At 45.2% G+C, this 115,343-nt stretch carries 94 protein-coding genes, 6 tRNA genes and 4 pseudogenes (1 of these 104 only partly in view); 64 read left to right on the top strand and 40 right to left on the bottom strand.

Translation table 11 applies throughout. The annotated features are described in order from the left end of the window. Positions 1–1,523: the 3' portion of an acyl-CoA dehydrogenase gene (locus DN599_RS11335; RefSeq protein WP_110457717.1), read on the top strand. It extends 754 nt beyond the left edge of the window; the window shows 1,523 of its 2,277 coding nt (coding positions 755–2,277); its start codon lies off the left edge, out of view; its stop codon occupies positions 1,521–1,523. A gap of 243 nt (positions 1,524–1,766) precedes the next feature. Here DN599_RS11335 and pyk read toward each other — a convergent pair whose 3' ends face one another. After that, the gene (pyk, locus tag DN599_RS11330) at positions 1,767–3,206 is read right to left on the bottom strand and encodes a pyruvate kinase (protein ID WP_110457716.1); all 1,440 of its coding nucleotides are present in this window, start codon (positions 3,204–3,206) and stop codon (positions 1,767–1,769) included. Between the two features lie 182 nt (positions 3,207–3,388). Beyond that, complete coding sequence (locus tag DN599_RS11325) at positions 3,389–4,243, bottom strand: MurR/RpiR family transcriptional regulator (RefSeq protein WP_110457715.1); 855 nt, start codon at positions 4,241–4,243, stop codon at positions 3,389–3,391. Positions 4,244–4,553: 310 nt separating this feature from the next. On the opposite strand from DN599_RS11325, the gene zwf reads away from it, so the two are divergent. The 7 genes from zwf to DN599_RS11290 all read left to right on the top strand — a co-directional run bounded on the left by zwf (position 4,554) and on the right by DN599_RS11290 (position 12,404). Continuing rightward, the gene (gene zwf / locus DN599_RS11320) at positions 4,554–6,026 is read left to right on the top strand and encodes a glucose-6-phosphate dehydrogenase (RefSeq protein ID WP_110457714.1); all 1,473 of its coding nucleotides are present in this window, start codon (positions 4,554–4,556) and stop codon (positions 6,024–6,026) included. Positions 6,027–6,038: 12 nt separating this feature from the next. Further along, entirely contained in the window at positions 6,039–6,737 is a 699-nt protein-coding gene (gene pgl / locus DN599_RS11315) for a 6-phosphogluconolactonase (protein WP_110457713.1), read from the top strand. Between the two features lie 9 nt (positions 6,738–6,746). Next, positions 6,747–8,573 carry a phosphogluconate dehydratase gene (edd, locus tag DN599_RS11310; protein ID WP_110457712.1) on the top strand — a complete coding sequence of 609 codons (1,827 nt, stop codon included), beginning with the start codon at positions 6,747–6,749 and terminating at the stop codon, positions 8,571–8,573. Positions 8,574–8,594: 21 nt separating this feature from the next. Then, entirely contained in the window at positions 8,595–9,236 is a 642-nt protein-coding gene (locus DN599_RS11305; RefSeq protein WP_110457711.1) for a bifunctional 4-hydroxy-2-oxoglutarate aldolase/2-dehydro-3-deoxy-phosphogluconate aldolase, read from the top strand. A 308-nt stretch (positions 9,237–9,544) separates the two neighbouring features. Continuing rightward, positions 9,545–10,585: a CDF family Co(II)/Ni(II) efflux transporter DmeF gene (gene dmeF, locus DN599_RS11300; RefSeq protein ID WP_110457710.1), complete on the top strand. Its 1,041-nt coding sequence runs from the start codon at positions 9,545–9,547 to the stop codon at positions 10,583–10,585. After that, entirely contained in the window at positions 10,575–10,994 is a 420-nt protein-coding gene (locus DN599_RS11295; protein ID WP_110457709.1) for a MarR family winged helix-turn-helix transcriptional regulator, read from the top strand. The genes dmeF and DN599_RS11295 overlap by 11 nt, the downstream gene beginning before the upstream one ends. Positions 10,995–11,375: 381 nt before the next feature. Next, on the top strand, positions 11,376–12,404 hold the full coding sequence (locus tag DN599_RS11290) for a GGDEF domain-containing protein (RefSeq protein ID WP_110457708.1): 1,029 nt from the start codon (positions 11,376–11,378) through the stop codon (positions 12,402–12,404). A 235-nt stretch (positions 12,405–12,639) separates the two neighbouring features. Here DN599_RS11290 and DN599_RS11285 read toward each other — a convergent pair whose 3' ends face one another. The 6 genes from DN599_RS11285 to DN599_RS11260 form a co-directional block, all read right to left on the bottom strand. Further along, the gene (locus tag DN599_RS11285) at positions 12,640–15,339 is read right to left on the bottom strand and encodes a bifunctional acetate--CoA ligase family protein/GNAT family N-acetyltransferase (protein ID WP_110457707.1); all 2,700 of its coding nucleotides are present in this window, start codon (positions 15,337–15,339) and stop codon (positions 12,640–12,642) included. 428 nt (positions 15,340–15,767) lie between these two features. Continuing rightward, positions 15,768–15,844: transfer RNA gene (locus tag DN599_RS11280), tRNA-Met, on the bottom strand. A 47-nt stretch (positions 15,845–15,891) separates the two neighbouring features. Next, positions 15,892–15,968 (bottom strand) — tRNA-Val (locus DN599_RS11275). A gap of 15 nt (positions 15,969–15,983) precedes the next feature. Next, a tRNA-Met gene (locus DN599_RS11270) sits at positions 15,984–16,060 on the bottom strand. Positions 16,061–16,107: 47 nt separating this feature from the next. After that, positions 16,108–16,184 (bottom strand) — tRNA-Val (locus DN599_RS11265). A gap of 177 nt (positions 16,185–16,361) precedes the next feature. Beyond that, positions 16,362–17,720, bottom strand: a complete 1,359-nt coding sequence (locus DN599_RS11260) for an MATE family efflux transporter (protein WP_110457706.1) — start codon at positions 17,718–17,720, stop codon at positions 16,362–16,364. Positions 17,721–17,749: 29 nt separating this feature from the next. Here DN599_RS11260 and DN599_RS11255 point away from each other — a divergent pair, with 29 nt between their 5' ends. After that, positions 17,750–18,373, top strand: coding sequence for a riboflavin synthase subunit alpha (locus tag DN599_RS11255; protein WP_110457705.1), 624 nt, complete (start codon positions 17,750–17,752; stop codon positions 18,371–18,373). A gap of 346 nt (positions 18,374–18,719) precedes the next feature. Here DN599_RS11255 and DN599_RS11250 read toward each other — a convergent pair whose 3' ends face one another. Together DN599_RS11250 and DN599_RS11245 are read right to left on the bottom strand one after the other, a co-directional pair. Continuing rightward, on the bottom strand, positions 18,720–18,920 hold the full coding sequence (locus DN599_RS11250; RefSeq protein ID WP_110457704.1) for a CPXCG motif-containing cysteine-rich protein: 201 nt from the start codon (positions 18,918–18,920) through the stop codon (positions 18,720–18,722). Beyond that, a complete protein-coding gene (locus tag DN599_RS11245) occupies positions 18,917–19,657 on the bottom strand; it encodes an SDR family oxidoreductase (RefSeq protein ID WP_110457703.1) in 741 nt (246 codons plus the stop codon). Before DN599_RS11245 ends, DN599_RS11250 begins: the two co-directional genes overlap by 4 nt. A 312-nt stretch (positions 19,658–19,969) precedes the next feature. On the opposite strand from DN599_RS11245, the gene thrS reads away from it, so the two are divergent. From thrS to rplT, 4 genes are all read left to right on the top strand, one after another. Continuing rightward, the gene (gene thrS, locus DN599_RS11240; protein WP_110457702.1) at positions 19,970–21,898 is read left to right on the top strand and encodes a threonine--tRNA ligase; all 1,929 of its coding nucleotides are present in this window, start codon (positions 19,970–19,972) and stop codon (positions 21,896–21,898) included. Positions 21,899–21,901: 3 nt separating this feature from the next. Then, on the top strand, positions 21,902–22,444 hold the full coding sequence (infC, locus tag DN599_RS11235) for a translation initiation factor IF-3 (RefSeq protein ID WP_110457701.1): 543 nt from the start codon (positions 21,902–21,904) through the stop codon (positions 22,442–22,444). 86 nt (positions 22,445–22,530) lie between these two features. Next, complete coding sequence (gene rpmI, locus DN599_RS11230; RefSeq protein ID WP_011865828.1) at positions 22,531–22,725, top strand: 50S ribosomal protein L35; 195 nt, start codon at positions 22,531–22,533, stop codon at positions 22,723–22,725. An 18-nt stretch (positions 22,726–22,743) separates the two neighbouring features. Continuing rightward, complete coding sequence (rplT, locus tag DN599_RS11225; RefSeq protein ID WP_011865827.1) at positions 22,744–23,103, top strand: 50S ribosomal protein L20; 360 nt, start codon at positions 22,744–22,746, stop codon at positions 23,101–23,103. A 443-nt stretch (positions 23,104–23,546) separates the two neighbouring features. On the opposite strand, the gene trxB is transcribed toward rplT, so the two are convergent. Continuing rightward, entirely contained in the window at positions 23,547–24,500 is a 954-nt protein-coding gene (gene trxB / locus DN599_RS11220; protein ID WP_110457700.1) for a thioredoxin-disulfide reductase, read from the bottom strand. A gap of 132 nt (positions 24,501–24,632) precedes the next feature. Next, positions 24,633–25,748 (bottom strand): alanine dehydrogenase, encoded by a 1,116-nt coding sequence (ald, locus tag DN599_RS11215; protein ID WP_110457699.1) that lies wholly within the window; start codon positions 25,746–25,748, stop codon positions 24,633–24,635. Between the two features lie 178 nt (positions 25,749–25,926). Here ald and lrp point away from each other — a divergent pair, with 178 nt between their 5' ends. The 6 genes from lrp (at position 25,927) to serS (ending at position 32,844) form a co-directional block, all read left to right on the top strand. Beyond that, on the top strand, positions 25,927–26,430 hold the full coding sequence (gene lrp, locus DN599_RS11210; protein ID WP_110457698.1) for a leucine-responsive transcriptional regulator Lrp: 504 nt from the start codon (positions 25,927–25,929) through the stop codon (positions 26,428–26,430). Positions 26,431–26,608: 178 nt separating this feature from the next. Beyond that, positions 26,609–29,134, top strand: coding sequence for a DNA translocase FtsK (locus tag DN599_RS11205; protein ID WP_110457860.1), 2,526 nt, complete (start codon positions 26,609–26,611; stop codon positions 29,132–29,134). Positions 29,135–29,204: 70 nt separating this feature from the next. Continuing rightward, entirely contained in the window at positions 29,205–29,831 is a 627-nt protein-coding gene (gene lolA / locus DN599_RS11200; RefSeq protein WP_110457859.1) for an outer membrane lipoprotein periplasmic chaperone LolA, read from the top strand. A gap of 8 nt (positions 29,832–29,839) precedes the next feature. Then, positions 29,840–31,171 (top strand): replication-associated recombination protein A, encoded by a 1,332-nt coding sequence (locus DN599_RS11195; protein WP_110457697.1) that lies wholly within the window; start codon positions 29,840–29,842, stop codon positions 31,169–31,171. After that, the gene (gene crcB, locus DN599_RS11190; RefSeq protein WP_110457696.1) at positions 31,164–31,538 is read left to right on the top strand and encodes a fluoride efflux transporter CrcB; all 375 of its coding nucleotides are present in this window, start codon (positions 31,164–31,166) and stop codon (positions 31,536–31,538) included. Before DN599_RS11195 ends, crcB begins: the two co-directional genes overlap by 8 nt. 19 nt (positions 31,539–31,557) lie before the next feature. Further along, positions 31,558–32,844: a serine--tRNA ligase gene (serS, locus tag DN599_RS11185; protein WP_110457695.1), complete on the top strand. Its 1,287-nt coding sequence runs from the start codon at positions 31,558–31,560 to the stop codon at positions 32,842–32,844. A gap of 270 nt (positions 32,845–33,114) precedes the next feature. On the opposite strand, the gene DN599_RS11180 is transcribed toward serS, so the two are convergent. The 6 genes from DN599_RS11180 to punR all read right to left on the bottom strand — a co-directional run bounded on the left by DN599_RS11180 (position 33,115) and on the right by punR (position 36,398). Beyond that, positions 33,115–33,450, bottom strand: a complete 336-nt coding sequence (locus DN599_RS11180) for a TusE/DsrC/DsvC family sulfur relay protein (RefSeq protein ID WP_110457694.1) — start codon at positions 33,448–33,450, stop codon at positions 33,115–33,117. Next, entirely contained in the window at positions 33,447–33,719 is a 273-nt protein-coding gene (gene tusB / locus DN599_RS11175) for a sulfurtransferase complex subunit TusB (protein ID WP_110457693.1), read from the bottom strand. Before tusB ends, DN599_RS11180 begins: the two co-directional genes overlap by 4 nt. Further along, a complete protein-coding gene (gene tusC, locus DN599_RS11170; RefSeq protein WP_110457692.1) occupies positions 33,719–34,075 on the bottom strand; it encodes a sulfurtransferase complex subunit TusC in 357 nt (118 codons plus the stop codon). Before tusC ends, tusB begins: the two co-directional genes overlap by 1 nt. Positions 34,076–34,094: 19 nt before the next feature. Beyond that, positions 34,095–34,484, bottom strand: coding sequence for a sulfurtransferase complex subunit TusD (gene tusD, locus DN599_RS11165; RefSeq protein ID WP_110457858.1), 390 nt, complete (start codon positions 34,482–34,484; stop codon positions 34,095–34,097). Positions 34,485–34,608: 124 nt separating this feature from the next. Next, on the bottom strand, positions 34,609–35,268 hold the full coding sequence (locus tag DN599_RS11160) for a Bax inhibitor-1/YccA family protein (protein ID WP_110457691.1): 660 nt from the start codon (positions 35,266–35,268) through the stop codon (positions 34,609–34,611). A 227-nt stretch (positions 35,269–35,495) separates the two neighbouring features. Beyond that, positions 35,496–36,398 (bottom strand): DNA-binding transcriptional activator PunR, encoded by a 903-nt coding sequence (gene punR / locus DN599_RS11155; RefSeq protein WP_110457690.1) that lies wholly within the window; start codon positions 36,396–36,398, stop codon positions 35,496–35,498. A gap of 118 nt (positions 36,399–36,516) precedes the next feature. On the opposite strand from punR, the gene punC reads away from it, so the two are divergent. Next, the gene (punC, locus tag DN599_RS11150) at positions 36,517–37,782 is read left to right on the top strand and encodes a purine nucleoside transporter PunC (RefSeq protein WP_420820865.1); all 1,266 of its coding nucleotides are present in this window, start codon (positions 36,517–36,519) and stop codon (positions 37,780–37,782) included. A 151-nt stretch (positions 37,783–37,933) separates the two neighbouring features. Continuing rightward, positions 37,934–38,024, top strand: a tRNA-Ser gene (locus tag DN599_RS11145). Positions 38,025–38,375: 351 nt separating this feature from the next. Here the strand turns inward: DN599_RS11145 and DN599_RS11140 are convergent. Next, positions 38,376–38,709 (bottom strand): annotated as a pseudogene (locus tag DN599_RS11140) (IS4 family transposase); the annotation flags it as partial. 299 nt (positions 38,710–39,008) lie between these two features. Here DN599_RS11140 and DN599_RS11135 point away from each other — a divergent pair. The 3 genes from DN599_RS11135 to DN599_RS11125 all read left to right on the top strand — a co-directional run bounded on the left by DN599_RS11135 (position 39,009) and on the right by DN599_RS11125 (position 40,365). Beyond that, positions 39,009–39,410, top strand: a complete 402-nt coding sequence (locus DN599_RS11135; protein ID WP_110457689.1) for a GFA family protein — start codon at positions 39,009–39,011, stop codon at positions 39,408–39,410. Between the two features lie 130 nt (positions 39,411–39,540). Next, complete coding sequence (locus tag DN599_RS11130) at positions 39,541–40,077, top strand: AAA family ATPase (protein WP_204165124.1); 537 nt, start codon at positions 39,541–39,543, stop codon at positions 40,075–40,077. A gap of 129 nt (positions 40,078–40,206) precedes the next feature. Continuing rightward, entirely contained in the window at positions 40,207–40,365 is a 159-nt protein-coding gene (locus DN599_RS11125; RefSeq protein ID WP_204165123.1) for a hypothetical protein, read from the top strand. Here DN599_RS11125 and DN599_RS18920 read toward each other — a convergent pair. Then, positions 40,357–40,506: pseudogene (locus tag DN599_RS18920) on the bottom strand (transposase); the annotation flags it as partial. The gene DN599_RS11125 and the pseudogene DN599_RS18920 overlap by 9 nt on opposite strands. Before the next feature lie 370 nt (positions 40,507–40,876). On the opposite strand from DN599_RS18920, the gene DN599_RS11110 reads away from it, so the two are divergent. From DN599_RS11110 to DN599_RS11095, 4 genes are all read left to right on the top strand, one after another. After that, complete coding sequence (locus DN599_RS11110) at positions 40,877–41,440, top strand: dihydrofolate reductase family protein (RefSeq protein WP_110457687.1); 564 nt, start codon at positions 40,877–40,879, stop codon at positions 41,438–41,440. 114 nt (positions 41,441–41,554) lie between these two features. Further along, positions 41,555–41,773 carry a DUF6500 family protein gene (locus tag DN599_RS11105; protein ID WP_110457686.1) on the top strand — a complete coding sequence of 73 codons (219 nt, stop codon included), beginning with the start codon at positions 41,555–41,557 and terminating at the stop codon, positions 41,771–41,773. Positions 41,774–41,838: 65 nt separating this feature from the next. Continuing rightward, positions 41,839–42,312: an O-methyltransferase gene (locus DN599_RS11100; RefSeq protein ID WP_204165122.1), complete on the top strand. Its 474-nt coding sequence runs from the start codon at positions 41,839–41,841 to the stop codon at positions 42,310–42,312. Between the two features lie 382 nt (positions 42,313–42,694). Further along, positions 42,695–43,351: a glutathione S-transferase family protein gene (locus tag DN599_RS11095; RefSeq protein WP_110457684.1), complete on the top strand. Its 657-nt coding sequence runs from the start codon at positions 42,695–42,697 to the stop codon at positions 43,349–43,351. 392 nt (positions 43,352–43,743) lie between these two features. On the opposite strand, the gene msrA is transcribed toward DN599_RS11095, so the two are convergent. Beyond that, entirely contained in the window at positions 43,744–44,223 is a 480-nt protein-coding gene (gene msrA / locus DN599_RS11090; protein ID WP_110457683.1) for a peptide-methionine (S)-S-oxide reductase MsrA, read from the bottom strand. Between the two features lie 297 nt (positions 44,224–44,520). Here msrA and astE point away from each other — a divergent pair, with 297 nt between their 5' ends. The 7 genes from astE to DN599_RS11055 all read left to right on the top strand — a co-directional run bounded on the left by astE (position 44,521) and on the right by DN599_RS11055 (position 53,404). Further along, positions 44,521–45,564, top strand: coding sequence for a succinylglutamate desuccinylase (astE, locus tag DN599_RS11085; protein ID WP_110457682.1), 1,044 nt, complete (start codon positions 44,521–44,523; stop codon positions 45,562–45,564). A gap of 201 nt (positions 45,565–45,765) precedes the next feature. Next, positions 45,766–46,944: a thiamine pyrophosphate-dependent dehydrogenase E1 component subunit alpha gene (locus DN599_RS11080; RefSeq protein ID WP_110457681.1), complete on the top strand. Its 1,179-nt coding sequence runs from the start codon at positions 45,766–45,768 to the stop codon at positions 46,942–46,944. A gap of 3 nt (positions 46,945–46,947) precedes the next feature. Next, the gene (locus DN599_RS11075) at positions 46,948–47,925 is read left to right on the top strand and encodes an alpha-ketoacid dehydrogenase subunit beta (RefSeq protein WP_110457680.1); all 978 of its coding nucleotides are present in this window, start codon (positions 46,948–46,950) and stop codon (positions 47,923–47,925) included. Positions 47,926–47,935: 10 nt separating this feature from the next. Beyond that, entirely contained in the window at positions 47,936–49,528 is a 1,593-nt protein-coding gene (locus DN599_RS11070; protein WP_110457679.1) for a dihydrolipoyllysine-residue acetyltransferase, read from the top strand. A gap of 112 nt (positions 49,529–49,640) precedes the next feature. Next, the gene (gene nadA / locus DN599_RS11065) at positions 49,641–50,708 is read left to right on the top strand and encodes a quinolinate synthase NadA (protein WP_110457678.1); all 1,068 of its coding nucleotides are present in this window, start codon (positions 49,641–49,643) and stop codon (positions 50,706–50,708) included. Positions 50,709–51,070: 362 nt separating this feature from the next. Continuing rightward, on the top strand, positions 51,071–53,059 hold the full coding sequence (locus tag DN599_RS11060; RefSeq protein ID WP_110457677.1) for a methyl-accepting chemotaxis protein: 1,989 nt from the start codon (positions 51,071–51,073) through the stop codon (positions 53,057–53,059). A gap of 257 nt (positions 53,060–53,316) precedes the next feature. Beyond that, a tRNA-Ser gene (locus tag DN599_RS11055) sits at positions 53,317–53,404 on the top strand. Positions 53,405–53,726: 322 nt separating this feature from the next. On the opposite strand, the pseudogene DN599_RS19075 reads toward DN599_RS11055, so the two are convergent. The 3 genes and pseudogenes from DN599_RS19075 to DN599_RS11040 form a co-directional block, all read right to left on the bottom strand. Next, a pseudogene (locus DN599_RS19075) lies at positions 53,727–54,094 on the bottom strand (iron reductase); the annotation flags it as partial. A gap of 141 nt (positions 54,095–54,235) precedes the next feature. Further along, on the bottom strand, positions 54,236–56,461 hold the full coding sequence (locus DN599_RS11045) for a TonB-dependent siderophore receptor (RefSeq protein ID WP_162599198.1): 2,226 nt from the start codon (positions 56,459–56,461) through the stop codon (positions 54,236–54,238). A gap of 95 nt (positions 56,462–56,556) precedes the next feature. Then, positions 56,557–57,449, bottom strand: a pseudogene (locus tag DN599_RS11040) (IucA/IucC family C-terminal-domain containing protein). 625 nt (positions 57,450–58,074) lie between these two features. Between DN599_RS11040 and DN599_RS11035 the strand changes: the two are divergent. The 3 genes from DN599_RS11035 to DN599_RS11025 all read left to right on the top strand — a co-directional run bounded on the left by DN599_RS11035 (position 58,075) and on the right by DN599_RS11025 (position 61,873). Then, a complete protein-coding gene (locus DN599_RS11035) occupies positions 58,075–60,885 on the top strand; it encodes a M16 family metallopeptidase (RefSeq protein WP_110457675.1) in 2,811 nt (936 codons plus the stop codon). A 277-nt stretch (positions 60,886–61,162) separates the two neighbouring features. Continuing rightward, positions 61,163–61,354: a CopG family transcriptional regulator gene (locus tag DN599_RS11030; RefSeq protein WP_110457674.1), complete on the top strand. Its 192-nt coding sequence runs from the start codon at positions 61,163–61,165 to the stop codon at positions 61,352–61,354. A gap of 174 nt (positions 61,355–61,528) precedes the next feature. Next, positions 61,529–61,873 carry a zinc ribbon domain-containing protein YjdM gene (locus tag DN599_RS11025; RefSeq protein ID WP_110457673.1) on the top strand — a complete coding sequence of 115 codons (345 nt, stop codon included), beginning with the start codon at positions 61,529–61,531 and terminating at the stop codon, positions 61,871–61,873. A 154-nt stretch (positions 61,874–62,027) separates the two neighbouring features. Here the strand turns inward: DN599_RS11025 and cls are convergent, their stop codons facing one another. Further along, positions 62,028–63,482 carry a cardiolipin synthase gene (cls, locus tag DN599_RS11020; RefSeq protein ID WP_110457672.1) on the bottom strand — a complete coding sequence of 485 codons (1,455 nt, stop codon included), beginning with the start codon at positions 63,480–63,482 and terminating at the stop codon, positions 62,028–62,030. 127 nt (positions 63,483–63,609) lie between these two features. Here cls and DN599_RS11015 point away from each other — a divergent pair, with 127 nt between their 5' ends. The 7 genes from DN599_RS11015 (at position 63,610) to DN599_RS10985 (ending at position 72,086) form a co-directional block, all read left to right on the top strand. Further along, entirely contained in the window at positions 63,610–64,449 is an 840-nt protein-coding gene (locus DN599_RS11015; RefSeq protein WP_239473292.1) for an endonuclease/exonuclease/phosphatase family protein, read from the top strand. A gap of 83 nt (positions 64,450–64,532) precedes the next feature. Beyond that, a complete protein-coding gene (locus DN599_RS11010) occupies positions 64,533–66,455 on the top strand; it encodes a RecQ family ATP-dependent DNA helicase (protein WP_110457670.1) in 1,923 nt (640 codons plus the stop codon). 684 nt (positions 66,456–67,139) lie between these two features. Beyond that, complete coding sequence (locus DN599_RS11005) at positions 67,140–68,915, top strand: DUF885 domain-containing protein (RefSeq protein WP_110457669.1); 1,776 nt, start codon at positions 67,140–67,142, stop codon at positions 68,913–68,915. A gap of 439 nt (positions 68,916–69,354) precedes the next feature. Next, on the top strand, positions 69,355–70,035 hold the full coding sequence (locus tag DN599_RS11000) for a response regulator transcription factor (protein ID WP_110457668.1): 681 nt from the start codon (positions 69,355–69,357) through the stop codon (positions 70,033–70,035). Positions 70,036–70,350: 315 nt separating this feature from the next. After that, positions 70,351–71,478, top strand: a complete 1,128-nt coding sequence (locus DN599_RS10995; protein ID WP_110457667.1) for a M14 family metallopeptidase — start codon at positions 70,351–70,353, stop codon at positions 71,476–71,478. A 12-nt stretch (positions 71,479–71,490) separates the two neighbouring features. Further along, on the top strand, positions 71,491–71,808 hold the full coding sequence (locus tag DN599_RS10990; RefSeq protein WP_110457666.1) for a zinc ribbon domain-containing protein: 318 nt from the start codon (positions 71,491–71,493) through the stop codon (positions 71,806–71,808). Beyond that, positions 71,805–72,086, top strand: coding sequence for a YeaC family protein (locus DN599_RS10985; RefSeq protein WP_110457665.1), 282 nt, complete (start codon positions 71,805–71,807; stop codon positions 72,084–72,086). Before DN599_RS10990 ends, DN599_RS10985 begins: the two co-directional genes overlap by 4 nt. A gap of 63 nt (positions 72,087–72,149) precedes the next feature. Here the strand turns inward: DN599_RS10985 and ansA are convergent, their stop codons facing one another. Together ansA and sppA are read right to left on the bottom strand one after the other, a co-directional pair. After that, positions 72,150–73,163, bottom strand: coding sequence for an asparaginase (gene ansA / locus DN599_RS10980; protein WP_110457664.1), 1,014 nt, complete (start codon positions 73,161–73,163; stop codon positions 72,150–72,152). Positions 73,164–73,479: 316 nt separating this feature from the next. Then, positions 73,480–75,321, bottom strand: a complete 1,842-nt coding sequence (sppA, locus tag DN599_RS10975; RefSeq protein WP_110457663.1) for a signal peptide peptidase SppA — start codon at positions 75,319–75,321, stop codon at positions 73,480–73,482. 165 nt (positions 75,322–75,486) lie between these two features. Between sppA and DN599_RS10970 the strand changes: the two genes are divergently transcribed. Both DN599_RS10970 and DN599_RS10965 read left to right on the top strand, forming a co-directional pair. Next, positions 75,487–77,502: an NADPH-dependent 2,4-dienoyl-CoA reductase gene (locus DN599_RS10970; RefSeq protein WP_110457662.1), complete on the top strand. Its 2,016-nt coding sequence runs from the start codon at positions 75,487–75,489 to the stop codon at positions 77,500–77,502. Between the two features lie 691 nt (positions 77,503–78,193). Next, positions 78,194–78,556 carry a hypothetical protein gene (locus DN599_RS10965; RefSeq protein ID WP_110457661.1) on the top strand — a complete coding sequence of 121 codons (363 nt, stop codon included), beginning with the start codon at positions 78,194–78,196 and terminating at the stop codon, positions 78,554–78,556. A 212-nt stretch (positions 78,557–78,768) separates the two neighbouring features. On the opposite strand, the gene yfaE is transcribed toward DN599_RS10965, so the two are convergent. The 5 genes from yfaE to ubiG form a co-directional block, all read right to left on the bottom strand. After that, positions 78,769–79,149, bottom strand: a complete 381-nt coding sequence (yfaE, locus tag DN599_RS10960; RefSeq protein ID WP_110457660.1) for a class I ribonucleotide reductase maintenance protein YfaE — start codon at positions 79,147–79,149, stop codon at positions 78,769–78,771. A 121-nt stretch (positions 79,150–79,270) separates the two neighbouring features. Continuing rightward, complete coding sequence (gene nrdB, locus DN599_RS10955) at positions 79,271–80,401, bottom strand: class Ia ribonucleoside-diphosphate reductase subunit beta (protein ID WP_110457659.1); 1,131 nt, start codon at positions 80,399–80,401, stop codon at positions 79,271–79,273. A 73-nt stretch (positions 80,402–80,474) separates the two neighbouring features. Beyond that, positions 80,475–82,763 carry a class 1a ribonucleoside-diphosphate reductase subunit alpha gene (gene nrdA / locus DN599_RS10950; RefSeq protein ID WP_110457658.1) on the bottom strand — a complete coding sequence of 763 codons (2,289 nt, stop codon included), beginning with the start codon at positions 82,761–82,763 and terminating at the stop codon, positions 80,475–80,477. Positions 82,764–83,360: 597 nt separating this feature from the next. Next, complete coding sequence (locus DN599_RS10945) at positions 83,361–84,059, bottom strand: HAD hydrolase-like protein (protein WP_110457856.1); 699 nt, start codon at positions 84,057–84,059, stop codon at positions 83,361–83,363. Then, a complete protein-coding gene (gene ubiG, locus DN599_RS10940; RefSeq protein ID WP_420820864.1) occupies positions 84,052–84,783 on the bottom strand; it encodes a bifunctional 2-polyprenyl-6-hydroxyphenol methylase/3-demethylubiquinol 3-O-methyltransferase UbiG in 732 nt (243 codons plus the stop codon). The genes DN599_RS10945 and ubiG overlap by 8 nt, the downstream gene beginning before the upstream one ends. Before the next feature lie 284 nt (positions 84,784–85,067). Between ubiG and gyrA the strand changes: the two genes are divergently transcribed. Together gyrA and serC are read left to right on the top strand one after the other, a co-directional pair. Beyond that, the gene (gene gyrA, locus DN599_RS10935) at positions 85,068–87,761 is read left to right on the top strand and encodes a DNA gyrase subunit A (protein ID WP_110457657.1); all 2,694 of its coding nucleotides are present in this window, start codon (positions 85,068–85,070) and stop codon (positions 87,759–87,761) included. A gap of 188 nt (positions 87,762–87,949) precedes the next feature. Further along, positions 87,950–89,047, top strand: coding sequence for a 3-phosphoserine/phosphohydroxythreonine transaminase (gene serC / locus DN599_RS10930; RefSeq protein ID WP_110457656.1), 1,098 nt, complete (start codon positions 87,950–87,952; stop codon positions 89,045–89,047). Positions 89,048–89,105: 58 nt separating this feature from the next. Here the strand turns inward: serC and DN599_RS10925 are convergent, their stop codons facing one another. Beyond that, on the bottom strand, positions 89,106–90,296 hold the full coding sequence (locus DN599_RS10925; protein ID WP_110457655.1) for an amino acid aminotransferase: 1,191 nt from the start codon (positions 90,294–90,296) through the stop codon (positions 89,106–89,108). 392 nt (positions 90,297–90,688) lie between these two features. Here DN599_RS10925 and aroA point away from each other — a divergent pair, with 392 nt between their 5' ends. From aroA to DN599_RS10875, 10 genes are all read left to right on the top strand, one after another. Continuing rightward, positions 90,689–91,969 carry a 3-phosphoshikimate 1-carboxyvinyltransferase gene (gene aroA / locus DN599_RS10920; protein WP_110457654.1) on the top strand — a complete coding sequence of 427 codons (1,281 nt, stop codon included), beginning with the start codon at positions 90,689–90,691 and terminating at the stop codon, positions 91,967–91,969. 184 nt (positions 91,970–92,153) lie between these two features. Beyond that, complete coding sequence (gene cmk / locus DN599_RS10915; RefSeq protein WP_110457653.1) at positions 92,154–92,846, top strand: (d)CMP kinase; 693 nt, start codon at positions 92,154–92,156, stop codon at positions 92,844–92,846. Positions 92,847–92,945: 99 nt separating this feature from the next. Then, entirely contained in the window at positions 92,946–94,613 is a 1,668-nt protein-coding gene (gene rpsA / locus DN599_RS10910) for a 30S ribosomal protein S1 (protein WP_110457652.1), read from the top strand. A gap of 71 nt (positions 94,614–94,684) precedes the next feature. Beyond that, entirely contained in the window at positions 94,685–94,972 is a 288-nt protein-coding gene (gene ihfB / locus DN599_RS10905) for an integration host factor subunit beta (RefSeq protein WP_110457651.1), read from the top strand. A gap of 122 nt (positions 94,973–95,094) precedes the next feature. Further along, positions 95,095–95,415 carry a lipopolysaccharide assembly protein LapA domain-containing protein gene (locus DN599_RS10900; RefSeq protein WP_110457650.1) on the top strand — a complete coding sequence of 107 codons (321 nt, stop codon included), beginning with the start codon at positions 95,095–95,097 and terminating at the stop codon, positions 95,413–95,415. A gap of 1 nt (position 95,416) precedes the next feature. Continuing rightward, on the top strand, positions 95,417–96,577 hold the full coding sequence (lapB, locus tag DN599_RS10895; RefSeq protein ID WP_110457649.1) for a lipopolysaccharide assembly protein LapB: 1,161 nt from the start codon (positions 95,417–95,419) through the stop codon (positions 96,575–96,577). 33 nt (positions 96,578–96,610) lie between these two features. Further along, positions 96,611–97,306, top strand: coding sequence for an orotidine-5'-phosphate decarboxylase (pyrF, locus tag DN599_RS10890; RefSeq protein WP_110457648.1), 696 nt, complete (start codon positions 96,611–96,613; stop codon positions 97,304–97,306). 96 nt (positions 97,307–97,402) lie between these two features. Then, complete coding sequence (locus DN599_RS10885) at positions 97,403–98,218, top strand: SDR family oxidoreductase (protein WP_110457854.1); 816 nt, start codon at positions 97,403–97,405, stop codon at positions 98,216–98,218. An 83-nt stretch (positions 98,219–98,301) separates the two neighbouring features. After that, a complete protein-coding gene (locus DN599_RS10880) occupies positions 98,302–98,844 on the top strand; it encodes a DUF2058 domain-containing protein (protein WP_110457853.1) in 543 nt (180 codons plus the stop codon). Between the two features lie 149 nt (positions 98,845–98,993). Further along, positions 98,994–100,751, top strand: coding sequence for an acyl-CoA dehydrogenase C-terminal domain-containing protein (locus tag DN599_RS10875; RefSeq protein WP_110457647.1), 1,758 nt, complete (start codon positions 98,994–98,996; stop codon positions 100,749–100,751). A 78-nt stretch (positions 100,752–100,829) separates the two neighbouring features. Here DN599_RS10875 and dacB read toward each other — a convergent pair whose 3' ends face one another. Both dacB and DN599_RS10865 read right to left on the bottom strand, forming a co-directional pair. Continuing rightward, positions 100,830–102,419, bottom strand: coding sequence for a D-alanyl-D-alanine carboxypeptidase/D-alanyl-D-alanine endopeptidase (gene dacB / locus DN599_RS10870; protein WP_110457646.1), 1,590 nt, complete (start codon positions 102,417–102,419; stop codon positions 100,830–100,832). 112 nt (positions 102,420–102,531) lie between these two features. Further along, positions 102,532–102,711, bottom strand: a complete 180-nt coding sequence (locus tag DN599_RS10865; protein ID WP_110457645.1) for a hypothetical protein — start codon at positions 102,709–102,711, stop codon at positions 102,532–102,534. A 571-nt stretch (positions 102,712–103,282) separates the two neighbouring features. Between DN599_RS10865 and pssA the strand changes: the two genes are divergently transcribed. Both pssA and DN599_RS10855 read left to right on the top strand, forming a co-directional pair. After that, on the top strand, positions 103,283–104,596 hold the full coding sequence (gene pssA, locus DN599_RS10860) for a CDP-diacylglycerol--serine O-phosphatidyltransferase (protein WP_110457644.1): 1,314 nt from the start codon (positions 103,283–103,285) through the stop codon (positions 104,594–104,596). A 144-nt stretch (positions 104,597–104,740) separates the two neighbouring features. Continuing rightward, positions 104,741–105,505: a tRNA-uridine aminocarboxypropyltransferase gene (locus DN599_RS10855; protein ID WP_110457643.1), complete on the top strand. Its 765-nt coding sequence runs from the start codon at positions 104,741–104,743 to the stop codon at positions 105,503–105,505. Positions 105,506–105,676: 171 nt separating this feature from the next. Here DN599_RS10855 and DN599_RS10850 read toward each other — a convergent pair whose 3' ends face one another. The 4 genes from DN599_RS10850 to DN599_RS10835 form a co-directional block, all read right to left on the bottom strand. Further along, positions 105,677–106,879 carry a serine hydrolase domain-containing protein gene (locus DN599_RS10850; protein ID WP_239473291.1) on the bottom strand — a complete coding sequence of 401 codons (1,203 nt, stop codon included), beginning with the start codon at positions 106,877–106,879 and terminating at the stop codon, positions 105,677–105,679. 9 nt (positions 106,880–106,888) lie between these two features. Then, the gene (locus tag DN599_RS10845) at positions 106,889–107,518 is read right to left on the bottom strand and encodes a response regulator transcription factor (RefSeq protein WP_110457642.1); all 630 of its coding nucleotides are present in this window, start codon (positions 107,516–107,518) and stop codon (positions 106,889–106,891) included. Further along, positions 107,511–109,364, bottom strand: a complete 1,854-nt coding sequence (locus tag DN599_RS10840) for a sensor histidine kinase (protein WP_239473290.1) — start codon at positions 109,362–109,364, stop codon at positions 107,511–107,513. Before DN599_RS10840 ends, DN599_RS10845 begins: the two co-directional genes overlap by 8 nt. An 874-nt stretch (positions 109,365–110,238) precedes the next feature. Then, a complete protein-coding gene (locus DN599_RS10835) occupies positions 110,239–111,435 on the bottom strand; it encodes an FAD:protein FMN transferase (RefSeq protein WP_110457641.1) in 1,197 nt (398 codons plus the stop codon). A gap of 198 nt (positions 111,436–111,633) precedes the next feature. On the opposite strand from DN599_RS10835, the gene DN599_RS10830 reads away from it, so the two are divergent. Both DN599_RS10830 and DN599_RS10825 read left to right on the top strand, forming a co-directional pair. Continuing rightward, the gene (locus DN599_RS10830) at positions 111,634–112,986 is read left to right on the top strand and encodes an FMN-binding protein (RefSeq protein WP_110457640.1); all 1,353 of its coding nucleotides are present in this window, start codon (positions 111,634–111,636) and stop codon (positions 112,984–112,986) included. A gap of 31 nt (positions 112,987–113,017) precedes the next feature. Beyond that, the gene (locus DN599_RS10825) at positions 113,018–114,058 is read left to right on the top strand and encodes a porin (RefSeq protein WP_204165121.1); all 1,041 of its coding nucleotides are present in this window, start codon (positions 113,018–113,020) and stop codon (positions 114,056–114,058) included. Positions 114,059–114,138: 80 nt separating this feature from the next. Here DN599_RS10825 and DN599_RS10820 read toward each other — a convergent pair whose 3' ends face one another. After that, complete coding sequence (locus tag DN599_RS10820) at positions 114,139–114,582, bottom strand: HNH endonuclease (protein WP_204165120.1); 444 nt, start codon at positions 114,580–114,582, stop codon at positions 114,139–114,141. A 187-nt stretch (positions 114,583–114,769) separates the two neighbouring features. On the opposite strand from DN599_RS10820, the gene DN599_RS10815 reads away from it, so the two are divergent. Continuing rightward, positions 114,770–115,324 (top strand): GNAT family N-acetyltransferase, encoded by a 555-nt coding sequence (locus tag DN599_RS10815; RefSeq protein WP_110457638.1) that lies wholly within the window; start codon positions 114,770–114,772, stop codon positions 115,322–115,324. Positions 115,325–115,343: the final 19 nt, after the last annotated feature.

The following is a 115,343-nucleotide window of genomic DNA, read 5'->3' as shown; positions in this document are numbered from 1 at the left end:
TGCGCGATCCCGATGGACTTTTAGGCGATAACCCTGATCTTGGGATCACCTGTGCGCTTATTCCGACCGATCATCCAGGTGTTGAAATTGGTCGCCGTCATAATCCACTGAATATGGCCTTTATGAATGGCACCACTCAGGGCAAAGAGGTGTTTATTCCGCTAGATTGGATTATCGGCGGCCCACAATACGCTGGTCGCGGTTGGCGTATGCTGGTGGAATGCCTGTCGGCTGGTCGAGGGATCTCACTGCCTGCATTAGCGACAGCATCGGGTCATCTAGCCACTAAAACGACTACGGCTTACAGCTATGTTAGGCATCAATTTGGTTTAGCTATCGGCCAATTTGAGGGGGTTCAAGAGGCGATGGCGCGGATCATCGCCAATACTTACCAGCTAGAGGCGGCGCGCCGATTAACGACAACAGGCATCGATCTCAAAGTGAAACCTTCGGTGGTCACTGCAATAGCCAAATACCATATGACCGAGATGGGCCGTGATGTATTTAACGATGCCATGGACATCCAGTCGGGCAAGGGGATCCAGCTTGGGCCGAAAAACTATTTAGGCCACGGTTATATGGCGAACCCGATTTCGATCACTGTGGAAGGGGCTAATATTCTAACCCGCAGTTTAATGATCTTTGGTCAAGGCGCGACCCGTTGTCATCCTTATGTGTTAGCCGAAATGGAAGCCGCGGCAATGGACGATGATACTGCCGCGTTGGCACGCTTTGATAACTTACTGTTAGGTCACATGGGGTATGCCTGTCGCAATGCCTTCAGCACGTTATTTAGTGCGCTCAGTGGTAGTCGTTTTAATACCGCGCCAGTCAGTGGCAGTACAGCGCAGTATTACAAGCACATGACTCGCATCTCTGCGGCGTTGGCGTTTGTGACCGACCTGTCAATGTTGATTATGGGCGGCGATTTAAAGCGTAAAGAGATGTTGTCGGCACGTTTGGGCGATGTACTCAGTGAGCTTTACCTAGGCTCTGCCACGTTAAAATTGTTTGAAGACAATGGCCGCCAACAAGATGATTTACCCGCGGTGCATTATGTGATGCAGACTCGATTGCATAAGGCGGCAAATGCACTGCAAGGGGCGTTACGCAATTTCCCTAATCGTCCCGTTGCCTGGTTGATGCGTTTGCTGGTATTTCCGTTAGGCAATCATTTCAATGCTCCGGACGACAAGTTAGCGATAAAGGTTTGCCAAGGCATGCTCAAACCAGGTCCTGCCAGAGACAGACTAACATTCTTGTGCCCTAACTTTGATGGTGATGAGGGCGGTATGGCGCAAGTGGAACAGGCGTTTGTGGCTCTTCATGCTTGCGATGGATTGAGTAAAAAAATCAAACGCGCGCAAAAAGAGGGTCAACTTGCCAAAAAGCTTGCTCCTGCGCTGCTTTATCAACAGGCGTTAGAAGCAGACATCATTAGCGAGAATGAGTTTGAGCAATTGATTGATGCGGATAAGCTGCGCCAAGTGGCTATTGCTGTGGATGATTTCGAACGTTTATAGCTGAGTGGTTGAGCTAATCACTTTGCTATCTGGCCTGACTAATTAAGGCCAAGTCGCTTATCGTGAGCCATTTGGACTAGTGGATGGTTTAGATGGGTCAATAATGGGAAGTGAGCTTAGCTTGAAATGATTGACTTAACCTGCAAGCAACAGATAGAAAAAAGGTACGCAATGCGTACCTTTTTTTATACCTAACCGTTTTAGCTCGATGGCGCTATCTCGATGAGGGTGAAAGTATCATCATTACGCCACGATAAGTACTTTACAGGTATTGGTACCGCCAATGGTTTCCATGGCGTCACCTTTGGTCATCAGCACCATATCACCACTGTCGAGGTAACCCGCTGATTGCAGCGCCTCTAACGCTTTCTTGGCCAGTTCATCGGCAGCATGAGCGGTAGAATCAAAGTAGAAAGGGTGTACTCCGCGATACAGTGCCATTTTGGCCAATGTCACATCGTGACGCGATAAGGCAAAAATAGGCAGCGCAGAGCTGATACGTGACATCAATTGTGGTGTGGCACCTGATTCGGTTAACGCGACAATGGCTTTAACGCCCTCTAGATGGTTGGCCGCATACATAGTTGACAGTGCGATGGTTTCTTCTACTGACGTAAAGCGTTCATCTAAACGATGTTTTGATACTTGCACGCTTGGGTGAGATTCGGCGCCAAGGCAGACATTAGCCATAGCCAATACCGTTTCCTCCGGAAAGTCACCGGCCGCCGTTTCGGCAGAAAGCATCACGGCATCGGTACCATCAAGCACAGCATTCGCCACATCCATCACTTCGGCGCGAGTTGGCATTGGACTGGTGATCATCGACTCCATCATCTGGGTCGCGGTGATCACGCTCTTATTGAGTTGACGAGAGCGGCTAATGAGTTTCTTTTGCACGGCAACCAGCGCCGCATCGCCAATTTCAACGCCTAAGTCACCACGAGCAACCATCACAGCATCGGATGCTAAAATCACATCATCCATCGCTTCATCGGTCGCAACGGCTTCGGCGCGTTCAACTTTAGAGACAATTAATGCATTACTGCCAGCTTTACGTGCCAATTCTCGGGCATAATTTAAGTCAGCGCCGCAGCGTGGGAATGACACTGCGAGGTAATCGACTTTAATCGCGGCTGCGGTAATAATATCTTGTTTATCTTTTTCTGTTAGCGCAGCAGCTGAAAGCCCGCCGCCTTTTTTGTTGATGCCCTTGTTATTAGACAATGGGCCAGCAACTGTCACAGTGGTGTGCACCTTGTTGCCTTCAACTTTTTCAACTCTAAGTTGCACTCGTCCGTCATCGAGCATCAAAATATCGCCAATGGTGACATCTTTAGGGAGCTCTTTGTAGTCGATACCGACTTGGTGTTCATCGCCTTCGCCTTTGGCTAAACCGGCATCTAGGACAAAAGGTTTACCAAGGTCAAGTTGCACCTTCTTATTATCTTTAAACGTGGATACACGGATTTTTGGCCCTTGTAGGTCCCCTAATATAGCCACATGAACACCCAGTTCTTTGGCGATATTACGCACATCTGTGGCGCGCTTAAGGTGATCTTCGGGTGAGCCGTGGGAGAAATTTAGGCGAACAACGTTTGCACCAGCTTTAATGATACGACGTAGATTGTCATCGCGATCGGTGGCTGGACCGAGTGTCGTTACAATTTTGGTTCTGCGGAACATGAGATACTCCGTTAAAGTTAAAAAATCTTACTCTATATTAACAGACAAACTTCAGTTTTGTAGGAAAATTACAAACAAAATGATCTACCTCAAGTTATTAATTTTGTGAGCCACAGCCGCTAAAAGGTAAAAAAAAGGCGATTTGGATAAACCAACTCGCCTTTCATCCCTCTCTAGGTTGCTTAGAGTATAGGATCTTTCTCAATACGCGACTCCTTCAACACCTCTTTAACCCGCTTTAAACTCTCTCTAAAACGAGGGCCGCGGCGTAGGGTAAAGCCGGTGGCTAACACGTCAATAATGACTAATTGAGCTAAGCGAGAGGCCATGGGTAAATACATATCAGTGTCTTCGGGTACTTCCATTGTCACGGGTAAAGTACATTCACTCGACAAGGGAGAGTTGCGTGAGGTGATAGCAATGACAGCAGCGCCATTTTCCCGCGCTAAACGGGCAATGTCGATCAAGGATTTTGTACGCCCTGTGTGTGAGATAAGGACCACCACGTCACCTTCGGTACTATTAATACAGCTCATACGTTGCATTAACACATCATCAAAACTGATGACGGGCACATTGAAACGAAAGAACTTATTTTGTGCATCATGTGCCACAGAGGCCGATGCTCCTAAACCAAAAAATGAGATTTTTTTTGCTTGAGTAAGGATATCCACAGCTTTATTTATGGCGGCAGTATCCATGCTTTGTCTAGCGGTATCGAGCGCAGCCATTGATGACTCAAAAATTTTGGTGGTGTAAGAATCGGGACTATCATCTTCTTCTACGTGGCGGCTGACATAGGGCGTGCCATTAGCTAAACTTTGTGCTAAGTGCAGCTTAAAATCAGGAAATCCCTTAGTATCCAAACGTCTGCAGAACCTGTTGACTGTGGGTTCGCTCACATCGGCCATTTTAGCCAATGTCGCAATGCTGGAGTGGATAGCGGTTTGTGGTGACGCTAAAATGACCTCAGCGACTTTACGTTCCGATTTACTGAAATGAGTTAGGCTTTTTTGAACCTTTTCTAGGGTATTCATATGCGTACATCCACTCGATAGTAATGTAATTATATTTATTCTTTTATGTCATTATAGAAACAAACAAAAAGTGCTAAAGTCTGGCTTTATATATCGAACTATAATCTGACTACACAGCAAACTTGCTACTATATAGAGACAGTTAATTGAGAAAAGCATATCAGATTTTGTCGTCTTGTTACTAGTTTACTGATAGGTCATTTTTTGTAAAATTTAGATGCATTTAACGAATTCTGTTGTTATATTACAACAAATATGTGAATTACTCATCGATACGATGGGCCACTTTGGTATAGGAGACTTTTAAGCTATGGGCATGACATCAGCAGAAGCCAAAGCTTGTGATTTTGTATTGTTTGGAACCAAAGGCGATTTAGCAAGGCGTAAGTTATTGCCCTCTTTATACCAGCTTGATAAGGCCGGCCTACTTAATAAAGAGACCAAAATACTCGGGGTGGCTAAAGATGAGTTTACTCAAGAGCAATATCAAGAGTTAGTGAACACCGCATTATCTAGCTTTGTTAAAGAAACATTATGTGAACAAACTTTAGCTCGTTTCCTTAAACGCTGCATTTATATCGCCACCAATTTTACTGAGCCAGAAGGTTACGCGGCTTTTCATGACGTATTAGAGCCAGAAAAGCGCGTCATGGTTAATTATTTTGCCACTCCTCCCGCCATTTTTGGCGACATCTGTCGTTGTCTGCATGAACAAAACCTGATTTTCCCTGATACCCGAGTGGTACTAGAAAAGCCGATTGGTTCGGATCTCGAATCATCTAGAGTGATAAACGATCAGGTCAGTGCTTATTTCAATGAAAATCAGGTGTACCGTATTGACCATTACTTAGGTAAAGAGACTGTACAAAACCTAATTGCACTGCGCTTTGCAAACTCGTTATTTGCCTCTAAATGGGATAACCGTACTATTGACCATGTACAAATCACGGTTGCAGAAGAGGTGGGCATTGAAGGCCGTTGGGGGTATTTCGACAAAGCTGGCCAAATGCGCGACATGATCCAAAACCACTTGTTACAGGTACTCACCTTAGTGGCAATGGATCCACCGGTTAACTTAGATGCCGACAGTATTCGTGATGAAAAAGTGAAGGTGCTTAAGTCATTAAGAAAAATCGACGCCGATAATATTTATGAAAATACCGTTCGTGGTCAATATTCTGCTGGCTTTTTAAAAGGCACACCCGTACCGGGTTATTTAGAAGAAGAGGGCGCCAACACCCTGTCTTATGCAGAAACCTTTGTGGCACTCAGAGTCGACATCGACAATTGGCGTTGGGCTGGCGTGCCATTTTATTTACGCAGTGGTAAGCGTATGCCCACTAAGAGTTCAGAAATTGTTGTCTATTTCAAGAACCCACCTCATAACTTATATCGTTCTAGTTATCGTAATCTACCTGCCAATAAATTAACCATTCGCTTGCAACCCCATGAAGGGGTCGAAATTCAGATGATGAATAAAGTGCCAGGTCTTGAGCAGAAACAGCGATTGCAAACCACCAAGCTGGATTTAAGTTTTTCAGATACCTTTAAAAACGACCGCATTGCCGATGCCTACGAACGTTTATTACTCGAGGCTATGTTAGGTAATCAAGCGTTATTTGTGCGCCGCGATGAAGTGGAGCAAGCGTGGAAATGGGTCGATGGCATTATTCAAGCGTGGGAAGAGAGTAATGAAAGGCCTAAGCCCTATCCAGCAGGAAGTTGGGGCCCTGTAGCGTCGGTGGCGTTAATCGCCAAAGACGGCCGTTCATGGGACGAATAGGAAGGAGTTGTCATGATTAAAGAATCAGTGTTTAAGTCGTTTGATAATAAAACCGCGCTGGAACATCAACTAGCTGAGCGTATTGCCAATCAATTACAAGCGGCAATAGATGTGCGCGGCAAGGCAAGCCTTGTGGTTTCCGGTGGCTCGACACCCATAGCATTATTTGAGTTATTGAGCCATAAGGCTATCGAATGGGGCGATGTTTACATCACCTTGGCCGATGAGCGTTGGGTCGATACCGAATCAGATGACTCTAATGAAAAGCTAGTGAGACAACATCTGTTACAGCATCGCGCGGCAGCGGCTAAATTTCGTGGACTAAAAAATATGTTCGCGACCCCAGAAGCCGGCGTTGATATGACGATTGAACATCTGGCTAATTTCCCCAAGCCGTTTGATGTCGTGGTATTGGGCATGGGTAACGATGGTCATACTTGTTCATGGTTTCCTTGCGCCCCTGAAATCGAGCAGGCATTAACCACTCAAGCCCTCTGTTTAGCGGTCAATCCTGGTGCTGCGCCTCACGGACGCATGACCTTGTCTAAAAAGGCGGTGTTAGCTAGCCGTCAAATTTATTTACATATTGTCGGTGAACAAAAGTTAGCCGTTTACCGCCAAGCGCTCGAAAATGAAGACGAAAAAGCGATGCCTATCCGCGCCGTATTAGGCCAGCATAGCACGCCCGTCGATGTCTATTGGAGCGCCTAAGGAGTTATTATGCATGCAGTAGTCCAGTCAGTTACCGATAGAATTATCGCCCGAAGCCAGCATTCTCGTGCCCAGTATTTAGCCGCCCTCAATGAGGCTAAAATTAATGGCGTGCATCGCAGCAGTTTAAGTTGTGGTAATTTAGCCCACGGCTTTGCAGCCTGTAGCCCCGCCGATAAGAGTGCTATTAAGGCATTGACTAAAGCCAACATCGGCATTGTTACTGCCTTTAATGACATGCTGTCGGCGCATCAACCTTATGAGCATTATCCACAGTTGCTAAAAGCCGCCTGCCAAGAAGTGGGCAGTGTGGCGCAAGTGGCCGGTGGCGTCCCCGCCATGTGTGACGGGGTTACCCAAGGTCAACCTGGTATGGAACTGAGCTTGCTGAGCCGCGAAGTGATCGCGATGGCTACCGCCGTGGGTTTGTCACATAACATGTTTGATGGGGCATTATTACTGGGTATTTGTGACAAAATCGTACCTGGGTTGCTCATAGGTGCCTTGAGTTTTGGTCACTTGCCTATGCTGTTTGTGCCCGCTGGCCCGATGAAGTCGGGGATCCCAAATAAAGAGAAAGCGCGTATTCGTCAGCAGTTTGCCCAAGGTCAAGTCGACAGAGCGGCGCTGTTAGAAGCCGAGTCAAAGTCTTATCACAGCGCCGGCACTTGTACCTTTTACGGTACGGCTAACAGTAATCAGTTGATGCTTGAGGTGATGGGGCTGCAATTACCGGGGTCTTCGTTTGTTAATCCAGACGATCCACTGCGTGAAGCCTTAAACAAGATGGCGGCTAAGCAGGTTTGTCGTCTCACCGAGATGGGCACACAGTATACGCCTATCGGTGAAGTGGTGAACGAAAAATCGGTAGTTAACGGTATTGTTGCTTTACTTGCTACTGGTGGCTCAACCAATTTAACCATGCATATTGTGGCTGCTGCTCGTGCTGCCGGTATTATTGTTAATTGGGATGATTTTTCTGAGTTGTCCGATGCCGTACCGTTGTTAGCACGTGTCTATCCAAATGGTCATGCTGATATTAACCATTTCCACGCCGCAGGCGGCATGGCGCTATTGATTAAAGAACTACTCGATGCAGGCCTACTGCACGAAGAGGTTAATACGGTAGCCGGTTTTGGTCTGCGTCGTTACACCCAAGAGCCTAAACTGATTGATAATGAACTGGTTTGGGTCGAGGGACCAAGTGAGTCGTTAGATCCTGAGGTGCTGACGAAAGTGGCACAGCCTTTCCAAGCCAATGGCGGCTTAAAACTGCTTAAGGGCAATCTAGGTCGTGCGGTGATAAAAGTCTCGGCGGTATCGCCCTCGCATCGTGTGGTAGAAGCCCCTGCTATCGTCATAGACGATCAAAATAAGTTAGAAGCCTTATTTAAAGCCGGTGAGCTCGATAAAGATTGCGTTGTCGTCGTTAAGGGGCAAGGTCCTAAGGCGATAGGCATGCCTGAGTTGCATAAGCTGACGCCTATTTTAGGCACGCTGCAAGATAAAGGCTTTAAGGTTGCTTTGTTGACCGATGGGCGCATGTCTGGCGCATCGGGTAAAGTGCCTGCTGCTATTCATTTGACCCCTGAAGCCTTAGATGGTGGCATGATTGCTAAAGTTGAGAATGGCGATTTAATTCGCGTCGATGCCAACAGCGGTGAACTGACCTTGTTGGTAGATGAAACCGTGTTGTCGACCCGTGAGGCTGAGAAAGTTAATTTACGCAGCAATAGTTACGGCATGGGACGAGAACTGTTCTCGGCACTGCGTTCAAACTTAAGTAGTCCTGAGACGGGTGCGCGTTGCACCACGACCATTGACGAAAATTATTAATCATTGAGGAAGACTAAAGCAATGGCTGAGAATAACTGGTCAATACAACCGCAAGATATTTTTAAACGTAGCCCAATCGTTCCTGTAATGGTGATTAATAAGATTGAAGATGCAGTGCCTTTAGCACGGGCGCTGGTGGCAGGGGGGATCAGTGTATTAGAAGTGACATTGCGTACACCTTGTGCATTAGAAGCGATCACTAAAATAGCCAAAGAAGTCCCCGAAGCGCTGGTGGGGGCAGGTACGATATTAAATAAAGAGCAGTTAAAGCAAGCGGTAGATGCTGGGGCACAGTTTGTGATCACCCCAGGTGCCACCACTGAGTTGCTTAAAGCTGCGATGGAAGGGACTGTGCCCTTGATCCCTGGTGTTGCCAGTATCTCTGAAGTGATGGAAGGCATGGCGCTGGGATACACCAACTTTAAGTTTTTTCCGGCAGAGGCCTCTGGTGGGGTTAATGCGTTGAAAGCCTTTTCTGGTCCATTGAGTAATATTCGTTTTTGCCCAACGGGGGGGATCACTCCTAGCAGCTATAAAGATTATTTGGCATTGGATAATGTTGATTGTATCGGTGGCAGCTGGATTGCACCAACCGATGCAATGGAGCAGGGGGACTGGGAACGTATTACCCAATTGTGTAAAGAAGCGATAAGCGGCATTTAATTAAGTTGAGCGTAGTTTGACGCTCAGTATTAAGACCCATAAAAAACCTCTGCAATAGTAGAGGTTTTTTTATGGGTAAATAGGTTACGCACCAACAGCCCTGATAGACTAGAGGTGAGATCCTCATAATGGTGTCGTCTTTTACATGACATACCCCTTAACCGAAACCCAAGTATTTACATGCAATAATTTACTTTGATTGGCAGTGTAAATCTCACTGGTAGACTTGTCTTGCTATGGATTTAGTTTGATAATCAAAATATTCGGAAGACATACTATTTGTCAGTCACTTTTTGAGAGATTTACTTATGGCGAATCATAATGCCAAGCCTTGGCAACATACCCACCAATTTGTGCGTTTAAACACCGATGGTGAGCGCAATACCCGTTATGTCTTGTATTTAACGCTAGTGACCATGGTGGCAGAAATTGTCGCGGGCACAGTATATGGTTCGATGGCGTTATTGGCAGATGGGTGGCACATGGGCACCCATGCGGCTGCGTTTATGATCACCTTATTTGCTTATTACTATGCCCGAAAATACGCAGACGATCCTAGATATGCTTTTGGTACAGGCAAGGTTGGGGTACTCGGTGGATTTACCAGTGCCATAGCGCTAGGGTTGGTAGCATTACTCATGGTGGTCGAATCGGTTAGTCGCTTGCTTAACCCTGAGCAGATCCATTTTAATGAAGCCATATTTGTGGCTTTAATTGGCTTAACCGTTAATGTGATCTCAGCGTTTTTACTTAAAGATCATCACAGTCACGATCATCACGGACATAACCATCATCATGGACATCAACATACTCACCATATTGATGAACATGAACATGAACATCAAGCAAGCAAACATCATCACGGCGAGGGACAAAGCAAAGCGCATGATCATAACTTGCGTGCAGCCTATTTCCATGTGATGGCCGATGCGCTTACTTCACTTTTGGCCATCGGCGCGCTGTTATTTGCCAAGTTCTTGGGTTGGCAGTGGTTAGACCCAACTATGGGCATTGTTGGCGCGGTCATTATTAGTTTTTGGGCCTGGGGGTTAGTCAAGCAAACAGCGCCCATTTTACTCGATGCCAGTATTGATGAAGCCTATTTACAGCAAATGGTTGATGCTGTAGAGCAAGAAGAGCAACACCGAGTAAGCGACATTCACGTTTGGCCCGTGAGTGCCAACCATCACGCAGCTATGGTCTCAATCGTTAGCCCACATCCCAAAGAGGTGGAGTATTTTAGGCAAAAGCTAGCCTCATTTAAACGGATCGATCACTTAACGATTGAGGTGTTTACCTTAGCTGAATCGCATTCTTTAGCGGGAGGGACTGATGGTCATGGACATTAATCATCGTAAATTAAGTCATGAAATTATTGAGTTTTATGACAAGCTCTCTTCGTGGGAACTGGCGGTAGTTAAAGGCACTGGGCATTCATTATCACACATTCATGCGGTTGAGATTTTAGGGGTTAACGGAGCAATGCGCATGAAGGAGTTAGCTGAAAAAATGGGGATCACCACTGGCACACTAACGGTGCAGATCGATAAGATGGTGCGCAGCGGCTTAGTCATGAGGCAAGTACCGCAAACGGATCGACGCGCTGTATTGGTAACGTTAACCGAAGCTGGTGAGGTAATTTATCAGCAACATGATGAATTGCATCATCAATTGACTAAGCAGTTGACGATGAAAATGAGTGACGATGAGCGTCGTTGTTTATTGGGCTTGTTTGAGCGAGTGAACCACGAATTTTAATCTGTATAAGCTCTGATCAGCTGCGTTGAATCAAATGTAAATAATTTGTTGCCAGTAATTTGCGTTGTGGTAGTGTTTAAGTCTTATAAAGACTATGGTTTATGCTGAGATGGCGCCTTGATGAGGCGCTATTCATAGCGTAAATACATATAGTGTATAGGGACTTACCACAGCCTTTATCTTCCAGCAATGGATCTGTTTTCAAGTTGCAGAGTCGATATAGATAAAAACAGTCTAAGCGCAACAAACTAGTAACAAGATTGCTGCTAAAATGCGGATAATTGTTTATGGTAGAGGTATCTTACTCACCAACTTAAGTCGGTTGTTTATAAGATTCAGTATTTCCTCTGTGTTTTAGTCACTAATCAATGGCGATAATGAATGAATTTAGCACAACATATTTCTGAAACGGAGCTTTCAGCTAAAATTTTAAGGCATGCCGTTCCCCGCATGTCCGAACTCAATATTCCGGTTACACCCGATAATTACGCCGTATGGTATGAGTATTTTCGTGGGGTTAACCTTGATTTGAAACGGGCTATAGATGGATTACTCTCAAATCAGGTAAGCTTTACCCGAGACATTAACGCTAGTTTGCATAACCGATTTATCCAAGAACAATCACCGGAAGTGATTCAAACCGTCCAGGTTGAAACTCAATTACTGATTAATAGCTTAATGTCAAAGTTGTCTATGATGACCGCTGGTACCGCTAAGTTTGGCCAGAGTCTGAGCGATTTTTGTAATGATATATCACTGTCTCCAGATCAAAAAACCTTGGATGGCCTTATCGATGCACTAGCTCAAGAAGTCAGTAGTGTGGTGCTGAGTAATCAACAGATGGAGCAAAGTCTATCTATGATGAGTCAAGAGATTGTTGGTCTTAAGTCTGAGATGCAAAACTTAAATCTGGTAGCAATGACGGATCAACTGACCTCTTTATACAATCGTCGTGCATTCGATGAAGAACTCCTGAGTCATATTCAATATTTTAAACAACATAATACCCATAGCAGTTTATTGATTATCGATATCGATAACTTTAAACAATTTAATGATCTTCATGGCCATTTAGTTGGCGACAAGGTGCTAGCTTATATTGCGCTGGCGCTGAAGCAAGGCGTTAGAGGCGAAGATTTTGTCGCGCGCTATGGTGGCGAAGAGTTTGTGGTGTTACTGCCAGATACCGATCATGCCGGAGCTATGGTGGTGGCTGAGTTATTGCGAAGCCGTATTGCAGAGCGACGGTTGAGCATAGGTAAAGATAATAAGCTGTCCCTTGGGGCTATCACGGTATCTGTTGGGGTGGCGAGTTTACGCCGCGGTGATGATAGAGACAGCTATTTTATCCGTGCTGATGAGTCACTGTATCGGGCCAAATCAGCGGGACGTAACTGTGTTAAAGGCTAAGTCGTTAAAGGTGACAGGCTAAAAGCTGAGGTCTTTACAAGGTGGAATGCTTTACATCTATTTAGGCTTTATATTGATAGTAGCCTTGACGCTATTTCACAACCTTGGCACGTTAATTCCACTTAAGTTACGCTATTTAACGCCAGCATCTTATGACCCTAGCTATTAGCTGTTGTAGTGAGCTTTGTCGTTAGCGTAGTGGCTTTGGTCTGCTTTGTCGATTTACTTTAGCCAGTTACTCACTTGGTTTTAATTGCATATCCATCTTGATTAAGCGTTCCTCCATATCGAACGTTACGGTAAAGCCAAGGCTTTTCGCTAGGCTCGCCATATTGCGATTTTCAAACATGGTAAATCCGGTCAAGACTTGCGTATCATTGGCCTTGTAATAGGCAATTAGCTTTTCGAGGAGGAGTTTACCTAACCCAATCCCCTGATGGTCGCTGCGAACCGCCATAGCAAACTCGGCTTCGGTATTATCAGGATCGATAGAGGCCCGCACAGCGCCTAAGGTGATATCTTCACCATCAGGGCCTTTGGTGGTGGCAATAAACGCCATCTCTCTGGCGTAATCGATCTGAGTTAAAACCGCCATCTCTTCGTGTGTCATTTTAGAACGAACTCCAAAATAACGCTTATATCTGTCTTCGTCAGAAAGGGAATTATCGAAGGCTAGATGTTTAGGTTCATCTTCTGGCAATATGGGACGCAGCATGATCTCTAGGCCATTTTTTAATCTAGCGCGTTGCTCTAACTCTTTAGGGTATGGGCAGATAGCCAAACGATTACTGTTATCTATCACCCCCTCTTGCAGCTGGATGTTGACATCGAGCAGGGTGATTTGCTTCCCGGCGCATAGCACCGGGTTGAGATCTAAGCCCGCTATTTCGGGGCAATCGATGATCAGGTGAGAAATTTGCGTCAACATCACGCACAGGGCATTCATGTCGAGCCCCAAGGGTAAGTGTCTGTCTTTGAGTTTATGGGTCTTTAATGCTTGGATCACCATATAGCGTGCTAAGGTCATGTTCAGCGGGGGCAGGGCAACTACGGCATCGGTGCTGGGTTGCCATTCTGAGCCGCCTTCACCGAGTAAAATTGCCGGACCAAACACAGCGTCGTTAATGACCGCCACCCGGATCTCCTGAGCTCCAGCGGTAAGAGCCATTTTTTGCACTATCATACCTTCAATAATGGCATCGGGATTTAAGCTATGCACACGGCCAATGATGGCCTCGGCTGCTTGCATCAACTCATTGCGAGTCGTTAAGTTGAGTATGACACCGTGCACATCTGATTTATGATGAATATCAGGTGATTGCACTTTTAATGCGACTGGGTAGCCTATTTGATCAGCAAGTTCAACAGCCTGCTGGGCCGAAGTAGCGAAATGGGTTTCGATGGTATTAAGGCCATAGGCGCTCATGATCGCCGTCGCTTCGTGGGTCTCGAGCAATTTTTTGTGTTTAGCTAAGGCTTGGCCTAAGAGTTGCCGCGCCAGTTCGGCATCGGTAGGAATATTATCGGGGATAGACTGAGGGACTTCCTGTAATAATTTTTGGTTGCGGCGGTATTCCACCATATGCATAAAGGCTCCGACGGCACCTTCTGATGTTCTGTACGTTGGGATCCCCGCGCGGTTAAAGCATCTGCGTCCAGCATAAGCTGAATCTTCGCCACTCCAATTGGTAAGCACATTGATGCGATTACGATTAGGGTGAGAGGCGATTAACGTCGCTATACGCTCGGCAATTTCCACGCTATCACCCAGCGCTGACGGCGAGTGCAACACTAAAATCGCATCGGCAATATCAGCATTCATTAAGATGTTTAAACATTGCGTGTAGCGTTCTGCATCGGCATCACCGCCAATATCAACCGGGTTTTGTCCTGACCATGTGCTGGGTAATAAGGCATTGAGGGCATCGATGCAGGCTTGATCAAGCTGCGCGGCTTTGCCGCCGCTTAACATCAACTGATCCAGCGCGAGTACCGCAGGCCCACCGCCGTTAGTCATGATGGCGAGACGTTCACCTTCTAAGGCAGAGGAGTGGGCTAGGGTTTCAACGGCGGCAAATAACTCAATTAGGTCATTAACCCTCAACATACCCGCACGTCTAAAAGCGGCCTCATAGACGGCATCATTCCCCCCAACACCACCCGTATGTAATTTGGCGGCCGTGGTGCCTTCTAAGCTCCGTCCCGATTTGATCACTAAAATCGGTTTATTACGTGCGGCCGCTCTGGCGGCAGATAAAAAGTGGCGCTTCTCGTTGATAGAGTCGACATAGAGCAAAATGGCTGTGGTGCGAGAGTCTCGGCCGAGAAAATCCAGTAATTCGTCAAAGTCGATATCGGTAGCATCACCTAAAGAGATAAAAGAGGAAAAACCAATTCCTTTATTATTAGCCCAGTCCAGCACAGTGGTACAAATGGCGGCCGATTGTGACACAAAGGCGATTTTTCCTGGCAGGGCGCTAGTGTGGGCTAAGCTGGCATTGAGCCCCAAATTGGGGAGTATCATGCCTAAACTGTTTGGACCCAATAAACGCATACCATAGCGCTTTGCGTATTGGCGGGTTAACGCCAATAAATTATTGCTTTCATCATCGCTTTGCATCGCCATACCAGAGGCATTAATTATGGCCACTTTACAGCCAAATTGAGCCAATCGCTCAACAATGGCGGGTACGCGGGCGGCGGCGGTGCAGATAATCGCGAGATCGGGCTTTAAGGGTAATGATTCGATATTGGGGTAAGCTAACACACCGAGCACGGCTTCATACTTTGGGGTAACGGGCATGATAGGGCCAGAGAACCCCCCTGATAAAAGGTTGCGCATCACGACATTACCAGCTCGTTTTTTTCCATTAGATGCACCAATAATGGCAACCGATTTTGGCTTAAATAAAGAGTGTAATGTCCGCTGACTCATGCTGAGCTCCAATTGCCGCTAATCCCTTAGCAGTGTAACTCAATTTATTATTTTTTCTCTAAGATTTTAGTAGGATAAGTATTACTGTTAGTTGGTTAAATATGGGGCTGGCGCTGTGAGCTAGGTGAGTGACTTTTGTCGTCAGCTGCCATGCTATTAATGGGGTATTAGATGAATAATGCTGATCATTACTCTAATTAAATCAATTATAAAGAAGACAAGGGAGATTGACAGAATGGCTACTCAAGCAGATTGCAATGCTGTCAGATTACAATTGATACGTCCTACGATTAGTCAAGCAGTTGATTATCTGTAGATCTTATAAGTTTGTATTTGAGTGATATAGGATATAGATAGTCATTAGAGGAGGGCATTGGGGCATTTTAGACACAAAAAAACCAGCTTTCGCTGGCTTATCACTTTAAAATTGGTTGCGGGAGCCGGATTTGAACCGACGACCTTCGGGTTATGAGCCCGACGAGCTACCATACTGCTCCATCCCGCGTCCGTATTTTAAGCGTTACAGTTGTTTTATTTCTACTGTAAAAGAAGTGGTACAACCGAGTGGATTCGAACCACCGACCCCTACCATGTCAAGGTAGTGCTCTAACCAACTGAGCTACGGTTGTATTGCCATTGAAAATTGGTTGCGGGAGCCGGATTTGAACCGACGACCTTCGGGTTATGAGCCCGACGAGCTACCATACTGCTCCATCCCGCGTCCGTATTTTCAGTGCTTATTGCTATTTTACTTCCGCAATAAAGAAGTGGTACAACCGAGTGGATTCGAACCACCGACCCCTACCATGTCAAGGTAGTGCTCTAACCAACTGAGCTACGGTTGTATCGTTTGTTGTCTGGCTGTTGCCATCGAACGAGCGCTATATTAAGGGGGATCTTACTGTTGTTGCAAGTAAAAAAAGTAATTTTTTAGCTAAGCGGTGATTTGCTGTGCAACTTGTGGTTTTATCCTCCAAGATGATGGCCTTATCACCATCATCTTGGCACTGCACCGTCAATTTTTATAACGGACTAATGGCTGCGCGGTGTGTTTGGATATACTTAAGGCGTAATGCAAATAGCAGCGCCGCCGAAGTCAGGCCAGCAATCAGCCCAATCCAAAAGCCATGTGCACCCATTGCTGGCACAATATGATCCGTTTGGGCAAGCAAATAACCCAATACCATGCCGATAGCCCAGTAAGACACTAATGTAATGTAAAACGCACTGCGGGTATCTTTATATCCCCTTAATGCACCAGCAGCTACGACTTGCACCGAATCAGAGAGTTGATACAAGGCGGCTAAAAACATCAGGCTACCAGCAAGCGTGACCACTTCTGGGTTATTGTTATAAAGGAGTGCAATTTGAGTTCTAAAGGCGACCGTGATAATTGCGGTGAGCATCGCCAAGGAAAACGCAATGAGTAATCCCACTTTGGTCACCAGTTTGGCAACGACCTCTTTTTCTTGTCCCAGGTAATAACCCACCCGAATGGATACGGCAATACCAATGGACAGTGGCAACATGAATACGATCGATGAAAAGTTAAGGGCTATCTGGTGGCCAGCAACGACGTTAGCTCCCATAGGGGCGAGTAATAGCGCGATAATGGCAAACAGGCTGACCTCGAAGAACAGCGCCATGGCAATCGGCATACCATGTTTGGTCATGGTCCAGATGGTGGACCAATTCGGTAGGTGAAATGCACTGAACGGCGCCAGCTGCTTGAAACGTGAATGCAGCTGCATATAAATAGTCATCGAAATCAACATGGCCCAAAATACTAATGCCGTCGCGATACCACAGCCAGCGCCGCCCATGGCGGGAACACCAAAATGACCGTAGATAAAGATATAGTTGGCTGGAATATTGACCGCGAGTCCAACAAACCCGATGACCATCGTTGGTAATGTGTAAGAGATCCCTTCGCTGCATCCTCGTAGGACTTGGTACAATACAAAGGCGGGTACACCCCATGCAAACCCATAGAGGTACTCTACACTTAACGCAGCGAGTTCAGGCTCTAAGCCCATCCATTTAAAGATCTGTGGCGCAAAAAACAGGAAGGAGATAACCACAAGGCTACCAATTATGGCAATATAGGCGGCCTGAAACGCAATCGGTTGAATCGCTTTTTGATCGTTCGCACCATGGTGATGGGCAAATACCGGGGTAAAGGCCATCAACAGGCCTTGCACAAATAGTAGCGCGGGTAACCAAAGGCTTCCCCCGATAGCGACCGCGGCCATATCGACCGCACTGACTCGACCTGCCATTACAGTATCGATAAAGCCCATCATGGTTTGAGTGACTTGAGCGATAAGCACTGGCAGCGCTAATTGAACGAGCTTTTTGGCTTGAAAGCCGAATTGATTCATGGATAAAGCCTTAATACAGCGAGTAAAATATGTTTACAGGTATTGTTCAAGCCACATGCAATGTTGTGGCAATTACTAAAAAAAATGGACTCAATACGATCGAAATCGCTTTCCCTTCACATCTTATACAGGGATTAGTGACTGGGGCGAGCGTCGCCACCAATGGCGTGTGCCTAACGGTGACTAAGGTTGCTGATGATAGGGTGTTTTTTGATGTAATGGAAGAGACATTAAACGTTACGAATCTGGTAAACCTAAGCGTAGACTCGCCGGTGAATATCGAACGGTCACTCACTTTCGGTAGTGAGATTGGCGGCCATATTCTATCGGGCCACGTGCATACGCAGGCGTTGATTACTGAGGTTAGCCATACCGAGCAACATTTTAACCTCACGTTAGAGGTTGCCCCTAAGTGGATGAATTATATTCTTTATAAAGGCTTTGTCGGTGTAAACGGCTGTAGTCTAACGGTAGGGAAAGTGACTGAGCACAGTTTTAAGTTACATCTCATCCCCGAAACCTTAGCATTAACCAACCTCAGTGAATGCAAACAAGGTGACCGACTCAATATCGAAATAGACAGTCAAACGCAAGCGATCGTCGATACAGTAGAGCGAGTACTGGCTAAACGTTTTGCACTGCAGAGCAACTAGGACAACATTTACAACCGTGCAGTGGCCAGCATTTTGCTAGCCGCTGCGCCTACATTTTGGCATTTAACACCTTGCGTGGGAGAAGTCTCGCATACGAAGTCATTGAAGTGATCTCACTGAGCTTAAGCTAATACGTTAAATTAACTGAGTAATTCGGTATTGAGCATTGGGGGTGAGTACTGGCAGCACGCCAACATTTTGCCTAACGTCTAGCGTTACATGCCAATCAATTCACTCATCTAGAGTCTCATCCAGAGAGTATAGTGGTAACTCTGATAGTCATTTTGCCGCAGTCACTATGATCAAGCTGCGAGGCCTGAGCTGATACTGGCAAGTCCCCTAAGAGTTAATAGACTTGTTCATCATCAGAATCAATATACAACTCAACTCTATGTTGCGCAGCATCAACGTGAGTACGCATATGGATCGGGTTACAGCATACGCGGCAATCATCGTAATAGTCTTGATCGCCACAGCTGATGTCGATGTTAATATGCTGATGATGACCGCAATGGGGGCAGCTGATCACTTTGTCTATAATTCTCATCCGTCGGCTCCTTGGTAACCTGTTGCACTGCGACCACCATCAACGGCGATCACTTGACCAGTAATGTAGTGCGCATCAATTAAAAAGTTAACTGCGTGGGCTATGTCGTCAACTGTGCCACAGCGCCGCAGTGGGATCTGCTTTAGCACTTGCTCTTGGGCAGCATCATTGGCTTGTTCAGGCCATAGTATAGCGCCTGGAGATACCCCATTTACACGCACTTTTGCGCCAAGTTCTTGCGCTAATGAATAGGTCGCCATTTTTAACGCAGCTTTCGACATTGAGTATAGTCCATGGCCTAGTAATGGCCTGTCTGCGTGGATATCAATTAAGTTAATCACACATCCCTGATTATCCGTTAATATGCGCTTTAGCCCTTGTACAATAAGATAGGGCGCCATTAAATTTACCGACAATAGGCGAGTCAAGGCGCTGTGACCGACAATCGAGCTATCTGCAGTGAATAAAGAGGCGTTATTGATAACGACTTTCAAGGCGGGGCATTGCTGTGAAACTTGGTCTATAAGATGCTCTATCTCTTGAGCTTGACTCAAGTCAGCATGGAATAATCGGCAGGAGTTTGTTCTAGTGGCATTAAGTTGATCGCAGACCGCTGTTGCATCATAGCTCGAACGTGAGTAATGCAGTGCGATGTTGTAGCCCAATTGATGTAAATGTAGTGCGACTGCACGGCCAATTCGCTGTGCGCCGCCGGTAATCAGTACCCAATTATTCATCTTAAATGACGTCCTAGCTTATTATAAAATACAGTAATAAAGCTTAACAGCCTTGAACTTAAGGATCAGTAGTGACTGAGATTAATGTGACTACCTATTAAGTCTAAGTCGCGAATTGGTGGTTTTTAGTGAGAATAAGTAGCGTCGGGGCGGCATTACTCTTGCGATTTATGGCTCCGCCCCCTAAAATGACCGCCCTGCGTTGGAGAATCCCAAAACTTTAGTAATGTTTTGCTCTTCAGATGCTTATTTCTTTTGACTTAAATAACCAAGTGGCCCTACGTGGGGGTCACCACTGGATAAGGAATTTTCATGCCTGTAATTACACTTCCTGATGGTAGCAAGCGCGAGTTTGCTCATGCCGTATCTACATTTGATGTCGCCGCCGATATCGGTCCAGGCCTTGCTAAAGCCTGTATCGCAGGTCGCGTTAATGGTGAGCTAAAAGATGCTTGCGATCTGATTGAATCGGATGCTGAACTCGCTATCATCACGGCAAAAGATGAAGAGGGCGTTGAAATATTACGTCACTCGTGCGCGCATTTATTAGGTCATGCCATCAAGCAAATGTGGCCAGAAACCAAGATGGCTATCGGGCCTGTGATCGACAACGGTTTTTACTATGATATCGATCTCGAACATAAGTTGACTGAAGATGATATCGTCGAACTAGAAAAACGCATGCTTGCGCTAGCAAAAACCGATTATAAAGTGATTAAACGCGTAGTGAGCTGGCAAGAAGCACGTGACACTTTTGAGTCGCGTGGTGAAGTGTATAAAATGGCAATTTTGGATGAGAACATCAGTAAAGATGATTCGCCAGCACTTTATCATCACGAAGAATATATCGACATGTGTCGTGGTCCTCATGTGCCGAACATGAAGTTTTGTCATCACTTTAAGTTAATGAGTGTGGCTGGCGCCTATTGGCGTGGTAACTCTGACAATAAAATGTTGCAACGTGTCTACGGTACAGCATGGGCTGATAAGAAAGCATTAAAGACCCATCTTACTCGTCTAGAAGAGGCGGCTAAACGCGACCATCGTAAAATCGGTAAGCAACTTGACTTGTATCATATGCAAGAAGAAGCACCAGGAATGGTGTTTTGGCACAATGATGGTTGGAGTCTGTTCTTAGAATTAGAAAAGTTCATTCGCCAAAAATTAGGGCAATACACCTATCAAGAGGTGAAAGGTCCTTTAATGATGGATCGTGTGCTTTGGGAACGTAGTGGCCATTGGGATAAGTATTCTGAAGCCATGTTTACGACACATTCTGAAAGTCGTGAATATGCCGTTAAGCCGATGAACTGCCCGGGTCATGTGCAGATTTTCAACCAAGGTTTAAAATCATATCGCGATCTTCCGCTACGTATGGCTGAGTTTGGCTGCTGTCACCGTAACGAACCATCAGGCTCATTACATGGCTTGATGCGCGTCCGTGGTTTTACTCAAGATGATGCGCATATTTTCTGTACCGAAGAACAAGTGCAGCAGGAAGTGAGTGCCTGTATCAAGATGGTTTACGATACGTATGAAACATTCGGCTTTAAAGATATCGTAGTGAAGTTGTCCACTCGCCCTGAAAAGCGTATCGGCGATGACGAGATGTGGGATAGGGCCGAGCAAGCATTAATGGACGCATTACAGGCAAATGAGATCGAATATGAGATTCTGCCTGGCGAAGGTGCCTTCTATGGCCCTAAAATTGAATTTACATTGCATGATTGCTTAGACAGAGCGTGGCAATGTGGTACAGTGCAGCTCGATTACGCACTGCCTGGGCGTTTAGGTGCAACTTATGTTGCCGAAGACAATAGTCGTCAAACGCCAGTGATGATTCATCGTGCTATTTTAGGCTCCTTAGAGCGCTTCCTCGGCATTTTGATTGAAGAATACGCGGGTAAATTCCCAACTTGGCTTGCTCCAGTGCAAGCGGTTGTGATGAACATTACCGACAAACAATCAAATTATGTCGACGAAGTTGTCAATTTATTCAAAGATCAGGGAATTCGTGCTTCGAAAGACTTGAGGAATGAGAAGATAGGCTTTAAAATACGCGAACACACACTAAGGCGTGTCCCCTATCTTTTGGTCGTTGGTGACCAAGAAATGGAAAATAGGGAAGTAGCGGTGCGAACCAGAGATGGTGTTGACTTGGGTAAAATGCGAATCGAAGATTTTGCTGCCAAGGTCAAACAACAAATTTCGCTCCGTAGTCTAAATATGTTGGAGGAATAGGTCATAAAGATCAAAAAAACAGATGCGCGCAAAGCAGCGGCAAATAGAATTAACGAACTCATTGTAGGCGTACCAGAAGTACGTCTAAGTGGGTTAGATGGTGAAGTTATCGGTATTGTCAGCCTCAAGGAAGCTCAAGAGCTTGCAGACGAAGCTGGTGTTGATCTGGTAGAGATTAGCCCTAATGCTGAGCCGCCTGTATGTCGTATTATGGACTACGGGAAGTTCATTTTTGAGAAAGGGAAAGCTCAAAAAGAACAAAAAAAGAAGCAAAAACAGATACAGGTGAAGGAAATTAAATTCCGTCCCGGTACTGATGAAAACGACTATCAGGTAAAACTACGCAACCTGACGCGTTTTCTAAATGACGGCGACAAAGCGAAAGTTACGCTTCGTTTCCGTGGTCGCGAGATGGCTCACCAGAGTCTTGGTATGAATCTTTTGAATCGTATTAAAGATGACTTGGCTGAGATAGCAGTTGTTGAGTCCTTTCCAAAAATGGAAGGACGTCAGGCTGTGATGGTACTCGCGCCGAAAAAGAAATAGTAAGGCAACCATGAAAAGTAGCAGAGACCTTTTAGGGATTCTGCTCGCCTTGCGTTTTATTAATGTCCCAATGCGGAGTTTTAGCAATGCCTAAAATGAAAACAGACAAGGGTGTACAAAAGCGTTTTAAGAAAACCGCTAACGGTTTTAAGCGCAAGCAAGCCCATTTACGTCATATTTTGACAAAGAAGAGCACTAAGCGTAAACGTCACTTACGTGCAAAATGTTTAGTTGCAAAGTCTGATGTGCCAGCAATCGCACGTCAACTACCATACGCTTAATTAGAGGAGTAAAGAACAATGCCTAGAGTTAAGCGTGGTGTAACCGCTCGTGCTCGTCACAAGAAAGTACTAAAACTAGCCAAAGGTTATTACGGAGCTCGCTCACGTACTTACCGTGTTGCAAAGCAAGCCGTAACTAAAGCTGGTCAATATGCTTACCGTGACCGTCGTCAAAAGAAACGTCAATTCCGTCAATTATGGATTGCACGTATCAATGCGGCTTCTCGTCAAAATGGTCTGTCTTATAGCCGTTTCATCAACGGTCTTAAGAAAGCGTCTATCGAAATCGATCGTAAGATTTTGGCTGACATCGCTGTATTCGACAAAGTTGTGTTTGCAACTTTAGTTGAAAAAGCAAAAGAAGCATTAGCTAAGTAATTAGTATGTATTGCTTGGAAAAGGGGCCTTTGGGCCCCTTTTTTATTGCTTGTATCTTTACCCTAATGCGTTTTACTACTCTCTTTTGATATGGTTTATCACTAATATATCAGTTGCTAATGATTTGTGTATTTTACTAAAACAACAAGCGGGCTGCTTACTTGTGAATTTTCTGGTAGTAGTTATTAGGGAACAATATCTTCCTTCTTTAGAGCAGTAAGCTTCAATGCACTTATTATTGATGACAGTATGCCCATCAAAGTATAGGGCGTTGACGAGTGATGATTTTTAATAAACAGAGTGATTGGCAGAGGGACAGAGGGAGGAGTAATACATAAAGTTAACTCAATATAAGCACTTACGTTGATATATTTATAATTTATATACCTTTATGTACTACAAAAAAGCAGGCTAAGCCTGCTTTTTTAATTAACGGATAAGTTTTATTTTAATGCATCAAGATAACGTTCGGCATCGAGCGCCGCCATACACCCAGTGCCAGCGGATGTGATAGCTTGACGATAATGTTGATCCATAACATCCCCCGCTGCAAATACCCCCTCAATACTGGTTTGAGTTGCATTGCCTTCTAGGCCACTTTGAACTTTGATGTAACCGTTGTTCATTTCGAGTTGGCCTGCAAACATTTCAGTATTCGGCTTATGACCAATTGCAACAAAAACACCCATCACTTCCAACTCAGTGATTGATCCATCTTTGGTACTCTTCATCTTTAGGCCGGTAACACCCATGTTGTCACCAACGACTTCTTCTAAAGTATTGTCCAGATGAAGTATGATGTTGCCGTTCTCAACTTTATCCATTAACCGTTTGGTTAGGATTTTTTCTGAGCGGAAACTGTCACGACGATGGATAAGATGAACTTCAGAAGCAATATTACTTAGGTACAGGGCTTCTTCAACTGCGGTATTACCGCCGCCGATCACAGCCACTTTCTGGTTACGGTAGAAGAAACCATCGCAGGTTGCACAGGCCGAAACTCCCTTACCTTTAAATGCTTCCTCTGATTCGAGGCCCAAGTACATGGCAGATGCACCCGTTGAGATGATCAGAGCATCACAAGTATATTCGCCACTGTCACCTTTTAATTGGAAAGGACGGACTTGTAAATTGACTTCATTGATATGGTCAAATACGATTTCGGTGTCGAACTTCTCTGCGTGTTTTTGCATCCGCTCCATTAATGCGGGACCAGTAAGATCGTCAGCATCACCAGGCCAGTTTTCAACTTCTGTCGTGGTGGTTAATTGACCACCTTGCTGCATCCCGGTGATCATCACTGGTTTTAAGTTAGCTCTGGCAGCATATACGGCTGCAGTATATCCGGCGGGACCAGAACCCAAAATTAGTAAGTTACAGTGTCTAGCTTGGCTCATCTTTCTCTCCGTGCCTTTAGCGAATTGCAGCGATTGTAGGGAATTTAATGGTGAGGGTAAAGGCAATCTTTTAGATTGGCCTAATCGAAAAAGGGAGCCAGAAGGCTCCCTTTGTGTTGTTCTAGCCAGAAGTTAAGCTAATAAAATTTTGGGGTCGACAAATTCAAGCCCTAAGGCTTCAGCGACTTCCTTACAGGTGATCTTGCCGTGCATAACGTTAAGACCGTTAAGCAAGTGCTTATCTTGCAATAAAGCATTGCGATAACCTAAGTCTGCCAGTTTTATGATATAAGGCAGGGTTGAATTGTTTAATGCAACCGTAGATGTTCGCGCAACGGCACCTGGCATGTTTGCTACGCAGTAGTGAACCACGTCATCTACAATATAGGTCGGATCTTGGTGGGTAGTTGCATGAGAGGTTTCAACACAACCACCTTGGTCAATAGCAACATCAACAATCGCGCTACCAGGTTTCATCTGCTTGATATGCTCTTTAGTGACCAGTTTTGGCGCTGCAGCGCCAGGCACCAATACTCCGCCAATCACCAAGTCTGCCTCTAATACATGTTTTTCAATGGCTGCAGCAGTGGAGTAAATGGCCTTAACTCGATTATCAAACTGGGCATTTAACCGGCGAAGGGCATCGATGCTGCGATCCAGAATGACTACGTCAGCACCGAGGCCTACCGCCATTTGCGCCGCGTTGGTACCAACCATACCGCCACCGATAATCACGACTTTTGCTGGCTCAACCCCAGGTACACCACCAAGTAGCATACCTCGGCCACCTTTAGATTTTTCAAGTGCCATGGCACCGGCTTGAATCGACATACGACCCGCCACTTCAGACATCGGAGCTAGTAGCGGTAAACCACCACGGTTATCAGTAACAGTTTCATAAGCGATACAAACGGCACCGCTGCTAACAAGATCGTTCGTCTGTGGCAAATCTGGTGCAAGGTGAAGGTAGGTAAATAGCAGTTGATCTTGGCGCAACATGGCGCGTTCAACGGCTTGTGGTTCTTTAACTTTGACAATCATCTCTGCTTTTTCAAACACTTCTTTTGCAGTGTTTAATATAGATGCCCCAGCATCAATGTAGTCTTGGTCGTTAAAGTCAATGCCTAAACCTGCATTGGTTTCCACGTAAACAACATGACCTTTATTGGTCAATTCGCGGACACTAGACGGTACCATACCGACACGATACTCGTGGTTTTTGATTTCTTTAGGTACACCAATTATCATCTTCGAGCCTCAAAATGTAGAAAAACCCATTTTTGTGGGTTGTATTGTTATTTTATATAACCTGAACGTGATTGTTTCAGGAAAATCTAGTATAGTATCACTTCGGCAGTTAATACTGCCGTATTTCGGGTGTATGCAGAACTAAATATTGTTTTAGTGATAAAGCAAGGTCAAAAATATGCTTAATAATAAAAAGAGTCCTATAAAAGACTTAGATCGGATCGACCGTAACATTCTTAATGAGTTACAAATGGATGGCCGCATTTCTAATGTTGAGTTATCTAAGCGTGTAGGTTTAAGCCCTACACCTTGTTTAGAGAGAGTTAAAAGACTCGAAAAGCAGGGGTATATCAATGGTTATACAGCGTTAGTAAATCCTCATTTTCTTGGGGCGTCCTTATTAGTGTTTGTTGAGATAACGCTTAATCGTGATACTGCTGAAGTATTTGATAAATTTAATCGGGCAGTTCAGTTACTAGATGATATTCAAGAATGTCACCTAGTTTCTGGAGACTTCGACTATTTGTTAAAAACCCGCGTATCAGATATGTCCGCATATCGTCGCTTGTTAGGTGAAACGTTATTGAAGTTGCCTGCGGTTTCAGATACCCGTACATACGTGGTGATGGAAGAAGTAAAGCAAACCAATAGAGTGGCAATCAATGTCACGCTAGAGTCATAGATCTTTTAAGTCGTCAAAAGGGGCTTTTGAAGCTCCTTTTTTTTATCCCGCACATAATTTCATCAACAAGCCCCATTATCCTCATCTATTGCGCTGTATCAACAGGGAAAACGCTGCACCTTGTAGATTATTTTGGTATCTTAGCGCTACCTATTATTTTTGTATCATGGGTTTTCGTTTGTCTAAGGGAAATAGTGTAAAAACACTCAGTGGCATACAGCGTCTACTAGAAGGTGGACTGATTTTTTGCTGTATGGTGGCGACATTTATTCTACTGGCATTAAGCAGCTTTCATTCATCCGATCCCGGATGGAGCCAGTCACATTTCGATGGTGAGATTAAGAACCTTACCGGTGCGGTAGGGGCTTGGCTGGCCGATGTATTATTCTATTTTTTTGGCTATACAGCCTATATTATTCCGGTGATAATCGCTTTAACGGGCTGGTTGCTTTTTAAACGTATCCATAAACTCCTCGAGATCGATTACTTCTCGGTTGGCCTTCGGCTTATCGGTTTTTTGTTGATCATGTTTAGCCTTGCAGCACTCGCAAGTATGAATGCGAACGATATTTATGAGTTTTCTGCAGGCGGAGTATCGGGTGATGTGATCGGCAGTGCCATGTTGCCTTATTTCAACCAACTCGGTACTACCTTACTGTTACTTTGCTTTGTCGGCGCAGGTTTTACCTTACTCACAGGAGTGAGCTGGTTAACCATTATTGATGCTATCGGCTATGGCACTATTTGGTGTTTTAGTCAATTAAAAACGATTCCAGAAAAGTTCTCTAGTGCACCTGAAACTGATGATACTAAAGGCTTTATGTCTGTAGTTAATCGGTTTAAAGAACAGCGCCGCCAACGTCATGAAGATGCGTTTGGCGCTGAAGATCTTGAGGATGATCAAGATGATCGCTTAGGTGATCGGTCTGTGAGTGATAACGACAGTATTATCGATATGGCTCATATTAGTGCAGATGTGGATGACGCAGCGTCATTACATACCAAAGAGAAACCGAATAACGCGAAATTGAGCCAAATAGCGCCGTCAATCAACAGTGACCTTGATGATGAGATAGATTTTGATGCCAAGCATTCAACGGGCGCAGTGGTTGCTGCTAAGCATAAGCACGAAACTGAGAAAGCTAAAATAGTGGATGGTGTTGTTGTCCTTCCCGGCGGCGATAGTGCACAACCCACTAAACCCAGCACGCCATTACCCGACATCTCATTACTGGATGTACCTAATCGCAAAGCCAATCCTATAAGCCCTGAAGAGTTGGAGCAAGTGGCGAGGCTGGTTGAAGTTAAGCTTGCCGATTTTAATATTGTCGCCAATGTCGTCGGTGTTTTCCCTGGGCCAGTGGTGACTCGCTTTGAATTAGAGCTCGCTCCAGGGGTTAAAGCGTCTAAAATTACCAACTTATCGAAAGATTTGGCCCGTTCTCTGCTGGCTGAAAGTGTACGTGTTGTCGAGGTCATCCCGGGTAAAGCCTATGTGGGGCTTGAATTGCCCAATAAGTTCCGCGAAACCGTATTTATGCGGGATGTTTTAGACAGCAAAGCCTTTGCCGAGAGTCAATCACATTTAAGTATGGTACTTGGGCAAGATATTGCGGGTGAACCTGTTGTCGTTGACTTGGGTAAAATGCCTCATTTATTGGTGGCAGGTACCACGGGGTCGGGTAAGTCGGTCGGGGTCAATGTGATGATCACCAGCTTGCTATATAAGTCTGGCCCAGACGATGTACGTTTTATTATGATTGACCCTAAAATGCTCGAATTGTCTGTCTACGAAGGCATTCCCCATTTACTGTGTGAAGTGGTGACGGACATGAAGGAGGCGGCCAATGCACTGCGCTGGTGTGTCGGTGAGATGGAGCGTCGTTATAAGTTGATGTCCGCACTCGGGGTGCGTAATCTCAAGGGCTATAATGCTAAAATTAAAGAGGCCAAGGCGCGAGGCGAGGTGATAACCGATCCGCTATGGCGCTCGCAAGATAGCATGGAAGAGCAAGCTCCCGAACTGGATAAGCTGCCTTCAATTGTGGTGGTTGTGGACGAATTTGCCGATATGATGATGATTGTCGGTAAAAAAGTGGAAGAACTTATCGCTCGTATCGCTCAGAAAGCGCGTGCTGCAGGGATCCACTTAATTTTAGCGACTCAGCGCCCTTCAGTCGATGTGATAACCGGCTTAATTAAAGCCAATATTCCAACACGTATGGCGTTCCAAGTGTCATCACGCATCGACTCGCGTACTATTCTCGATCAGCAAGGTGCTGAAGCCTTGCTCGGTATGGGTGACATGCTTTACTTGCCACCAGGTACGAGTGTGCCTAATCGGGTGCATGGTGCATTTATTGACGACCATGAAGTCCATGCGGTTGTTGCCGATTGGCACCGCCGCGGTAAGCCACAATATATTGATGAAATTTTACAGGGCTCAGCGGAAGGTGAACAAGTATTGTTGCCTGGCGAATCGGCTGAAAGCGATGAAGATACCGATGCGCTTTATGACGATGCCGTTGCCTTTGTTACCGAAACACGCCGCGGCTCTATCTCTAGTGTTCAACGTAAATTTAAGATTGGTTATAACCGTGCTGCGCGTATTATCGAGCAGATGGAGGCGCAAGGTGTGGTGAGCTCTCAAGGGCACAATGGTAACCGAGAGGTATTAGCGCCGCCTCCACCTAAAGTGTATTAACTTATCTTTGCCAATAAATACCGTTGTTCGACTTTTGCGCTTTAGACATAAATAGGAACAGAAAATCATGATGTTGACTCGAATTGCGTTACTCGCTTTAAGCTTCCCTTTGCTGTTTACCGCGCAGGCCAGTGCCGATGATGCGGCCTCTTTAAAGCAAAAGCTAAGCGATTTAAACAGTTTAAAAGCCCAATTTAGCCAAACCGTTACCGACATTAACGGTAAGGTTATTCAGCAGGGAGAGGGGACATTTGCCCTTGCTGTGCCTAATCAATTTTATTGGCATTTAACTTCACCAGATGAATCTCTCATTGTGGCTGATGGCCAGGATGTGTGGATTTACAATCCGTTTGCAGAAGAGGTGTCAGTACTTGATTTAAATCAGGCTATTGAGGCGTCTCCTATCGCCTTATTGGTTCACCGTGATGATTATACTTGGCAACAATATCAGGTCACCCAAGCTGACAACTGTTACTCCATAGCGCCTAAAGATGTCGATGCTGGGGTCGCCAAGGTTGAAGTGTGTTTTAACGCCAGCAGTTTACAAACCATGAAGCTTGAAGATCAGCAAGGGAATCTCAGCGAGTTTAACTTGTCAGAGCAAGCGACGCTGGCTGATGTCGACAAGAGCCTGTTTAAATTTACCGTTCCCGAAGGCGTGGATATTGACGATCAACGCTTAAAAGCGGTTAAGTAGGCAAGCTTGTGTCAACGCTAACCTTCGATTTCGCCCCTGACTTTAGGCCACTTGCGGCCAGAATGCGTCCAGAAACCATAGAGCAATATATTGGCCAAGGTCATCTGCTCGATGCTGGCAAACCGCTGCGTAAAGCGCTTGAGGCGGGTCGAGCTCATTCCATGATGTTGTGGGGCCCACCCGGTACAGGCAAAACAACCTTAGCTGAGTTGATTGCCAAGTACACTAACGCCCATGTCGAGCGGATCTCCGCGGTCACCTCTGGCGTTAAAGAGATCCGCACCGCCATCGAGCATGCTAAAAATGTCGCCCAGTCTCGTGGGCAGCGCACCTTGTTATTTGTTGATGAGGTGCATCGCTTTAATAAGAGCCAGCAAGATGCCTTTTTGCCTTTTATTGAAGATGGTACGGTGATTTTTATCGGCGCCACCACCGAGAACCCCTCGTTTGAAATTAATAACGCACTCTTATCGCGGGCGCGAGTTTATTTAATTAAACGCTTAACCGATGATGAGATCAAAGCCATAGTGCAACAGGCGCTGCATGATGAGCAGCGTGGCTTAGGTAAACGTCAGTTACAGATGCCCGATGCGGTGGCGACAAAGTTAGCTGCGCTCTGCGAAGGAGATGCGCGTAAAGCGCTAAACCTTGTTGAGTTAATGAGCGACATGATTGCCGATGGCGAATATTTTAATGAAACGCTGTTAATCGATGTGGCGGGTCAGCAATTGGCTGGGTTCGATAAAAATGGCGATCAATATTATGACCTTATTTCAGCGGTGCATAAATCGATTCGCGGCTCTGCGCCCGATGCGGCGCTGTATTGGTTTTGCCGCATGCTTGAAGGCGGCTGCGATCCTCTCTATATCGCCAGACGATTGCTAGCCATCGCCTCTGAAGATATCGGCAATGCCGATCCGGTGGCAATGACGGTGGCGCTTAATGCTTGGGACTGTTTTCATCGAGTAGGCCCCTCTGAAGGGGAGCGTGCTATAGCCCAAGCCATAGTGTATTTAGCCAGTGCGCCCAAAAGCAACGCGGTTTACACCGCCTTTAAAGCTGCCCAAGCCTTGGCGCGTGAAACTGGTCAGGCCCCAGTGCCTAACCATCTGCGTAATGCGCCGACACAATTGATGGCCGATATTGGTTTAGGTGAAGGCTATCGTTATGCTCATGACGAGCCGCAATCCTATGCCAGTGGTGAATGCTATTTCCCTGAAGAGCTAGCTCATAGTCGTTTTTATTACCCAACCGAGCATGGGTTTGAAAAACGCATTAAGGCTAAACTCGAATTATTAGCTCAGCTCGACAGCCAAAGTGAGTTGAAACGGTATGAGTAATCTACTGTTTGTTGCAATAGGGGGCTCAATAGGGGCGGTTTTTCGTTATCTTATCTCAATATTGATGATTCAGGTATTTGGCTCAGCATTTCCTTTTGGTACACTGGTCGTTAATACCCTTGGCTCATTTTTGATGGGCGTGATTTATGCGCTCGGTCAAGTCAGTGATGTCAGTCCGGAAATGAAAGCTCTCGTGGCGGTAGGTCTATTAGGGGCGCTGACAACATTTTCAACCTTTTCCAATGAAACCTTGCTGTTAATTCAACAAGGCCAGTGGTTGAAAGCTTTTATTAATATCGCTCTGAACCTTTGTCTATGCCTTTTCATGGTTTACATAGGGCAGCAATTGGTTTTTTCTCGCATTTAACTATTAAGAAACTAAAAACATGTTAGATCCCAAATTTTTAAGAACAGAATTAGAAGCGACGGCCGAGCGTCTCGCAACCCGTGGGTTTATTCTTGACGTTGGTCGTTTAAGCCAGTTAGAGGAAAAGCGCAAGTCACTGCAAGTGGCGACTGAAGAGTTACAAGCTTCGCGTAACGCCATCTCTAAATCCATTGGCCAAGCCAAAGCCAAAGGCGAAGATGTGGCGCCTATCATGGCACAAGTAGGCGATTTGGGTGCAGAGCTTGATAGCAAAAAAGCAGAGTTAGCGACCCTACTCGACGAACTTAACGCGATTGCGATGAGCGTGCCTAATCTCCCAGATGAATCGGCTCCAATTGGCGCGGACGAAAATGATAATGTGGAGATCCGTCGCTGGGGTGAACCAAAACAATTTGATTTTGAAGTCAAAGATCATGTTGATTTAGGTGAACTGCACAGTGGTCTTGATTTCAAAAATGCAGTTAAAATCACCGGCTCACGCTTTATCGTGATGAAAGGACAAATTGCCCGCATGCATCGTGCCTTGGCGCAGTTCATGCTTGATCTGCACACCAATGAACATGGTTATACCGAAGCTTATGTTCCATTATTGGTCAACGAAGACAGTCTGTTAGGTACAGGCCAATTGCCAAAGTTTGGTGAAGATCTGTTTCACACCAAACCGGCTACTGAAGAGGGTCAAGGCTTAAGCTTGATCCCAACGGCAGAAGTACCATTGACCAACCTTGCACGCGATACCATTATCGATGAAGACGAGTTGCCTGTTAAACTTACTGCGCATACCGCATGTTTTAGAAGCGAAGCCGGCTCTTACGGTCGTGATACGCGAGGACTTATTCGCCAGCATCAGTTCGATAAAGTGGAATTAGTGCAATTGGTTAAGCCAGAAGACTCAATGGCGGCGCTAGAAAGCCTGACTCAACATGCCGAAACGGTATTACAAAAGCTGGGGCTGCCTTACCGTACTGTGGTGTTATGTACTGGCGATATGGGCTTTGGCGCGGCGAAGACCTTCGATATCGAAGTCTGGTTGCCAGCGCAAAATACCTATCGTGAAATTTCATCATGCAGCAACATGCAAGATTTCCAAGCTCGTCGCATGCAAGCGCGTTATAAAGCGAAATCAGCCAAAAAACCTGCGCTACTGCACACGCTTAATGGCTCAGGTCTGGCCGTTGGTCGTACTCTGGTTGCCGTGTTAGAAAATTATCAAAATGCCGATGGTTCTATTACGGTACCAGAGGCGTTACGTCCTTATATGGGTGGCATGACTCAAATAGGCTAACGCTTAGAGAACATAGACTTAATGGATAACGGTAGGCACTCGTTTCAGTGGCTGACCTATGTAGTCATTATCTGTATTTTCGTTGGCGTTATGCTAGCTACATTTGGTAAAGCAGTCTTGTTGATATTAAAAAACCTGTAATAAAAAAGCCTAGCGATGCTAGGCTTTTTTGTATTGAATCAAGGCGTTAATGCTTAAGGGCTATTGCTTATTGGTCATCACTGGCACCATGACTGAGTTTTAACTGCATCAAGGGTCGATGCCGTTTGGTTAAATACATTTTGCCGGTTTTGGCAGGCCTGCTATCTTAGTCGCTTGCTTGGCTGGCCCCACCGGAAATAGGGTGTAAAGATATTTAGAATTGCCTTTTTCGGTGCCGAGCGCCTGACCAATGGCCTTAACCAATACACGTATCGCTGGGCTGGTGTTGTATTCTAAATAAAAATTGCGCACAAAATGTATCACCTCCCAATGGGCTGGAGTGAGTTCTATATTCTCACCCGCGGCAATGACCTTGGCCAACTCCTCATGCCAATCGTTGACATTTTTAAGATACCCTTGAGCATCTGTTTCTATTTTTTCAGTTTGATATTGTATGTAGTTCACCAGGTTATCACCTTTGAATTAAGCAAAGTTTGTTGCACAAACCCTTGTTGAGTAATACCGCAATAATTGGCCAGCAGGTCACCAAGTCCACGAGCCTCGACATCATCTTGCAGCAGCAATACGTTCCGCTGTGCTAACGCTTGTTGCCACTTCACCAGCAGCAAAAGATTAACGGCATCGCCACACAACAGCAGGGTATCTTGCTCAGCCATATAGCGCAAACATGTGGTTAGCGCAGTATCATCTGCTTGAATAATATGTAATATCATTAGTATACAAACACCTCATCGGCTAGCTGTAATTGCGCGGTTATCGCCTCTGGCTCTAGTGGCTCGACCGATATCGCACAGTGCTCAAGATTGAGTGTTCTAGCTTGTAATGATTGCTGGCAAACAAATACTTGCTCAATATCATACAGAGACAGGGCCTTAAAGGTTGCAATAAAATCACGGCAACCAATTTGTGCTGGCTGTTGATTAGCAAGCAGATTGAGCACACCATCATCGACAAATATTAAGGTGACTTGTTGTTCAAAACTGGCGCTAAGCAGCGCAAAATCAAGCCCTTCACGGCTACAGGCACTGCCATGAGGGGCATGGCGAAACACTACGGTGATTTTTTTCATGATGTTCCTACAAGAGACGCTAAAAACAGACCACTCTATCAGCCTGCTCTATACCGGTAACCAATTCACCCAAACCGCCCATAACAAAAGGGCTATCACAGTTCCAATGGGCAAGTTGTTGTTCGCTGGCTTCTGTTTGCGATAACACGCCGCGTCTTAATGCGGCCGAGACACAATTAATTAAAGCGACATTATGTTGTTGCCCCAATGCTATCCAAGCCTTAGTGAGGTCGAATTCGTCAGAAGCGGGGCTATTTAAACTGTTGGTTGATAATACGCCATCTTGATAAAAGAATACCCGAAGGATCTCATGCCCTTCAGCGATAGCCGCCTTGGCAAAGCACAATGCTTTAAAACTGGTGTTTTGACCGTAGGCGGGTTGATTGACTTGAATTAAAATTTTACTCATGAAGACCAATAATCCCAATAATGGAGCAAAAAAAGCTCCCATAATTGGGAGCTATTCTATCGCAATTTATCCCTGTATCCCAAACAGACGCGAAGTCCTTTAGGGAAAGGGGCTAAGCGGTAAATTAATCGTCGCCGCCAATCCCCATTAGGTGCAGGATAGAGATAAATAAGTTTAAGAAATCCAAGTATAGCGAGATAGTCGCGCGAATATAGTTGGTTTCACCGCCGTTAACGATGCGGCTGGTATCATATAAAATGAATCCTGTCATCAATAATGCGACACCCGCGTTCAGCGCCATAAATACGGTGCCACTACCAATAAAGATATTGGCGATACCTGCAACGATTGCAATCACCAAACCGGCAATTAAAAAGCCACGCATAAATGAAAAATCTTTTTTAGTGGTTAGGGCATAACCTGACAGAGCGATAAACACCACTGAGGTTAAGCCTAAGGCCTGCATGATCAGCTGTGGGCCGTTCGCCATACCCGCATAGTGGTTAAGTATATAGCCTAAAGACGCACCTTCCATACCTGTAAATGCAAACACCCAAAAGAGTCCTGCAGCGGTTTCGGCTTTTCTTAATGTGACAAATAACAGTACTAGCCCGCCAAGGGATAATCCCAATGACATCATAGGCCCAATCTGCATCGCCATTGCAAGGCCGGCACATAATGCAGAGAATGCGAGTGTCATCGACAATAGCATATAGGTATTTTTAAGCAGTTTATTAACAACTTCTGTCGAAGCATGTCCTGCGTACAGTGTTTCTTGTGTCATCTTTTTCTCCAGTGACCCGAAATAACTTTTGCTTAGCGTTATTGCTTAATCAGAGTGACTCAATAGTATAAAGTGGCAATAATCATTTGAGTTCATTCATATTCAACAGTTCCATTAAATGAACAGAATTTTACGCTAGTCAATGTCCATGGCTAAATCATACCTGAGCCAGCGCTGAGGTAAAAGCGCTAGTCATCGATTTATACTAATTGATTGCTGCTAAATGATTAATGAAACCAATCTCGTTGCAATTTTTCACTGTCGCCTAAGTAATCCAATACCCACGCCATCGCCGGAGACATATTGGCATCGTTCCAAGCCAAGCAGCACGGGCTAGGGGCCTTTGGCCTCTCTAACTGTTTTTCGATAAGCGCGCCCGCCTGAATAAAGGGCGCAGCAAAATGGTTAGGCATGTAACCTATGCCTAACCCTTCACGGAAACAGTTAATTGCGCGTATCCAATCGGGAACGACTAAGCGACGTTGATTTTCCAGCAGCCAGGTCATGCGTTTGGGGATCTCACGTGAGGTATCTTCAAGACAAATTGCAGGGTAGGCCTTAAGTTCATCGTCAAGTAAAGGGCGGTCAATTGCTGCTAATGGGTGATGTTTACTAACCAAGAAGGTCCAATCGATATGGCCCATATCTTTGAAGCGATAATCGCCGCCAACGGGGATGGCGGTGGTTGCGCCAATGGCAATATCGCTGCGACCTGTGGCAATAGACTCCCAAACCCCATTAAACACTTCAATGCGAATGATCAGTTCGACATTGTCGAAATGGCGATAAAAATCAGCAATCAACACACTGATCTTGTCGGCTCTTACAATGTTATCGAGTGCGATAGATAATGTCGGCTGCCAGCCATTAGCAACCCGTTTAGTATTGTCTTTTAAGGCTTCAATATTGGTGAGCACTTGGCGGGCTTGTTTGACAAAGTGCTCGCCCGCAGGCGTTAAGCTGACACTGCGATGGTGACGTTCAAACAGCACCACTCCTAACTCTTCTTCTACTTGCTTAACTGCGTAACTCACAGCAGAAGGGACTTTATGCAGCTTATTGGCCGCGGCGGTAAAACTGCCCGCGCGGGCCACCATATCGACAAGTTTCATGGATTGTTCTGAAAGCATACTCTTTAGGTCCTTGCTGTGAGAATTTTTCAAACCTGTAAGCAAAAATAAACGCTTCACAAGCAATAAGCAAGTATCTACACTCCGCGATTCGTTATTTGGTTATTAGTGTGAATGTATGAATTTTATGAATAAATGCTCAAAATTGCTGTTTTTTATCTATCTTGCGTTGTTGAGTATGTTGGGTTTTGTTGCAACTGATATGTATTTACCTGCTTTCAAAGCAATTGAGGCAACATTTGGAACAACCCCTAGCCATGTGGCAAGTTCATTGACCTTTTTCTTAGCTGGTTTGGCAATTGGTCAATTGTTGTATGGGCCATTAGTGCAGCGTTTTGGTAAGCGTAACAGCCTACTATTTGGTTTGGTGATCTTCGGCAGTGCCAGTTATATGGTTGCAGTGAGTGATTCTATGTGGCTGTTTAATCTTGGTCGCTTCTTCCAGGCTATTGGTGCCTGCAGTGCTGCTGTAATTTGGCAAGCCATCGTTATCGATAAATATGAGGCGACTGAAGCACAAAAGATGTTTGGTAATATTATGCCTTTGGTGGCTCTATCACCGGCGTTAGCGCCCATACTTGGCGCTTACGTATTAGAGCATAGCGAATGGCGCAGCATATTTATGCTATTAACTGGCCTCACTGTGTTGTTGATGCTGGCAACCATGATGTGGGTTAAATCTGAGCAAGTTGAAAGTAATGCTGAAGCACCTCAAAAGGTGGGTGTCAGTTATCTTGATATGCTTAAGAGTCCACAATACTTGGGTAACGTATTAATATTTGGGGCTTGCTCTGCGGCGTTCTTCTCGTATCTGACACTGTGGCCGATCACTATGGAGCAACACGGTTACCAAGCCACTGAAATTGGCCTGAGCTTTATACCTCAAACTATCATGTTTATAGTAGGTGGTTACATGAGCAAAGTACTTATCCGTCGAGTCGGTGCCGAGCAAACCTTAACCATTTTATTGTTACTGTTTGGCATGTGCGTTGCCGGGATAGCGTTTAGCACCTTGGTGATGCAGGCTGACACCATTTGGCCTTTGTTGGGTATTTTCTCGGTATTAGCAGCGGCTAATGGTGCTTGTTATCCTATTGTGGTTAATTGTGCACTGCAGGTCTTTAAGCAAGCCTCTGCCAAGGCGGCTGGCTTACAGAACTTTTTGCAGATAAGCTTAGCGTTCGGCGCATCATCGATTGTTGCGATATGGGCAATACATGCGGAAGTGACTATCGCTATCGCGATTGTTGTGTCATCAGTTGGTGTGCTGGCAGGGTACAAAATGCGCCGTTTAAATAGCTGGAGCCAGCTATTTAAAAAGTTGAGCAAAGAACTGGCGGCGCCAGATAATTCGCGTGTTGGTATCCACAGCGACGAAAATTAATTGCCCTTTTCTTCGAAAGGGTAACATCTGCTTTCAAAATAAAACGATAGTAGGTGATAGCCCTTAGTTGATGGTTAGTTAAGCAGTTGATGCCGCGAATATCATTTTTACTTTACATCAATTAAAGAGCACTATATTATTCGCGGCGTTCGGAGAGATGGCAGAGTGGTCGAATGCACCGGTCTTGAAAACCGGCATGGGTTTATAGCCCATCTAGGGTTCAAATCCCTATCTCTCCGCCACATCAAAACAAAAGCCCGTTATCGAAAGATAACGGGCTTTTTGCTGTTTGTACTTCCGCTACTTGTACTCGCTTATGATAGCGACTTGAACCCTCGGGTTCCTATTGTTTAAAGTCAGCTATCTCTTTGCCATATTAAAACAAAAAGCCCGTTATCGAAAGATAACGGGCTTTTTACTGTTTGCACTTCCGTTACTTGTACTCGCTTATGATAGCGACTTGAACCCTAGGGTTCCTATTGTTTAAAGTCAGCTATCTCTTTGCCACATTAAAACAAAAGCCCGTTATCGAAAGATGATGGGCTTTTTGCTGTTTGTACTACTGCAACTTGTTCTAGCGCTGGGGGAACCCCTCATAATTCGGGTCTCCCTGCTGTGTGAACCAACGTAATGTATTCATTGCCCAGCGTAAATGTTGCTCTGTTATTCGATAGTTATCTCTCCGTCGTACTTTTTCCCTAATCTTACAAACAAGAAGACCGGCCGATGCCTAATAGTGTTCGCTTGAAAGTGCTTTTGCCAACCGAAATGCAGGGCAATGATACCTATGCTCCACAAGGCAGTCTCAGCTAGCATGGCGATGAGTAACAAGAGATCTAATCGCTTAGGGCAACGACTTTAGCTGTGTCTTAGCCCCATGCCGTATTGTGGACTTTTTAAGTCTATAAAGGTCTCTTCAATCTGCATTGCCAGAGATGTTACGGCCTAGCAGCATCAAAGAGAGTTGATTGCCATCAAGTAGTGATTTTGTGGCAACCATAAGAGAAGTAAGGCGTTTCTTGTAGATTGAAGGGCATTGATCGGTTAGTGACCCATGTAGTATTGTAATGTCGCGCATGGTGCTGTTCTAGTTTGTTTTTGGCGAAATTGATTAGATCAAACAGCACCATGCGTGTCTACTAATTGATTGTAAAAGCAATTATCTGGGGAGCCTCTAGAAATGGGCGTTATGTGCCAGACATCTGCAGGCAGCAAAGGGAAGCTTTATGACTGATTACTTTGGTTCTTGTCTATGCGGCACCGTGAAATTTGAAGTGCAAGGGGACTTTGATAGCTTTTATTTGTGTCATTGTCAGCATTGCCAAAAGGATAGCGGTTCTGCTCATGCGGCAAATTTATTTTCACAGTCAGCTAAATTAATCTGGTTGGCAGGTTCAGATTCAGTAACGACCTTTACGCTTGCAGGTACTCGCCACAAAAAAAGTTTTTGTAAGGTTTGCGGTGCAGCATTGCCAAGCACTCATGACGCAGGTCTTCTAGTCATTCCCGCTGGGTGTTTGGACAAGGAAGTCTCTATGTCGCCAACGGCTCACATCTTTACATCTAGCAAAGCTGTTTGGGATAAAGAATTAGACACATTACCAAAGTTCGACGGGCTGCCAGATTGATAGCCCATCACATAATAAATCAAAGCACTCGGACGTGGCAAAGCTGTCACCTTTTGTGCAAAAACACACACAAAATCCGCCAACTTCACCACGCCGGTGTTTGAGGCGTTAGCCGTCTATGGAGTTTTATTTGAATAATAGAGTTATTTTTACAGGTGGCCCTGGTTCAGGAAAGACTTCAGTTATCAAGTTTTTGTGTCAAATGGGTTACCCAAGCGCACCTGAAGTTGGGCGAAAAGTTATCCAAGCCCAAGTCGCCTCGCAAGGCTCTGCATTACCTTGGTTGGATAAGACAGCATTTCGCGATGAAATGGTTCTTGAAGAAATCAATAATTACGAGAACTTTGGTGATACTGAAATGACGCTTTACGACCGAAGTATGATCGATTCATATGGGTACAGTAAGCTTGAGAGCATACCTATTTCGGAACTTTTGTTAGCTAAATGCGGTGAACTAGATTATTGCCGTAAAGTTTTCATTTTTCCTCCTTGGGAAGAGATCTATGAAAATGATACTGAGCGAAAGCAGGACTTTAATGAGGCGGTTGCGACATACCATGAAATGGTGAGTGCTTATACAAAGTTTGGCTATGACTTAATTGAAGTCCCAAAGGTATCAGTTAAAAAAAGGGCGCAGTTCATCGTTAGTAAATTGAACGACGTCTAATAAAGCAAGGCTGATTCGCAACGCTTGATATTTTTGGTTCGAATCGGATTTAGTTCTTATGAAACCATGATTTAGCTTGTGGGTGGTGTTGTTCACCACTCAAGGCGGCGTTATGTGCTTGGAGGAAATATGCAATATATCGAAGTCAAAAGTAGCGAAATTCCTTTAGATTTATTGTTTGTAGCTGATCCTTGCGAAGCAAATATCGCGTCATATCTATCTTATTCATGGTGTTTTGCTGCATTAGATAATGGAAGAATTCTAGCTGCTTGTACCGTTAAGCCATAGACCTAAGGTATGCGCTTTAAAGGTCTGAGTTTGACTGTCTAGATAGTTGAAGCTGATGTGGTCATTAATGTCATTGATGATTGCTTTGTCAGGAAGTACGCCGCGATAAAGATAGCGAGGCAGGTATTTTAGCGCTAGCAAGGTTAAAGGCGTTAAACAGGTCAAGCTTAACCGTGCGCCATGAATGAGACGCTATGAGATCAGCGAGCTATCACTTTAAATCAGAGGTACTCAAGTATTGACGAGCAGTCAAAGTAGGCTGAAATACGCCGTAGCGCACGGCCATAAGCATCGATAGTTGCAGGTCGCTTGCCTTGCAGTGTTAAGTTGGTAAGATATTGTTCATAAAGAAAATCAAAGCGTTGTTGTTAGGCTGGTAAGCCAAATCAGGTCGCCTCTAGAAAGTATTTAGGCTGGAAGGATAAAGAGGTTTTTTTATCTTTTCTGCCGCGAAGCGGCTTCGTTTAACAGCTCGTTATAAGTGTTCTGAGATTTGAGGTCAAAATTAAACATGAAATGTTCTGTATTTATTGCAACTAGCGCTGATGGTTATATAGCAACACTAGGAGGCAATGTTGATTGGCTTCATACATCGGGTGATCAAGAAGCGGATATGAGTGACAGCCCAGATATGGGGTTTAATGATTTTATTTCATCGGTTGACTGTATGGTTATGGGGCGTAAATGCATGGAGACTTTGTCTAGTTTTAACCTCACTCCAGAGCAGTGGCCTTACGGGAATATCAAAATTTACGCACTGAGTCATTCGCTGACGCAAGCGCCAGTGAGTTTACGAGATAAAGTGGAGATGTATTCTGGCGATATCGGGGATCTTATCAATAAACTCGAGAGTGAGGGCTATGAGCATGCTTATATTGATGGTGGTACTACGATCACCTCGTTTCTAAATCGACAACTGATAAATGAAATGATCATCACTAAAACCCCTGTTATCCTTGGCGGCGGCATTCCTCTCTTCGGTAAAGTTGCTCAACCTATTAAGTTAACATCCGCTTTTGCTAGGGTATATCCAAATGACTATATTCAAGTTAAGTATACAGTCAATTATTTATAACAGTGTTAAGCGGACAGTTAACGCCTAGTTCTTGCAATTCAAATCGATGCACATTTGAATTAATGTTGTCAGTACCATACTGTCAGTTGGACAACCCAATATTGAGATACCGTTTTGCGCACAGTACTTAGAGATAAAATTGTTGAAGTATGTGATCTAAAGATTAAGCAGAAAGGCTCGGAAGTTGGGTTGTCTTTTTATGCATTCTTCAAAAATAGAAACGATCAGCCGGAGCTTCTCATGGAGGTGGCTCGCTGGTGGATCGAAACACACAAATTGGATCACTTCGAAAAAGCGATCAAGATCAAAGAGATGGTGGAGTCCGGTGCTTAGCCGTATTTAGTTAAGCACGTAACAATCTACTGGAGAAGCGTTTTTAGTCTAGAGCGATATTTCTGGTGCTCATTCTTGTTCAGGCTACTCGTGCCAGTAAGATTTTAGAGATTGGCACATCTAATGGGTATTCCACACTTTGGTTGGCTTCTGTACTTCCAAGTTGCGGCAGAATTTACACTGTTGAGGTGAATCCACAGAAAATTTCAGAAGCTAGGCTTAATTTTGAAAAAGCCGGTGTCAGCGCTAAGATCACTCAGCTAGCGGGGGACGTTAGTGAAGTTCTTGAGCATCTGACTGAACGAGTCGACTTCATATTTCTCGATGCCGACCGAAAGGCGTATTTATCATTAGCCGAACCATTATTTAATACTCTTGAGCCTGGTGGTTTACTTGTTTGTGACAATGCCATTTCTCATCGCGATGAGCTGGCAGATTTCACCCTTTGGTTAAACAAGCAAAATAACCTAAAGTCTGCCTTAGTGCCGGTTGGTAAAGGTGAGTTGCTTGTTTATAAAGCTGAAGTCGAGGTGAATTGAGCGATTTGAGGTGAATTGAGCGATTTACAGGGGCTCGGTACATGAGATGTCGCATTGGGCATGCGATGGGTTAGTTTATCATTGCCGGCTTAGTCATGATCCCCTTGTGACAGTGGCGCGCAGTCGTCACAAGGATGTTGCGCCATATAAAGTTGTGGGGGGAATCAAGCTAAGCATATAGCTATAGAATCTGTGAATTACGTTCAGGCAATCCATCTAAGCCTTTGTCGTGCAGCATACAAGTTGATGTGGGCCGTCATGATGATTTGGCTTATGTGCCATATCATTCACTGTAATAACGGCATCTTGTGTTAATCACATAAGACGTATAGCATGACTCATTTTATAAATTAACTAATTCTAAATTAACTGAGGATTTACAATGGGCCTGATACTCTATGGTGTGCCGCTGTCGCCATTTGTGCGTAAAGTACGTTTGTGCTTGGCTGAAAAGGCGCTGGATTATCAATTAGAGATAATCTCGCCATTTGATCAGCCGTCTTGGTATAAAGAGATAAACCCACTCAACCGTATTCCTGCGATTAAAGTGGGAGAGTTCACTTTGGCCGATTCGAGCGTGATCTGCCAATATCTCGAAGAGCAATACCCACAAGCGTTGAGCTTAATGGGTGATAATGCTGAACAAAATGCGCGCGTGCGTTGGTTAGCTAAATACGCCGATGACGAGCTAGCACCTCTGACAACCTTTAGTGTGTTTGCACAGCGTGTGCTCAGTAAAAGTATGGGGAAAGAGTGTGACGAAGGTGTTGTACAGTTAACACTGACAGAAAAACTGCCTGCTCATTTCGATTACCTTGAGCAACAGTTAGCCGGTAATGATTATTTTGTCGCAGGAAAGCTCACCTTAGCGGATCTGGCTTTCAGTTGCCAGATGGTTAATATGGAGCACGCTGGCGAGACAATTGATGCGACGCGTTGGCCATATTTAAGTGCTTTATATTTACGGGTTAAGGCGCGAGCATCGATGCAAGCCATGTTACCCGGCGAGCAAAATATTATCGCAAAAATAACGGCATAGGTTTGGTGAAGACCCAGTGCTGCTGATGCAAACTGAGATTAAACTGACTTAACTGCGGTGAATACTAAGCTCTATAAATACTAAGGCCTATCAATTAGTCGTTTGAAGTCAATCGTTACATAAAACGCTGTGATGACTAGATTGATATGATAAAAAGCCGCCAACCTTATGGATTGGTGGCATTTTTAAGGCTCAACAAACTGGTGAGTAGCATACAGACATCAAAGAGTGGTTAGCATCAAAGTACTTTCGACATAAACTATCCGCTTTCATAACAAGCCACTTAATCTGAGTTCTTCATCACAAAAAATGAGCAGACTACATGCCAGTACTATTATAAATAGTGTCAGGAAAGTAATATCCTCGCTGAGTATTGAGCTTGTAATCGTCACTTAATAAGTCAGGTGACAACTGGGTAGGTTATTCTTTTTTAAGTAGTTTTGGTGATACTCTTCGGCGAGGTGAAACGGCATCGCGGGCACTATTTCTGTGACTATTTGGCGCATCCCCCATTTTCCGCTTCGCGCTAAGGCAAGCTTCGATTGCTCAGCTGCCGCTTTTTGTTGCTGATCGTAAAAAAAGATCGCGCTGCGATATTGATGACCTATGTCACCGCCTTGCATGTTGAGCATGGTCGGGTTGTGATTAGACCAAAATACGGCTAAAAGTTGTTCATAACTGACTCGATGTTCGTCATATTCAAGCTGAACTACTTCAGCGTGACCGCTGTTACCTTGTTTGACTTGTTCGTAAGTGGTGCGTTTATCGTCACCGCCCATGTAACCACAGCTTGCTGCTGTCACCCCTTCAATTTGTCTGAAAAAGTACTCTACACCCCAAAAACAACCAGCACCAAATGTGGCTATAGCCATCTGTACACCCCATGACGTTTAATTGATATGCCTATATAGCAGGTAGAGGAGCAAGTTATCAGTATTCCTCTTCAGCCAGTGTAGACGTCTAGATGGCTTTATTGTGTGGTGGCTTTAATGAGATTGCAAGTTTAATTTACCGGTCACTAAGTTATTGTGTGGTGACAAATGGCTGTCTGATCCGTTAAATGGTACTATCAGGCGTTGATAAACATAATACTAATAAATCCAAGGAGTCATGCCTATTACGACAGATCAACTTGGTCTGTAAGGTATGAATAATGTAAGGAGTTTTGTGTGCAACAAGCACTAAATTTGTCGAATGACTTTTTGCAATTTACCCTCGCAAATCCAAAATCTATCCCAGAGCCGTTTACCTTTACCATAGGCGAACACACCCGCGTACATATTTGGGATACTGGGGTGATTGCATTTGAGCCGTTGTCTAGCGGCGATGTACCAGTCAAAAATATTGTATTGTCCAGTGCCATACACGGTAATGAAACCGCACCCATTGAACTGTGTAACACGCTGATCACTCAGTTACTCTGCGGCCAACTGGTGACACAGCAAAGGTTACTTTTTTTAATTGGTAATCCTGCAGCGATTTTAAATGGCACCCGTTTTGTTGAAGAAAACCTCAATCGACTTTTTAGTGGGGCACACTCCAATGGACAAGGGCTTATCAACGCCGAGCGTGTGAGAGCTAAAAAGCTTGAGCGTTATGTCGATCGCTTCTTTATGGGTGGTCAGCCAAACTCGCCGCGATATCACTATGACTTACATACGGCTATTCGTGGTTCCAAGCATGAGAAATTTGCCATTTATCCTTATCGTCAAGGTGCACCGTACAGTGGTGAGCAACTGATGTTTTTAGCCGCTTGTGGTATTAACACTGTGTTATTTCATCATGAGCCAACCACCACTTTTAGTTATTTTTCTGCTCATAATTATCAAGCCCATGCTTTTACTATCGAACTTGGCAAGGTAATGCCGATGGGCCAAAATGATATGACACGCTTTATTGCGTTAAAAACAGTGTTAATTCAATTGATTAAAGGTGAACCTTTGGCATTGCCGGCCTTCGATAACACTCAGCTTAACCTTTACCAAGTTAATCGCTCTATCAATAAGCGTTATGACGATTTTGAGTTTACGTTTACCAGTGATGTGGAGAATTTTACCGCGTTTCCTAAAGGTTATGTGTTAGCAAAAGAGGGGGGGGCAGAGATTAAGGTTGATGCTGCATCCGAGTCTATCGTATTTCCTAATGCCAATGTGCCGGTCGGGCAAAGAACCGTGCTCTGTTTGGTGCCTGCACAGGGTTATCAGGTTAACTAAGGCGGCGCGCTAGGCTTGTAAAGCTAAATATACAACAATGTTAGATGCTAGTTAGTTACTTTAGACGAGTTGGGCTTGATAGGTAGTTTACGTTAACGTAACTTGAGGCTCACGTGTGAAGACAATACTGGCCAATGAATGGGTGTTAACACATTTGCTGGCAACTCAATAACAAGAAAACTCAGCTGATAAGAGAATAGTATGAGCAACACTAAGAGCACGACAGAAACTGTCCATCGGGTCAGCTTTCTTGATAAAGATTCGTTATCAATCCCGATTTTGAAGATCCTTCAAGCAGACGGCACCACGTTCGAAGAAGCGGTATTACCCGTGATCGACCAAGCTTTAGCTGAAAAAATTCATGACACCTGTGTCTTTACTCGCGTACTCGATGAACGCATGTTAGGCGCACAGCGCCAGGGACGGATCAGTTTTTACATGACCTGCACCGGTGAAGAAGCCTCGGTTGTTGGCAGTGTCGCGGCGCTCGATGATGAAGATGTTATCTTAGCGCAATACCGGGAGCATGCCGCGCTGCGTTACCGTGGTTTTACCACCGAGCAGTTTATGAACCAGATGTTCAGCAATGAAAAAGATCTGGGAAAAGGCCGTCAAATGCCGATCCACTATGGTTGCAGTGCCTTGCATTATCAAACCATTTCATCGCCACTAGCAACGCAAATACCACAAGCCACAGGGGTCGGTTATAGCCTTAAAATGCAGGGCAAACGTAATGTTGCAATCTGTTACTTCGGTGAAGGTGCCGCCTCTGAGGGAGATTTTCACGCCGGATTGAATATGGCCGCCGTACTTAAGTCGCCGACGATTTTCTTCTGTCGTAATAACGGCTATGCCATCTCAACGCCGACCAGCGAGCAGTTTGCCGGCAATGGTATTGCCAGCCGAGGCGTCGGTTATGGTATGCACACGATTCGCGTTGATGGTAACGACATGTTGGCAGTGCTTGCCGCTACCCAGCAAGCCAGAGCCTATGCGTTAGAGCATAATGCGCCAGTACTCATTGAAGCGATGACTTATCGCCTGGGCGCACATTCATCGTCAGATGATCCCTCTGGCTATCGCTCCAAAGAAGAAGAGGCGAAGTGGCAACAACATGATCCCGTGCAGCGGTTTAAATTGTGGATGATCAATAAAGGTTGGCTAGCTGAAAGCGATGACAGCGCTCTATATGAAAAATATCGTCAAGAGGTGTTAGCCTCGGTTAAAGTGGCAGAGAAACTGCCTGTTGTGACCATAGATGAACTGATAACCGATGTGTATGACACGCCAACGCCGCGTCTCGAGCAGCAACTCAAAAATCTTAAACAGCATATTAAGAAATATCCAGAGTCCTATCCAAATAGTGCAGGGAGAGTCTAAATCGTGGCAAAGATCAATATGTTACAAGCCATCAATGATGCCTTGACCATTGCAATGGAAACCGACGAGAAAGCAGTATTGTTTGGTGAAGATGTAGGCCACTTTGGGGGTGTGTTTCGTGCCACCTCAGGCTTACAGGAAAAATTTGGCCGCGATCGCTGTTTTAATACCCCACTGACAGAGCAAGGCATTGCCGGTTTTGCTAACGGTTTAGCCTCAAACGGCATGACCGCGATTGCCGAAATCCAATTTGCCGATTATATCTTTCCAGCCATTGACCAAATCGTCAACGAGTCGGCCAAGTTTAGGTATCGCAGTGGTAACGAATTCAACGTCGGTGGCATCACTTACCGCACGCCTTATGGTGGAGGTATTGCTGGTGGTCATTATCATTCACAATCACCTGAAGCTTATTTCACCCAAACTGCAGGCTTAAAAGTGGTTGTGCCACGAAATGCCTATCAGGCTAAAGGCTTGCTACTGGCTTCTATTCGCGACAATAACCCTGTGGTGTTTTTCGAGCCTAAACGCTTGTACCGCGCCAGTGTCGGTGAAGTCCCTGAAGGCGCCTATGAGATAGAGCTAGGTAAAGCGGAAGTGGTTAAAGCGGGCACAGATATCACCTTATTGGCTTGGGGGGCGCAGATGGAGATCATCGAAAATGCAGCTTCGATGGCAGCCAAAAAGGGCATTTCATGCGAAATCATCGATTTACGTACACTTGCCCCATGGGATGTGGAGACAGTCGCGGCGTCAGTTAAGAAAACCGGTCGCCTGCTCATCAATCACGAAGCGCCATTAACGGGTGGCTTCGCAGGTGAAATTGCCGCCACGATTCAAGAAGAGTGTTTCTTGTATCTTGAATCTCCCATTAGCCGAGTGTGTGGCCTAGATACGCCTTACCCCTTGGTGCACGAAAAAGAATATATGCCAGATGCGCTCAAAACGTTTGAAGCGATCAAAGCATCGATGAAATATTAGGAGCGCAGGCATGATTAAAGAATTTATTTTACCCGATATAGGTGAAGGGGTCGTTGAGTGCGAGCTGGTCGAATGGCTGGTGAGCGAAGGCGACATAGTGGTTGAAGACCAACCCATTGCCGATGTCATGACAGACAAAGCCTTAGTGCAAATTCCGGCACCCCATGCAGGTGTTATCAAAAAACTTCATTACAAAAAAGGCGACGTCGCAAAAGTGCATGCACCGCTTTATTCGGTGGAGATGGATGATGTTGCTGAGACTAAATTATCGGTGGAGGAGGCCGTTAATTCAGCTAGCACTCAAAATTATTCATCGCAAGATGATGCCAGCATAAGTGCCGTAAGCACCGCCATTGAAGAGTTTTTACTGCCTGATATTGGCGAGGGGATTGTCGAATGTGAATTAGTGGATTGGTTAGTCAAAGAAGGCGACATGGTGGTTGAAGACCAACCCATTGCCGATGTCATGACCGACAAAGCACTGGTGCAAATTCCGGCCATAAAGAGTGGTAAGGTTGTCAAACTGCATTACCGTAAAGGGCAACTTGCCCAAGTGCATTCACCGTTATTTGCTATTGAAGTGGAGGTGGAGTCGGCGCCTGCAGCGCAAGCTGTGTCGCAACCGCATGCCGCTAGTGCTGATAATGCGGCGACAGGTAATGACACCTTAGACGTCGAGGGGACATTACCTAGCAATGGTAAAGCACTCGCCAGCCCAGCAGTAAGACGTTTGGCACGCAGTTATGATATCGATTTAGCCAAAGTGCCTGGTACGGGCAAACATGGCCGCGTCTATAAAGAGGATGTCGAGCGTTATCGTGGTGGCGAAGCGGTTAAAGCCAAAGCGGCTAAAGCTGCCAGCAGCGCCGAGCAGATCGCCACACCAGTGAGCCACCTACCTGATCGAGTCGAGCCCATTCGGGGCGTTCGCGCCGTGATGGCGAAGATGATGATGGAGTCGGTATCGACCATACCGCATTTCACCTATTGCGAAGAGTTAGACTTAACCGAGTTAGTTGCCCTGCGCGAATCGTTAAAGCAGCGTTATTCTAGTGATGAGTTAAAGCTCACTATGATGCCGTTTTTTATGAAAGCGATGTCGTTGGCCTTAAGTCAATTCCCCGATATCAATAGCCGTGTTAATGACGACTGCACCGAGCAAACCTTCTTTGCTTCACACAATATAGGCATGGCGGTTGACTCTAAAGTGGGTTTATTGGTGCCTAATGTTAAAGATGTACAGCTTAAATCGATTCTTGACGTGGCCAGTGAGATCACTCGGTTAACTAAAGATGCACGAAGTGGCAGGGTGAGCCCGCAGGACCTTAAAGGTGGTACCATTTCTATCTCTAATATTGGTGCATTAGGCGGTACAGTCGCAACGCCTATCATCAATAAACCTGAGGTCGCGATTGTGGCGCTGGGGAAATTGCAAACGTTGCCGCGCTTTAATGCGCTGGGCGAGGTGGAGGCTCGTAAGATCATGCAAGTGAGTTGGTCGGGCGACCATCGCGTTATCGATGGCGGCACGATTGCACGTTTCTGTAATTTGTGGAAACAGTATCTTGAACAGCCTCAAGAGATGCTGCTGGCTATGCATTAACAAAACGTTTTTTTGAAAAAGAGCGCTTAGCGCTCTTTTTTTTTAATGCTATTAATCTTTGGCCTGAATTAAGTATAATGACGCAAATTAATCCACTATTTTTGGTTTAAGCATGAGTCAGTTAGCTCCAAGTATTGCAAACATACAATATCCATTTCCCGCTAAGCCTATTCCGCTAAATAATGAGCAGAAACAGCATCATAAGACGCGTATTAAGCAGCTTTTAAAAGAAAAGGACGCGGTGTTAGTAGCCCACTACTATACCGATCCAGAGATCCAGGCATTAGCCGAGGAGACTGGCGGTTGTGTATCTGACTCACTTGAAATGGCGCGATTTGGGCGCGATCATCCCGCTAAGACATTGATTGTAGCTGGGGTTAAATTTATGGGCGAAACCTCAAAAATATTGAGCCCAGAAAAAACCGTCTTAATGCCCACCCTCGATGCAACTTGCTCATTGGATGTGGGTTGTCCCATCGAAACCTTCAGTGCTTTTTGCGACGCTCATCCCGATCATACCGTCGTGGTTTATGCCAATACATCTGCAGCGGTCAAAGCCCGCGCCGATTGGGTGGTTACCTCTAGCATTGCACTGGAAATTGTTGAGCATCTAGATAGCGAAGGTAAAAAAATCATCTGGGGCCCAGACAGACACTTAGGCAGTTACATTGCCAAGCAAACTGGTGCCGAGATGTTGATGTGGCAAGGTGAGTGTATTGTCCATGATGAATTTAAGGCCAAGGCATTACGTGAACTCAAAGCACTGCATCCAAATGCAGCCGTGTTAGTTCATCCTGAGTCACCCGCCAGTGTCGTCGAGTTAGCCGATGCGGTGGGTTCAACCAGCCAGTTGATTAAAGCTGCACAATCAATGGATAATGACACCTTTATCGTGGCAACTGATAAGGGCATTTTCTATAAGATGCAGCAAGCTGCACCTAACAAAACATTAATCGAGGCGCCCACTGGTGGTAACGGAGCAACCTGCCGAAGCTGTGCCCATTGCCCTTGGATGGCGATGAACGGCCTACAAGCCATTGAGGCAGCGTTAAGTGACAGTGACCGTGCACGACATGAGATATTTGTCGATGAGTCTTTGCGTCAAAGGGCCTTGTTACCGTTAGACAGAATGCTCAACTTTGCCAAAACGTTAAATATGCAAATTAAAGGTAATGCCTAACACCGCCACGGAGTAGCTGAAAAGTGGTCAATAAGGCTGTAAATTATCCAACAGCTAAGTAAACTTGATATTACACAAAAAAAGCGCCTTTAAAGGCGCTTTTTTGATGGCTGAATTTGTTCTAATGCCGCGCAGTGCTAGAGCAGAAGCGCATTGCACTTCATTGCTTGAAGGCTTAATAGACTCTGTCTCACTGGATTTGGCTTTAGTTTATGTTTTGTTGGCATTTTCATTACATTTGGATTGTGTGCTAGTGTTTATAAACTAAGACCTCATACAGCGAGCCATTGGTTCACACTACGGAGCGTCTTAAAGATGATAATACAATGGCTTAAAACATGCAGCGTTAGGGATAACCAATCATGAATATGCAATGGGTAAGTAATCTCTCAATAAAAAACAAACTGTTACTTGTTATCGTGCCGCCTATTCTTGGGGCGTTATTTTTTGGCTTATACGTTGTTTATGGTCAATATCAAATACAGCAAGGACTTAGCCAAATAGAAACTCTGGCTGAGTTCTCGCAGGTGAACAGTAATTTAGTTCATGAATTGCAAAAAGAGCGCGGCATGAGCGCAGGATTTCTTGGGTCAAAAGGGCAAGCGTTTGCCGATAAGTTGCCTAACCAACGTCAGTTCAGCGATCAACAAGTCAATACATTTAGCGCTTTTACGTTGAACCACACCATCCCAGCGGGTTTTACAACTCAGATGAACAAGGTTAACAGTATGCTTAATCGACTCGATGAGGTGCGCCGGCGTATCGATCAACAGACTATTAGTGTGGCTGAAGAAGTGCAGTATTATAGCGAGCTCAATGCCGCCTTATTGACCATTGTTGACCACGCTAGCTTGCAGGGGGATAACCGTGCTATTGCCATTCAATCTGCTAGTTTTGCAGCATATTTGCAGATGAAAGAACGTGCCGGAATCGAGCGGGCTGTATTAAGCTCCACGTTTGGTAACCCAAGCTTTAAACCAACTATGTTTCTTAAATTTGCCACACTAGTGTCAGAGCAAAATACCTATGAAGAGCGCTTCTTGGCTTTGGCGACTCCTCAGGTTAAGTCTGCGTACCAACAACTTGCTAATTCTTCTACTTTTACCGAGGTAAATCAGCTACGTAGTATCGCCTTTAGCCAAGACCCACAACAGCTACAAGCTAACAGTTCGACTCAATGGTTTGCCAAGTCGACCGCGAGAATCGAAGCCCTGCGGCAATTTGAGCTGCGCTTATCCAACGAGTTGTTAACTGATACCCGTGCAGCTTTGACCCAAGCTACCACCTTGATGATCAGCGCCATCGTGTTGATGTTGGCCTCAGGTTTAGTTGTCATTGTGCTGTCACTGTTCATCGGTCGTTATCTGCATCGTTCACTGCGCAACCTATACCATAAAGTGACTGAATCGCAGCAACATTATGATTTGAGTGTACGGGTAGCCGTATCTGGACGTGACGAGATCGCGCAATTGGGACAAGCGTTTAACCACATGATGACAGATTTTGAAACGGTTATCGGCACGGTGCGCACTAACACCAAAGGCCTGCTTAATGCTTGCCAAGAGATGGAAGGCTATGCGCGCAATATGCGCGAAGATGTCACTCAAGGTCATAGCGAAGTCGATCAAGTTGCGTCGGCCATGACGCAGATGAGTGCCACGGTACAAGAGATTGCTCAAAATGCGGTGCAAGCATCAGAAGCGTCGGCAAAAGCCAATAAAGAAGCCCAAGAGGGCAGCCAAGAAGTAGAGCGTACGGCTGAGTCAATCAATCAGCTGGCTATCGAAATTGATGAAGCGGCAGTGGCAATCAATCATCTTGATAAAGATATTAAAGGGATTGTCGATGTGCTTAGCGTGATCAGCGGCATTGCCGAGCAAACCAATTTATTGGCACTCAATGCCGCGATAGAGGCAGCGCGCGCCGGTGAGATGGGACGTGGATTTGCCGTGGTGGCCGATGAAGTCAGAAACCTCGCTCAACGAGCGCAGACATCCACAGAAGATATCCGTAGCATGACAGAGCGTCTAGAGCGTGGTGCACTGCTCGCCGTAAAAGCGATGGAAGCGGGCAAGGCGCGTGCCGAGACTAGTGTTGTCGAGTCTCGTCGCGCCGGTGAAGAATTAGTGCGTATTGTGAATGAAGTCAGTGTTATCGATAGCATGAACGAGCAAATTGCAGCGGCAACACATCAACAGTCGGTTGTCTCTGAAGAGGTGAATCAAAATGCGATGAAGATAAGTGAGATTTATCGTAACACCCATGATGTATCCGATAAGCTCAGTCAGCTAAACGAAGCCTTGCTTAACGATGTCAGCGCTATGTCACAACTCGTGAGTAAGTTTAAGTAACTCACTGACTAGTGAGTTGGGTATGCAATTTAGGTTTTCATCAGCTTGCTTGCATATGCATCATGTTGTACACCACAGATATAAGACACTTTCGTCAGAGCCAAACCAGAATAGGGCTGGGAAACAAGAAAACTGGTGAACTATTACGCAAATGCTTGACACAGTTGTTTTATTGCTTGACCCAGTTTAGTGATTTGCGTAAAGTGTCGCTCCGTTGGCCGCATCGAATCTTAAGGTTCCGATAACGCTAATGATACGGTGAGATGTCCGAGTGGCCGAAGGAGCACGCCTGGAAAGTGTGTATACGGAAACGTATCGAGGGTTCGACTCCCTCTCTCACCGCCAAATTCAAGAAAAAAGACGTCCTAGGGCGTCTTTTTTCTTATCTGCTTTTTATAAAATCAATGATTTATCGTCCTACCGTGTCTATTAGCAGTCATACTGCATCCAGCTTTTATAGTTATGCTTGGTTTTTAAAAGCATAACTTTGGGTGAGTTATTGCTTTGGAGGCTGCATGGTAAGGAATACTAAGTCAGCTAACAACAAGACCGTTGTGAATAAACCTAAGGATAACCCGTAAAGACTACCTGATGCTGGTGGGGTTATTTTTATTAACTGGCGGCGGATATAGGTTTAATGGCGAATGTACGTCAGTGTCTATCTTGTTAGTTGGCCAAAATACCATTGGGCCCAAAGTGAACGCAGCGTTTTGCGAGCGTCTCTTCTACTGGCGAAAGCGGGCGTTTGGCAGGTTGCAACTGTTATATCGGTTTCGGATTCAATCTTAGTCAGAGTTTCTGCGTAGGGTGTGCTATGGCAAAACGCGCGAGCAGTGTTTAATAGGTATCGGCACAGCTCCATTCATTGCAACTGAGCCCAGTGGTTGAGGGCGTTGAGTTTAGGTGCTCGCCATAGAAGGGGCCCGCTCATGTAACAGCTGATTGAATGTCAAAATGATGTGATTCAAAGCATCGTGCCTGAGCGAGGTCTCGCGCAATAGTTGCAGTCTGGTGTCTCCCCCGTTGGCTTGCCATAATGACTCCTTAATGGCTGTGATTGATTGCCGCTGTGCTTGATAAGCCCCGTTATTATTGATAAGTCCGATAGATGAGGACCTTGTGAGCTCAATACTTGAACTCACAAGGGGTTTCGAACTATCTCAATAACAGTCTGACTTAGAAGCGATAGTCCAAGGTTAAGCTGGCACTGCGCGGCGTACCGTATTGGAATTGGCTGTATTGACCGACTTGGCTGTAGTAGGTTTTATCTAAGGCGTTGTGCAGGTTGGCGCTAAGCTTAAGCTGCTCGGTGAAGGCGTAACTTGCCATCAAACTTGCCAGTGCATAGGAGCCTTGCTCTACTTCGACTTTGCCAAGTGGCGAATTGACCGTTTGATAGACTCGGCTCTGCCAGTTAACCCCTGCTCCCATTTGCAATTTATGCCAATCACCACCAAAGGTATAAGTGGTGAAGAGTTTTAATTGCTGACGTGGTGAAGTGGTACTGATGCGTTTACCATCTGGGTCTTCGGTGGTGAACTGGGTGTAGCCTAAGTAAACATTCCAATCATCAGTGATTTTACCTGTCGATTCAAATTCGAATCCCTGTGTTTTTGTACCGTTTACGCCTTCATACACTTGTGTTGTGGTACCAGGGATCACATCGCCAGTGCGGACTCCGACATTGTCTTGTCTGATCTCAAACACCGACAGTGACATATCTAAGGCCTCATCGAATAGACTCGCCTTAATCCCGCCTTCGTAGTTTTTTCCTTTGACCGGATCTAGGTAGCTTTTATCGATTCTTTGCTTAGTTTGCGGCGCAAAAATGTCGGTATAGCTGGCGTAGAGCGAATATTGCTCGGTCAGAGCGTAAGTGAGGCCAAAGTAAGTGGTGAGTTCGTTGCTGATGCTGAAATCGTATAGGCTGCCAAAGTTATCTTGGTCGGTTTGCCATTCATTGAGGCGTAATCCGACAAGGACAGCTAAGGCATCGCTGAGATTAAGCTGAGTCGCCACATAGGCGGCACTCTGCTTGGTTTCGCCAGATGAGCCAATGTCTGAGGTATCTTGCCATTGAGGTTTAGGGTACTGGAAGTTTGGATCGCGAAAATCCCCCAGTGGCGGCACTGCAGCAGTGGGGGAATAATAGGGATTGGCAAATTCTTGTCGCTGACCATTCCAGCCAAACATCAATTGATGTTCCTGACCAAAGAGTTGGAATTGTCCTTCGGCACGTAAATCCACATTGTGTTGGGTGCGACTGCCGTCGACATAGGCGATAGAGCCTGCAGTGGCGCCAATGTTGGTGATAGGATCGGGATAGCCTGTGGCCCATAGCACATCGAACTGCAATGAGTTGTCGCCATAAGTGTAAGTCCCTTTTAGGTTCCAGCCATTATCAAACCTGTGCTCGAGACTCGCAAAAGTGTTGAGGCCTTGGGTATGCGCCGAGCCCCAATCGGGCGCTGTTGAAGTGGCGCGATCATAGTTAGTGCGGTTACCGTCACTGTAAAAAAGTGGTAAACCGCCCGACATAGTGCCGCTCGGTGTGGCATCTTGGTAATCAACCCCTAGGGTGAACAAGGTGCTATCGCCAATATCGGTTTCGACTATGCCGTATAGCGTGGTGCGCTGCTGCTCGTATCTGTCTTGAAACGAATCTTTATCCTGATAGGCGGCCACCACGCGACCGCGCACAGAACCTGAATCATTTAAGGCGCTGGACACATCGACCATACCACGCACATTATTCCATGAGCCCACACTTAACGAGGTGCTGCCCATAAACTCTTGGGTCGGGCGTTTACGGATAAGGTTAATGGCCGCCGAGGGATTACCGGCTCCCGTCATGAGGCCAGTCGCGCCGCGCACCACTTCAACTCGCTCGTAGATGGCGGTGTCGATCAGATTATCGCCATAGTTGAAGCGGGTGTCGTAGGTGGTGGGCACGCCATCGTACAGTATGCTGGTTACGGCAATGCCGCGAGCACTAATGCTGTATCTGTCATTATCCATAGGGCGGGCATTGATCCCGGCAACGCTGGTCATAGCATCAATCACGCTATTAAGCTGTTGATCGTTCATCATTTGACGGGTGATAGACGTGACCGACTGCGGCGTTTCTAAATAGGATAAATCGAGCCCCGTCGCTGTATTCATCGCTTGGGTTTTATAGCGATTGTCGTGTAAATCCTTGGCGCCAATGACATTGATGATTTCAATCTCTTTCTGGTGTTTCTTAGTCTTACCATCCGCATCGACAGTGTCTGCTACGGCATGGGGCACACTGGCTAACACGGCTGAGCACAGCAGTAGCTTTGGGTTAACGAGGGCTTGTCTGCAGACGAGTGCGATGCTGGAGAGAGGAAAAGTCTTCATAATGGTGATCTTTAATTCCATTTAGGTTGGGGTTAAATAAAGCGGGCCAATAAGTGGCCCACACAAACGTTTCGTCAAGTTTCAGAAAGTGTCGGCTCTATTCGCTATATTACGCGTTAACGTGTTTTCGACTCAGCGCGGCCAAGTTTGGGGCGCTTAAAGGCATGGCATTGCTCAAGGCCGCCAAGGGATTGTCGATGCCGCTGGCGCAGCGTGGTTTTTTCTCCCTGCCGGCGAGATCTATCATTTGTTGGTTGTTATTCAATTGGATACGATTGAGGCACGTGCGTACAAAGTTGTCCTTAAACTGAACGTTTTGAGCAAACTTGGCGGCCAAATGTGGATGTAGGGCTTGGTAATTACGTATATTGTCTGCCACTAATTCTCTGAATTGGCTTTCACTGACGCTGGTTTGCTCATCGAGCAGCGGTGCTAAACAGCGGAAAATACAGTTAAAAATATCCAGTAAGATGTAGTTAAGTTTCATCTCTTCTTCAAGGCTTACCGCAAGAGGTTTTACACCATCAGTTTCAGTTAGCGGCATCGTGCCATGGATTGGCGCGACTTCTTTGCCTATGTCTTTCATTAAAATCTTCATCGGCACATATTCATCCAGCACTAAGATCGGGTTTTTCCCGTGCGCCATAAAGATCAGCTCGTAGGCGAAAAACGCGGGCAATAAGGGCGATAAATACAAGTTGATGTAACGGCTTAGCCACTCTTTGGCTGGCAAGCCTGAGGCCATTATTAAGGCCGAAATCAGTGTTTTATCTTCATGATCCGTGTGCAGCAGGGCAGCTATGGTCACCAAATCTGACATAAAGGGGTTATATAGACTTGAGGATTTGAGTAGCATGTCTGGATGCCAGTCAAAACTGGTTTTGGCATCTAGCAAAAAGCAGTTAAAGCCTTCGATAGGTTCTGATAAGGCGGCGAGACCAAGATTGAATGGGCCAATGCCGAGTAGCTCAAAGACTTCACTATCAATTTCCCTTTTTTTATTAGTCACTTACTTCTCCTTTGGCAGCATGCTGCCTATCCAGTGAACAGTTACCTATGGACGTAAATCCAGCTGTCTAAATAGCTATGTGGTCATCACTCTTGCAGTGATGAACGTGATTTTTTTAACGCTGTCCTTAGGCTATTTTTTCCTGCAGTCTCTGTCTCGGTAACGGCGAGTAAATTAGCACGCAATAAATCGTAAATACAAATCATTCTCATTTGGTGGGTGTGAGTTAATACTTTTAATTGACAAATAAACGGATTTGGTAAGATTAACAACGTATATGACTGCAAGGTGATCGGCTAAAAAAATAAGTTTAAGAATATATAATCGAGCGATGGGACGATAAATTAACTTTAAAAGTCTATTAATACAGTTGGTTAATGAGATTGTTGATAAATAGAGGGTAATTAAGGCGTCGGTAATGTTGGCTAAGTCCGATGGGGGGAGGCGTCGCTAAACTGTCAATGTAAATCCTGTGTAAAGTGCAGATTGCCGTTTTACCGTGACCATCTCCTTAACCCCTAACTATTTACAGACTATGGAGAGGTTTAGGGCTAGACCAAAAGCCTTATAAACCGCTATAGTCTTGCCTTTGATACTCATTTTGAATCTAAGTTGTATTTGTATTATGCGCAATTGTAAGTTTGTAAATATTTTGTTTGTCTCTCTATTGTGGATCCCTCTGGCCGCTTCCTCTGCTGTGAATGAGCAGGCTCTGTGGTTCCCTCAAACCGATGTATCTCTGGATTCACGCTATCAAAGCGTTTTATTGGATAACGGTTTACGTGTGATTACAGTTGAAAATCATGATGATAAGGGATTGTCCATACGTATGTTAGTCGATGCAGGTTCATTTCAAGAGCAAGGGCAAGATCCTGGGCTGGCTCATTTCTTGGAACATATGGCCTTTAATGGTTCAAACAATGTCGCTGAAGGTGAGATGATTGCGATGCTTGAAAGACACGGTTTAGCATTTGGGGCAGATACCAACGCGACCACGAGTATGACTAATACTAATTATCAACTCGACTTACCAAAGGCTGACATTGATAGTATTAATACGGCATTGTTTTTATTGCGAGAGACGGCTTCTGAGTTAACTTTAGATAAAGAGGCAATAGAAAGGGAACGAAAGGTTATTAAGTCTGAAGTACGCGAACGTCAATCTGTTGCACTCGCGCGGGCGCTTGATGTAGCGGACTTCATTTACGCCGGAGCTGATCTGCCTAATAAAATTGGTTTGGGGACAATCAAAGGGATGGATAACGTCACCCAAAAAGATTTAAAAAGTTTTTATCAAACTTTTTATGCCCCAAAAAATACGACCTTGATTTTAGTCGGTAATGTTACTCATAAAAAAATGATTGAACGTGTTAAACATTATTTTTCAGATTGGAGTAATGATCAATTTCAACCAGTCATCGATCCTACTTTTAAAATTATCTTACCTAAGAAACCTGAAGTTAAAGTTTTTAGTGATCCAAATGAAAACTCTCGTATTGAGATTAACTTTATCGAAAAAGAATCGCTTAAGGCTATCAGCAGCGAAACCATTTTAGAAAATTGGACCAATATGTTGGGACTGGCAGCATTAGCATATCGTATTGACCTGTTAACGTATGAAAGTGGTGGCCGTATTATGGCTCCCAGTATTTCATCGGATTTTGAGCTAGGGGGTGTGCGCGTAAGTCAAATTGGGTTGGCTACAGCTGACCAAGATTGGATATATGGCCTCAATACTATGACGCAATCGTTACGCCAGATAACGGAGTATGGGTTTAGTCAGGCCGAAATTGAGCGTCAGCTGAATAAGTTAGAAAAAGAGTTGCAGCTTAATGTTGAAACCGCAGTAGATGCGACTAATGCTGCGATCGCCAACGGCGTCATGCATGCTGTAGATAATACTCGTGTTATTATATCGGCAGAATTAACACTATCCTTGTTTAATCAATTACGTCACAAGCTGACGCTCAAATCGATTAATGAGGCTTTTCGCATTAGATGGGGTACACAGCCTCCTCGTATTCATTTGACTGAGCGAAGCAATGCACAGGGGTTAGAGCAGAAGGTAGTTGAAGCATATTCTCATAGTCAGCTTGGCAGTGTGGCGCGTTATGAGGATAAAGTGGGAACTGAATTTGCTTACACCGACTTTGGTAAGCTAGGTAAAGCGCAATTAGTTAGCACTTCTGATTATGGTGGGATACTGAGCTATCGATTTGATAATGGTGTCATGCTTAATGTTAAGCAAACTGATTTTGAGCAAAGTGTTGTATATATATCTGTGCGGGTGGGTAACGGATTGATGGGACTAAAAAAAGAACAGTCACCATTAATTTACCTCTATAATGTGGGTATGGCCACTGGTGGGCTTAAAGCCCATGATATTAATGATTTGAGGCGTATATTTACGGGTTCGACCATGGGACTCGATTCGAGTGTAGATACTTCTGCATTTATCTCTAGACAGGCGGTAAAAAGTGAAGATGCACTTAATCAGCTTAGGGTTTATACGGCGTTAATGGTAGATGGTGGCTATCGTGATCAGGGAAAAACTTTTGCGATTCAGACACTCAATAATTACTTAGCGTCATACCAAAAAAGCCCTGAAGAGGTAATGGCTTATAATATTGGGTCTAAATTACATGGCGAAGATGGGCGGTGGTCCGGACCATCCATAAAAGAGCTTAGTGCGTTTTCTATGTCTGACTTGAAACCAATAATGGATGACGCTATTTCCAATGGTCCAATAGAGGTAGGTATTGTTGGAGATATTTCTCCCCAAGAGGCTATTGATTACGTAGCCGAAACATTTGGTGCTCTGGCCATAGAGGCTAGCAGAACAACTGAGCGATATCAGATAGCGTTTCCGCCAATCATTAAGGAGGAAGTAACTTGGTATCACAAAGGGGAAAAAAATACAGCTCTTGCCAGTGGCTATTGGGATCTGCCAGATGCCCGTGATAGCAAACAAGCGTTGCATTTCTTATTGTTGGAAAATGTGATTCAGCAACGTGTAACAAGTGAAATTAGAGAGGCCATCGGTGCCGCTTATAGTCCATGGGTTGATCGCATGCAATCATATGATTTTAAGGACTTCGGTTATTTGGCGATAAATAGCAATACAACCGTTGCTCAAGTTGACGAGATTTTTTCAGTCTATAAGAGGGTGCTAAAATCTCTGCAAACAGACTTAATCAGCGATGATGAGCTCAAGCGAGCTGTAACCCCCATAATTGAGGCAGTCGAACAGCAAAACGAGAGTAACGGTTATTGGTTTAGTTTGACATCAACGGCTCAAACTTACCCTGATATCATTGATTCTAATAGGATCACTACTGAAGATTTGCCTGCGGTGACAAGGGAAGAACTCATGGCAGTGGCTAAACTGATCGATGTCGATAAGATGCTTGAGATTAAAGTGCTTCCTGAAATTTAAATGGCACTGAAACAAGCGTATTGCCGTTTGAAAGGGCGATGCAAACTCCCCATGGTTACAGAGAGCGTTGCTCTTATACAGCATAAGTTAGCCGTTCAGCCGTGAGTCTATTCCTAGTGTTATATTCAAAAAAGACGCCTTAGTGCGTCTTTTTTGTGTAGTAAAATTAAGTATACATTTTATTTTGTACTGCTTACGTTTGTGTTGTTACAAATTGTGCCCTACGATAGAATTTATTATAATCAGATGATAATGTTTAGGTGTAGGTCTACTCTCAATGGAAAATAAAACAGCACGATTTACCGTATTACTTGATCCTGCCAAGAAGCAAGCTTTTGAGCAGCTCTGTGCCTCTCAAGACTTAACCCCGTCACAAGTGGTGCGCCAGCTTATTCGTGGCTACCTTGAGCAGCATGATGTGAGTTATGGCCAACAAACGCCAACGCATAACCCAAAAGTGAGAAGTTAAGTTAGTTTTGCTGCAGAGAAATCAAAGTTGGCTAGCTGAAACATGATAATTTTATTATAATGCCATTATCATTTTGGTCAGAGCGAATGTCTGATGCGTCATGCTGGCTTGAGGCAGCTTATGTTATTGATAAGGCTCTGACCGTTATATTTTGTAAATTAAAGAGAGTTAGTGATGAGCGATATAATCCCACCATGTCCAAAATGTGAGTCTCCTTATGCGTATTCAGATGGCACGTTATTGATCTGCCCTGAGTGTGCTAATGAGTGGAATCCAAACGAAGAGATCGTTGATCCAGATGCCATCATCTTGAAAGATGCCGTGGGTAACTTATTAGCCGAAGGTGATAAGGTCACGTTGATTAAAGATCTTAAAGTGAAAGGCTCTTCACTGGTGCTTAAAGTCGGCACGAAAGCCGTGATCAATCGTTTCGTTGATGGTGACCACGACATCGACTGTAAAGTTGATGGTAACGGTCAAATGATGTTGAAGTCACAGTTTGTCAGAAAACAAAACTAATCATTTTAGTTTGGGTTTGAATAATACCTGCTATCAGCAGGTATTTTTTTGCCTTAAATTGGCTAATGAAAATGCAGATATGAGCATTTTTAAAGATTCTTAGCCCACTGATAGCTTAGGGAATTAATCGGATAATGCATGTAACGCCCCCATATCATAACAAGGGGCTAAACAGATAAAATACGTGTTCAATAAAACGTTTATAAAGCGCTCTATTTTGCCAGCGAGCTAAATTAAGCTGCTCAGCATTATCAATATATTGTTGTTGTAATTGGGCTAATTTAGCGGCAAAGACGATATCGTCAACGGCAAGCGTAAGTTCAAAGTTAAGCCATAAACTGCGCATATCCATGTTAACTGTGCCGATAAGGCAGTGTTCGTCATCGATCATCACCGATTTGGTGTGTAAAAGTCCGCCATTAAATTGATGAATTTTAACCCCCGCTTTAAGCAATTCGCCAAAGAAAGAGCGACTAGCCCATTTGACCATGGTGGAGTCGTTTTTACGTGGAATGATAATATTCACATCCACGCCGCGGTGGGCGGCGGTAGCTAATGCGTCGAGTAGGTTTTCACTGGGCACAAAGTAGGGGGTGGTGATAACAATTTTACGCCGAGCTTCATAAAGACTTTGCAGTAATACTTGATGGATCACTTCTTCTGGCATACCAGGACCAGATGGGATCACCTGAACGAGTGAAGTTGCGCTGGGTAATACTGGGTTATCAATAGGTTGCTGGGGTAATTCGCGCTGGTTGGTTTCTACCTCCCAGTCCCATGCGCTAACAGCGCTGACAATCGGCACCACAGGCCCTGTGATACGTACCATCACATCAATCCACTGGCCAACACCTTGGGTTTGCTTAAAGTATCGCGGATCGATGAGGTTCATTGATCCGGTATAGCCAATGGTATTATCGATGACTACAATTTTTCGATGCAGGCGTAAATCCAGACGCCGAAAGAACATCCTTAGCGGGCTCACAGCTAAGGCACCAACGACTTGAATGCCGTGGCTACGCAGTTGGCTGGGCCATTTGGATTTGAAAAATTGGCGACTACCAGCTGCGTCAAGCAAGAGCTTTATTTTCACACCTCTAAGGGCTGCACTGATCAGGGCTTGGGCCACATTGTCGGCTTTACCACCGGGGTGCCAAATATAAAACTCCATGATGATGCTTTCTTTTGCGGCATCAATATCGGCAATGATTGAGTTTAAAATTTGCTCTGGCGTGTTTTGCAGTATTAAGTTGTTGCCGCTTAAAGAAGGAATAGCCAATTGACTGTCACACAATTGACTTATAGAAACACCATAGTGACTTTGGCAGTGTGGTTGGTGTTGAGGATGCTGGTACAGCTTGGCAAACCATTGTCCGTATGGCCTAAACATCGCTTTAGAACGAGTGGCTCGAGATTTTCCTAAGTGTAATTCGCCAAATAGCAGATAGGCGCCAATACCGATAAAGGGCAGAAAGTAGATCACCAATAACCAAGAAAATGACACCCCAATGGTGCGACGTTTAATGACCACGCGTACCGCGACAGCGCCCAATGTTAACCAATAGAGTAATACGCCAGCAATAGTCAGTATTTGATAAAAATTTTCCATAATTGTGTGGCACTTAGCCTTGGTTGTTGTATTAGGGCACGCTATGCTTGATTGTACTGATTTATCATAATAAAACGTAGCTATACACTCAAATTCGAGTCAATTATAGGTTAAGTAAGGAAAATGATTGGTTTCAACACGAGTCAAAGTCGGCTTAGGGGCCTTAATGCTGCTAGTGCCGTTATTTTATGTTGTTCTAGTACAGCAACTTAATGGTCGTACCGAGGTAATGATGAGCCAAGTTGAGCCCATGTTTGTATCGCAATGCCAGCAAACGAGCTCCGCAGAGGCTTTGGACAGAGATGGCTTGCTCAATATCGCGGTTTGGAATATTTATAAGCAACAGAAACCGCAATGGCAAGGGGTGTTACAACAACTGACGGCACAAAATGAGTTAGTACTACTACAAGAGGCGCGCTTAACTCACCGTTTTGCGAATTATTTACAACAACAGCATGTGGTGATGGCGAAAGGCTTTAAATGGTTGAATGTGCCTATGGGAGTGATGAACCTGTCCTGGCAATCCGCCTATGAAGCCTGTGCTTTTCAAGCTCCTGAGCCGCTTATCCGCTTTGCCAAATCGACCTTAATTGCACAATATCGGTTGTCGAACCATCAATCATTATTGGTGATTAATTTGCATGGGGTGAATTTTGATTGGCGCCTTGATTCTTACCAAGCACAGTGGGAGCAGATCATTAAAAAAGTGGCGCTGCATCAAGGGCCTGTGGTGCTTGCTGGTGACTTTAATACTTGGCGTGAGGGACGTTTGCGAGTTGTCGAACAGCTCACTGAACGGCTTAAGCTAAAAGAAGCTAAGTATCATATTGATCATAGGCACAGAGTATTTGGCTTGCCGCTGGATCATCTTTATTACCGCGGCTTAACGTTACTTGAAGCCGAGTCATTTAAGACTAAGGCGTCAGATCACAATCCCATAGTGGCTAAGTTTACACTGATAAATTGAGTGGCCGTTTTGCAGCACTTGCCTATTGAAGTTAGGGCAGGCAGACTGGCCTCCTTTGGCGATTTTCAGCAATAGGCTTTACGGTGCAGCAACTCTTACAACAGGTTTTTGGTTTCAATACGTTTCGCCCAGGTCAACAGCAAGTGGTTGATACCATTATGGCTGGCCGAAGCTCGGCGGCTATTTTCCCCACAGGCTCGGGTAAGTCTTTATGTTATCAATTACCCGCGTTAGCCTTGCCACATTTAACAATTGTGGTGTCACCTTTGTTAGCCTTGATCCAAGATCAACTGGCATTTTTACATCAAAAAGGCATCGCGGCTGCAAGTATCGATTCGACTCAAAGCCATCAACAAACCCAAGCGGTCATGGCGGGGATCCGTCAAGGACAGATTAAGATTTTAATGATCTCCGTTGAGCGGTTTAACAATGAACGCTTTAGGCAATTTATCGCCAATGTGCCCATTTCCTTGCTGGTGGTCGATGAGGCGCATTGTATTTCAGAGTGGGGGCACAATTTTAGGCCAGATTATTTAAAACTACCTCAATATCAGCGTGATCTTGGCATTCCTCAAACCTTGTTGTTAACGGCGACAGCGACACCACAAGTGATTGAGGATATGGGGGCTAAATTTAACATTCCCCGTGATGATATTGCGCTAACCGGGTTTTATCGCGCCAATTTACACCTTAATGTTAAAGGGGTGAGCGGCGAAGATAAGCTAGCAACGTTGATTGACTGGCTACGACCTCGTCAAGCTCAGCACGGCATTGTCTATGTCACGTTACAGCAAAGTGCCGAGCAAGTGGCCAGTGCGCTTAATCGTGCCAATATAGCCGCAAAAGCTTACCATGCTGGTATGGACAGCGATATTCGTCAAGCGATACAGCGTGATTTTATGGCAGGAAATTGCCCGATCATTGTGGCGACGATCGCCTTCGGTATGGGGGTCGATAAACAAGATATACGATTTGTGGTGCATTATGATTTGCCTAAATCGATAGAAAACTATGCTCAAGAGATAGGGCGAGCCGGACGCGATGGCTTACCATCGGACTGCTTAGTCCTTGCCAATACCGATAACCTTAATGTGTTACAAAACTTTGTGTATGGGGATACGCCCGATAAGCTAGGTATTGCGTATGTGTTACATGAAATTGTGCAAGCCAAACAACAATCGTCACAATGGGAAGTGATGCTCAATACTCTTTCAATGCAATCTAATGTGCGCCTTTTAAGCTTAAAAACCTTATTGGTGTATTTAGAGATGCTTAAGGTGATCAAACCCGCTTTTAGTTATTACGCCGAATACCGTTTTAAGTTGTTGTGCAGTGAAGAGGAGCTTATTGCCCGCTTTAGCGGTGAGCGTCAGGCATTTGTGCACGCATTGCTCTCTAGTGCAACGAAAGCCAGAGTGTGGTACAGCATCGATTTTGATGCGCTAAATCGGCATTATCCAAGTGACCGTAACCGAGTAATATCTGCTATCAATTATTTTGAAGAGAAAGGCTTAATAGAGTTGCAAACGAAGCAGATGACCGAGGTTTATCAATTGCTTGAATTCGATCAAAATATTGATGCTATAGTGGAGAAATTACATCTGCAGTTTTTACGTAAAGAGCAAAGTGAGATTGCGCGGATCCAAGCCATGGTTGATATGCTAGGCAGTGACCACTGCTTAACCCGCCGATTATCAGCTTATTTTGCCGATCAACAGTTGACGCAAGACTGTGGTCATTGCTCGGTATGTACCCTAGGTGCAGCCGTGTTACCCCATAACACCAGATTGACGCCACTTGCGAGCAAACCTTTTGCAGCGCTGTGTGACGGATTGCTGCGCCTATTAGGCGATCGAGCCGATGCCAATATGTTAGCCCGTGCCTTATGTGGTTTACCCACGCCTTTATTTACCAAACTTAAATTACGCCGCGATCCTAATTTTGCCGTGCTAGAGTCTTATCCGTTTGCCGACGTGAAAGCCTGGTGCCAGCAACATTTAGGCTAGTGGGCTTGGCTACTGCAGTCATCATGCATCGCACTGCAAGTGCTTTATCAATAGGGCTTTTATTGCAATAAGCTTGATTGAATCGCTTTTGATTAAATAGTATTTAATCAAAAGCATTTAATTGAATAGCTCTTTAATACCATTGGGCCTTGGGTCAGCTAGAGCCTTAAATAAAGCTGATTCTGACCTGACACTCAAGTGTACTGGCAGAGTCAATTTTGCGATCTATAGCAATGAATGTGGTCCTATCAACAAAGGGATTGGCTCGATAGCCACTGTAGTGTACTAATTATACTCTGTAGATTGAGTAGGCTTTTTGTAACAACCTTTGTCAATATTAACCCTTTAGCTGCAATTTACTCGCTAACGTGATTAACTCTGGCGGCGTTTGACCTAAATTAAACTGTAAAGATCACATGGTGTAATTGGCTATCAGTACGTTTAGCACCTTATGTCACGGGGGCTGTAGGTAAAGGTTGAAGTTCTGCTGTTATCTCTATTAATGCCAATCACTAGCAATGCAGCTTATGATTTATCTTTGACGCGAGTCATGGTGATAAAAGTGTGAGTCAGTAACGCTTAAAGATAAACATCAATTTGGAGCTAAAGACAAATACAGTGCCAAATGATTAAAAACTTAAAATAAACTACAACAATAAACTAAAACCTATTAGGGAAGCCAAGATGAAAAAATCCTTTCTTGCTGCAGCCGTTGTGCTCGTGTTAGGCGGTTTGACTGCCTGTCAACAACAGACCGTGGCACCGAGCGCGCCCGCCATGACGCAAGCGACACAATATCAATTTGAGCAGTATTCACAGCAATTTATCGATGCATTTTGGCAAGAGTCACCCACTTGGGCTCTGTACAGTGGTTATCATAAATATGATGCACAGTTAAAAGTACCTAATGCGGCCAATCGCGCGTTATCACTGCAATTTATCGATCAGCAGTTGGAGCAGCTCCAGCAGTTTGAGCCGCAATCATTGTCGGCGAATCAACTGATCGACTATCGCTTGATTGAAAATTTGCTGCTGCGGGATAAATGGGAGATAGAGACCTTTAAATCATGGCAATGGGATCCCTCGGCCTATAATGTCGCCGGTGGGTTTGCGCAGATCATCAATGAAGATTTTGCTCCGCTTGATGAACGCCTGCGCTCATTTTTAGGTCGCATGGAAAATGTCCCCGCTTATTATGTTGCCGCGCGCGCTAACATCAACAATCCAACCCTTGAACATACTCAGCTGGCAGTGATGCAAAATGAAGGGGCGTTTGCGGTTTTCTCTGATGAACTGCTGGATACGGTTAAAAGCTCAGGATTAAGCGAGTCCGAAAAAGCACTTTTTGTTAGTCGTTTTAACGCAGCAACCAACGCCATTAATGAGCATATACAGTGGCTTAAATCTTTAGAAAGTCAGCTTGAAAAAGAGGGCGCGCGCAGCTTTAGGATTGGGGAGGCGCTATACGAGCAAAAATTTGCCTTTGATATTCAGTCAGGCATGACGGCAAAAGCATTGTATGAGAAAGCGTTAGCCGATAAGGATCGCGTTCAAGCCGAAATGGCCAAGCTCACCACGCAGCTGTGGTCGACCTATTTTACCACGCCTATGCCAAGCGACAGCACAGTGGCGACTCGTCAGCTGATCGATAAATTGTCGGCCAAACACGTTAAACGGGAAGACTTTGTCAATGAGGTGCGGGCACAAATTCCTCAGTTGGTTAAGTTTGTCAACGATAAACAGTTAGTCACATTAGATCCTAACAAGCCGTTAGTGGTGCGTGAAACACCCGAATACATGCGCGGTTTTGCTGGCGCCTCAATTAGCGCTCCTGGGCCTTATGAAAAATCCAGCAATACTTATTACAATGTGACGCCACTCGATGATATGAGCGATGAGTCTGCCGAGAGCTATCTGCGCGAATATAATCACTGGATTTTACAGGTACTCAATATTCATGAGGCGATCCCAGGTCACTATACCCAATTAGTTTATTCTAATGAGTCGCCAAGCTTAGTCAAAAGCCTCTTTGGTAATGGTGCTATGGTCGAAGGTTGGGCGGTGTACACCGAGCGTATGATGCTTGAAGAGGGTTACGGTAATTTTGAACCTGAAATGTGGTTAATGTATTACAAATGGAACCTGAGAGTCATTGCCAACACCATTTTAGATTATGCCATTCAAGTTAAAGGCATGACTGAAGCTGAAGCGTTAGCATTGATGACGCAAGAGGCGTTTCAACAGGAAGCGGAGGCGCAAGGTAAATGGCGCCGCGCAACATTGAGTCAAGTGCAATTAACCAGTTATTATGCGGGTTACCGTGAGATCTATGACTTTAGAGAGGAGTTAAAGCAGGTTGAGGGGGATAAGTTTGACCTTAAATCTTTCCACGAGACCTTTTTAAGTTATGGTAGTGCACCGGTAAAATACATTCGTCAGTTGATGTTAGCGCAGCAATAACGGCTTAATACGCATTAATCTTGCTATAGCAGCGGCCTCAACATCGCAATGTTGAGGCCGCTGCTATAGCATTTTTATGGGTAGCTTGACTGTTTTTCTTGTTCTGAGTCGATGTGGACTTAGTGCTTTTAGCCCTTTTTGTATCCGTAGAGCTTATTGGCTGCTGATTCATGGCCGCCATATGTCGATAACCTACCTATTATCACCAGCCTGCCTAATATTGAGAGCTTAATAGTGCCTGCATGGGGTGGTTGTTTTATATACTATTATTGTGTCGCTACTGTGGGTTACTTTGAGTCTAGGGTAGGGCAAATGGTGTGAGCAGTATCACGATGTGATTAAATCCTACTTAAAAGCCACGACTAGGTATAAAAAGTAATGGCATCGCATACTTAAAACATGTAACCTTAATGATAATTGTTATCATTAAGGTTCGTAGATGGACAGGGTGTTACTTATCGATGACGATCTGAGCGTAAGACAGATCGTGGCGCAAGCCTTGTATTCACAAGCTCGCCAAATTGACCATGCCAATAATGGCAAAGAAGCGCTAGACAAAGTTGAACAGCTGCAGCCGGAACTTATCATACTCGATATTGATATTTCCTGTGCAGATGGCTTTGCGTTCTTAAAATCTCGCCGCGATAGCTTGCCTGTCATTGTCATCTCCTCTAATGATAATGAAGAGACTCGAATTAAAGGCTACGAGCTAGGTGCCGACGATTTTATCGCAAAACCCTTTAGCACCAGAGAATTACAGGTCAGAGTTGCCGCGTTGCAGCGTCGTATTCAGCTGGCCCGTACTCAACCTAAGCCACAACAACGCTGCATATTTAAGCAGATGAGTTTTAATGAATTCGATTACAGTGTTGAAGTGGACGAGCGCCGAGTCATCCTGACACACACAGAGTTTAATTTGATCAAATACCTGTTTGAGCGCAAAGGCAAAGTGGTCACCAAGCAGGAGTTACAACGTGCGGTGCTTAAAAAAGAGCTAGGTCAGTTCGATCGTAACCTTGATATGCACATCAGCAATACGCGTCGAAAACTTGCCCAGACCAATCTGCCCAAAAGCATGATTAATACGGTGCGGGGACAAGGGTACAGTTTTGCCAATTAAGCGGTGTATTTGCTCAAGGTTGGCGGTTTTTTTGTGATAGCGACTGCGAAAGTGAGCCAATTTAGTTTATCCTATGGGCATTAATATCAAGCGTACTCATTATCGGTCATGATGACATAGAGTCACTATGGCTTGCTGGTGAAAATAGATTGTCTGTCCGTTATGCGTTTTATTATCGATGTAACGGCAGATGATGATTCATCAGGCCTGAGTCTATATTCAGTTTCGGGCGTAACCTTAGTGAGTGCATTTGATTGATAGCGATTTCAGATAACAATGCCGCCCTCTGCGGCGATATAATATGAAGGAATGGATATGCGGATCAGTGCCAATTTCGATGGCGGTAATATTGATGTCATCAATCAAGATAATATAAATGATATACAGCTGGCGATCAGACCAGATGAAGGCGGGGAATTTTTTCAGTGGTTTAACTTTAAGTTGCAGGGCACTGTAGGCCAACACTATACCCTTAATATTATCAATGCCGGCTCGGCGTCTTACACCAAAGGTTGGGAAGATTACCAAGCCGTCGCCAGTTACGATCGCCAGCAGTGGTTTCGTCTGCCAACCCGTTATCAAGACGGTAAATTGACCATTGAGGTTGAACTCGATTGTGATGTGATTCAAATCGCCTATTTCGCGCCATACAGTTATGAGCGTCACCAAGATCTGCTCAGCACCGTTCAAGTACATCCTTTGGTGTCGCTAGAGCACCTAGGCCTCACTCTCGATGAGCGCGACATTACCTTAGTTAAAGTCGGCGATGAAGATCCCGATAAAGCCAATATCTGGATCACCGCTCGCCAACATCCAGGTGAGACCATGGCCGAGTGGTTAGTTGAAGGCCTGCTGACCAACTTACTCGACGGTGATTGCCCGACAGCCAAGGCATTGTTAGACAAGGCTAATTTCTACATAGTACCGAATATGAATCCCGACGGTGGCGTTAGAGGCCATTTACGCACTAATGCTGCGGGCGTCAACCTTAACCGCGAATGGCAAACCCCTTCACTGGAGAAAAGCCCCGAGGTGTATCATGTTGTGAACAAGATGCAGCAAACTGGGGTGAATTTATATTACGACGTGCATGGTGATGAGGGCTTACCTTATGTGTTTTTGGCCGGCTGCGAAGGCGTGCCGCGCTTTAACGAAAAAATGGCACAGTTACAGCGTCGCTTTGTCGATGCTTTGTTACTAACCAGCGCCGATTTTCAAGATAAATTTGGCTACGATAAAGATGAGCCGGGTAAGGCGAACCTTACGGTTGCTTCAAACTGGGTAGCCGAAACTTTTGGCTGCTTGTCCAATACTTTGGAAATGCCCTTTAAAGATAATGCGAATATGGCTGATCCTATGTCGGGGTGGTCGCCAGAGCGCTGTATCTATTTAGGTGAAGCCTCGTTGTTGGCCATGTTGGCCGTGGTTGACGATATTAAGTAATGGAGGGCTGATATGGCGTTGATACAATGTCCAAATTGTAATAAGCGCATATCCAGCCTAGCGAAAACGTGTCCTCACTGCGCGGCTAAATCCAGTGGTGACAATGAATCGCTTAATCGGATAAGCCATATTAAACGCAGTAACCAGTTAATGAATCATAGTTTTTTTGCTATGACATTATTCATCGCTGGGGTGGTGATTTGGTTTTGGGGCGGAGAGCCTGCCGAAGGTGCACGGGCCAACATTGCTGGTGTGTGCGTAGTATTTGGGTTTGTGGGTTACCTTATTGCCAGAGTGCGAATAGTATTACATAAACGGAAAAGTGTATGAGTGACATTAATAAAGTAATCGATGAGATGCCAGATGAAGTGTATGCGCGGCTATTAAGCGCTGCGGAATTGGGCAAGTGGGATGATGGCAGTGTGTTGTCTGATGAACAAAAAGAGCAAACCTTACAACTGGTGATGCTCTATCAGGCAAGAAGATTAAATCAAACCGACCATTTTACTATAGGTAACCAAGGTACCCTAAACGAGCTGTCTAAAGCAGAGCTTAAAAAACAGTTTAAAGGCGAGAGCATCGCCGCGTTTAAAGCCGAAGAGTTATAATCAAACAATCCCCCTAACCATTGATTTTAAACGTTAGTTTTTAACCATGGTTAGGGGCTTATTTTAATCTTCGGTTAACTCCCCAAACAGGTCCTGCTGCATCATATCGCGAATTTGCGCCGAACTATAATCGGTAGACAATAGATAGTGCAGTTTGGTTAACGCCGCTTCTGTGGTCATATCAAAGCCACTGATCACCCCAGCTTGTGCCAACGCATTACCCGTGGCATAGCCGCCCATGTTCACCTTTCCCTGCATGCACTGGGTTAAATTAACTAAGATCACTCCGCGTTCGTTTGCGCGGCGTAAGCAGTCGAGCAATTCAGGATTTTGCGGTGCATTACCCACGCCATAAGTTAATAAAATTAACGCCTTAACTGGTTGCTGTAGAATATTGTCGATAATGGCTGTGGTGATGCCAGGATATAAGGTAACCACGCCAATCGGTTGCGGGCTAATATTGTTCACTTTAAGGGTATTGGCTTGTGATTGGCTGATCTTGCCTGCGCGCAGACGGATTTTAATCCCGGCTTCAATTAACAGCGGAAAGTTAGGTGAGGCGAAAGCGTCAAAGCCATCGGCATGGGCCTTAGTGGTTCGATTGCCTCTAAACAACTTGTTATTGAAGAACAAACACACTTCGGCCACCGGGTAGTTTGCCGCGATATACAAGGCGTTAAGCAAATTGGTTTGTCCATCGGATCGCAGCTGCGCCAATGGAATTTGCGAGCCGGTGACAATCACAGGCTTGGTGAGTCCCTGCAACATAAATGAGAGCGCCGAGGCGGTAAAGGCCATGGTATCTGTGCCATGCAAAATCACGAACCCATCGTATTTGTCGTAGTTAGCCTTGATATCGTTGGCGATCATCTGCCAATCGTTGGGCGCCATGTTGGATGAGTCGATTAACGGCTGGTATTCATGAATGACAAAGCTAGGCATCTCTGCATGGAAAAACTCTGGCATATCGTTAACACAATCGGTTAAGAACCCGGGTACCGGCGCGAAGCCGTTATCGGTTTTTTGCATGCCAATGGTGCCGCCCGTATAGGCAACGTAGATTGAGCGTTTTGTCATAATAATGGTGGTTGGTTAATCGCAAGGGTAGCGCGATTATACTGGGGATGGCATTAATAAAAAAGCTCACTACGGATAAGCGCTTAGCAATTGCCCATAATCTGTCTCTACTCTGGTTATTCTCTGTCTGAGGCGGGACGTTACCTAAAATCTGCAGGCGCTAACATACCCATAGCTGAATCACATGGAGACGGCAATATTAGTTATTGCAATGATTTATGTACATGATTGATAGTGAGTCGCAATAAAAAAGCCCCAGCGATAATGCGAGGGCTTTTCTTGATTAACACCTGTCGTTATTGTTTAATCTGTGAGATTAAAAATTACAGGTATCGCAGTAGAGATACACACCATTTGGGTCGTCAAAGGCACTGAACTCTTGAGCAAATTTACTCCATTGACCAATGATTTTATCTGCTAACTGGCTGTTTGATGCCGACTCAGGCAAATAAGCCGCGACACTGGCAAACATTTCCTGAATAAATAGCTCTTGTGGTGTGAGCTCCTGCTCAATCACGCGAGTGTCAAACTTATCCAATTTAGCCAGCTCAGACGCCTTGGTTACGGCTTGATCAAGATCGCCCAATGCATCCACTAATCCCAAATCGAGGGCTTTTTTACCAGACCAAACACGACCTTGGGCGATGCTGTCGACCTCAGCCAATTCCATATCGCGCTCAGTGGCAACCAGTGAAATAAAGTCATGATAACCACGCTCAATCTGACGTTGAATGATCTGCTTTAACTCAGGGCTAATGCCCTTAGCGAGCGAGAATGAGGCTCTGTCTGATGTTGATACTCCATCGGTGTACACGCCAAGGGAAGCCAATGAATCTTCAAAAGTCGCGACCATGCCAAAGATACCAATAGAGCCTGTTAGGGTCGTTGGCGTGGCAAAGATATAATCGGCGCTGGCCGAGATCCAGTAACCACCAGAAGCTGCATAACTGCCCATACTGACAACCACTGGCTTACCTGCGCTTTTCAGTGCAAGCACCTCTTGGCGGATCTGTTCGGAGGCAAACGCACTACCACCAGGGCTATCGACGCGTAACACAACCGCTTTGACTTTGTCATCAAAGCGCGCTTTACGCAGTAGGGCTGAGGTACTTTCCCCCCCAATCTGGCCAGCAGGTTGACTACCATTAAGAATATTGCCTTTGGCCACAATGATGCCAACGGTGTCTTGTATCATCAGAGGTGGTAACTCTTGCACCAGCGTGCGGTAATCATAATAATTTATTTGCTTATATTGATGACCTTCTTTGGCTTTACCCACGTTATCTATCATGGCTAAACGAAAGGCCTCGGCCGAGGCCAGTTTATCGACCCAGCCCATATTCACGGCCATTTCTGCCGAACGGCCTTTGGCTTTATCTAGCTCGACAAGGTACTGCTCAGATGTGAGCACCAAATCACTTTGCTCAAGACCGCGATTACGGGCAACCGTTTGCTCGTAACTGGTCCAAATATCGTTAAGTAAGGCGCTGTTAGCTTCTTTGGCTGCTGCTGACATATCGTCGCGAACGAAAGGTTCAACCGCAGATTTAAAGGTGCCAACCCGAAACACATGCGCCTTAATTTTAAGTTTGTCTAACGCCGATTTATAATATTGGCGATAACGACTTAGGCCATCAATTTCAACTCCACCTTGTGGATTTAGATAGATGGTGTCGGCGAAAGAGGCTAAAAAATATTGATTTTGGCCATACCAGTTGCCCATGGCAATGATCGGTTTGTCTGACGCTTTAAAGCGTTCTAACGCCTCACCGATACTTTGCAGCTTACTGATCCCCGTGCCTCTGAGTTCACCAATATCGAGTACAATTGCGGCGATGCGATTATCGCTGGCGGCGTTATCTATGGTGCGCAACAGATCGGCCAGTAAAATCTCACCATCGACATCGGCGCCTTGATTGCTTTTCATCACTGCTTCTATGGGATCAACTTGACGTAACTGTTCTACCACAGTGCCGGATAAATTGAGCACTAACGCAGAGCCATCTTCAACGGTAGGCAGCTCGTCACTGTTCATGGCAACCACAATGAGCGCGAGGAAACCGAAAAAGAACAGGTTAAGTAATAGTTTGCGAGTACCATTAAGGCCTTTCCACAAACCGATTAAGATCCTTTTAAAAACTGAGGGTTTAGCGGACATCATCCACTCCTATATTAGCTAGATTTCCCTATGCTAACTGAAAATCCTCTTTGGGGTGAAACACAATTGTAAATGAATCTTTTCATAGCCCTTTGATTGTGTATTGAGCTTAAAACAAACAACGGGTATGCTAGTTTAAATCACTTGTTTAAAAAGGATGTTTGAATGTCGTTTCCACATTTATTAGAACCCTTAGATCTTGGATTCACTCAACTCAAGAACCGTGTACTCATGGGATCCATGCATACCGGGCTTGAAGAAGAAAAGGGCGGTTTTGAGAAACTGGCAGCATTTTATCAAGAGCGTGCTAAAGGTGGCGTAGGGCTAATTGTCACTGGCGGAATAGCCCCCAATTTGCGCGGCCGCTTAGCCCCACATGCCTGTCAATTAAGTTTCCCGTGGCAAGTGGCTAAACATAAAATAGTGACCGATGCGGTTCATGAGGCTGACGGTAAAATTTGTATGCAAATTTTACATGCCGGGCGTTATGGGTACCACCCGTTTTCACTGGCACCAAGCAAAATCAAATCGCCTATCACTCCATTTACCCCCTCGGCCATGTCATCTCGACAGGTGAAAAACACGATAAAAGATTACGCGACATCGGCGGCCTTGGCTAAAAAAGCCGGTTATGATGGCGTCGAAGTCATGGGATCGGAAGGGTATCTGATTAACCAATTTATCTGTTCGCGTACCAATAAGCGTGAGGATGAATGGGGCGGTACATTTGACAATCGCGTTCGCTTTCCCATCGAAATCGTCAAGGCGATACGTGCTAAGGTTGGCGCTGACTTTATTATTATTTTCCGTCTATCTATGTTGGATCTGGTGGATAATGGTTCGAGCTGGGATGAAGTGGTCAGTTTAGCCAAATCCCTTGAGCAGGTTGGGGTGTCGATTATCAACACAGGTATTGGCTGGCATGAAGCTAGGGTACCAACCATTGCTACCAGTGTTCCGCGCGGCGCCTTTGCTTGGGTGACTGAGCGACTCAAGCAGGAAGTAACAGTACCGTTAATTGCCACCAACCGCATTAACACGCCCGAAATAGGTGAACAGATCATTGCCTCAGGGCAGGCCGATATGGTGTCGATGGCGCGCCCCTTTCTTGCCGATGCCGAGTTTGTTAACAAAGCCGCTGCGGGTGAAAGCGAGCTGATTAATACCTGTATTGGTTGTAATCAGGCTTGTCTGGATCATACCTTTGCCCTTAAGCGTGCGACCTGTCTGGTTAACCCAAGAGCCTGCTATGAAACTGAGCTTAACTTTACTCCAGCTGCGACCAAAAAGTGCATTGCCGTGATGGGCGCTGGCCCTGCCGGCATGGCATTTTCAATCTATGCGGCTATGCGTGGTCATCACGTCGTGGTATTTGAGGCGAAAAGTGAGGTGGGAGGTCAGTTTAATTTAGCGCGTAAGATCCCAGGTAAAGAAGAGTTTAATGAAACCATTCGCTACTTTACTGAGCAGATGAAACGCCATCATGTTGAGCTTAGACTCAACACTCGTCTCGATGCTTCTGTGGTACGTGATGAAGCCTTTGATGAGGTTGTGATTGCGGCAGGCGTCGTGCCGCGCCGCTTAGAACTTCCTGGTTTTGATAACCCTAAGGTGGTGACTTATCAGCAGGTGCTTAGCGGTGAAATTAGCGTTGGTGAGCGGGTAGCCTTGATTGGTGCGGGCGGTATTGGCTTTGATATGGCGCATTATCTTGGTGAACGTGAGTCGAGTACACTGCAACCGGACAAGTGGTTTAAACAGTGGGGCATTGATAAGACGTATGCTGAGCCAGGCGGGCTCACTGAGCCAGAGCTTTCGGCGCCTGAGCGGCAGATTTATTTACTGCAGCGTAAAACCAGTAAAATGGGTAAAGGGCTGGGTAAAACCACCGGCTGGATCCATCGCTCTGTGTTAAAACATCATCAAGTGCAAATGTTAACAGGAGTAAACTATGACCACTTCGATGAACAAGGTTTGCATATCAAGGTGGGTGATGACTCACGCGTGCTTGACGTCGATAATGTTATCTTGTGCGCTGGCCAAGAGTCGAATCGTACTTTGGTTGATGAGATGAAAGCAACGGGATTACCCGTGCACCTGATAGGCGGCGTCGACGTTGCAGCAGAGCTGGATGCCAAACGCGCTATCCGTCAAGGGGCTGAACTAGCCATCGCGCTGTAGCCACTATTCTATGTATCACAATGGGCCGCCAGCTATTGCTATTTGCATGTAGTAGTACCATTATCTGATAAAAAGCTAACTTTAATAAGTTAGCTTTTTTCATTAGCGCTGGTATGAATATCAGTGGCACTGGGACTTAAGCTTAATTGGTAATGTAATGAGGTATTAGGCCAAATATTTTAGTGCGTGCCTCAACCTTGTTTAGTGCAATCAGTTTGTAAGTAGAACGATATACATTGTACCTTAATTAGAGAGTCAAAGTGACTATCCGAATGTTGATACTATAGAGGCTGATTAACAATCCATTGACCTTTATTTAATGGGTCGATATCATCTTTAGGTACTGCACTATTATTTAAATATGTAATATTTATGACTTTATATGGAAATGATGATTATGAATAAGTTTAAATATCTGATAGCTGATTTAATATTAATCAGTGCCTCTGCTAATGCAGCCGATACCGTTACAATTGTTGTGTCAGGGGAGTATACACCAAGGTTAAACAACCAGTTTAAGGTTGATAAATTATGATTCTAAATAAAAAATCCACATTATTACTATTTATCTTAGTGATAATGACTCTGTTTTTTGTCTATTTATATCATTCAGGTGATGATTCCTTTGCCTCTACAGCTCACGGAGAACATGGAAGTCCATCTCTCGAGTTGATTAATGATAGCAGCAATAATGACATCTTCAGCGTATAGAGAGATTGTTAAAGCGCTTCCCAATTATACTAATAACGAGTCTGATACTGTTGAGTATGAAAACCGTATTAGTGACTATATAAACAAGTCAGATGTCAATCCACTCCTTAGTGATTATGATGTCGCTTGTAATAATGACGTTTGTTTTGGCTATTTTGCTTCTGAATCTAAAGATGAATTAGATGAGTTTTTTATTGAGTTTATTCGTGGGGATAGTTCACCGACTCATAAATCGGGTTTTGTTAACTCTATGGAAGTTCATAATTCCGACACTGGAATTTTTGAGTACCGTATTTCTTTTAACTCCAATCCTGAAGTGAAATCGATAACTGTACCTAGATAAAGTGAACCAAATTACTGTTTTATGATTTCCAATACATAAAAAGGCTAACCGAAAAGGTTAGCCTTTTTTATTGAGTCAATGGCTGGATATTATTAAGCCAGCAATGCTGTTAATTATCTGCGATAGTCTTAATAATGAGCCTAAGAGTCAGGATGACTAATAGTCGTAATCCTTGCACGTTTAGCACAATGACAATCCTTAAGCATCAAGGATTAGCATTTCAGTTGATTTTGTCTTGACTGATTAACCGTTGTGGCAGAGCTGTTGTTCGAGCTTGACGCACGAGTGATGACCACATTAGCGCCTTGAGCCGATAAGGCTAAGTCCACATCGCCATCGGGATGACAGCAACAAGGCAGACATTCATTGGCTTCCAGTTCAACTAAAGGCTCAGTATGGTATATCACCGAGCCATGATTGAGTTTGGTTTTACAGGCGCCACAAAAGCCGTTTCGGCATTCTGAAAAAACCTTAACGTTTTTCTGTTCCAGTGCCTGTAGCAGGCTGACGTGCTGCTCAGTATAGAGCAGCACAGGCTGGCCTTGTAGGCTGACAATGGGCGCTTTTTTAAAGGTCGCTTGCTTAAACGTCATGCGTATAATTATTTAACATCTATTTATTGAGCTATGATTGCTCACGTTATGGTGACTAAGAATAGGATGCACCTATTTAGCCATGCAGGCTGCTCCGTCACTCAATCACAGAGCTATATGATTACAGATCAAAATCGGCAAACTGACTTTCATCGACTGAAGAGTCAATTTGGCCCACAAGGTAAGATGATACTTCTACTTCTTGCGGCGCGACCTGTACTGAATCACTTTCTAGCCAGTTTTTCATCCACGGCAGCGGGTTGCTTTGATCCGCGTAAGGGCTGATTAAGTTGACCGATTTCATACGTTCGTTAGTAATATATTCAACGTATTGACATAAGATCTGTTCGTTAAGACCAATCATAGAGCCATCTTTGAATAGGTATTTTGCCCACTCTTTTTCCTGCTCTGCCGCTTTGATAAAGATGTCAGTGGCTATCTGCTCACACTCTTTGGCAATGTCGCCCATCTCTGGATCGTCTTTACCCGCTTGCATAATCTTAAGGATATGCTGGGTACCATTTAGGTGAAGCGCTTCATCCCGGGCGATCAATCGAATAATTTTAGCGTTACCTTCCATTACTTTACGTTCAGCGAATGCAAAAGAGCAGGCAAAGCTGACATAAAAACGAATCGCTTCTAATACGTTAACCGACATCATGCACAGATACAGGGCTTTTTTGATCTCACGCTGGGTGACCACGACTTGCTTACCGTCGATCTCGTGCGTACCTTCACCAAACAAATGGAACGCTTGAGTAAGCACAATCAGCTTATCGTAGTACTCGGCAATATCACTAGCACGCTTGAGGATCTCTTTATTGGCAACGATATCGTCAAATACTACCGATGGGTCGTTAACAATGTTACGGATAATGTGAGTGTATGAGCGTGAATGAATGGTTTCAGAAAACGACCAAGTTTCAATCCAGGTTTCAAGCTCTGGCAGCGAAACTAAGGGGAGAAATGCCACGTTAGGTGAGCGCCCTTGAATCGAGTCAAGCAGAGTCTGATACTTTAAGTTTGAGATAAAAATATGCTTTTCGTGATCGGGTAACGCCGCATAGTCGATTTTGTCTTTGCTGACATCAACTTCTTCTGGACGCCAGAAAAACGATAGTTGCTTTTCGATTAACTTTTCAAAAACTTCATATTTTTGAATATCATAACGCGCTACGTTAACCGATTGCCCCATAAACATGGGTTCCAGTGAAGCATTATTAGCGGTTTGACAAAATGTAGAATAGGCCATGTTTCTATCTTCCGACAATGGGGGCTTAGCCCCCATATATTAACGTTAAATACAGATGATAAACATCAAGTGATTAGATCTTACACGCGCCGCCAGCGCAACTATCGTCCTCTTTCTCAATGGCGGTGATATCGTCATGACTATCTGAAGCGCCATCTCGAGTGTTGTGATAGTAAAGTGTCTTCACGCCGTATTTGTAAGCGGTCAATAGATCTTTTAGCAACACTTGCATAGGGACTTTTGACCCAGGGAAACGATTTGGGTCATAGTTAGTATTGGCAGAAATCGATTGGTCGACAAACTTTTGCATTAACCCCACTAATTGCAAATAACCATCGTTGTTCGGCATTTGCCATAATAGTTCATAGCTATGCTGATATTTTTCAAAGTCAGGTACCACTTGCTTAAGCTGCCCATCTTTACTGGCTTTCACGCTGATTAATCCGCGTGGAGGTTCAATGCCATTGGTGGCATTTGAGATCTGTGATGAGGTCTCTGATGGCATTAGGGCCGATAGCGTAGAGTTACGTAGGCCATGAGTCACTATCTCTTCACGGAGTGTTTCCCAATCAAGGTGCAGTGGCTCGTCACAAATTTTATCCAAGTCACGCTTATAGGTGTCTATGGGTAAAATGCCTTTGGCGTAATTGGTCTCATGGAACAAGGGGCAAGCGCCTTGTTCTTTAGCCAAGTTCACCGATGCTTTCAATAGATAATATTGGATAGCTTCAAAGGTTCTGTGGGTAATGCCGTTGGCTGAACCGTCTGAGTAACGTACCCCTTCTTTAGCCAAGTAGTTGGCGAAGTTAATCACGCCTATCCCTAAGGTACGACGGTTCATCGATGCTTTATGAGCCGAGGTGATAGGGTAATCTTGATAATCGAGTAGATTATCAAGCGCACGTACCGCAAGGTCAGCTAATGGCTCTAGCTCTTCAAGATTCTTAATTGCACCTAAGTTAAGGGCAGATAAGGTACATAGTGCGATTTCACCGTTAGGATCGTCAACATTATTCAATGGCTTGGTTGGCAGTGCAATTTCTAAACATAAGTTAGATTGACGCACTGGGGCTACTTTTGAGTCGAATGGGCTGTGAGTATTGCAGTGATCGACGTTTTGAATATAAATACGGCCAGTAGAAGCACGCTCTTGCATCATTAACGCAAATAGCTCAACGGCTTTAATCTGTTTCTTACGAATGCTGTCATCGGCTTCATACTGCAGATAAAGACGTTCAAACTCGGCTTGATCTTCAAAAAACGCATCATACATGCCAGGTACGTCAGATGGGCTGAATAAGCTTATCATGCCACCTTGGATCAGGCGCTGATACATCAACTTATTGATCTGAACCCCATAGTCCAAATGACGAATACGGTTATCGTCAACGCCACGGTTGTTTTTCAATACCAGCAGTGATTCAACTTCTAAATGCCACATAGGGTAGAAGAGGGTCGCTGCGCCGCCACGAACGCCGCCTTGTGAACACGACTTAACCGCGGTTTGGAAATACTTATAAAAAGGTAAGCAACCCGTGTGAAAAGCTTCGCCGCCACGAATTGGGCTACCTAGCGCACGAATGCGACCAGCATTAATACCAATGCCGGCACGTTGTGATACGTACTTTACAATGGCCGACGCTGTGGCATTGATTGAGTCTAAGCTATCACCACATTCAATCAGTACGCACGAGCTGAACTGACGCGTAGGGGTACGCACACCCGCCATGATGGGGGTGGGTAGCGAGATCTTAAAGGTCGAAGTCGCATCATAGAAGTTTTTTACATAATCTAGACGCGTCTCTCTTGGGTACTTGGCAAACAAACATGCCGCAACCAGGATATATAAGAACTGGGCGCTCTCATAAATCTCATGGCTAACCCGGTTTTGTACCAAGTATTTGCCTTCGAGCTGTTTGACGGCAGCGTAAGAGAAGTTCATGTCGCGCCAGTGATCGATATGCTCATCAAGCAAATCAAGCTCTTCGCGAGTGTAGTCACTAAGAATGTGATTATCGTATTTGCCCATCTCCACTAGCTTAACGACATGATCATACAGCTTGGGTGGTTCAAATTGACCATAGGCTTTCTTGCGCAAATGGAAGATAGCTAAACGAGCAGAGAGAAACTGATAATCAGGTGATTCTGGCGAGATTAAATCTGCGGCAGCCTTAATAATGGTTTCATGGATTGCTTCAGTTGGAATCCCATCATAAAACTGAAGGTGAGAACGTAATTCCACTTCAGAGACAGAGACATTTTTTAGTCCTTTTGCCGCCCAAGTGATCACTCGGTGGATCTTATCGAGATCGATAGTTTCACGTTCGCCACTGCGTTTAGTGACTTGCATAGTGCTGTTCATTGAAGATAAGCCTTGATTAAATATTGCGGTCAAATGAGTTGAAAAAAAACACGCAACGTTTCCCTGTCAAAACAATCGAAAAGTTAACGAAAAATACCCAAATACAACTTAGGTTATAGTGGCTTCGATCGTCACTCACACACAATATATGGTGTTATATAAAATATAGGATACAAGATAGTGAGGTTGGCGACATTTTGCAAGTGAGATTTCAGGGGACAAGTTGTGGATATCTTGGGGGTAAAAATTAGGGTTAGTAATGGCTAACCTTTAAGCCTTGTTTTCAATTATGCTTGCTCGTTTGAAGTCACTTTTGAGCGATCAAATTTAAACGAATAGAACGCTAGTTATATCATCGATCGTGGCGATCGTTTATTCATCACTGGACTTAAGGTTGCGATCCTAGCACTGTTAATATTGCTCAATCCGTTTCAAAGTAACAGCTTACTAGCAATGATAAAGTGACACTGCAGAACAACATTTCATTGAAACGCCGTTAAACTCATGGCTGATTTTGTTAAATCAGCGCCAACAAACCGCTTTCCAATAAACTGTTTATATTGCGATTAATGCGATTTGCTAGCTATAACGGTTAGTTTACGCGTAGTGGCTTACAGAAGCCTGAGTCATAAAATCGATAATGGCTTGCGGTTTATCAAAGCGCACTTGGTGCGGCCAATGAGTAGGATTATCATCTGCTGCAATATAACCCCACATGGCAATAGCGCCAACCATGTGGCTATTTTGCGCCGCTTCAAGATCGCGCCGTGCATCACCTATATAGATGATGTTATGTGCATGGCAGCCCAGCTGTTGTGCTGCTAACAGCATAGGCGCTGCGGCAGGTTTACCTTGGGTGGTAGTGTCGCCGCTGATAACGCTGCTCATATAATCGATAAGGGGCTGTTGCCCTAAGCGCAGTGTGGCTAATAAAGGGCGGGCAAACCGTGCTGCCTTATTCGTGACAACACCGAAGGCAATGCCATTATCCATTAAATAGTGCAGTACCTCTGTTATGCCATCAAACAATCTAGCATGGTCGCCATTAATGCGCTGATAGTGCGTGAGCAGCGCTTGTTGTAGTTCGGCGTTGCGCTTAGCATTTAAGGTAGGCTGCGCCGCAGTGATTAGGGCTAAACTGCCATTGGATGCGGCGTCACGTACATCTTCAAGCGCAACACTGGGGTAATCGAAATCGTGCAGAGCCAGATTCAGCGCCGCCACAAGATCGGGCGCGGTATCAACCAGGGTGCCGTCTAAATCAAACAGCACCCCGAGGATCGCGCTATTAGGCATCGTCATTTTTGATAGTCGCTATCATGTAATTGACATCGAGACTCTTGGTATAACGAAACATGCCGCTCATCGGGTTGTAAGTGATCCCCGTGGCGTCGCTGCAGATAAGCTCGGCATGATCAGCCATCGCGATAAGCTCGGCGGGTTTGATGTATTTATTATGATCATGGGTGCCTACGGGTAACATCTTCAGCAGATATTCAGCGCCCAGTACCGTTTCTATATAGGCACGAATATTACGGTTAATAGTTGAGAAAAACACATAGCCACCAGGTTTAACCATGTCGCTGCAAGCTTGAATGACAGAGGCAGGGTCGGGGACATGTTCAAGCATCTCCATGCAGGTGACCACATCATAAGTACCAAGGTGGTTATCGCGGTGGGCTTCAGCGGTATCTTGAATGTAATTGATCTCAACACCGGTCTCAAGCGCATGTAGACGAGCGACGTCTAATGGCTCTGTTCCCATGTCTAACCCATCCACTTTAGCACCAATGCGGGCCATACTCTCAGACAGGATCCCACCGCCGCAGCCGACATCTAATACCCGTTTACCAAACAGGCCACCGACCGTTTGGTCGATAAAGTTCAGTCGTAGCGGGTTGAGTTTGTGAATAGGCTTAAACTCGCCTTCTGGATCCCACCAGGTTTCTGCCATCTTTTCAAATTTAGCGATTTCCTGTGGATCAACATTGCTATGGTTAGACACTCTTGGACCTCTCATCGAGATTTTATTGTGGTTGCTATTATACCGATAGCAATCAATAAACAAAGGATAATCAATCAGGTTACGCAAGCCTGGTGGTGACTTTGCTGTCAAAGCATACAGGGTTTGATTTGAGTCAATGTTTATCGGTTTAATCATATATTTGCTGGGAAATATCAATAGGGTCTAGCGACAATATTTATCTGTGTTAGAATGCCAAATCACGTTTTCAGGCTTGATACAACACTGTTTTATTTTCATACAGTGGGTTGTCGGCTAAATTTCAAGGGATCGAGCAGTTTATGACTGATCTGGCTTCATCTATAACACCAATTAATATTGAAGACGAATTAAAGAATTCATATTTAGATTACGCCATGAGCGTTATCGTTGGCCGAGCTCTACCTGACGTAAGAGACGGACTCAAACCCGTTCACCGTCGCGTGCTGTTTGCGATGAACGAACTCAAGAACGATTGGAACAAACCCTATAAAAAATCGGCACGTGTTGTCGGTGATGTTATCGGTAAGTATCACCCACATGGTGATACCGCGGTTTACGACACTATCGTTCGTCTAGCACAGCCTTTCTCCATGAGATATCCACTCGTCGACGGCCAAGGTAACTTTGGTTCTGTCGATGGTGACTCCGCGGCGGCGATGCGTTATACCGAAATCCGCATGGAAAAATTAGCCCATTCACTGTTGGCTGATTTAGAGAAAGAAACGGTCGATTTCGTGCCCAACTACGACGGCACCGAATTTATTCCTGCAGTATTACCTACGCGTGTACCAAATCTGTTAATTAATGGTTCATCGGGTATTGCTGTTGGTATGGCGACCAATATTCCACCACACAACCTAAATGAAGTTGTACAAGGCTGTTTAGCCTTGATTGAGGAGCCTAGTCTCTCAATCGAGCAGCTGATGGAATATATCCCGGGTCCTGACTTCCCAACTGCTGCATCCATTAATGGTCGTAAAGGCATCATCGATGCCTATAAGACTGGTCGTGGCCGTGCCGTTATGCGCGCCAAGGCGGAAGTCGAGACTGAAGACAATGGCCGTGAACGCATTATCGTTCATGAGATCCCTTATCAAGTGAACAAGGCTCGCCTAATCGAAAAGATCGCCGAGCTGGTTAAAGATAAGAAGATTGAAGGCATTAGCGGCCTGCGCGATGAGTCAGATAAAGACGGTATGCGTATCGTTATCGAGATTAAGCGCGGCGAAGTGGGTGAGGTTGTCCTTAATAACCTTTATGCCCAAACACAAATGCAGTGCTCTTTCGGTATTAACATGGTGGCATTGACCAATGGTCAGCCTAAGTTATTCAACCTAAAAGAGATGCTCGAGTGTTTCATCCTTCATCGTCGTGAAGTGGTGACTCGCCGTACCGTGTTTGAACTGCGTAAAGCTCGTGAACGTGCTCATATCTTGGAAGCACTTGCCATTGCTCTAGCTAACATCGATCCGATCATTGCCGTTATCAAAGCCTCTCCAACGCCAGCCGAAGCGAAAGTAAAACTTGTTGCGCAAGGTTGGGAGCTTGGCAATGTGCAAGGCATGCTTGAGAAAGCGGGTGATGATGCCGCGAGACCAGAATGGCTTGAACCAGAGTTTGGTATTCGTGATGGCAAGTATTTCTTAACCGAGCAGCAAGCTCAAGCGATTCTCGAACTTCGCCTACATAGATTAACTGGGCTTGAGCACGAGAAGATCCTATCTGAATATGAAGAGCTATTGGTTCTTATTGCCGGATTACTATTAATCCTTCGTAGTCCTGAACGTTTGATGGAAGTGATCAAAGAAGAGCTTGAAGAGATTTTAGAGCAGTACGGTGATGCACGACGCACCGTTATTAATGCCAACGAAATTGACATGAGCCTTGAAGATCTGATCAACGAAGAAGATGTGGTCGTGACCCTGTCTCATCTTGGTTATGCTAAATACCAACCTCTGTCTGACTACCAAGCTCAGCGTCGTGGTGGTAAAGGTAAAGCAGCGACTAAGGTTAAAGATGAAGATTTCGTCGAAAAACTATTGGTCGCCAACACCCACGATACCATCTTGTGCTTCTCTGACTTTGGTAAGATGTACTGGCTGAAAGTGTATCAACTACCGTTAGCCAGCCGCACCGCCCGTGGTCGACCCATTGTGAACTTGTTGCCACTGTCTGATGGTGAACATATCACGGCAATCTTACCTGTACGTGAATACGCTGAAGATAAGTTTATTATCATGGCGACCTCGCACGGCACAGTGAAGAAAACCGCATTAACCGCCTACAGTAACCCACGTGCTAACGGTATCATTGCCGTTAACCTGAAAGATGGCGATCAGCTTATTGGTGTCGATATTACCGATGGTAATGACGATATCATGTTGTTCTCTAACGAAGGTAAAGTGGTTCGATTCAATGAAAAAGCCCGTAACTCTGAGACGGGTGAAGTGAAAATCGATCCTGAAACTGGCGAAGAGATTATAGCCCTGCGAGCCATGGGCCGTACGGCAACCGGTGTACGCGGTATTAAGCTAGAAGAAGGCCACAGTGTGGTTTCACTTATCGTGCCAAAAGGTGATGGCGATATCCTCACCGTGACCGAAAATGGTTATGGTAAACGTACAGCCTTGTCTGAGTACCCGGCTAAGAGCCGTGGCACTAAAGGGGTGGTTTCTATCAAGGTCAGCGAACGAAACGGTGCCGTTGTCGGTGCAGTTCAAGTTGGCGAAAATGATGAAATCATGCTGATCAGCAACAAGGGTACCTTGGTGCGTACTCCAGCAACTGGCGTATCGAGCATTGGTCGTAACACTCAAGGTGTGACTATCATTCGCACCGCAGAAGATGAGAAAGTGGTCGGTCTGCAGCGTATCGATGAGATCCAAGATGAGGTCGAACTCGATGAAGAGGGTAATCCTATCTTAGTCGACGCTCATGAAGCGCCTATTGAGGCTGCATCGGGTGATACACCCGATACAGAGCCCGCTGAGTAACAGCTAGGTAAATTAACGGGCGTCCTTTGGGACGCTCGTTTTGTTTGTGCAAGTCAAACCCTGAGTACGTGGAACCTTGAAACTACAATATAGTACTTGAAACGTAGTCCCCGGAACGTATTACCCATAATTAAACATAACCATTTGTACCCAAGCAATGACACATCAAAGGTCAAAGGAGAAGAGAAGTGAGCGCGACATATAATTTCTGTGCAGGCCCTGCAATGTTGCCCGCCGCCGTAATGCAACAGGCACAAGCGGAGTTATTAGATTGGAACGGCCAGGGTGTGTCGGTAATGGAAGTCAGTCATCGCAGTAAAGAGTTTATTGCGCTGACAGAGCAAGCCGAGGCGGATCTGCGTGAGCTAATGTCAATACCCGAGAACTACCATGTTTTGTTTATGCATGGCGGTGGTCGTGGCCAGTTTGCTGCTGTTGTGAATAATTTTTTAGGCAATGATGGTAGGGCACTCTATTTAGTCGATGGTAGTTGGTCTATAGCCGCGGCAGAAGAAGCCATTAAACTGGTAGGTGAGCAAAATGTTGACGTGCTTAATATTGTCGAAAAAGATAATGATATCAGTAGAGTTGTCGTTCCAAATCTTAGCGGTATTGATCAAGATTATCGTTACCTACACTACTGCCCTAACGAGACAGTTGATGGTATCGAAATTTTTGATGAATTAGATTCACCATGGCCAATTGTTGCTGACATGTCATCGAACATTATGTCGCGCGACATCGATGTAAGCCGTTTTGGGTTAATTTACGCAGGGGCACAGAAAAACATAGGTCCTTCAGGGCTGAGTATTGTTATCGTAAAAGATGAGCTATTAGCACTGCCGCAACTGCCGCAAGCTTCAATCATGGATTACCGCTTAGCCGTTAAGCATGACTCTATGTACAACACGCCGCCGACTTTTGCCTGGTACTTGGCTGCCGAAGTGTTTAAATGGCTTAAGGGTAAAGGGGGGATTGCCGAGATGGCGAAACTCAATACGCAAAAAGCGCAAGCCCTATATCAGTTTATCGATAGCAATGACTTTTATGAAACCCGCGTGGCTAAAGCCAATCGCTCGCAAATGAATGTGACCTTTTATTTAAAAGATGAATCGCTCAACGAGCAATTTATCACTCAGGCAAAGGAAGCGGGTTTAGTCGCGTTAAAAGGCCATCGCAGTGTCGGTGGCATGCGAGCCAGTATCTATAACGCCATGCCCATTGAAGGGGTCGAAGCGTTAGTCAGATTTATGCGGGACTTTGCTGAGAAGATTAGTCGCAGCTAGTATAAGTGATTTATATTAAATGAGTTCCTAGGATAAAGATCCTAGGAACTTTTTTGTTTTATAGCACTTTGGCAATTGATTCGGCTAAGTAGTCGACATTGCCTTCAGCAATTCCCGCAATACTGATACGGCTAGAATCCACCATATAAATACTATGATCGCGTTGCAATTGCGCGACTTGCTCAGGTGTGATGCCTAAGAAAGAAAACATCCCTTTTTGCTGGGCAATAAAACTAAAATCACGGCTAACGCCTTTTTCTAGCAGTGTATTAACCAGCATGGCGCGGTTACCATTGATCCGATCCCGCATCACTTTCAGTTCATCGAGCCACTGTTGTTTTAGTTCTGTGTTGCCTAAGATAGTCTCTACTATCGCGGCGCCATGGGCCGGGGGCATGGAGTAAAGACAACGCACCACATATAACAATACCGATAATGTCACCTCGGCAGCCTGACTCGATGCAGCCACAATTGAGCAGGCACCAATACGCTCACGATAGAGACCAAAGTTTTTTGAACAAGAGCTACATAAAATCATGTCGTCGACGTGAGTTGCCATCTGCCTAACTCCGTAGGCATCTTCGTCGACACCATCGCCAAAGCCTTGGTAAGCCATATCGATGAGCGGGGTGAATCCTTGTTGCACTGTGAGGTCAACGACCTTGTTCCACTGCGCATTGGTCAAATCCATACCGCTTGGGTTGTGACAGCAGGCATGCAGTAACACTACATCGTCTTTGCCAATTTGTGCCAACACCTGGAGCATCTCATCGAACTTAAGGGTTTTGTTGGCGTGATCATAATAGGGGTAGGTTTTGACCCTTAACCCCGCGGCTTCAAATAACCCGATATGGTTAGCCCATGTCGGGTCGCTAACCCACACGGTGGCATTGGGATTAAGGCGTTTAATAAAATCAGCGGCGACACGCAGCGAGCCAGTGCCTCCAGGAGTCGACACGGTACGAATTCGGCTCTCTTGCAAGGCCTTATGATCTTTGCCGAAAGCTAATTCACCAATGAGTTGATTAAACTCAGGTGAGCCAGTTGGGCCGATATACACCTTAGTTTGCTCTGTGTCGATACGCAGTTGTTCGGCGCGCTTGACGCAAGCAAGAATAGGGGTATTACCCGCCTCATCTTTATAAACGCCAACGCCTAAATCGACTTTGTGCGAATGAGGATCTTGTCGGTATTGAGTCATCAACCCTAGAATAGGATCTGCTGGCATCGGGCTCAGATTTTCAAACATATTCGACAACCTTTTTATTGTTGTTTTGGGCCGTAAATGGCCAATGCGGTAAAGTGATTAAGAATAAACTAAACCCTAATCTAAGTGACAGTCAACATGATGAATTGATTTACTAGTGTAATTGGCAATATTTCGTGCCAAGGTCATTTACCTTGCAACAATTTAGCAATTGTCCCAGCTTATAACGCCTCTTTTTAACCGCTTAGTAATAAAACGACGCAATAATGGGTAAAAATAGTAAAAAAGGGTTGAATACTGCGCGCCGATCAGTAATTTTATAACCACGAGGTTCAAAGTCTTTTGAACAGATCGCCATTTTGTCGTGATGGTAATAACGTTAATGATAACCCGCAGGCCGATAAATAGGCCTTGCAATGATAAAAGAGTGATTAATGAAGCAACTACGACTCGAGCCCATAAGTAAAATACAAGGTACGATAAACATCCCTGGCTCTAAGAGCATTTCTAATCGTGCATTATTATTAGCCACCTTAGCCAAAGGAACGACCACACTGACCAATCTACTCGATTCTGATGATATTGGTCATATGTTGGCTTCACTTGAACAACTAGGTGTTAACTATCGACTCTCAGATAACAAAACCGTCTGTGAACTCGAAGGGCTTGGTGGTGCGCTCCATGCATCGCAACCTCAGTGCTTATTCTTAGGTAATGCGGGTACCGCAATGCGACCATTATGTGCGGCGCTTACCTTAGGGACTGGTCAATTTACCTTAACGGGTGAGCCGCGCATGGAAGAGCGTCCTATCGGTGACTTAGTCGACGCACTTCGGGTACTTGGCGCAGATATTGAGTACCTTAAGAACGATGGTTTCCCTCCTCTGACAATTAATGCAACCGGCTTAAATGGCGGTGATGTTACCATTGCTGGCGACCTTTCTAGCCAGTTTTTAACGGCTTTATTAATGGTGGCGCCATTGGCAAAAGAGGCTGTTAATATTCAAATTAAGGGTGAACTCGTCTCTAAGCCCTATATCGATATCACCATCGCTTTGATGGCTCAGTTTGGAGTTAAGGTGATAAACCATAATTACCAGTGCTTTGAGATTGTTGCAGGGCAGCAATACGTATCGCCAGGAACAGTCTTAGTCGAAGGTGATGCTTCATCTGCGTCCTATTTTTTGGCCGCCGGAGCGATTAAAGGCGGCGAAGTTAAGGTCACAGGTGTTGGGCGTAACAGCATTCAAGGCGATATTCAGTTTGCAGATGTACTGGCGAAAATGGGGGCAAAGATAGAGTGGGGCGATGATTTTATTATAGCCCGCGCCGCGCCATTAACTGGCATCGACTTGGACATGAACCACATTCCCGATGCGGCGATGACGATAGCGACGACGGCCTTATTTGCCAAAGGGCCAACCACAATTCGTAATATCTATAATTGGCGCATAAAAGAAACCGACCGTTTAGCCGCTATGGCAACCGAATTGCGCAAAGTGGGCGCCGAGGTCGACGAGGGCCATGACTATATTACCGTGACGCCTCCTGCTCAGGCTCACACTGCGCAGATAGATACGTACAATGACCATCGTATGGCGATGTGTTTTTCTATGTTGGCCTTTGCCGATTGTGGTATCACCATTAATGATCCTGACTGCACCTCGAAAACCTTCCCTAATTACTTTGAAAAGTTTGCTGCATTAGCAGTTTAAACTGTGCACGCCTTAGGAAGCCGATAGTTTATGGCTTCCTTTTTCTGAACCTAAGCTGATCCTCCTTTGATTAATGTTAACTTTTTACCGCTTTGTTGTGGGTTTTGGTTTATAATGCGCGCGCTCTTTTTCGTGAACGGCATTCAAGATCGTTAGGGAAGATGGATTTAATTTGGAGAAACATATGTCACAACGGGCTCCTATCGTCACTATTGACGGCCCAAGCGGTGCGGGTAAAGGCACTATTAGTCAATTACTTGCTTCTCGACTAGGTTGGAAGCTGCTTGATAGCGGTGCTATTTATCGTGTGTTAGCCTTGGCGGCTATTCATCATAATGTCGAACTAGACAATGAAGCATCTTTAGCGCTACTGGCCGCCCATCTCGATGTTCAATTTATAACATCTAATCACAACGGTATTAAAGTGGTGCTCGAAGGAGAGGATGTTTCCCACGACATCCGTAGTCAAGAATGTTCCAGCGCGGCCTCAAAAGTGGCGGCATTTCCAAGTGTTAGAGAAGCCTTATTGCGCCGTCAACGCGCCTTTGTTGAAGCCCCTGGTTTAATTGCCGATGGTCGCGATATGGGCACAGTGGTATTCCCCTCAACACCGGCTAAACTTTTTTTAACTGCCTCGGCGCAGGAAAGGGCGCAGCGGCGCTATAATCAGTTGCAGGACAAAGGCTTCGATGTTAATATCGACCGGCTTTTAGCTGAGGTCGTTGAACGCGATGAGCGCGATATGAATCGCCCTGTTGCGCCTTTGATACCGGCTGAAGATGCTCTTGTTATCGACACGACAACAATGGGCATTGATGAAGTGGTAGAGCTTGCTCTGGCACACATCAAACAAAAATTACCCGACGTGGGTCTGTAAAGACGCGCGTTATACTATTTGTCACATGGATGCGACAAATGATTAATCTGACTCCACGTCTAGGATGGGCTGTGGTTTATTACTTAAAGTAAATTAAACATGACTGAATCTTTTGCTGATCTATTTGAACAATCCCTTGAAACACTTGAGTTCCGTCCAGGTTCTATCGTTCGTGGTACTGTAGTATCAATCCAGAACGGTATGGTACTTGTTGACGCTGGTCTGAAGTCTGAAAGCCCAATCCCAGCTGAACAGTTCAAAAACGCACAAGGCGTTCTTGAAATCGCAGTTGGCGACGAAGTTGACGTAGCCCTAGACTCTGTTGAAGATGGTTTCGGTGAAACTCAACTTTCTCGTGAGAAAGCTAAGCGTCACGAAGCTTGGATCGTTCTAGAAAAAGCGTACGAAGATGCTGAAACTGTAATCGGTATCATCAATGGTAAGGTTAAAGGCGGTTTCACTGTTGAATTAAACGGTATCCGTGCATTCCTACCTGGTTCTCTAGTTGATGTTCGCCCAGTTCGCGACACTGCTCACCTAGAAAACAAAGAACTAGAATTCAAAGTTATCAAGCTAGACCAGAAGCGTAACAACGTTGTTGTTTCACGTCGTGCTGTTATCGAGTCTGAAAGCAGTGCAGAGCGTGATGCTCTTCTTGAGAACCTACAAGAAGGTCAAGCGGTTAAAGGTATCGTTAAGAACCTTACTGACTACGGTGCATTCGTAGACTTAGGTGGTGTTGACGGTCTACTACATATCACTGATATGGCGTGGAAACGTGTTAAGCACCCATCTGAAATCGTCAACGTTGGTGACGAAATCAACGTTAAAGTACTTAAGTACGATCGTGAGCGCACTCGTGTTTCACTAGGTCTTAAGCAACTTGGCGAAGATCCATGGTTAGAAATCAGCAAGCGCTACCCAGAAAACACTAAGTTAACTGGTCGCGTAACTAACTTAACTGACTACGGTTGTTTCGTTGAAATCGAAGAAGGTGTTGAAGGTCTAGTACACGTTTCTGAAATGGATTGGACTAACAAGAACATCCACCCATCTAAGGTTGTTAACCTAGGTGATGAAGTTGAAGTTCTAGTACTAGACATCGATGAAGAGCGTCGTCGTATTTCTCTAGGTCTTAAGCAATGTAAAGTTAACCCATGGGATGATTTTGCAGAGCGCTTCCAAAAAGGTGACAAAGTTACTGGTAAGATCAAGTCAATCACTGACTTCGGTATCTTCATCGGTCTTGACGGCGGCATCGACGGTCTGGTTCACCTATCTGATATTTCTTGGAACGGTACTGGCGAAGAAGCCGTATCTGATTACAAGAAAGGCGACGAAATCAACGCAGTTGTACTGTCAGTTGATCCAGAACGCGAGCGTATCAGCCTAGGCGTTAAGCAAACTGAAGACGATCCGTTCAATGCTTATCTTGCAGATAAGAAGAAAGGTGCTATCGTAAACGGTACTGTAGTTGCTGTTGACGCGAAAGGCGTTACCATTGAGCTAGCTGACACTGTAGAAGGTTATCTACGTGTTGCTGATATCTCTCGTGAGCGTATCGAAGACGCGTCTACTGTATACTCAGTAGGTGATGCTGTTGAAGCTAAGTTCATGGGTGTTGATCGCAAGAACCGTACTATCAGCCTATCTATCAAAGCGAAAGATGAAGCTGATGAGAAAGAAGCGATGGCTAACCTGAACAAGCAAGATGACGTTGCTATGAGCAGTGCTATGGCTGAAGCGTTCAAAGCAGCTCGTAAGTAAATCGCCTGAAGTTCGGGGATGTTTCATCCCCGTTAGGTGACTGTGTTTGGCTTGATTAAAGAGGGTACAGGATGACTAAATCCGAACTAATCGAAAAACTTGCCACTAGGCAGTCGCAGCTGTCGGCAAAAGAAGTAGAAAGTGCAATCAAAGAGATGTTGGAGCAAATGGCAACAACATTAGAAAGCGGTGATCGTATCGAGATCCGTGGCTTTGGTAGCTTCTCGCTTCATTATCGTGCTCCACGTACAGGCCGTAATCCAAAAACTGGAACTTCAGTCGAATTGGAAGGCAAATATGTGCCGCACTTTAAGCCAGGTAAAGAACTGCGTGAGCGCGTTGATTCGATCAACTCGTAAATGACATCGTTTTAAAAGCCTCCTCTTGGAGGCTTTTTTATGCCTAAATCATAGGTATAGCTGGCTAGTTAGCTTAAATTCTTAGATAATCATCTCATCATCACGCGTTTATGGAGTGTAACGTGAAGTCATTTATTGCCACCATCTTTGTAGCCTTGTTTTTCGTGCTTGCTTTATTATTTGGTGCTCGAAATGAACAGTTGGTAACCATTAGTTACTTTGTTGCCCAAGGCGAATATCGTCTCCCTGTGGTGCTAGGTGTGGTTTTTTTAGTTGGCTTTCTCGTCAGTTGGATTTTTGCCGTGTACCATATCGCTAAAATGAAGTTGGTATTACGCCAAGCGAATAAAAAAATAGCCCAACTGGAAGCCAAACTCCCCACATCAAACCTTGATGTGGTCACGGTTGAAGACCAAGTCAAATCCAAAGAACTGAACGCTTAGTATGTTAGAGATCCTGTTTCTGTTATTGCCTATTGCCGCCGGTTACGGATGGTATATGGGACGTCGTAGTATACGACACAAACAGAATAGTAAGCGTAAACAGCTCAGCCGAGATTATTTTACTGGTCTTAATTTTCTTCTTTCGAATGAATCAGATAAAGCGGTTGATCTCTTCATCTCCATGCTCGATGTTGACGACGACACCATAGACACCCATCTATCTTTGGGGTCATTATTTCGTAAACGTGGCGAAGTTGATCGCTCTATTCGCATTCATCAAAATCTTATCGCTAGGCCAAGTCTTACCACTGAACAGCGTGACATTGCCATGATGGAACTGGGTAAAGATTACCTCGCCGCGGGTTTTTACGACCGCGCCGAAGAGATATTTTTAGCCTTAGTGCGACAAGATGATCACAGCGAAGAAGCTGAAGATCAGTTGGTGGCCATTTATCAGGTGACCAAAGATTGGCAAAAAGCCATTGATATTATTAAGACACTCAAGCGCAAACGCCAGCAAACACTGAAACATCTAACGGCACATTTGTACTGTGAATTGGCCGATGAACATCCAGATAGCGAGCTCAAATTAAAAATGTTGAGTCAGGCATTAAAGCAAGACGGTGCCTGTGGGCGCGCCTTGTTAAACATGGCAAAAATCTATCTTGATCAGCAAGAGTTTAATCGCTGTAAAGAGATGCTCAATCGGCTAAAAGAAGTGGATATTGAGCTGTTTCCTGAAGCGCTTCCCATTGCGAAAGAGGCCTATCAGGCTAAGCAAGATCAACCCGCTTATCGAGAATTGCTACGCGAAGCATTAGAGCATGGGGCTGGAGCCAGTGTCGCTATTACGCTGGCACAGCAGATGATAGCTCAAGGCGAAATCCAAGACGCCGAAAAGCTGGTACTCGATGGTCTATATCGGCACCCAACCATGAAAAGCTTCCAGCATCTGATGAAGATGCAGCTGCAACATGCTGAAGATGGCCAAGCAAAGAAAAGCCTCAATATGCTAGCCGAATTGGTCGAGCAACAGATAAAATTCCGTCCTAGTTACCGCTGTGTTGAGTGTGGTTTCCCGTCCCACACGCTCTACTGGCATTGTCCTTCGTGTAAACATTGGGGCACTATCAAGCGGATCCGTGGACTCGACGGTGAATAATACGTACTACATGCAAAGCAACAGGAGAAAAAGATGAGCAGTAAACCCATTATAGTGGCGCTAGATTATGATAATAAAACCGAAGCTTTGCAGCTAATTGATAAATTAGATCCCAAAATGTGCCGCCTAAAAGTGGGTAAAGAGATGTTTACCCTGTTTGGGCCCGATTTAGTTAAAGAGATCCACCGTCGTGATTTCGAGCTTTTTCTCGATTTAAAATTTCATGATATTCCCAATACGGTGGCCAAAGCGGTTGCCGCAGCGGCCGAGCTTGGCGTATGGATGACCAATGTACACGCCAGCGGTGGCTTAGCCATGATGCAAGCGGCTCAGCAAGCGTTGTTGCCTTATGGTGACAAAGCCCCATTGTTAATTGCAGTGACCGTATTGACTTCGATGAGTGATGAAGAACTTAAATTATTAGGGGTCGATGTATCCGCTGCAGAGCATGTTAAACGGCTTGCGGCATTAACCCAACAAGCGGGTTTACACGGCATTGTTTGTTCGGCGCAAGAGGCCAGCATGTTAAAGGCTGAATTTGGCCCTGAGTTTAAATTAGTCACGCCAGGTATCCGTCCAGCCGGTGTTGATAAAGGTGATCAACACCGCGTCATGACACCGCCACAAGCCATTGCTGCAGGCTCCGACTACCTAGTCATAGGGCGTCCAATTACCAAAGCGGCCGATCCATTAGCAGCGCTCAGTGCTATACACGCTTCATTAGCTTAGCGCTAGCAGATACTTGACAGGCTATGGGCAGCGCGCCTAACTTAAACGGCAACAGATGATTGAAGGGATTGGCATACCATGCAAAATAATCAAGTAATGTTCGATTACTCAGGTAAACATGTTGTCGTTGTCGGTGGTACCAGTGGCATTAATTTAGGCATTGCCAAGGCATTTGCTCATGCCGGTGCTAACGTGGCAGTGGCGAGCCGTAGCCAAGATAAAGTCGATGCGGCAGTTAACCAACTGCAAAGCATTAACCCAAATGCAAACATGCTCGGGGTCAGTTTCGATGTGCGCGATCTTGAGCGGGTTAAGGCAGGCTTTGCCGTTATTGCCACTCAATATCAGCATATCGATATTTTAGTCAGTGGCGCTGCGGGAAATTTCCCCGCCTTGGCTGCTCAATTGAGCGAAAACGGCTTTAAATCTGTGATGGACATTGATTTACTGGGCAGTTTTCAGGTGTTAAAACAGGCTTATCCGTTGCTGAAAAGACCGGGTAGCTGCATCATTCAGATCTCAGCGCCACAGGCTTATATTGCCATGCCAATGCAGGCACACGTTAGCGCCGCTAAAGCCGGCGTCGATATGCTAACTAAAAGCTTGGCATTAGAGTGGGGGAATGAAGGGATCCGCGTTAATTCGATAGTACCAGGCCCCATTGCCGACACAGAAGGCTTTAATCGTTTAGCGCCGAGTGAGGCATTACAGCAACGGGTGGCTCAAAGCGTGCCACTACAACGCAATGGCCAATGCCAAGACATTGCCAATGCCGCGTTATTTTTGGCATCACCCATGGCGAGCTATATTACAGGCACTATCTTACCTGTCGATGGTGGCTGGTCCTTAGGCGGCGCAAGTTTGGCGATGACCGAGCTGAGCAAGTTAGCCCAGATGAGCCCTAGTGCTTAATGGCTTTATTGAATAAATAGACTCATTTTATAACCCATAATGAGATAGCAACAATGCTTGCTATCAAGGATAGTGAGAAACCCATGGCGAACCCATTTCAAGAACAACTGTTAAAAGCGGGTTTAGTAAGCAAACAAAAAGTGCGTGATACTAAAACCCAAAAACGCCGCGATCGTAAAGCCAAGGTAGACGATGGCTCAGAGGCGCTAAAGCAAGAAATCGCCGCCAAGAAGCAGGCTCAAATAGCCAAAGACAAAGCGCTCAATGAGCAACGCTTTGCCCAGGCGACAGAAAAAGGCCAAGTAAGAGGGCTTATCACCGAGTTTAAGCGTCTCGCCGTTGATGTCCCTAAAGGAGCTGAAGTTAAATTTAACTACACTCTAGGCACTAAAATTTATTCTGTTTACATTACCGACAAGCTACAAAGCCAGCTACTTAATGGCCAACTTGGGATCGTTCGTTATGAAGAGACCAGTTATTTGGTACCGCATAAATTAGCTGAACGAGTCCACTTATTGGTACCCGAATGGTGCGGTTACTTGTGGCAACAAGATGCGCAAGCTGAGACAGTCGCTGAAGACGATCCTTATGCCGATTATGTGATCCCTGACGATTTGATGTGGTGATCGCTGTAAATTTTTATCAAATAGCCTCGCAATTTTTGCGGGGCTTTTTTATGGAAGCAGCCCACGGTTCCTTAACAAAAGGCTTTATTCTGTTAACGAGTTAGTATAGATTAAAACAACTGTTTTAATTTGATGTTTGAGAGTAAAAGATGAATCCATATTACGCGCCGTTGGCCGACATGAAATTCCTGCTAGAAGGTGTATTTGATGCACCGCAAACCTGGGCTAAGCTACCTCAACTTGCCGAGTCGGTAGACATGGATACCGCGGTGGCTATTATGGATGAAGCCGATAAAATCGCGCGCGATTTGATCCATCCTATAAACCGCAGTGGCGATGAGCAAGGCGTGCGTCATCAAGGTGATAAGGTGATCACACCCGATGGTTACAAAGCGGTGTATGACCAGTATGCACAGGGCGGTTGGGTCGGACTCTGCGGTGAACCTGATTTCGGTGGTATGGGAATGCCTAAAATGCTCGGGGTTCTTGTCGATGAAATGGCTTACAGTGCGTGTAACGCTTTTACGCTGTACGGCTCATTAACGGCGGGTGCGGCTTTATGCATTAACGCTCATGGTAGTGATGCACTTAAAGCTGCCTATTTACCTCAGCTTTATAGCGGTGAATGGGCGGGAGCGATGGACATGACAGAGCCGCAAGCGGGCTCGGATCTGCGTAACATTCGCACCAAAGCAGTGCCACAAGATGATGGCAGCTATCTTATTAGCGGCAGTAAAATATTCATTACTGGTGGCGATCACGATCTCACCGAAAACGTTATCCATCTGGTTTTGGCCAAGTTGCCTGACTCAAACGGTATTTCGCTATTTTTAGTGCCTAAGATTAAGGTGAATGATGACGGTGAGCTGGGTGAGACCAACGGTGTTAGCGTCGGATCGATTGAACACAAAATGGGGCTCAAGGGCTCTGCGACCTGTGTGATGAACTTTGATAATGCTCAAGGGTATCTCATCGGTAAGCCTAATCGCGGGTTAGTCTGCATGTTTACCATGATGAATTACGAGCGATTAGCCATAGGTATTCAAGGGCTGGGTACATCTCAAGCGGCTTATCAGATGGCTGCAGAGTATGCTAAAGAGCGCACTCAAGGCGTTGCCGCTGGCGGCTCACCAACTGGGGCGATAAGCGATCCTATTTTGGTCCACGGTGATGTTAGGCGCATGCTGCTGAATATCCGTTGTTATACTGAAGCGGGCCGTGCAATGTCAGTCTATACCGGTCAACAATTGGATTTAGCCAAATATGGTGAAGGTGAAGTTAAAGCCAAAGCTGCTCGTTATGTTGGCTTGATGACTCCTGTTGCTAAGGCGTTTTTGTCTGATAGAGGTTTAGATGCCGCGGTGATGGCTCAGCAAGTGTTTGGTGGTCACGGTTATATTCGTGAAACCGGCATCGAGCAGCTAGTGCGTGACACTCGTATCGCCCAAATCTATGAGGGTACTAATGGTATCCAAGCTATCGATTTCTTAGGCCGTAAAACCACAGGCGATAATGTCACTGCATTGACTGAATTTGTCACCGAACATCAAGCAACCTTGACCGCGATGAAGCACATTGGTGATGAGCATAAAAATGCGGTGGCTTCACGATTTGAAGCCCTATTAACGGTGGCGCACCAGATCAACGATAACAAATTGACTCAACCAGCATTGATCAATGCCTCGGCGGTCGATTTTCTCGATGCCTTCGGTCATCTAATGTATGGCTATTATTGGTTATTGATGGCCGATAAAGCCGCAGACCATCAAAATAAACAATTTAGCCAAACCAAACAGCAATTAGCTGATTTTTACATGGCTAAACTGTTGCCTAAGGTCGATTACCATTTAGCTCAAGTCAGTAGTGGCGATGTGACTGTCATGGCAATGGATGAAGCGTTATTCTAAATGCTGGTGAATAGCCCTAAATAAGCGACATAAATAACGCGTCTAAGGCCAACTTAGGCGCGTTTTTGTTACTAACGCTTACTGAGAGGATTCTTTCAATATCGCCGTTAACCATTGTGCACTGAACGGGATAGGTTGCGGCTGCTTTTGCTGCGGGCCGATGCCATTTTCAAGGATCACAAATAGCAGATTATCTTCTGCATTTAAGCCTAAATAGCCCGCTAAGTTGTCGACCCCTTGCATTGAACCTGTTTTGGCCCGCACCTTATTTTGCAAGGGCGCTTGGTGGTAACCCGATTTGTATCGTAAAGAGCCGCTACGCCCAGCCAGCGGTAAGTGCATCATTAAGGGCCGAAAGCGCTCATCTTGATAAATAAGCATTAATACCTGCGTCAGTTGCCTTGCGCTTAACAAGTTATAGCGTGATAGCCCTGAGCCATCGATAATTTGCCCGTGGTCAAGGTCAATACCTTCATCGGTTAATACCTGTTTCATTGCTTTAGCGCCAGAGAGAAATGTGCCTGGTTGTTGATACACATTCGCGCCTAGCGCTTTGAATAGGCTATCGGCGATTAAGTTATCAGAGGTCAGTAACATGGTACTCAGCAATTCGGGCAAGGCCGCAGAGTGATGCTGCGCTAGCAACTTGGCCTGTTTGTTGATTTGGTTGCTAAGCAGCACGTTACCGCTCAGGCGCACATTACTTTCAGCAAAAAGTTGAGTCACTACTTGCTGGGCGTAAAGGGCAGGTTCATTAATGGCGATGGCCAGCTTCAATGCTTGATTACCCGCAAAGCAACCGCTTAAGTGAAAGTGATTGTTGGGTAAGCGTTGTAATGCCAAATCGCACAATGCCCGTTGATTATTTTTATCAAACTCGGCACTGGTCGTTAAGGTGACCGGAAGATCCTTTGGAAAGTTCAACTGACTCTGATTGCTGCCAAGTTGCGGCGTGAGTTCACCGAAAATGCAATTTCTATCAATGACAAATTGCGACACAGGCGCGGCGTAACAGATGCCTAAATCGTCCCACACCCAACCAGGAGCGCGAAGTCGCTCTTCGGCCTGACCCACCAAATAGACGTTGCCCTTAATGGTATGCACGCCATGCTCGAAGAGCTGTTGTATTAAATGGCGGAGATCATGGCGGGTGAGGCGGGGATCGCCACTAAAGCGTATATAGAGATCGCCATTAAGCTCTCCTTGTTGGTTCACTGATTGGCCATAAAGAGCGGTGGTAAAGCGAAAGGCATTGCCCAGTTCAGCCGTCGCCGCAACGGCGGTCAGCAACTTTTGGGTGCTGGCCGGCTGCATTAAGGTATCAATATTGTGCTGATATAACGCTTGGCCTGAATGTAAGTCGACCACGCCGATGGCTAATTGGGAGTGACGTGGGGCTAACTGACGAGTCATGCTTTCAAATGTTGCTGGCTGCAATTGCTGCAATGTCACGGCGTTTGCTTGCGATTTAGATTGTGATTTAGCCTGTACTTGTAATGGTGTCAGTAATTGGGGGGATGATACCCGTGTGGCTGTTGTCGCTGCGCTAGCGTACTCAGTGCTGTAGCCCGTTTGTGAGGCGCTGGTAAGCGCACCTACTAGAGTTAGGATGAACCATAACGGGCGGCGAGAGGGGAAATATGGGGTGGTAAACAGTTTAAAAGGCATGGCAATGATAACGTTGAGGCTAAAGGCCCATTATGGACAGCTCCACGGAAGCAAGCAACCTTCTCTCTTTGGTGAGCATGTTATTGTAAGCCTAGCGTTTAACTTGCGCGCTTCATTCATCTTTATCTTCTGGCGCATCTTTTTCCATTAAGCGATATAGGCGTAAGGTGACAAAGAGCACCAGTGCAATAAATAGCGGTAATATCAGTAAACCTAACTGGGTTTTAAAATGAAAAATCCCCCAGGCCGCCAGTAACGTCAAGGCTAGGGTGATGAGTAATTTAGTGTTCATAATGATCTCATTTCAACGCAAACATTTTATGATAACGTTTACATGCTGAAAAAGCCGTGACGGTTGCATAAATTTGAGATTAATGGTTAATAATTGGACGCCGCTGGTATGTTTGGTTAAATTAACGCCACTATTTCACTCGTCAACTCCCAATCCTGTAGAAAAACCTTGCCCCACGTAGCGTAAGTCGGTAATTTCTATCCCCTTGAGAGAAGGATAGGCTCAACATGGGCCATATTGCGTCGATGAGGCTTTACGCAATACCACTAGAATGGTTTGCTGATGAGACATCGCTTATGCATTTAGGCCAAAATACCCGATAGTATTGGGCCGAAGATGTGGTTTAAACATGCGAATAAATGGCGCTAATTAATCGAGTCACCCAAAGGTGCGCAAGCGATTATGTCATTAAAGTGCTCATGTGAGACCAAGATCCTGACATACATCACGGGGCATAAAGACACATTATCACGTAGGTTTACCTTGGTTAGTTGTCATGCCTTAAGGCATGTATTTGGGAATACCCCGTTGTTATTGCCGTGATGGTCACTATTTTTCGAAGGAGGATACCTTGCTGGATCAGCTAGGTGGTATTGCGTTACAACCCGATTCAATTCGTTGGTTGTTAACCCCCTCGGCGCTTAAAGCCGAACTATTAACACAGATTTCTCAGGCTAAAATTGCCATTACGATCGCCGCATTGTATCTCGAAGATGATGAAGCGGGTCGTGAAATTCTCACGGCGCTTATGGATGCCAAAGCCAACAACCCCCAATTAGATGTCACCGTCTTGGTGGATTTTCATCGTGCGCGCCGCGGACTCATTGGTCACAAAGGCGATAGTGGCAATTATTTAATGTACCGCAAGGTGATGGAGCAGGCACAACATCCGATCACGATTTTAGGGGTGCCGGTTAAGTCTCGTGAATTTATGGGGGTATTACACCTCAAGGGCTTCATTATCGATGATACCGTTATCTATAGTGGCGCCAGTTTAAATAATATCTATCTACATCAAGGCGACAAATACCGTTTCGATCGTTATCACGTGATTGATTCGCCAGAGCTCGCTCGCTCAATGCGCCAAATGGTGCAAGATTACATTGTTAGCGATAAAGCGGTGACATCACTGACTCAGCCACAAGAGAGCGAACAGTTACCCGATAAGGCCGATGTACGCACACTTAAATCACGTTTAAGCGCGGCAAAATATGAGTTTGCCGCCACCAAACGCGGTAATCGAGTGACGCCGTTAGTGGGACTTGGGCGTAAGCGTAATAAACTTAATCGACTGATTATCGATCTGGTTGCTGAATCTAAACGCTCACTGTTTATTTGTACTCCCTATTTTAATCCACCATATATTTTGTCTCGCGCCTTATCTAAGCACCTTAAGCAAGGAAAACGCATCGATATTGTAGTGGGTGATAAAACCGCTAATGACTTTTTTATTCCGCCAGAAGAGCAGTTTTCCACCATTGGCGCACTACCTTACCTGTATGAACAGGCACTGCGTAAATTTGCTAAGCGCCAGCAGTGGGCTATCGACTCAGGTCAACTGAACATTCATTTATGGAAACATGGGCGTAATAGCTATCACCTTAAGGGAATAAGCTCGGATGAACAGTATCATCTGATCACAGGTTCTAACCTTAATCCGCGTGCTTGGGCGCTGGACTTAGAAAATGGCTTGCTTATCCATGATAAAGAAGGCCGCTGGCAATCACATTTTGCAGAGGAACAGGCGCATATTCTTGAGCATACTCAACGTTTGTATCACTACAGTCAGATTGAAACCTTAAAAGATTACCCCGCGCCGGTGCGTAAAATTATGAACCGTATCCGTCGCATTAAGGCTGATTTTTTACTGCGTCGCATACTCTAGTGGTGATAAACACATCAAAAAGGCGAGCAGATGCTCGCTTTTTTATTGTCCTCTATAATAGAGAAACGATTGGCGTATCATAAATACAACGACAGATGTGACGTCACCATTGCATTGAAATTTTTTAAAGGCAAAAAATAGATTATGGGTTTTACACCTCACGCTATCCACCAGCGCTACCAATATCGTAAAGCGATCTCGACCAGACCCTACAATGCACGTGGTAAAAATTTACTACGCTGTGAAGCCTGCTTATTGGCGCAGCAGTTTTGTACCTGTGAATTTCGTCGACAGCTAGACTCCAATGTCAGCTTTTTATTGATCATGTATGACGATGAAGTGCTAAAGCCCAGTAATTCGGGTCGCTTAATTGCCGATCTCATTCCCGATACCCATGCCTATATTTGGTCGCGTAATTACGCTAATCGAAAATTATTGCACTTGCTTAACTCACCGCTCTATCAACCTTATGTGGTGTTTCCCAGTGAATACGCTAAACCGGGTCAAGCGGTTGTCGAGTCGGTGACTCAAGCCGCTCAAGCTGAACCGCTTACCTCAACAAAACGGCCATTATTTGTGTTACTCGATGGCAGTTGGCGAGAGGCGATTAAAATGTTCAGTAAAAGCCCTTATTTGCACCAACTGCCATTGTTATCTTTTACCCCAGAGACGGCAGCGCGTTATGGTTTACGTAAGGGCAGTCGCGATTTCCAGCTAGGCACCGCCGAAGTGGCCGCTTTAGCGCTAGCGAGCGCAGGCGAAGTCGCCAATGCTAATAGCCTTAATGCTTGGTTCTCATTGTTTATTGAGTCATCACTGTTCAGCCGTAGCCGTAAAAGCACCCTAGATCTCTCGCCGCTACAAGATTTGCAAGATGCATTTGAGCTGAGCCTCGAGCGAACCCCCTGAAACGATGGCAGCTAACAAGAATATCAATGGGCTGTTGATGATACATGCTGAATGATTATGCTTGAATGTGAATATGGGTTAAAAATATCTCGGGGTTATATTTTTAAAATTGCATAAACCTGTTTTTTATGCGTTCTCAGTGCAAACAGAGTTACTGTCGGCAAAAGTCGGTTATGGTGCGCCCTTATGGTTGTGAAGGCTAAATACTTGATGCCAGAAGTGTGCGCTAAGCTCGCTTACTACTCTCGATTCACCATTGAGTAAAATCGCCATCCCCAGTTTAAGTTCAGGAGAATAGGCAATTTCTGCCACATAACCCGCGACCCAGCCCGCGTGATATATCAGCCTTTGCCCTTCAAATTGATAGATGCGCCACCCTTTACCATAGTGGGCATCGTCAAGATAGGCTCGCCAATCTCGCCGTCTAAGCTCTTTGGTGGAGCGCACACCTGGTGTCGTAATATCTTCAATTACTCGCATGGGCAACACATCGGGCCGATAGCCCATGTTAGCGATAAGCCATTTGCTGATGTCCTTGATGCTGGCATTTACCCCAGCAGCGGGCGCTAGTTGATAATAATTAGGTTTAACCTTGACGCGCTTAAAACCGCTACGGGTTTTGATATGCGGCTCAGCGCGATTTACGGCATCATTAAATGCCGTAAATCCAATGGAGGCGGTGTCCATTGCTAAAGGAGTAAATAGTCGCTGATTGATGAGCTCATCATAGGGTTGGCCACTTTCTTGCTCGATAGCCTGCTGAATAAATGAGAAGGCGATATTTTGATAGCTATAACATACGCCGGGATTGCAGATGGGCGTAAGTTTAGCAAATTGGTTGATAACCTTATCCAATTGCACATTGGCATTGATCAAGTTGTCGTAACTGTTAGGCATAAGGCCGCTGCTTTGGCCCACGATATGACCTAGAGTGATTTGCTGGCTTTGCTTGGGATCAGATAAGCGAAACTTGGGCACATAAGTGACTATTGGTTGTTGCCAGCTAAGGCCATGTTCATGTACCAATAAACTGGCAAGGGTGCCGGCGAAGGTTTTTGATATCGAAGCGAGGCGAAACACGGTATCGGCATTAACTTTTTCACTGCTGTCTTTGCTGCGCTTACCAAAGGTTGTGAGGGTGATAATTTTATCACCTTGTACAATAACCATTGCGCCGCCAGGTACCTTATTATTTTTTAGTTCTCGGTGAAATTGGTGGTTAAAGTTCTCCGCCACATCTAGGTATGCAGAGGCTTTTACTGTATTGCTTGCGTCATAAGCCGAGAGTCGAGCGGGTGATGTCTGGGCGCAGGTCGATGTAGACATGATAATAAGCGCGATGCTATGACTGGCTAAAACCCGTTTTACATTCATGCCGCTTTCCTATTTAGGTGATGGACGAGGTATCTTGATGTCGGCATCACTTTTCGCCATCAGATACGCCAACTCTGCAATATTGCTAACTTGCATCTTTTGCATCACTTTTTGTCGATGTAATTCAATGGTGCGCTGGGCGATATCAAGTTCATTGGCGATCACCTTATTGAGTTTACCTTCTAAGACTTTATACATCACTTGCCGCTCGCGTGGCGTTAAGCTGTCGATGCGCTCGCTCACGCTCGCTTGTTGGGCACGCTGCGTATAGCAACTGGCGGTATTGTGCTCCGCCAGCTTGATTAAGTTGTGGAGTTTATCGCCATCAACCGGTTTTTCGAGAAAATCGAGCGCCCCTTTTTGAATCGATTGCACTGCCATATTGATAGTGCCATGGCCTGTTAGCATGATAACCGCAATCGGGCTGTGAGTAGATGTTATCCTATCTAATAACTCCATACCGTCGATACTGGGCATCTGAATATCTAATATGGCAATGCCTGGCTGTTGTAAATCGACTTGGGCAAGAAACGCCTCGCCCGAGCGAAAACTGTGAGTTTGAAGGCCCAGTCCATCGAGCATCCAGCTCAAAGAGTCCAATACATCTTGGTCATCGTCGACCAAATATAATTTACACATCAGTGTTTGCCTTAAGTGGAAGTGTTACGAGTATGGTTACACCACGTGGGTGTGGGGTTGCCCAGGGAGCGTCGCTGCTATTGAGTTCGCGATTGTTCATGGCGCGGATTTTTCCTCCGTGCTCTTCAATAATGCGTTTACACACCACCATGCCTAATCCGAGTCCATGCACTTTTGACGTTTCAAAAGGGAAGAATAGTCGCTGCAGCGAGGCTTCGCTTAACCCTGTGCCATTATCGGTAATGGCAATATGTGCGGCTTGCTCAGTTTGACAAATTAACACCGCTAACTGAGGTCGGTCTATGGTTTCCATGGCATCAAGTGCATTGCGCAGCAGGTTAACCAGTACTTGCTGCATCAAGCTCACGTCAATACACACGCTCAGTGACATAAGGCTTAATTGAGGTTGCAGCTTCATTCGATTAAAGTCTGGTTGCATTAAATTAAGGGTATCTTGGATAAGCTCTTGCAAGTCACAATCTTGTAGCACACTGGGCTGGTGGCAAAACTGGCGAAAGCGTTTGATGGTACTTTGCGCTCGGTCCACTTGTTGTATTGTTTTAGTAAGGGCCGATTTTAACTCATCATGACCGTCTCCAAGACGATAAATACATCCTTGGGTGAGATAACGGATCCCAGCGAGCGGTTGATTGAGTTCATGGGCGATACCTGAAGCCATTTCACCGGTTAATAGCACTCGCTGCGCCTTATAAAATTGTTTTTGTTGTTCAAATAGCGCCTTTTGGGTGTTTTTGTGCTGCGCCATTTCATCGCTTAAGGCTTGAGTGCGCTTCACCACTAATCGTTTCACTCGCAGGTGGTGTAAGTATCCCAAAAGTAACACTAAGCCGGTGAGCATGGCCCAAGGCGTTAAATCCGCGACCAGTCGCTGCCAGTTGGTGACAAAGGGCCAGCGATCTAGATGTTCGAGTAAGGCAAAGACGTGATTGTCTTGCACTGGCGCTGACCAATATTGGTAACGCCCGCTAATCGCTTCATTATCGCCAGCCTCGATAGCCAATAGGGCGCGTACCACCTGGGTCGCAATACGATGATCTGTGTGCCCCAGTTTAGAAAACGCGTACGAGGGGTAAAGTTTGCTTGATACCTGACATTGAAAGTTGCTGTGCAGCTGGGGTAATAACACGTGCAGTTTATTGGCCGAAATTGTTGCCCTGTTAATGGCGCTTTCTAACACGCAACTGGGTAAAATGGCCACATCGGCACGATCTTCAATAATATAGTTGAGCAGTTTATCTTGAGGAAAACCAACAAAATCTAGCTGCTTAAGGTCACTAAGTGGGGCAATACCTTGTTCGACCATCTCTGCGGCAATAATTTGAAAACCGCCAAAGGCGTTGGGATCTGTTGAGATAACCCTAAGCTGTTTAAGATCGTTAAGACTATTGATATTAAAATCTTTTTTAGCGATTAAGGCTGAGCCTATGGCGTGTTCAGGCGTTGCTCGAGTGTGAGGGACTAAGGTCAACAGGTGGCTTACGCCATAATCTTTTTTAAATGCTACGGTAATGAGTGCGTTACCAATAATGAAATCGAGCTCGTTATTGGCGACTCTTGCGACCAACTGATCGGGCGTGAGTGGCACTAATGTCAATGGCAGCCCAGTTTCTTTGCTCACCCGCGCCAAGGTTGGCGCCCAGCGTTGGTAGACCACCTCTGGTGCAGAAAAAGCCAGCGCGCCCACAGTTAAGGGGCGAGTTCGGGTGACTTTACGGTCATTGACCACACCACCTTGTGCAGCTTGAGTGACTGTTAATGTGATGTCGTTTGCGCCATAGACCTTCCCCATGGTCATCACCAGTAGTAGGATGATGCTCTTGAGCATTGTCCTAAACATAGCTCTGAAGATAATGTGGGTTGATTGTGGGAAAAGTGGGTTTTGCGTGCGCCAACTCATTTCAAAGGCCAATTACAAATATCATAGTCAGCATTATGACTTACTTTGAGCTATTTTCTTAATTGCTTAATTACAAGAGGTGATCTGGCTCACAAGGGCTACTGGGACTTACCCGTATCGCGAACTCATCAGTAAAGCGTGCTTAACGTTAAAGGGGAAGGAGCCCTCAGCTGTAAGGAGTCCTCAGCTATAAGGAGTCCTCAGCTATAAGGAGTCCTCAGCTATAAGGAGTCCTCAACGGTAAGGAGCCCTAACTATAAAGGGCGCTTTGCTGCAAATGGTCTTACTTTGACGTTAAACTTGGGTAAAATCATCACTCAAAGTGATCAAAGCGGCTAATGGACAAGTTTAAAACGAAGATGACAACACTGGCTGATAAACACAGCAAAATTATTGCTAGCATTCACCTTGATAAGCACTAAGTTAATACGCACCCATGCATGGCTCCGTAAAATAGAATTGGCATATTAAGCCATATGATTGCGTCATATTTAGCTCGGTCTAATTTACATGTCACACTTATTATGGGCAATAAAGTAATTAGTTTATAGACTTATTGCTTTAGTTGGCTTTTGATTGGTTGCTTTTATTAATTTATCTGGATGATTTATTCAATTAACTACAAGGTTGTTTCATTTAAACTCAGTGGCGGATAATAAATGAAAACTTCACTTATTGTTAAATATGGTCAATGCGTTTTTTGATTTAAAAAATAAAGCCAACTTAATCTATTAAATTGGCTTTATGATTTCGATCCCATTACTAACTCAAGTTGCATTGCAAATTTAGAGTGATTTGAGATCTAGTTATCATTTTTAGGGCTCAACCTAAATTGGTTAAAACGGTTAGATTCAACTTTATCGCCTTGTTCGTTTAAATACCAAATGGCCTCAACATAATCATGCTGATTCACAAAATCTAGCGCTTTATCTCGCGGCATTAAAAATAACATAGTTGAGATCACATCAGCATAAATCTGTTGATTATTTAAGACCACAGTCGTCGCTATGCCATTTGGCTTAGGGTAAAGAGTCGTTGGGTCTATTAAGTGATGATATTGCTGTCCCTTCACCTCAAAGTAACGTAAGTAATTACCGCTACTGACGATAGTCAAGTCTTGACCTGTCACTACTTCATGGAACTGTCCCTCAAAGGTGGCGCATTTAGGCAATTGATAGTCACTTTTTTTACATAGCGGATCTTCAATCGCAGTGACAAACTGACGCCCCTCAGGATGCAGACCAAAGTGACGAATGTTACCGCCTGCATTGATCATAAACTGCTGTGCACCGTCGGTTTTTAATTGGTCATACACCTTTTCGGCCATCCAGCCTTTGGCGATACCGCCTAAATCGATACTCATGCCATCTTGTAAGCGAATGGTATTGGCTTGCCTATCGAGTTGTATCGCTTCTATGTGAGTCAATTTGGCTGCAGCAGTTAATTCTACAGATGTCGGAATACTGCACTGGCTGGGATCATTATTAGCCTTAATGCAGGCAAAACGATGATTGCGCCACAGGTCGATCACCGGCGACAGGGCAATATTAAAATAGCCATTGCTTTGCTTATACCAATCGATACCTGATGCGATAAGCGCGGTCAGCTGCGGATCGATACTATGGGTTTTACTGGGAGACTCATTAATGGTTTTGATATTGGTTACATGGGGATAGGTGCTGTAATTGGATGCCAGATAGTGGTACTCCTGGATCACGGCTAATGCGTTACACAGCGCTGTTTTTGCTTGCACATTATCCATATTGTACAGATTGATAGTGACCGAGGTGCCAAAATACTTAACCGTGTTGAGTGTCGCGACCTTGTCATCAAAACTGATTAAACCGTTGGCTTCACATTGATAAAATTGCGTTAGTGTCTCGGGCGAATATTTATCGCTAGGTAACAGTTTTGCCGCGTTAACATCATTTGCTAACGCAGCAGCACTGCTACATAAAATAACCGCCGAAGCGAATAATGTGGGGAGTGAATATTTCATAATGCATCTTTATTGATTAATTGCCTGCTATAAGAAGTAGCACTAAATTAATGGTGCTACCTATTATATTCGCGAGAAATGTTACCTTGTTCAAAGTTATTAACGTTAAGTTGCAAACCTGCGGTTTTCCGCAATTGTCGAAATATCTGGTCGGTTTATGCTGATTGCCAATGATTAAATAAAAAGGGCAATCAAAAGATGACCACTCATAAACGTTTTAAACAAAGCCTTATTTTCACCGCTATTACGCTTGCTAGCTTAACGACTGTCGGTTGTGCCACTCAAGTTGCGCCAGGTAAATATGTTGATGGCGTGCATCAAGTACAAGCCAAAGGTAAAAAAAGCCAAATCGTACTCGAAGTCAAAGTCGAGCAGGGCAATATTGTCGATATAAAAACCCAGTCTCATAATGAAACAGAATCATTATTTCTTAATGCCGAACGTTTATTGGCAAAAGTCCTTAAAAACAACGGTCATGAAGGTATCGATGCGGTTTCAGGTGCCACTTATTCATCAAACGGTATTTTAAAAGCGGTTAATAAACTACCACGTGCTAACGGTATTCAACCTGAATATGTGGCTGTTGGTTCAAAAGAAGCCTCAGGTGACGATGACTTTAAATTGAAATGGTCGATTCAACCACAATTGGGCTTGATCTCTGGTGACTATTACTATGAGGAAGCACGTTTCCGTCAGGGCCATAAAGGCAGCATGACCGTCGTCACTAACAGCGCCAACAAAGATGACGTTATTTTAGCCGAGTTTAACGAGAGCGGCCGCCCTAACTACTACACCCGTTTATACCAAGATGTACCTAAGCGTATGTCTGAATACAACTTCACTATGGGTAAGAAAAAAGGCACGGCGTGGGTGCAATCAGCACTGACCATGGAAAAGTTGATGATGGAGAAAGACCAACTCATCTTCGAACCTAACCCAAATCACGATCCTAAATTGGCTAACAAGCTAAAAGAGCCAAACCGTTTACGCTACCTAGGTATCGATATTGTTGCGGGTGCATCAAACAGTATTCAGCAATCGATGATCCCATTAACAGCCAAAATTTATGATCAAATCCAAACTGAAGGTACCCATTACAAGTTCTATCAACACGCCGAAAAAGTGCTAGACAGCAAAGGTAAATGGACCGGGATCACTGGCATGTTGCGTGTCGTGGTTGATACCGACACCAAACAGATCGCTAAGGCGCAGTTTGATGAGATCTTCGCTGATGAAAAAACGCAGATAGCAGATGCCTCAATGAAGAAGTATTACCGCCAATCAAAGTATGACTCGATCAATTATGTTGAGCCTGCACGCATCGGCTTTAACGTGATGTTTGATGCGCTTAACGAACACCTTAAGGCTGGTGGATCCCTATTTGACATCAATGACTTACCTGCAACAGGTGACAGCGGCAGCTACGCGGCAACCGGTTTCACTAAGCGTTCAAGCTCATGGGATCTGTACCTAAAACATGCCGATATTCTGTATAAGCAGATGCGCGCCGATGGTGTGATTGTGGAACATAAACGTCCTGCGACTAAATAACCCCTTTATACAAAGATAAGAGATGATGATTATGAAAACATTTACGCTTTCTTTATTAGCCACCAGTCTACTTATGTCACCACAGCTGTTTGCTGATGATACGGTTAATTTTTATGGTCGTTTAGACTATTCAGTGACAAACTCAGATTCGGGTAGCGCAACTCACGACGGTAAAAGTGGCACTATTTTAGAAAACAACTTCAGCCGTCTTGGGGTTAAAGGCGAAACGGCGCTTAATCCAGACTGGTCAATTTTTTACAAGGTTGAAGTGGGCGTTAACGGTGCATCACAAAGCAAGTCAAACAATCCGTTCTCTGCACGTCCAACGTTTATCGGTATTAAGCACGACAGTTTAGGGGCACTTGCGGTAGGTCGTATCGACTCTGTATTTAAGATGGGCAAAGGCTTTGCCGATGCATTTGATAACTACAGCCTAAAGCACGATCGTCTTATGCCGGGTGACAAACGCCATGGCGATTCATTCGAGTATAAGAGCCCTAAATGGAACAAATTACAACTAGGCGCTAGCTATTTGATGGAAGACAACTACTTTGCCGAATCTGATGTTCGCAAAGACAACCCTAACTATCAAGTGGCTGTGACTTATGGTGATAAGTTCTTTAAAAGCGGTAACGTCTACCTTAACGCGGGTTACTCTGACGGTATCGAAGATATTAAAGCGACGCGCATTGTTGGCCATATCAAGCTCGATAAATTAAAGCTTGGCACCATAATGCAACAAACTGAGTTGATGAATCCGAACAAACCGCATTATGAAGATCGTGATGGCTTCGGCTTTATCGTCAGCGCCACATATCAAATTGACCAACTATTGCTAAAAGCGCAATACGGCAATGATGATTCGGGTACGGGTAAGATTGCGCATCGCGTTTATGATGCACTTGGTAACGCGGCAGTAGCTGTGCCTGAAGTCAGCCAGTGGGCTGTTGGCGCTGAGTACCGCTTAGCTAAATCGACCCGTATTCACACCGAAATCGGCCAGTTTGATGTTAAACAATACTCAGACTTTGACGACACCATTGTGAGTTTAGGTCTGCGTTACGACTTCTAACGGATACACCATTCTTTCTGTTATCTCCCTGCAGAGCTGCACATGGATGTGCGCCCCCTGAGATTGAACATCAATATCACTTATCGCCAATCTTGCTCCATCGATGCCATCTTGCCTAGGTTACATGCTTCGCACAAAATCTGTAAATTGTTGATATCTAGCGCCAGTTCCGGATAACGCGATCTGGGTTTGATGTGGTCAACATGCAGTACCACGCCCGTTTGCACCGATGCTCCACAAGATACGCAGCGGCGGCCATAGCGTTCTAAGGCCTCTAAACGCAGCTTTAGCCAGGCTTTGCTTTTATAAAAATCGACGCTGTCGCTTAATGGTGATGCTTCAAAAGGAGCGTCAAAACTTAAGTGACCTTGGGTGTCACTGAAAAATGAGGCGTTGATATCGCATTCATCTTGATGTTTAACCAACCACTTGCCAATGCCACGCATCGCGCTTTGCTCCGTTTTGTAGTGTTTAGTGCGAATGCTATTGGCAATCCTAAACGTGACGCTAAAATATCGCTCCATTTATTGACTCCTACTTTTCATTGATTGGCACTTAGCTGCCACTTAACGTATGGCTTAACTGGCGCAGCATAAAACAGTTTTAACTATTTTTCATTAACTTACCTTTGGAAGCTGGCTAAATTTAAGGCTATTATGTATAGCCATGAAATGGCAGTCGACTCAATAAAATATGGATAAGGAGCCACATATGAACATCGCCAATAGCCCCAGATTACGTTTTGAGATGCTGACCCAAGATGATGCCCCGTTGCTGTTTGAGCTGGATCAAGACCCAGAGGTGATGCGCTACATTAACGGCGGTAAGCCTAGCACCATGGACGAGATAACTAATGTCATACTGCCACGGCTCAATGCTTATACCAATCCAGAGCAAGGTTGGGGCATATGGAAGGTCACGACATTAAGTGACAATGCGACCTTACCATCGACCTTTATTGGCTGGATTTTAGTGCGTCCTATGGATTTTTTTAGCGATAAGCCCAAGTATCATGATATTGAACTCGGTTGGCGCTTTAAAAAGTGCACTTGGGGCAAGGGTTACGCCACTGAAGCGGCGCGCGCAGTGAGTGATGCCATAATCTTGCAACCTAGGGTTAGCCATATCTCTGCCGTGGCCGATAAAGACAATATGGCCTCGATTAACATCATGCAAAAACTCGGCATGACCTATCAAAAAGTCGCGCCTTACTCAACACCAACTGGCGAGGTGCCCGTTGTGTATTACCAAAAACAAGTTCGTTAGGCTGGCATTGTCAGCCTAA

Origin of the sequence: Shewanella algidipiscicola (genome assembly GCF_900380485.1) — a bacterium.
Lineage (GTDB): Bacteria > Pseudomonadota > Gammaproteobacteria > Enterobacterales > Shewanellaceae > Shewanella > Shewanella algidipiscicola.
Note: the sequence above shows the minus strand (reverse complement) of the source record. Positions and strands in the feature narration are given on the sequence as shown.

Coding starts and splice junctions, on each gene's coding strand:
- nrdB (WP_110457659.1), bottom strand. CDS start 80,401: ATGGCCTATTCTACATTTTGTCAAACCGCTAATAATGCTTCACTGGAA.
- DN599_RS11250 (WP_110457704.1), bottom strand. CDS start 18,920: ATGAGAATTATAGACAAAGTGATCAGCTGCCCCCATTGCGGTCATCAT.
- DN599_RS11295 (WP_110457709.1), top strand. CDS start 10,575: ATGGACATTAATCATCGTAAATTAAGTCATGAAATTATTGAGTTTTAT.
- DN599_RS11245 (WP_110457703.1), bottom strand. CDS start 19,657: ATGAATAATTGGGTACTGATTACCGGCGGCGCACAGCGAATTGGCCGT.
- DN599_RS10985 (WP_110457665.1), top strand. CDS start 71,805: ATGAGTGACATTAATAAAGTAATCGATGAGATGCCAGATGAAGTGTAT.
- DN599_RS11285 (WP_110457707.1), bottom strand. CDS start 15,339: ATGAGTCAGCGGACATTACACTCTTTATTTAAGCCAAAATCGGTTGCC.
- nrdA (WP_110457658.1), bottom strand. CDS start 82,763: ATGAACAGCACTATGCAAGTCACTAAACGCAGTGGCGAACGTGAAACT.
- edd (WP_110457712.1), top strand. CDS start 6,747: ATGCATGCAGTAGTCCAGTCAGTTACCGATAGAATTATCGCCCGAAGC.
- DN599_RS11305 (WP_110457711.1), top strand. CDS start 8,595: ATGGCTGAGAATAACTGGTCAATACAACCGCAAGATATTTTTAAACGT.
- DN599_RS10995 (WP_110457667.1), top strand. CDS start 70,351: ATGCGGATCAGTGCCAATTTCGATGGCGGTAATATTGATGTCATCAAT.
- ihfB (WP_110457651.1), top strand. CDS start 94,685: ATGACTAAATCCGAACTAATCGAAAAACTTGCCACTAGGCAGTCGCAG.
- DN599_RS11045 (WP_162599198.1), bottom strand. CDS start 56,461: ATGGAATTAAAGATCACCATTATGAAGACTTTTCCTCTCTCCAGCATC.
- ald (WP_110457699.1), bottom strand. CDS start 25,748: ATGATAATTGGTGTACCTAAAGAAATCAAAAACCACGAGTATCGTGTC.
- punC (WP_420820865.1), top strand. CDS start 36,517: ATGAATTTTATGAATAAATGCTCAAAATTGCTGTTTTTTATCTATCTT.
- DN599_RS11160 (WP_110457691.1), bottom strand. CDS start 35,268: ATGACACAAGAAACACTGTACGCAGGACATGCTTCGACAGAAGTTGTT.
- DN599_RS10845 (WP_110457642.1), bottom strand. CDS start 107,518: ATGTGTAAATTATATTTGGTCGACGATGACCAAGATGTATTGGACTCT.
- gyrA (WP_110457657.1), top strand. CDS start 85,068: ATGACTGATCTGGCTTCATCTATAACACCAATTAATATTGAAGACGAA.
- pgl (WP_110457713.1), top strand. CDS start 6,039: ATGATTAAAGAATCAGTGTTTAAGTCGTTTGATAATAAAACCGCGCTG.
- crcB (WP_110457696.1), top strand. CDS start 31,164: ATGAGTAATCTACTGTTTGTTGCAATAGGGGGCTCAATAGGGGCGGTT.
- sppA (WP_110457663.1), bottom strand. CDS start 75,321: ATGTCCGCTAAACCCTCAGTTTTTAAAAGGATCTTAATCGGTTTGTGG.
- DN599_RS10820 (WP_204165120.1), bottom strand. CDS start 114,582: ATGGAGCGATATTTTAGCGTCACGTTTAGGATTGCCAATAGCATTCGC.
- dacB (WP_110457646.1), bottom strand. CDS start 102,419: ATGCCTTTTAAACTGTTTACCACCCCATATTTCCCCTCTCGCCGCCCG.
- DN599_RS11110 (WP_110457687.1), top strand. CDS start 40,877: ATGAAATGTTCTGTATTTATTGCAACTAGCGCTGATGGTTATATAGCA.
- DN599_RS11135 (WP_110457689.1), top strand. CDS start 39,009: ATGACTGATTACTTTGGTTCTTGTCTATGCGGCACCGTGAAATTTGAA.
- DN599_RS11025 (WP_110457673.1), top strand. CDS start 61,529: ATGAGCGATATAATCCCACCATGTCCAAAATGTGAGTCTCCTTATGCG.
- trxB (WP_110457700.1), bottom strand. CDS start 24,500: ATGAGCCAAGCTAGACACTGTAACTTACTAATTTTGGGTTCTGGTCCC.
- DN599_RS11000 (WP_110457668.1), top strand. CDS start 69,355: ATGGACAGGGTGTTACTTATCGATGACGATCTGAGCGTAAGACAGATC.
- DN599_RS11260 (WP_110457706.1), bottom strand. CDS start 17,720: ATGAATCAATTCGGCTTTCAAGCCAAAAAGCTCGTTCAATTAGCGCTG.
- pyrF (WP_110457648.1), top strand. CDS start 96,611: ATGAGCAGTAAACCCATTATAGTGGCGCTAGATTATGATAATAAAACC.
- DN599_RS10965 (WP_110457661.1), top strand. CDS start 78,194: ATGACATCTTCAGCGTATAGAGAGATTGTTAAAGCGCTTCCCAATTAT.
- DN599_RS11125 (WP_204165123.1), top strand. CDS start 40,207: ATGCAATATATCGAAGTCAAAAGTAGCGAAATTCCTTTAGATTTATTG.
- punR (WP_110457690.1), bottom strand. CDS start 36,398: ATGCTTTCAGAACAATCCATGAAACTTGTCGATATGGTGGCCCGCGCG.
- DN599_RS11005 (WP_110457669.1), top strand. CDS start 67,140: ATGAAAAAATCCTTTCTTGCTGCAGCCGTTGTGCTCGTGTTAGGCGGT.
- rplT (WP_011865827.1), top strand. CDS start 22,744: ATGCCTAGAGTTAAGCGTGGTGTAACCGCTCGTGCTCGTCACAAGAAA.
- ansA (WP_110457664.1), bottom strand. CDS start 73,163: ATGACAAAACGCTCAATCTACGTTGCCTATACGGGCGGCACCATTGGC.
- DN599_RS10970 (WP_110457662.1), top strand. CDS start 75,487: ATGTCGTTTCCACATTTATTAGAACCCTTAGATCTTGGATTCACTCAA.
- DN599_RS10840 (WP_239473290.1), bottom strand. CDS start 109,364: ATGCTCAAGAGCATCATCCTACTACTGGTGATGACCATGGGGAAGGTC.
- lrp (WP_110457698.1), top strand. CDS start 25,927: ATGCTTAATAATAAAAAGAGTCCTATAAAAGACTTAGATCGGATCGAC.
- nadA (WP_110457678.1), top strand. CDS start 49,641: ATGAGTCAGTTAGCTCCAAGTATTGCAAACATACAATATCCATTTCCC.
- DN599_RS10990 (WP_110457666.1), top strand. CDS start 71,491: ATGGCGTTGATACAATGTCCAAATTGTAATAAGCGCATATCCAGCCTA.
- lapB (WP_110457649.1), top strand. CDS start 95,417: ATGTTAGAGATCCTGTTTCTGTTATTGCCTATTGCCGCCGGTTACGGA.
- DN599_RS10880 (WP_110457853.1), top strand. CDS start 98,302: ATGGCGAACCCATTTCAAGAACAACTGTTAAAAGCGGGTTTAGTAAGC.
- ubiG (WP_420820864.1), bottom strand. CDS start 84,783: ATGAGAGGTCCAAGAGTGTCTAACCATAGCAATGTTGATCCACAGGAA.
- thrS (WP_110457702.1), top strand. CDS start 19,970: ATGCCTGTAATTACACTTCCTGATGGTAGCAAGCGCGAGTTTGCTCAT.
- cls (WP_110457672.1), bottom strand. CDS start 63,482: ATGGAAAATTTTTATCAAATACTGACTATTGCTGGCGTATTACTCTAT.
- DN599_RS10855 (WP_110457643.1), top strand. CDS start 104,741: ATGGGTTTTACACCTCACGCTATCCACCAGCGCTACCAATATCGTAAA.
- DN599_RS11255 (WP_110457705.1), top strand. CDS start 17,750: ATGTTTACAGGTATTGTTCAAGCCACATGCAATGTTGTGGCAATTACT.
- DN599_RS11290 (WP_110457708.1), top strand. CDS start 11,376: ATGAATTTAGCACAACATATTTCTGAAACGGAGCTTTCAGCTAAAATT.
- DN599_RS10865 (WP_110457645.1), bottom strand. CDS start 102,711: ATGAACACTAAATTACTCATCACCCTAGCCTTGACGTTACTGGCGGCC.
- lolA (WP_110457859.1), top strand. CDS start 29,205: ATGTTGACTCGAATTGCGTTACTCGCTTTAAGCTTCCCTTTGCTGTTT.
- dmeF (WP_110457710.1), top strand. CDS start 9,545: ATGGCGAATCATAATGCCAAGCCTTGGCAACATACCCACCAATTTGTG.
- rpsA (WP_110457652.1), top strand. CDS start 92,946: ATGACTGAATCTTTTGCTGATCTATTTGAACAATCCCTTGAAACACTT.
- DN599_RS10825 (WP_204165121.1), top strand. CDS start 113,018: ATGAAAACATTTACGCTTTCTTTATTAGCCACCAGTCTACTTATGTCA.
- DN599_RS10850 (WP_239473291.1), bottom strand. CDS start 106,879: ATGAATGTAAAACGGGTTTTAGCCAGTCATAGCATCGCGCTTATTATC.
- DN599_RS10830 (WP_110457640.1), top strand. CDS start 111,634: ATGACCACTCATAAACGTTTTAAACAAAGCCTTATTTTCACCGCTATT.
- DN599_RS10875 (WP_110457647.1), top strand. CDS start 98,994: ATGAATCCATATTACGCGCCGTTGGCCGACATGAAATTCCTGCTAGAA.
- DN599_RS11070 (WP_110457679.1), top strand. CDS start 47,936: ATGATTAAAGAATTTATTTTACCCGATATAGGTGAAGGGGTCGTTGAG.
- DN599_RS11060 (WP_110457677.1), top strand. CDS start 51,071: ATGAATATGCAATGGGTAAGTAATCTCTCAATAAAAAACAAACTGTTA.
- tusD (WP_110457858.1), bottom strand. CDS start 34,484: ATGAGTAAAATTTTAATTCAAGTCAATCAACCCGCCTACGGTCAAAAC.
- DN599_RS11095 (WP_110457684.1), top strand. CDS start 42,695: ATGGGCCTGATACTCTATGGTGTGCCGCTGTCGCCATTTGTGCGTAAA.
- DN599_RS10945 (WP_110457856.1), bottom strand. CDS start 84,059: ATGCCTAATAGCGCGATCCTCGGGGTGCTGTTTGATTTAGACGGCACC.
- DN599_RS11080 (WP_110457681.1), top strand. CDS start 45,766: ATGAGCAACACTAAGAGCACGACAGAAACTGTCCATCGGGTCAGCTTT.
- yfaE (WP_110457660.1), bottom strand. CDS start 79,149: ATGACGTTTAAGCAAGCGACCTTTAAAAAAGCGCCCATTGTCAGCCTA.
- tusC (WP_110457692.1), bottom strand. CDS start 34,075: ATGAAAAAAATCACCGTAGTGTTTCGCCATGCCCCTCATGGCAGTGCC.
- DN599_RS10925 (WP_110457655.1), bottom strand. CDS start 90,296: ATGTTTGAAAATCTGAGCCCGATGCCAGCAGATCCTATTCTAGGGTTG.
- cmk (WP_110457653.1), top strand. CDS start 92,154: ATGTCACAACGGGCTCCTATCGTCACTATTGACGGCCCAAGCGGTGCG.
- tusB (WP_110457693.1), bottom strand. CDS start 33,719: ATGATATTACATATTATTCAAGCAGATGATACTGCGCTAACCACATGT.
- aroA (WP_110457654.1), top strand. CDS start 90,689: ATGAAGCAACTACGACTCGAGCCCATAAGTAAAATACAAGGTACGATA.
- DN599_RS10885 (WP_110457854.1), top strand. CDS start 97,403: ATGTTCGATTACTCAGGTAAACATGTTGTCGTTGTCGGTGGTACCAGT.
- DN599_RS11325 (WP_110457715.1), bottom strand. CDS start 4,243: ATGAATACCCTAGAAAAGGTTCAAAAAAGCCTAACTCATTTCAGTAAA.
- DN599_RS11035 (WP_110457675.1), top strand. CDS start 58,075: ATGCGCAATTGTAAGTTTGTAAATATTTTGTTTGTCTCTCTATTGTGG.
- rpmI (WP_011865828.1), top strand. CDS start 22,531: ATGCCTAAAATGAAAACAGACAAGGGTGTACAAAAGCGTTTTAAGAAA.
- DN599_RS10835 (WP_110457641.1), bottom strand. CDS start 111,435: ATGAAATATTCACTCCCCACATTATTCGCTTCGGCGGTTATTTTATGT.
- serS (WP_110457695.1), top strand. CDS start 31,558: ATGTTAGATCCCAAATTTTTAAGAACAGAATTAGAAGCGACGGCCGAG.
- zwf (WP_110457714.1), top strand. CDS start 4,554: ATGGGCATGACATCAGCAGAAGCCAAAGCTTGTGATTTTGTATTGTTT.
- DN599_RS11030 (WP_110457674.1), top strand. CDS start 61,163: ATGGAAAATAAAACAGCACGATTTACCGTATTACTTGATCCTGCCAAG.
- pyk (WP_110457716.1), bottom strand. CDS start 3,206: ATGTTCCGCAGAACCAAAATTGTAACGACACTCGGTCCAGCCACCGAT.
- DN599_RS10815 (WP_110457638.1), top strand. CDS start 114,770: ATGAACATCGCCAATAGCCCCAGATTACGTTTTGAGATGCTGACCCAA.
- msrA (WP_110457683.1), bottom strand. CDS start 44,223: ATGGCTATAGCCACATTTGGTGCTGGTTGTTTTTGGGGTGTAGAGTAC.